This window comes from Microbacterium sp. NPDC087591 (assembly GCF_044743625.1).
Classification (GTDB): domain Bacteria; phylum Actinomycetota; class Actinomycetes; order Actinomycetales; family Microbacteriaceae; genus Microbacterium.
Window position 1 is genome coordinate 1 of sequence record NZ_JBIUWU010000004.1, and the last position, 114541, is coordinate 114541.

Here is a 114541-nt window from a genome sequence, read left to right on the forward strand (position 1 = left end):
AGCGCCGATGGTACTGCAGGGGGGACCCTGTGGGAGAGTAGGACACCGCCGGACTTCTTTTAAGCAAATGGCCACCCATCGATGGGTGGCCATTTCGCGTTAACGCAGAAGTGCAACGAAGCAGATGAAGAGCCATCCCTCGCGGGGTGGCTCTTCGTCGTTAAGGGCGATGCGTCGTTAAGGGCGATGCGTCGTTAAGGGCGATGCGTCGTTGAGATGATCCGTCGTCGAGGCGGTTCGTCGCCACGGCCGCTGCGTCAGTGACGGATCGGCAGCCGCAGCGTGAGCACGGTGCCGGCGCCCTCGGCCGAGCGGACCGACACATCGCCGCCATGATGCCGCATCACGGTGGCGACCAGGGTCAGCCCGATGCCGGAACCGCTCACATCACGAGCGTTCTGCGCACGCGCGAGCTCGTCGAAGACGGTCGGCAGATCCCCGGCGGGGATCCCGCGTCCGGCATCCGCCACATCGATGACCGCCCAGCCGTCCTGCTCGCGCAGTCGTACCTCGATGGGCCCCTGCGTCGAGTACTTCGCGGCATTCGCCAGCACGTTGTCGACCGCGAGAGACAGCAGATCCAGGTCCGCGGTCAGCGGTGGTACCGGCCACGGCACCCGGGTGACGGTGAGTGAGATCCGTGCGCCCGCCGCCGGGTTCTGGATCGACAGAGCGGTGATGGCCTCGGCGAGCATCTGCTCGAGGTCGACCACTTCGCGTTCCAGGGGGCGGGTCTCCAGCTCCGCCAGCTTGCGGAGGTCTCGGACCAGAGCGCTCAACTTGGTCGCCTGAGCGTCGATGACGTGCCACTCGGCGACAGCGGAGTCTCCCTGCGCTGCGGCTGCGGCTGCGGCTGCGGTCGCGCGGATCGCGGTGAGCGGGTTCTTCAGTTCGTGGTCCAGACGTGCAAGGAACCGCTGATGATGGGCGCGCTCCTGCAGCGACGCCTGGGTCACGGCCTCGGTCACGGCGGTCTGCACTCGGGTCCGCGCCCGTCGTCGCGCGCGGTGGACGATCAGCATGACCGCCGGGATGGCCGAGACGAGGGCGCCAGCGATGAGCACGGCGCCGGGTAGCGCGAGGTCGATCGCCAGAAGGCGCGGATCACCCGCCGCGGCCATGGCGCCGGCGGTGATCGCGCACACGCCCACCGGCACGGCCGTCACCACTCCGAGTGCGAGACTGCGGCGGTCGGTCATGCGGACACCACCCGCGGCACGAAGAGGTAGCCCATGCTCTGCGCGGTCTCGATGAATCGTGCCTCCCCGGCAGAGTCGCCCAGCGCGCGCCGCAACTCCGCGATCCGGTGATCGACCGCACGGCTCGATGAGGCGAAGTCGAAGCCCCACAACGCGGACAGGAGCCGCTCGCGGGAGTGCACCTCCTGCGGATGCAGCATCAGGTACTCGAGCAGGGTCAGCGCCTTCGGGGTCAGTGTGAGTTCGATGTCGCCGCGCCAGACGCGGCGGGCCGTGCGGTCCAGGGTGACGTCCAGTGCACGAAGGCGCTGGGACGCACGGAGAGATCCGGCACCCTGTGAGCTGCGACGCAGCACGGCGCGGATGCGCGAGATCAGCTCGTGCGGATCGAAGGGCTTGTTCAGATAGTCGTCGGCGCCCTCGTCGAGCGCGGCACTGCGTTCCCACGACTCGCCGACCTGCGTCAGCAGGATGATGGGGAGCCACAGCTGACGCCCGCGGATCCGTCGGACGAACTCCCGCCCGTCCACATGGGGCATGATCACGTCGCACACGACCAGGTCGGGAACGTCCCGTTCCACTTCGGCCAGGCCTGCGCGCCCGTCTTCGGCGACGCGTACGTCGAAGCCGCTCCGCCCGAGGAACGCGGCCAGGGCACCGGTGATGGCCTCATCGTCGTCGACGAGCAGGATCCGCGGGCGCTCGGTCGCTTCGGCGATCATCAGCCGCGCCCGAGGGAGTTCGCGCTCCCACTGTCTTCCAGCACCGGCGTCGGCCCTGACCAGATGACCTGATTGGCGCTCCCGGAGACCGTCGCCGTGCCGATGGTTCCGGCGAAGACCACGGTGCCGGAGCCACGCAGCTGCAACCGGTCGACGTCGTCGGCGATCACGGCGCCGGCATCGATATCGATCACGAGGTCCGCGCACGCGCCCTCGACACGGATGATGGAACCATCCTGATCGAGCGGTCCGCGGGGGCAGGTCATGGTGATCGTGGCGGCCGCGGTGAGCCGCTCGCGTTCGGCCGCATTCGGCGCAGAGAGTTCCGACGCCTCAGCCGCGTCATCCGTCTGGTCCTCGCGCGGAGTCGTGCGTGGTGTGCTCTCGGTCTGCGGAGTCGAACCGGACTCCTGTGGTGCGGTCGCACGGTCACCCTCCGCGGCCGGATCGACGATGCTCACCGTGCATCCGGTGAGCAGCATCACCGCGACCACGAGGGGAGTCGTCGCGGCGATGTGCCGGGCTGCAGCGCGCATGTCATCCATCCTCTCGTGTCAGAAGGTCGCCGGGATGAAGATCTCGACGCGACGGTTGAGCTGGCGCCCTGCGGGGTTGTCGACGCCGTCGATCTCGTTGGCGGCCACAGGGCGGGTCTCGCCGAATCCCTCGGCGGTCAGCGCGGTGTGCACTCCGCGGTCCGTGAGGCCGTCGACCACGGCATCCGCACGGCGCTCCGACAGCGTCTGGTTCTCGGCGTCCGATCCGATGGCGTCCGTGTGGCCGGAGACCGATGCCTGGGCGACATCGAGCTCGGTGAGCACGTCGGCGACGGCATCCAGGGTCGCGGCGGCGTCGTCGCGGATGTCGCTCCTGTCGAAGTCGAACAGCACTCCGTCCTCGAACGTGAGCGTGGTTCCGCAGGACTCCAGCGGGGCGAGCGTGCCGAGCGGAGGGAACACGCCGAGCGTCGGCACGACCGGCAGCGGCTCCGCCTTCACCTGCTCGCCGTTCACCTGTGCGGTGCCGTCGCCGAAGTTCTGGATCGTGATGTCGCGGCTGGTGTAGGTGCCGGACCCGTCTCCGAAGTTCTGGATGGTCACGGCTCCCGCGTCGTAGTTGCCCGACCCGTCTCCGAAGTTCTGGATCGTGACCTCGCCGTCTGTGTAGTTGCCGGACCCGTCTCCGAAGATCTGCACCGTCTTGGTGCCGTCGGTGTAGTTGCCCGACCCGTCTCCGAAGTTCTGGATCGTGACCTCGCCGTCTGTGTAGTTGCCCGACCCATCGCCGAAGTTCTGGATCGTGACGCCGTTGATCGTGGACGTGCCCGATCCGTCGCCGAAGTTCTGCACGGTCCCGTCCGGTCCGGTGAAGGCGCCGGAGCCGTCGCCGTACAGCAGCGCGGTGCCGTTGCCGGAGATCACGGTTCCGCTCGCGTCACAGTGCGCCGGTGTCGCCGTGACGCCGGGGATGTCGTCGAGTGCGTCGTTGACCTCGATCGCGAACGCGGAGGCAGAGGAGTCCAGCAGCGACAGGTCGGGCAGGACGAAGAGCGGCACCGGCGGGAACTGGCCGACGTCGTAGCCGGGGACCGTGGCGACCGCGGATGCCGGCGCAGGGGGGAGCGTCGGTGTGGTGCTCGGCTTCGGTGCGGCGGTCGGCGTCGCGGCGCAACCGGTGACGACGAGGGCGGACAGGAGCCCGAGCGCGACGCCCTGGCGGCGACGGCGAGCGGCAGGCGAGGCGGTGCGTGCGGCGGTGGTCATGGATCGAGCGTATCCAGCCGTTGTGGCGACGATGTCGCGGACATGTCGCAAGCCTGCGACATCCGCACTCATCGCTTCACCCGCGACTCCAGCACCCCTGCGGTCTCGATCACGGCATCCGCCAGGGCCCGCTCCTCGAGTCCTTCGCCGCCCCAGGTGACCGCCACGGCGGCGACCGGCCATCCGGCGTGGTCACGAACCACGGCGCCGACAGACCGGAGCCCGTCGGCGACCTCGCTGTCTTCCACCGCATAGCCGCGTGCACGCACCTCGCGCAGGAGCTCGCGCAGTTCGGTGGGGCGCCGCGGTCCGAGCCCGGTGCGGTCGGGGAACGCCGATGCACTCGGGTACAGCGCGCGCACCTGCTCGCGGGGGAGGGCAGCCAGCATCGCCCGGCCGCTCGCGGTGAGGTGGGCGGGCAGTCGCACACCGACATCCGTCACGAGGGCGGGACGCCGGGGTGCGCGCTCCTCGACGATGTAGAGCACATCGCCCCCGCTCATCACGGCGAGGTGGGCGCTCTCACCGAGGCGGTCGGACAGGGCGGCGATCAGCGGCCTCCCCAGCCGGGCCAGCGGCTGCTGGCGGGTGTAGCCGCCCGCCAGCTCGAACGCCGAGGTACCGAGTCCCCACCGCTGCTCCTCGCGGAAGTGCAGCACGAAGCCGTGCGCCGACAGCGTGGTGAGCAGGTGATAGACCGTGGAGCGCGGCAGGTCGAGCTCCCGCGCGATCGCGGATGCCGCCACCGGCGCCGGACGCCCCGCCAGGTAGCTGAGGATGCGCAGCGTGTTCTCGGCCGCCGGTACCTGAGGCTCGGCCGCGCGTGCGGCAGTGCGGATGGCCGGGGCACTGTCTGGGATCACAGACACAGGATGTCATGATCCGCTGTCGCCGTCGACACGGCGGGTGTGGAATCAGAACATGACTGATCTTGCCCCTGTTCTCGTCGGTGCGGCGCCCCTCGCGCCCGCGGATGTCGTCGCCGTCGCACGGCTGGGCGCGCCGGTCGTCATCGACCCCGCAGCCCTCGCCCGTGTCGCCGAGACCCGCAGCGTGATCGACGGTCTCGCTGCGGACCCGCATCCGCACTACGGCGTCTCGACCGGTTTCGGTGCGCTCGCGACCACCTTCATCGCTCCGGATCGCCGTCTGCAGCTGCAGGCCAGCCTGATCCGCTCGCACGCGGCCGGCACCGGTCCGGAGGTCGAGCGCGAGGTCACGCGCGGGCTGCAGCTGCTGCGTCTGCAGACCCTCACCTCCGGGCGCACGGGTGTTCGGCCCGTCGTCGTCGAGACCTACGCCGCGATGCTCAATGCCGGCATCACGCCGATCGTGCGCGAGTACGGCTCGCTGGGATGCTCCGGCGACCTCGCCCCGCTCGCCCACATCGCGCTCGCGGCGATGGGTGAAGGGGATGTCCGCAACGCAGACGGCGCACTCCGGAGTGCCGCTGACGCGCTGCGCGCCGCCGGTATCGAGCCGCTCACCCTCGTCGAGAAGGAGGGCCTCGCCCTCATCAACGGCACCGATGGGATGCTCGGCACGCTGGTGCTCGCGCTGCACGATCTGCAGGAGCTGCTCCTCACCGCCGACATCGCCGCGGCCATGTCGATCGAGTCGCAGCTCGGCACCGACGCCGTGTTCGCGGCCGATCTGATGGCGCTGCGTCCGCAGACGGGACAGACGGAGTCCGCAGCGAACCTGCGCGCCTTCCTCGGCGACTCGCCGATGGTGGCCAGCCACAAGGGCCCAGACGACGGACGCGTGCAGGACGCCTACTCGCTGCGCTGCTCGCCACAGGTGCACGGCGCCGCGCGTGACACCATGGCCCACGCCGCCATGATCGCCGGCCGTGAACTCGCCAGCGTGATCGACAACCCGGTCATCACTCTCGACGGCCGGATCGAGTCCAACGGCAACTTCCACGGAGCGCCGGTGGCGGCGGTGCTCGACTTCCTCGCGATCTCGGTCGCGGATGTCGCGTCGGTCTCGGAGCGCCGCACGGACCGCGCCCTCGACCCCGCGCGCAGTCACGGGTTGCCGCCGTTCCTCGCCGATGAGGTGGGTGTCGACTCCGGGCTCATGATCGCGCAGTATGCCTCCGCGGGCATCGTCTCCGAGCTCAAGCGCCTCGCCGTGCCGGCATCCGTCGACTCGATCCCCTCGTCGGCGATGCAGGAGGACCACGTCTCGATGGGGTGGGCGGCCGCGCGCAAGCTGCGTCGCGCGATCGACGGCCTCGGCCGGGTGCTCGCGATCGAGATCTTGACCGGTGCGCGGGCGCTCGACCTGCGCGCACCGCTGCAGGCGGGGCCGGCCACCGGTGCCGTGCGTGACCTCGTGCGCACCGTGGCTGCCGGCCCCGGCCCTGACCGCTTCCTCTCGCCCGAGATGGAAGCCGTCGCCGAACTCGTCCAGTCGGGCGCCGTCGCCCGCATCGCAAAGGAGCACACCCATGGCTGAGTCCCCCGTATCCGGTCCTCGCGTCGTCCGCGCCGCGCGCGGCAACCAGCGCACTGCCAAGAGCTGGGGTGCCGAGGCCGCCAAGCGCATGCTGATGAACAACCTCGATCCCGAGGTCGCCGAGCACCCCGAAGACCTGGTCGTCTACGGCGGCACGGGCAAGGCCGCGCGCAGCTGGGAGGCGTACGACGCGATCGTGCGCACGCTCGACGAGCTCGAGCCGGACGAGACGCTGCTGGTGCAGTCCGGCAAGCCGGTCGGCGTGTTCCGCACGCACGAGTGGGCACCGCGCGTGCTGATCGCCAACTCGAACCTGGTCGGCGACTGGGCGACGTGGCCCGAGTTCCGCAAGCTCGAAGAGCTCGGCCTCATCATGTACGGGCAGATGACCGCCGGGTCCTGGATCTACATCGGCACCCAGGGCATCCTGCAGGGCACCTACGAGACCTTCGCCGCGGTCGCCCGCTCGCTCGGTCACGACTCGCTGCGCGGCACCCTCACCCTCACCGGCGGGGCCGGCGGCATGGGCGGCGCGCAGCCTCTGGCGGTGACGCTCAACGACGGGGCGGTGCTGATCGTCGACGTCGACGAATCGCGGCTGGCGCGTCGCCTGGAGCACGGCTACCTCGACGAGTACACGACCGACCTCGACGCCGCCGTGGCCCGCGTGGTCGCAGCCAAGGAGGCCGGCGAGGCGCTCTCGGTGGGCGTGGTCGGCAACGCCGCCGAGGTCTTTCCCGAGCTGCTGCGTCGCGGCGTGCCGATCGACGTCGTGACCGATCAGACGAGCGCGCACGACCCGCTGGCGTATCTGCCGATCGGCATCACGGTCGCGGACTGGAAGGCCGAGGCGGAGCGCGACCCGGAGGAGTTCACCCGCCGGGCACGCGAGTCGATGGCCGCTCACGTCGCCGCGATGGTGGCGTTCCAGGATGCCGGTGCCGCGGTGTTCGACTACGGCAACTCGATCCGTCGCGAGGCGGAGCTGGGCGGGTTCGACCGGGCGTTCGAGTTCCCCGGCTTCGTTCCGGCCTACATCCGTCCGCAGTTCGAGGAGGGACGCGGACCGTTCCGCTGGGCCGCGCTGTCGGGCGACCCCGAGGACATCTACAAGACCGACCGTGCGATCGCCGAGCTGTTCCCCGAGGATGCGGCGCTGCACCGCTGGCTGGAGAAGGCCGGCTCGACCGTGCACTTCGAGGGGCTGCCCGCCCGCATCTGCTGGCTCGGCTACAAGGAGCGGCACCTCGCCGGGCTGAAGTTCAACGAGATGGTGGCGTCGGGTGAGCTGTCGGCGCCCATCGTGATCGGCCGGGACCACCTGGACTCCGGTTCGGTCGCCTCGCCGTACCGCGAGACCGAGGCCATGAAGGACGGCTCCGACGCGATCGCCGACTGGCCGCTGCTGAACGCCCTGCTGAACACGGCCTCCGGCGCGTCCTGGGTCTCGCTGCACCACGGCGGCGGCGTCGGGATCGGCCGCTCGATCCACGCGGGTCAGGTCGCGGTCGCCGACGGCACCGCGCTCGCGGCCGAGAAGCTCGAGCGCGTGCTCACGAACGACCCCGGCACCGGCGTCATGCGCCACGTCGACGCCGGATACGAGCACGCTCGGGAGGTCGCGCGTGACCGCGGCCTCACGATCCCGATGCTCTGACACACTCGACATGATGATGAGAGGTCGCACCCTGCCGCTTCGCTCGTTCTGAAGCGGCAGGGTGCGACCTCTCACGGGGAGGAAGCGCCATGACCACGCTCATCAGGAACATCGGCGAACTGACGACCAACGTCGCCAGCGCGGAAGATCCGTGCGGGACGCTGCGGGATGCAGCCGTGCTGATCGACGGCGGGCGCATCGCCTGGGTCGGGGCGGCAGCGGATGCTCCGGTCGCCGACGAGTCGGTGGATGCCGGCGGCGCGGCAGTGATCCCCGGCTTCGTCGACAGCCACAGCCACCTGGTGTTCGGTGGCGACCGGGCGGCGGAGTTCGAGGCGCGCATGGCCGGGCAGAAGTATGCCGCCGGCGGCATCCGTTCCACCGTGGCCGCGACGCGGGCCGCGAGCGACGATGAGCTGCGTGCACGGCTGCGCGGATTCCTCGACGAGATGCTCGCGCAGGGGACCACGACCGTCGAGATCAAGAGCGGCTATGGGCTCAGCGTGGTCGACGAGGAACGACTTGTGCGGCTGGCAGCCGAGGTCACGCCCGAGGTCACCTTCCTCGGCGCGCACGTCGTGCCGGCGGAGTACGCCGACCGCCCCGATGACTATGTCGACCTGGTGACGGGACCGATGCTCGACGCCTGCGCGCCGCACTCCCGGTGGATCGACGTGTTCTGCGAGAGCGGTGCGTTCACGGTGCCGCAGTCCCGGCGGGTGCTTGAGGCGGGGAGCGCCCGCGGTCTCGCTCCCCGCGTGCACGCCAGCCAGCTCGGCCCTGGTGAGGGCGTACAGCTCGCCGTCGAGCTGGGCGCGGCCTCGATCGATCATGGCACCTACCTGACCGACGGCGACATCGCGGCGCTCGCCGCCTCCGACACCGTGCTCACCCTGCTCCCCGGAGTCGAGTTCTCGACGCGGCAGCCGTATCCCGATGCGCGCCGGCTGATCGACGCCGGCGTCACCGTGGCACTGGCGTGCGACACGAACCCCGGGTCGAGCTTCACCTCGTCCATGCCGTTCTGCATCGCGATCGCGGTGCGCGACATGGGGATGACGCCGGCCGAGGCCGTGTGGGCGGCGACCGCGGGCGGGGCCAGGGCGCTCCGCCGCGACGACGTGGGCCTGATCGCCCCGGGATCTCGCGCCGATCTGGTGCTGCTGGGTGCGCCGACGCGGATCCACCTCGCCTACCGCCCGGGCGTGCCACTGGTGCGCACGGTGTGGAAGGACGGCGTCGCCGTCGTGTGACCGGGACTCACGCGTCCGGGGCACCCGTCATCACCGGACGGCGTCGCTCAGAGCCTGCAGACGTTGCACCGGATCGCCGGTGATCACCAGGCTCCGTCGTACCGCGCCGTCCTGCTCCAGATCATCGAGCAGCTCGAGGAGCACGTCATCCATGGCCTCGCGAAGCTCCGGGTCCTCCTCAACGGGGACTCGGATCGGACGCGCGGCATCCAGGGGGACGACCGCGACCAGATCCACCGTGGCCAGCGACCGCTCGACGATCTGCGTCGCCCGTGCCAGAAGGGAACCACCGCTGCGTCCCAGCCGGTCCAACGCGGTCAGGTAGGCGAGGAAGTCCAGCGGCCCGCGCTCCGCGATCACATCGGACGCATCGGCCGTCGCCTCCAGGCGGGCGGCGGTGAGTCGCAGCTGCGCGGCGAAGCTCGCCTCGCCGGAGGGATCGTCGAGGTCGAGGTCCTCGAAGGGATCGCCCAGCACGCGGTAGTGCGGATGCGCGGCGTGAAAGTCCGCGATGAGAGTGCTCTTGCCGCTCCCGTGCGTGCCCGAGACGACGATCCTCATGGCCGCGCGGCCTGCCCGGCCAGCAGTTCCAGCACGCAGAGAGCAGCGAGGCGGACGGTGCGGGCGTCGTCGGTGTCGGCGGTCGCGTCGACCTCGGCCAGGTCGGCGCTGACCACGCGCGGGTCGGACGCCACGGCGCGGGTGAGGGCGCGCAGCTCCCACGCCTGCAGGCCGCCGGGCACGCTGGCCGGGCAGCCGGGGGCGACGGAGCGGTCGCACACGTCGACGTCGATGTCGAGATGTACGCGCGGGCCGGCACCCGCACCGGCGATCTCGAGAGCCTCGGCCACCACATCGTCGATGCCGCGGCGCCGCAGCTCGTCGAGTGTGATCACGCGGATGCCCCAGTCCGCCGCGCGCTGGGCGTAGGCGGCGGAGTTGGCGAAGTCCGCGATGCCGATCTGCACGATGCGCGTCGGGTCGATGCGCGCCGTGTCGAGCGCCGACGTCACCGGGACGTCTTCGACCAGGCGCCGCACGGGCGTGCCGTTGGAGATGCCGTCGCGCAGATCGAAGTGCGCGTCGAACGTGATGAGTCCGGTTGCCTGCGCGCCCAGCGCGACGGGGTAGGTGAGCGAGTTGTCGCCGCCGAGCGCGATCACGAGCCCGGTCGCCGCCGTGAGCTCGCGCACCCGTTCGATCACGGAAGCCTCGCCCGCGTCGCCGTCCGGCTCGGCGATGTCGCCGGCGTCCGTGATGCGCAGCCGCTCGTTCAGATCGACGATCGGCGGGCCCATCAGCGTGCTGCCGTACCGGGGGAGCGCATCGCGGATCGCCGCGGGCGTCGCGTGTGCGCCGGTCGGCGAGAGCGAGGTGCGCCAGGTCGGCACACCGAGCAGCACGGCATCGGCCGCACCGTCGAAGGCGGGCCAGGAGCCGGCGCGCGGCCAGAGAGCGTCGTGCGAGAGGGCCATGTCAGACTCCGGGGATCAGGGCGTGGGCGATGGTGAAGATCGCGAGGCCGGCGAGGGCCCCCACGAACGTGCCGTTCAGGCGGATGTACTGCAGGTCGCGACCGACCATGAGCTCGATCTTCTCGGTCGTCTCGGCGGGATCCCAGCGCTCGACGGTGTCGGTGATGATCGAGGCGATGTCGTGGCGGTAGCGGTCGACCAGGAAGACCGCGGCATCCGAGATCCAGGTGTCGACCCTGGTCTGCAGCGCGGCATCCGTGGTGAGGCGCTCGCCCACCTCTTGCAGCGCCTGCACGGCCCGGCGGCGCAGGCCGCTCTCGGGGTCGGTGAGAGCGGTGAGCAGACCGTTCTTCGCCGTGTTCCACGCCTCCGCGGCGAGGGCTCCGACGCGGGGGCTGTCGAACAGCGACGCCTTCGCGTTCTCGAGCTTGGCGCGGGTGGCGGGGTCGTTCTGCAGACTGTCGGCCAGTCGTGCCAGGTACCCGTCGACCGCGAGTCGCGCGGGGTGGTGCGGGTCGGCCTGCACGGCGTGCACGAACTTCACGGCCTCGTTGTAGACCGTGTCGTCGACGAAGCGGTGGGCGAGGCGCGGCACCCAGGAGGGCAGGCGGCGCGACACCAGGCCGCTGAACGACTCGGCGTTGACCTCCAGCCAGCGCGCGATGCTGTCGGCGGCGAGGTCGACGGCGCCGTGATGGGCGTCGGCCTCGACGATCTTCTCCAGCCACGCACCGGCGGGCGGGCCCCACTCCGGGGTGACGAGGTGCTCGCGGGCGAGGTCGGAGATCAGGTCGCGCACGTCATCGTCGCTCAGCGCATTCAGGATGGCCGTGGCGATGGTCGCCCCCTCGGCTCCGACGCGTTCGGCATGCGGGGCTTCGCGCAGCCACTCACCCGCGCGCTGGGCGATCGCCGTGCTCGACAGCTTGGTGCGCACCACGTCGGCGGCCAGGAAGTTCGTCTCGACGAACTCGCCGAGCGTGCGGCCGATCTCGTCCTTGCGGTTCGGGATGATCGCGGTGTGCGGGATGGGGAGCCCGAGCGGTCGGCGGAACAGCGCGGTCACGGCGAACCAGTCGGCCAGCGCGCCGACCATGCCGCCCTCGGCCGCGGCGCGCACGTACGCCAGCCACGGCTGGCGCTCCTGGAACATGAACGCGATCACGAACGCGACAGCCATGAAGAGCAGGGCGCCCAGCGCCACCGCCTTCATGCGGCGCAGCGCGCGCAGTCGGACCTGGTCGGAGGGGGACAGCATCGCCATCGGTGTTCGCGGCATGCCGCCATCCTCGCACGCGGGTGCGACGGTTGCGGCCGGCATCCGCGAGGCGGAGTCTCGTCGGCGAGACGTCTATAAAACTCAGGACGGAAGAGAGTGGAGGGGCCCATCGGCCGTGGTGTGCGGGATCCGCGGGCGGGATGTCCTGAGTGGGGGACGACGGAGGTGCCGATCCAGGTCGTGCGTCGCGGAGTACCCTCGGAGGGTGATCGAAGACATCAAGAAGCGCGCCCTGCACCGCACCAGCATCCTCGAGGGTCAGATGCGCGGCGTCGCGCGGATGATCGAGAACGAGGAGTACTGCATGGACATCATCACGCAGTCGCGTGCCATCCAGCGCTCTCTGGAGTCCCTCAACCGCCTGCTGCTCGAGAACCATCTGCGCACCCATGTCACGCACATGTTCGAAGAGGGTGGCGAAGAGCGGGACAAGGCGGTCCTCGAACTGCTCAAGGCCTTCGACTTCGACCGCAAGTAGGGCATTCGGAACCGGGCACGACACAGCGCCCCGACTGGATCGTCGAGGCGCTGCGCGGTGATTCACTTGCCGCTGTCGAAGACCTCGCCCTCCATGGCGTCGTAGCCCTCGGCCTGCGGGTCCCCGTGCGAACCGCCCGAGAGCGCGTACTCCTCCTCGGGAGAGAGCACGAGGCGGTGGCGGAAGAACAGCGCGAACCCGAGCAGGATGACGACGTAGACGATCGCGATCGCGATGATCGCCGGTCCGAAGGTCGGGTTGAGCAGGAAGCCCACGAAGATCAGCGCGGCGATCACCAGCGCGACGGCCGCACCGGGGATGCCCCACGGGCTGCGGTACGGGCGGTCGACGTCCGGGTACTTCTTGCGCAGGATCATGAACGAGATCAGCTGGAGACCGTAGGCGAGCACGGCGCCCCAGACGGCGATGTTCAGCACGATCGCTCCGGCGACGGTGCCCGCCCCCTCCGCGTCGACCGCGGCGAGGACGTCGAGCACGATGAGGGCGACGAAGCCGATCGCGGCACCCACGACGAGGGCGACCCACGGGGTCTGGCGCTTGCCGGTCAGCGACAGGAAACGCGGGTAATAGCCGGCGCGGGACAGCGAGTACATGTTGCGGCCGTAGGCGAACATGATCCCCTGCAGCGACGCGAGCAGACCGATCAGCGCGAACAGGGCGAGCACGGCGGCGAGCTGGTCTCCGACGATGGCGCGGAAGCCGTCGAGCAGCGGCTCCCCGGCCGTCCCGGTCGCCTCGGCGCCGATGACACCCGTGTTGAGGAACAGCACCAGGAGTCCGGTGACGATGAGCGTGCCGCGTGCCCAGAATCCGGCCTTCGGGATGTCGCGCGTCGGGTTGTGCGACTCCTCGGCCGCGAGCGGCAGCTCCTCGATGCCGAGGAAGAACCACATCGCGAAGGGCAGCGCGAACAGGATCGGCAGCACACCGTGCGGCAGGAACTCGGTCTGTCCCTCATCGGGGACGATGTCCCACAGGGCATCCCAGCTGAACGCGCCGGAGAAGATGGCCATCAGCGAGAACACCAGGATGATGCCGATCGAGATGATCGAGACCACGATCGCGAAGCGGAACGAGATCGCCGCTCCCGCCGAGTTCAGGGCGATGAAGACGATGTAGAGGATGAGGTACCAGGCCCATCCCGGCAGTTCGAGACCCAGCAGCTCGCTCGTGATGCCGTTGGCATACGACGCCGAGAAGTAGACGATCACCGCCGTGGTCGCCACGTACTCGATGGTCTCCGCGGCTCCCGTCACCAGGCCGCCCCACGGGCCCATCGCAGAGCGCGCGAACGAATAGGCGCCGCCGGTGTGCGGCATTGCGGCCGCCATCTCCCCGATCGCGAAGATCATGCCGTAGTACATGACCACCAGGATCACGAAGGCGATCAGCATGCCGCCGAAGCCGGCGAAGTCGATGCCGAAGTTCCAGCCGGAGAAGTCGCCGGAGATCACGGCGGCGACGGCGAGGCCCCACAGGCCCCAGACCCCGGCCGACCGCTTGAGGGTCCGTTTCTCGAAATACTCGCTGCCGGCGCGTGTATAGGTCGCTCCGGCGACCTTGCGGGCACCGCTGTTCTGTCCAGACATCCGTTCTCCGCTCGCTGAAGTACAGGCGCCGGGTGCACCTTGGGCATGATTGTGGCAGTCAATGGTGGTTTCGTCTACCTTTAAACGCGACAGTGATCTACTCTGATGGCGAAGCCGGTCGGTCGATCGCTTCACCACGACGACGGGAGCGAGAAGATGTCGGGAAACCTCAGCATCGAGCAGCTGGATGCCGGCATCGCCGCCGGCGAGATCGACACGGTGATCGTGGCCTTCGCCGATGCGCAGGGACGACTGGTGGGAAAGAGGGTGTCCGCTCGCCTGTTCCAGGAGGACATCCTGCATCACGGCGCCGAGGCATGCGACTACCTGCTCTCGGTCGATGTCGACATGAACACGGTCGACGGCTACGCGATGTCGGGGTGGAACCGCGGCTATGGCGACATGGTGCTGCGTCCCGATGTCGCGACCCTGCGGCGGATGCCGTGGCTCGAGGGCAGCGTGCTGATCATGGCCGACCTGGTCTGGCAGAACGGCGACCCCGTCGGGCCCTCGCCGCGCGCGATCCTCGACCGGCAGCGCGACCGACTCGCCGAGCGCGGATGGACGGCATTCTCGGGCACAGAGCTCGAGTTCATCGTGTTCGAGAACACCTACCGCGACGCCTGGGCGCGCAAGTACGAGGGACTGACGCCGGCCACCGACTACAACGTCGACTACAACCTGCAGGCCTCGACCCGCATGGAGCCCTTGCTGCGCGACATCCGCCTCGGGATGGACGGCGCGGGTCTCTACTGCGAGGGCGTGAAGGGGGAGTGCAACCTCGGCCAGCAGGAGATCGCGTTCCGCTACGCCGAGGTGCGCGAGACGGCCGATCAGCACGTGATCTACAAGAATGGGGCCAAGGAGATCGCCGCCCAGCACGGGCAGTCGCTCACCTTCATGGCGAAGTTCAACGAGCGCGAGGGCAACAGCTGCCACATCCACCTGTCGCTGCGTGCCGAAGACGGGACCCCGGTCATGGCCGGCGACGGCGAGCATGGCTTCAGTCCCGTCATGGAGCACTGGATCGCCGGGATCCTCGCCACTCTGCGCGAGTTCACGCTGCTCTATGCGCCCAACATCAACTCCTACAAGCGCTTCGCCAAGGGCAGCTTCGCCCCGACCGGCGTGGCCTGGGGCATCGACAACCGCACCTGCGCGCTGCGCGTGATCGGCAGCGGATCGGGGCTCCGGGTCGAGAACCGCGTGCCCGGCGGAGACGTGAACCCGTACATGGGCATCTCGGCGATCATCGCCGGTGGCCTGTACGGCATCGAGAACGAGCTGGCCCTGCCCGAGCGCTTCGAGGGCAACGCCTACGAGGCCGGCGTCGACCACCTGCCGACGACCTTGCGCGAGGCGGCGCAGCTGTTCAGCGAGTCGACCATCGCCAGGGCGGCGTTCGGCGACGACGTCGTGGACCACTATCTGAACCAGGCGCGCATCGAGCTGGAAGCCTACGATGCCGCCGTGACCGACTGGGAGCGCGTCCGTGGCTTCGAGAGGCTCTGAGAGCGCGCCGCTGGTCGGCATCACCACCTACCTCGAGCGGGCGCAGCAGGGCGTCTGGGATGTGCGGGCCGCATTCCTGCCCGAGCAGTACCTGACCGGCGTGACATCGGCCGGCGGCATCGCGCTGCTGCTGCCGCCACAGGACCCCGATACGGCGGATGCCGCGATCGCCGGGCTCGACGGCCTGATCCTGTCGGGCGGCGCGGACGTGGCGCCCGAGCTGTACGGCGCGGAGCGGCATCCGACGACCGATCCCGCCCGCGTCGACCGGGATGCCTGGGAGCTCGCGCTGTTCCGTGCGGCGGAGCGCCGGCGCATCCCGGTGCTCGCGATCTGCCGCGGGCTGCAACTGGTCAACGTCGCCCGTGGCGGGACCCTGCAGCAGCACCTGCCGGAGTCGCTGGGCACCGAGCGCTACCGGATCGGCGGAGGGGTCTTCGCCGAGAACCAGGTCGCGGTCGCCCGAGGCACCGCGCTCGCCGAGGTGCTCGGAGAGGACTCCGTCTCGGTGCGCAGCTACCACCACCAGGGCATCGACCGGCTGGGCGAGGGGCTCATCGCCGCGGCGCACTCCGACGACGGACTGGTGCAGGCCTTCGTCGACACCCAGGGCGGCGGCCACGTGGTCGGCATCCAATGGCACCCCGAGGAGGATGCCGAGGACCGGCGCCTCTTCCAGGATCTCGTCACACAGGCCCGCGCGTTCGCGCGGCAGAAGGAAGGCACGTCATGACCGCGTTCACGGTGATCAACCCGTCGACGGGAGCATCCATCCGCGAGGTGGCCCGCGCGGGAGTGGCCGAGACGGATGCCGCGATCGCCCGCGCCGTCGCGGCGCAGCGGCGTTGGGCGGCGCTCGCCCCGGTGGCGCGCGCCGATGCGCTGCGCGCGTTCGCCCGCGCGGTCGAAGGCGCCACCGAGGAACTGGCGCAGCTCGAGGTGCTCAACTCCGGGCATCCGATCGGGTCCGCCCGCTGGGAGGCCGGACACGTCGCCCAGGTGCTCAACTACTACTCCGCCGACCCCGAGCGGCTGTCCGGCCGCCAGATCCCGGTGTCCGGCGGGCTCGACGTGACCTTCCACGACCCGTACGGCGTGGTGGGGGTGATCGTGCCGTGGAACTTCCCGATGACGATCGCCGCGTGGGCGTTCGCGCCGGCGCTCGCCGCGGGCAACGCCGTGGTGCTCAAGCCCGCAGAGCTGACGCCGCTGACCGCCATCCGTCTCGGCGAGCTCGCGCACGAGGCCGGGCTGCCGGAGGGCTTGTTCGAGGTCGTCACCGGCTCGGGTTCCGTCGTCGGACAGCGTCTGGTCGACCACCCCGATGTGCGCAAGGTCGTGTTCACCGGCTCCACCGAGGTGGGCATCGAGGTCGCCGCCGGATGCGCGCGGGCGCTGAAGCCGGTGACCCTGGAGCTCGGCGGCAAGAGCGCCAACATCGTGTTCGAGGACGCGGATCTCGAGCGCGCTGCCGCGGCGGTGCCGGGGTCGGTGTTCGACAACGCCGGTCAGGACTGCTGCGCCCGCAGCCGCCTGCTGGTGCAGCGCTCGGTCTACGACCGGTTCCTCGAGCTGCTCGAGCCCGCGGTCGCCGCCTGGCGCGTGGGGGACCCGGCCGCTGATGACACCGATATGGGACCGCTCATCTCCGCAGGCCACCGTGACACCGTCGCCGGCTTCCTCGACGGGGCGGACATCGCGTTCCGCGGGACGGCACCCCAGGGCGACGGCTTCTGGTTCGCGCCGGCCGTCGTGCTCGCGCAGCCGGGAGACCGCATCGCGCAGCAGGAGATCTTCGGTCCCGTCGTGGCCGTGATGCCGTTCGAGGACGAGGCGGATGCGATCCGTCTCGCCAACGACACCATCTACGGTCTCGCGGGTTCGCTGTGGACCGAGAACCTCGGGCGCGCCGTGCGCGTGGCGCGCGGTGTGCGCAGTGGCGTGCTGTCGGTGAACTCGCACTCCTCGGTCCGCTACGCGACCCCGTTCGGCGGGATGAAGGCCTCCGGCCTCGGGCGCGAACTCGGGCCGGATGCGGCCGAGCATTTCACCGAGACCAAGAACGTCTTCTTCGCCACCGACCCCCACTGATCCCCGACCCCACTGATCCCCTCTCGGAGGAACCATGAGCATCGATCTGACCCAGCGACTCCGCGACAAGGTCGCCATCATCACCGGCGGGGCGAGCGGCATCGGCTTCGCGACCGCGCAGCGCTTCGCCGCCGAAGGCGCGTTCGTCGTGATCGCCGATGTCGATCCCACGTCCGGCGAGGCGGCGGCGGCGCAGGTCGGCGGGGTGTTCCGTCCCGTGGACGTGGCGGATGAGGCGAAGGTGAACGCGCTGTTCGACGGCGTCGCCGCGGAGTTCGGCCACATCGACATCGCCTTCAACAACGCCGGCATCTCGCCCGCCGACGACGACTCGATCGAGACGACCGAGCTGCCGGCCTGGGACCGCGTGCAGGACGTGAATCTGAAGAGCGTGTACCTGTGCAGCAGGGCGGCGCTGCGCCACATGGTGCCCGCCGGTCGCGGCTCGATCATCAACACCGCCTCGTTCGTGGCGCTGCTCGGCTCGGCCACTTCGCAGATCAGCTACACCGCTTCGAAGGGCGGAGTGCTGGCCATGTCGCGCGAGCTCGGGGTGCAGTTCGCCCGACAGGGAGTGCGCGTGAACGCGCTGTGCCCCGGGCCGGTGAACACCCCGCTGCTGCAGGAGCTCTTCGCGAAGGATCCTGAGCGTGCACAGCGGCGCCTGGTGCATGTGCCGATGGGGCGGTTCGCGGAGCCGGAAGAACTCGCCGCGGCGGTCGCCTTCCTCGCCTCGGACGACTCGTCGTTCATCACCGCGAGCGCCTTCGTCGTCGACGGCGGCATCACCAACGCCTACGTCACCCCGCTGTGAGATCCGCCCACCTCGCTGTGACAAGGTGAGAGCATGAGCGAGCACCCCGTGGACGGCGACCTGGTCGAGGTCCGTCGCGCGGTCTACCGGCCGCTTCGCCGGGGCAACGCCCTGGAGGACACGGTGGCGCGACTCGTGCAGACGATCCGTCTCGGCGTGGTCGCTCCGGGGGAGTCGCTGCCCCCGGAGCGCGAGCTCGCCGCCTCGTTCGAGGTGAGCCGCGACACCGTGCGCGAGGCGATCAAGGAGCTGGCCGATGCGGGCTACCTGATCGCGCGGCGCGGCCGCTACGGCGGCACGTTCGTGGCGGATCCGCTGCCGCAGCCCGCGGAGTCCACCGGGGTGACGGCCGCGGAGCTGGATGACGTGCTCGGGCTCCGTCGTGTGCTCGAGACCGGTGCCGCACGGGCTGCCGCAAGCCGCTCGCTGGACGCGGCGACCAGGGCGGATCTGTGGGCGCGCCACGAGGCCGCACTCCCGGCCGGGCCCGAGGAGTACCGCCGCCTGGACACCCTGTTCCATCTCGCGATCGCCGAAGCCGCCGGCATCCCCTCGCTGGTCGCGCTCGCCGCCGAGAACCGCGCCGATGTGAACGCCTGGCTCGACACCTTCCCCCTCATGCCGCGCAACATCCAGCACTCCGGCGAACAGCACGAGCGCATCGTCACGGCGATCCTGGCCGGGCGGCCCGAAGCGGCCGAAGACGCCATGCGCGACCACCTCGCCGGGTCCGAGGCACTGCTGCGCGGCTTCCTGGTCTGAGCCGACCCGGTCGGGTGAGGTCGGTCGGTGTTGGTCGGGTGGGTCCGGGCGCTGTCGGCGACGAATCGCTGAGGGGATGACGATACGCGGATGTCTGCATGCGGATCTCTCGGCGTATCGTCACAAGCTCCGCGGATCGTCGGGTCGAAAGACGGGAGGCAGCGCTGCGCGACCTCCTGGTCTGAACCGACCAATCGGTAGTCGGTTCAGTGATCCGCAACGGATATCGTTGCGATTCGATGAAGCGACTTCTGATTTCGCTATACCTCGGGCCGTTCCTATGACAGACTCGCCGCAAGTGATTCTCAATGGGGAGGTTTCATGCCCGGCACTCTGCCCGCATCGACGGCGACGCCCGAGGCGCCCGCCGCCACCGGCGCCGTTCACATCGACGGCGTCACCAAGCGCTACGGACCGGCCGTCGCGGTCGACGATCTGACCCTCGACGTGCAACCGGGGGAGTTCCTCTCCCTGCTCGGCCCCTCCGGCTGCGGCAAGACCACCACGTTGCGCATGATCGCCGGCTTCGAGTACCCGGATGCCGGCGACATCCGCATCTCCGGACGCAGCGTGCTGAACCTGCCGCCGTATCGGCGCGAGGTCAACACGGTCTTCCAGGCATACGCGCTGTTCCCGCACCTCACGGTCGCCGAGAACGTCGCGTACGGCCTGCAGCAGCGCCGTGTTCCCAAGGCCGAACAGCGCGAGCGGGTGAGCGAAGCGCTCGACATGGTGCAGCTGCGCAGCTTCGCCGACCGCAAGCCGACGCAGCTCTCGGGCGGTCAGCAGCAGCGCATCGCGCTCTCTCGCGCCCTGATCAACCGGCCGAGCGTGCTGCTGCTCGACGAGCCGCTCGCCGCCCTCGATCGCCAGCTGCGCGAGGAGATGCAGCTCGAGCTCAAGCTGCTGCAGGCGCGGCTGGGCACCACGTTCGTGTTCGTCACGCACGACCAGGCCGAGGCCCTGTCGATGAGCGATCGGATCGCGGTGATGCGCGCTGGCCGGATCGAGCAGCTCGACGCCCCGGCCGCGATCTACGCCGAACCGGCATCCGCGTACGTCGCCTCGTTCATCGGGCAGCAGAACTTCGTGCACGGCACGGTGCGTGCAGACGGCGATGCGGTCGACACCACGATCGGTGCGATCGCCGGCCGCTGGGGCGGGGAGCGGGTCGCCGCCGGACAGCCGGCCGTCGCCGCCATCCGTCCGGAGTACGTGCGCCTGGAGCACGGCGGGGGTGCGGGAGTGCCCGGGCGCGTGCTCGGCGTCTCGCACCTCGGCGAGACGCTGCAGGTCGCGGTACGCGTCGCGGGAGACGCGACGTTCCTGTCGCGGATGCCGGCGCCCACCGCCCCGAGCGTCGAGGTCGACGACGAGGTGCGCTGCCTGTGGGATCCGGCCGACGCGCGGCTCTTCGCCGCCGACGGCATTCCCACCACCGCCACGCACGTGATCGCGCTGCCGAAGGAGGGCGGCCGGTGACCGGCGCGCCTCCGGTCCGCGTCCTCGCGCACCGGAGTGCCGCGCGGGTGATCCGCACCGAGCTCACCCGCCGCGGATTCCTGGCGACCGCGCTCGCCGCCGGCGGGGCGGTGCTGCTCTCCGCCTGCACGCCCGGCCAGAACGCCGCCGCGGTGCACGCCAAGGGCGGACCGCTCGAGGACCGGCTCTCGATCTACAGCTGGGGCGACTACGACGCCCCCGAGGTGCTCGAGCAGTTCACCGCCGAGAGCGGACCGCGCATCGTGCTCGACGCGTTCAACTCGAACGAGGAGCTGATCGCCAAGCTGGTCGCCGCGCGCGGCACGTCCGGTTACGACATCGTGGTGCCCACCGGCGTCTTCGTCGGGCCCATGGCCGAGAACGGGCTGCTGCAGAAGTTCAACCTCGATCTGATCCCGAACATGTCGCACGTGGCGCCGGAGTTCCGCGGACGCTCCTGGGACCCGGGCAACGAGTACTCGGTGTGCAAGGCGTGGGGCACGACGGGCTTCGTCTATGACCGCTCGGTCATCTCGCGCGAGCTCACCACCTGGAGCGACTTCATCGATGCCGCGCAGAACGAGGCCTCCGGGTCGACGTCGGTGCTCGACGATCCGGCCCCGCTGCTGGGCATCTACTTCTGGGCCAACGGCATCGACTGGACGACCACGGACCCCGACGACCTCGATGCGGTCGAGAAGTTCCTGGTGAAGGATCTGGCTCCGCACGTCTCGGCCTTCGACTCGTACCCGGGTGGCTCGTCGATCCCGCAGGGCTCGCACGCGCTGCTGCAGTCGTACAACGGCGACGCGCGCCTGGGCATCTTCGAGTCGGGCGACCCGGACCGCTGGCAGTGGGTGCTCGGCAGCCCGGCGACGGAGCTGTGGATGGACAACTGGGCCATCGCCGCCGGGGCTCCGCACCCCGAGGCCGCGCACGCGTTCATCAACTTCGTGCTGCAACCCGACGTGCAGCTCGCCCAGGTCGACTACATCGGCTACGACACCGGGATCAGCGGCATCCGCGACGAGGCGGAGGCCGCGGGGCTGGAAAGGCTCGACATGGTGTTCTTCGACGAGGAGCAGGTGGCGACCATGCACGAGGGCAAGCTCACGGAGGCGCAGGACCGCGTCGTCTCGATCTGGAACTCGATGAAGGCGGCCGCCGGTGCCTAAGCTCAAGTTCGGTCTCGCCATCCCCGCCTGGGCATGGCTGCTCGTCTTCTTCGTCGCCCCGATCCTCATGGTCGTGGTGTTCAGCTTCGGCTACAAGCCGAGCATCTTCGCCACGCACGCGCTCGACCATCTGTCGTTCGACCGGTACCTGGAGGCGCTGTCGCCGACGTTCTTCAGCACGTTCCTGAACACGCTGTGGATCGGCATCCTCGGCACGGTGCTGTGCCTGGTGATCGGTGCCCCGGTGGCGTACTGGATCGCCGTGAAGGCGCCGCCGTCGAAGCGCGGACTGCTGCTCGCGCTGGTGATGGTGCCGTTCTGGACGAACTTCCTGGTGCGCACGATCGGATGGCAGGTGATCCTGGCGCCGGAGGGGTGGCTGTCACAGCTGCTGCAGGGCATCGGGGTGATCCCCGGTCCACTCGATCTGCTCTACTCGCGCGGTGCCGTGCTGCTGGGGGTGGTCTACAACTATCTGCCGCTCATGATCCTGCCGCTGTTCGTCGCATTCGATCGGGTGTCCGGTCCACTGCGCGAGGCCAGCAAGGACCTCGGCGCCGGGAGCGTGTCGACGTTCCTGCGCGTGACGGTGCCGCTGGCCCGCCCTGGCATCATCGCCGGCGTGCTGCTGGTGTACATCCCGCTCATGGGCGACTACATCACCGCCACGGTGCTCGGCGGCGCGAAGGGCAACATGATCGGGCAGGTCGTGGCGAGCCAGTTCCAGACCGCGCAGAACTGGGCACTGGGCTCGGCGATGGCCGTGCTGCTGATCATCGTCATCATGCTCTCGATCGCCGTGGCCGCCGGACTGCTCTGGCTCGTGACGCTGCCGCTGCGACGACGGAACCGACTCGTCCTGGGGGAGGGATCATGACCGCCATCAAGACCACCGCGGTGCCGGCGCGCGCTCGCCGGGGTGCCGGACGGTTCCTGCTGCCGATCTGGGCCGCGCTCGTGTTCGTGTTCCTGTTCCTGCCGATCCTGGTGATCATCGCGTACTCGTTCAACGTCGGGCGTCTGCTGGTGTCGTGGGATCACTTCGGCTTCGAGTCGTTCCTCGCGATCGTCGAGAAGCCGGCGATCCGCGACGCCGTGCTGGTCTCGGTGCGCACCGGGCTGCTCGCAGCCCTCCTCGCCACGGCGCTGGGCACACTGGCCGGCATCGCGATGGCCCGCAACCCCGGCAAGTGGGTGTGGTGGTTCCTCGGCCTGCTCCTGCTTGTCTCGGTCACCCCCGAGATCGTGGATGCCGTCGCACTGCTGCCCTGGCTCGTGTTCCTCGGACAGGACGTCGGGATCGGACTCTTCAACGACGGCACGATGCGGCTGGTGGTCGGACAGTCTCTGTTCTCGATCGCGATCGTGTCGTACATCGTGCGGGCGCGCCTGGTCGGACTCGACGCACGGCTGGAGGAAGCGTCCGCCGACCTCTACGCCCCGCCGGTACGGACCTTCCTCAAGGTCACGCTGCCGCTCGCGATGCCGGCCGTGCTCGCCGGGTTCCTGCTGTCGTTCACTCTCAGCCTCGACAACACGGTCGTCTCGGCGTTCGTGCAGGTCTCGGGCACCACACCCTGGCCGGTGTACGTGCTCAGCGCGCTGCGCAGCGGACTGCGCCCGGAGATCGCGGCGGTCTCGACGATCATGCTGGTGCTTACGCTGCTGGCGCTCGCGCTGGTCGCGGTGGTTCTGAAGAGAGCGGGAGACTCGGCCACCGAGATCGCCCGCACGATGGCAGGAGGATGACGATGGTCTTCGCTGATCTGGTGTTCGCGGGTGGCGCGCGGGGTGGTCGGGTGTTCCTGTCGGACGGAGCGCGCACGACCGCGCGGGCCGTCGCCGTGACGGACGGGCTCATCACGGCGGTCGGTCATGACGTCTCGGCGCTGATCGGCCCCGACACCGAGGTCGTGGACCTGGCCGGCGGGCTGCTGGTGCCGGGGTTCCAGGACGCGCACGTGCATCCGGTCTGGGGTGGACTCGACATGCTGCGCTGCGACCTGTCGGCGCTGGCGACGCGCGAGGAGTACCTGGCGCGGATCGCGGAGTACGCGGCGGAGCACCCGGATGACGAGTGGATCCTCGGCGGCGGCTGGCAGATGTCGGCGTTCCCCGGCGGCACACCGACCGTGGCGGACCTGGACTCCGTGCTGCCCGATCGCCCGGCGTTCCTGCCCAACCGCGACGGGCACGGCGCCTGGGTCAACTCGCGGGCGCTGGCGCTCGCCGGCATCACCCGCGACACCGCCGACCCCGCGGACGGCCGGATCGAACGCGACGCCGACGGCGCTCCGAGCGGCACGCTGCACGAGGGCGCGATGGGGCTGGTCAACCGGCTCCTCCCGGTCGAGGCGCCCGAGCGGCTGGTCGAGGCGCTGCTGCAGGGGCAACGGCACCTGCACTCCTACGGCGTGACCGCGTGGCAGGACGCGATCGTCGGCACCGAGTACGGCGATGCGGGAGATCCGCTGCCCGCCTACCTCAGCGCCGCCGCATCCGGTGCACTGACCGGCAGGGTCGTCGGCTCGCTGTGGTGGGACCGTTCGCGCGGGCTGGAGCAGATCGACGACATCGTGGCCCGCCGTGACGCCGGCACGGTCGGGCGGTTCCGCGCGCGCAGCGTGAAGATCATGCAGGACGGCGTCGCCGAGAACTTCACCGCTGCGATGCTGGAGCCGTACTGCGACGGCCACGGGCATCCGCGCGAGGACTCCGGCATCTCGTTCGTCGAGCCCGAGCTGCTCAAGGAGGCGGCGACCCGGCTCGACGCCCTCGGCTTCACGCTGCACTTCCACGCGATCGGCGACCGAGCAGTGCGCGAGTGCCTGGATGCGGTCGAGGCGGCGCTCGTCGCCAACGGCCCGCGGGGGAACCGGCACCACATCTCGCACATCCAGGTCGTGCACCCCGACGACATCCCCCGCTTCCGCGCGCTCGACGTCACCGCGAACATGCAGATGCTGTGGGCGACGCTGGAGCCGCAGATGGTCGACCTCACCCTCCCGTTCCTGGGGGAGCAGCGCAGCGGGTGGCAGTACCCGTTCGGCGACCTGCTGCGCTCCGGCGCCGCACTCGCCGCCGGCAGCGACTGGTCGGTGAGCACACCGAACCCGATGGCCGCGATCCACGTCGCCGTGAACCGACGCTCCGCGCCCACCGAGTGGGAGGGCGACTACGAGCCGTTCCTGCCCGAGCAGTCGATCGATCTCGCGACCGCGCTCGCCGCGTACACCGCAGGTTCGGCGCGCGTGAACCACCTCGACGACACCGGCACGATCGCGGTGGGGATGCGCGCCGACCTCGCCCTGCTCGACCGGGATCCGTTCGAGCATCCGGCCGAGGAGATCGGCCTCACCGAGGTACGCGGCACCTGGGTCGACGGGGTGCGGGTGTACGACTCGGGGGAGTGAGGTGGGCGGCCGGGCCGGTGACGAATTTCGGAGGATGTGACGAATCACGGAGACTTCGGTCGAATCGGTCCGCGAATCGTCACCGGCTCCGCGTTTTGTCGGGTCGACACGGCGGATGCAGGAAGGGCCCGCCCTCGTGAGGACGAGGACGGGCCCTTCTGCGCGGATGCTCAGCCGGCGGCGGCCTCGTCGGCCACGGCCAGTGCGCCGTCGATCGCGGCCAGGCCGCGCACCAGGTCGTCCTCGCTGATCACGAGCGGGGGAGCGACATGCACGCGGTTGAAGTGCGTGAACGGCCAGACGCCGGCCTTCTTCGCCGCCGCCGCGAACGCACCCATGGGGGCGGCATCCGCTCCGGCGGCGTTGAACGGCACCAGCGGCTCGCGGGTCTCGCGGTCGCGGACGAGCTCGATCGCCCAGAACAGACCACGCCCGCGGACCTCGCCCACGCTCGGGTGCGACTCGGCCCACGCGCGCAGGGTCGGCTCGACGATGCGCTCGCCGAGGTCGCGCACGCGCTCCAGGATGCCGTCGCGGCGGAACACTTCGAACGTGGCCACGCCCGCGGCGCACGCGAGCGGGTGGCCCGAGTAGGTCAGCCCGCCGGCGAACGGCATGGTGTCGAACGCCGCGGCGATCCGCTCCGAGATCACGACGCCGCCGAGCGGCACGTATCCGGAGTTGACGCCCTTCGCGAAGGTGATCAGGTCGGGCCGTCCGTCGAACGCGTCGACGCCGAACCACTCGCCCAGTCGGCCGAAGCCGACCATGACTTCGTCCGCGATGTACACGATGCCGTAGCGGTCGCACAGCTCGCGCACGCCCTGCAGGTAGCCGGGCGGCGGCACGAGCACACCGTTGGTGCCGACGACCGTCTCGATGATGATCGCCGCGATGGTCTGCGGCCCCTCGAGCTGGATGGTCTGCTCGAGGTGCGCGAGCGCGCGCTCGGACTCCTGCTCCGGGGTCTCGGCGTGGAACGGCGAGCGGTACAGGTAGGGACCGAAGAAGCGCACGGTGCCGTTGTCGACACCGTCGTTCGCCCAGCGGCGCGGATCGCCGGTGAGCGAGATCGCGGTCGAGGTGGAGCCGTGGTAGCTGCGGTACATCGACAGCACCTTGCGTCGGCCCGTGGACTGGCGGGCCATGCGCACCGCGTACTCGTTGGCCTCGGCACCGCCGTTCGTGAAGAAGACCTTCTCGAGTCCGTCCGGTGCGACCTCGGCGATCAGGCGGGCGAGCTCGCCGCGCACGTCGTTCGCGATCGACGGCTGGATGGTGGCGAGGCGCCCTGCCTGCTGCTGGATCGCCGCGACCAGGTCGGGATGCTGGTGCCCCAGGTTCAGGTTCACCAGCTGGCTCGAGAAGTCGAGGTAGGCGTTGCCCTGGTAGTCCCAGAACGTCGACCCCTCTCCCGCCGCGACGGGCAGCGGATCGATCAGGGCCTGCGCGCTCCAGGAGTGGAAGACGTGGCCGCGGTCGTCGGCGCGCACCTGCGCCTCCGCCTCGGGGGCCGGCAGCGGGTGCGAGATGCCGTGGCGGTCGGTGAAGTTCGTCATCGTGGTCGCTCCTGTCTCCGTGGTGGACATCAATGGTTGCTCGGGAAGCCGAGGTCGATCTGCGACGGCGTGTGGTCGGGCCAGCGGGTGGTGACGACCTTGGACCGCGTGTAGAAGTGCACGGACTCGGGGCCGTAGATGTGCGAGTCGCCGAACAGCGAGTCCTTCCATCCGCCGAACGAGTAGGCGCCGATCGGCACCGGGATCGGCACGTTCACCCCGACCATGCCGACCTCGATGTCGAACTCGTACTGCCGGGCGGTGCCGCCGTCGCGCGTGAAGATCGCGGTGCCGTTGCCGTACGCGTTCGCGTTCACGAGGGCCACCGCCTCGGCGTAGGTCTCGACGCGCACGACCGTGAGCACCGGCCCGAAGATCTCGTCGTCGTAGACCTTCATGCCGGGGGCGACCTGGTCGATCAGGCTGACACCGAGGAAGAAGCCCTCGGACTCGAACTGCTTCTGCGTGCCGTCGACCACGACCTTCGCGCCTTCGGCCTCCGCACCGGTGACGTAGGAGGCGACGCGGTCGCGGTGCTCGCGCGTGATGAGCGGACCCATCTCGCTGGCGGCATCCGTGCCGGGGCCGATCTTCAGTCCGTCGATGCGGGAGGCGATCGCCGAGACCAGGTCGTCGGCGATATCGCCCACGGCCACCAGCACCGAGACCGCCATGCAGCGCTCGCCGGCGGAGCCGTAGGCGGCGGAGACCGCGGCGTCGGCGGCGCCGTCGATGTCGGCATCCGGCATCACGACCATGTGGTTCTTGGCGCCGCCGAGGGCCTGCACGCGCTTGCCGGCGGCCGAGGCGCGCTGGTAGATCGAGCGGGCGATCGGGGTCGAGCCGACGAAGCTCACGGCCGAGACCTGCGGCGACTCGAGGAGTGCGTCGACGGCCTCCTTGTCGCCGTGCACGACGTTCAGCACGCCGTCGGGGAGACCCGCTTCGGCGAAGAGCTTGGCGATCCACACCGCGGCGGACGGGTCCTTCTCGCTGGGCTTGAGCACGACCGTGTTGCCGCAGGCGATCGCGGAGGCCACCATCCACAGCGGCACCATCACGGGGAAGTTGAACGGGGTGATCGCGGCGACCACGCCGACCGGCTGCTTGACCGAGTGCACGTCGACGCCGCGTGAGACCTGCTCGCTGCGCTCGCCCTTGAGCAGGTGCACGAGCCCGGCGGCGAACTCGACGTTCTCGATGCCACGCGACACCTCGCCAGCGGCATCCGAGAGCACCTTGCCGTGCTCGGAGGTGACGATCGCGGCGAGCTCGGGGGTGCGGTCCTTGAGCAGCTGGCGCAGGCGGAAGAAGACGTCGGCGCGCTTGATCAGGCTGGTCTCGCGCCACGCGGGTGCCGCGGCTGCGGCGGCGGCGATCGCGGAGTCGACCTCGGTGGTCGAGGCGAACGCGACCTGCTTCGACACCTGACCGGTGGCGGGATCGAAGACCTGGCCGGTGCGAGCCGCCTCGGCGGTCTCCACTCCGTTGATGACGTGACGGACGATGTCCACGATGTTCCTCCGACTGCTGAAGAATGCGGGCTCGAACACTCTGACCGGTGTTCGATAGGCTTGTGCTCCTCAATGATCACAGAGCGAAGGAGCCGGACGTGATACCAGAACGTCAGGACTTCCGCTCCAGCCGGACAGATCGTCCGACGCGGGACGATGCGCTGCTCACGGTGGCGGATGTGCTCGCAGAGCCCGTGCTGCAGGCCGGTGATCCCGAGGTGATCGTCGGCGGCCGCACGCTCGATGCCGCCGTGCGCTGGGTGCACGTGTCCGACAGTGCCGGCGTCGCCCGACTGCTCGATGGCGGGGAGCTGCTTCTCAGCACCGGAGCCGGCTGGCCGACCGCTCCCGAGGAGCTGCGGGACTTCGCCGTCGGGCTGCATCGGGCCGGGATCGCGGGCGTCGTGGTCGAGCTCGGTGCCGGACAGGGTCGCATCCCGGATGCTGTCGTCGAGGTGTGCGCCGAGCGCGAGCTCGCCCTGATCGCGCTGACCAGCGAGGTCAAGTTCGTCGCCGTCACCGAGGCCGTGCACCGGGCGCTGATCGCCGCGCAGACCATGGCGCTGCGTGAGCGTCAGTACCTGCACGAGCTGTTCACCGCGCTGAGCCTGCGGGGAGCCCCGGCCGACGTCGTCGTCGCCGAGACGGCTCGCGCGCTCGGCGCTCCGGTCGTGCTCGAGAACCTGGCACGCGAGGTGATCGCCCACGAGACCCTGCGGATGCCGGTGGCCGAGGCGCTCGGAAAGCTGCGTTCCGCTGACCGTGTGCCCGTACAGGCGCGCGGCGTGCGGTGGGGAACGCTGCTCGCGCTGCCCGGTCCGGTGCACCCGGCCGGTCGTGTCACCGTGCTCGAGCAGGGAGCGACGGCCCTCGCGTTCGGATGCCTGGCGGACGGCGGCGATTCCGAGTGGTCGCTGCTCGCGCAGCGCGGCCTCATCGACGACCTGCTCGGCGCGCGCTTCGCGAGTCCGGATGACATCGCGGCCCGCCTCGCGACCAGCGGCTTCGTGCTCGCCGGGCGGCACTGCCACGGCATCGTCGCCCGGGGTGCCGAGTCCGCCGCGCAGCTCGCCTACCGTGCGCGGCAGGCCGGGGCGGCCGTGGTCGCCGCACGGGTGGGGGACGACGACGTCGCGTTGCTGTCGCTACCGGCATCCGTCCCGCTCTCGGACACGATCGCCGCGCGCATCGCCGGCCCCGATCGCACGGTCTTCGTCGGGCCTCCTGCGGATGACGTGCTCGGCCTGCTCGCCTCGCTGCGTGCTGCGCGCGACCTGGCCGCGAGTGATCGTTCGGATACCGGCCCGCGCGTGCGGCGCGTGGATGATCGCCCGCTGGAGCGCTTCGTCGCCTCGCTGCGCGACGATCACCGGTTGCTCGCGCACAGCGAGCGGATGCTGGCGCCCGTCATCGCCTATGACCGCGAACGCCGCGGCGACCTGCTCGACGTGCTCACCGCGCTCGTCATGCATCCGGGCAATCGCTCGGCCGCTGCCGCCGCGAGCCATCTCTCCCGGTCGGTCTTCTACCAGCGCCTCACCCTGATCAGCGACCTGCTCGACGTCGATCTCGACGACGGTGAAACGCTCGCCGCGCTCCACCTCGCGCTGCTCGCCCGCCGGGGAGGGATGCCGTCCTGAACGGGGCGACGGCTCGATTCGCGCACTCGCCCCGTCTCGCGTAAGCTGTTCCGCGGTGACGTGTCCGAGCGGCCGAAGGTGCAACTCTCGAAAAGTTGTGTAGGGTAACCCCCTACCGTGGGTTCAAATCCCACCGTCACCGCCATGGAAACCCCCTCCTCGTGAGGGGGTTTTCCGCTTCCCGGGGTTACGACTACGTCGTCTCTCCACGGACGAGCTCTGTGCTTCACGTCGGATGCCCTCGAGACGCGGAGGCACGAACGGGTCGAGGCGCTTGTCGTCGAGCGCCGTACGGGCTCCGGACCGGTGACTGTCATGGCCTCCACTCCGGGAACTGTTCCCACCGGGGTTCCGGGGGATCAGCCGTTCTCGCCGGGGTCGATCCCAGGCGATCGAGCAAGCACGGCGCTCTGCGCCGGCCGTAGGTTGGTGAGAAGCTCCTCGACCAAACCGCTCCATTCGGCCCGCCCTCTCTCATCGAGATTCCCGCCTGTGCGCCGGTACCAGTGTCGGCCGATGACGACCAGTCCTGCGGTCAAGAACTGGACGAGCAGTTCGGAGTCGAGGGGATTCGTGTCGGGGTGCTGGCGACGGATCTCGTCGGTGAGGCCTGTCGTGGCGCGTTCGAGCGCGGCCTGGGAGAGCATGCCTCGGCGTGCCCCTTTGCTGCCGGGCGCGCCGAGGGTGCGGACGACTTGGACGATGACCGGCGGTATGTCTATCGAGCGCATGGCCCTGGCGATGTCGTCGTACATCGAACGTGGTGATGCTTCCCCTGCGGGCGGAGAATCGACCGCGGCACGGAACTGATCCACGACGACCAGGATGTCCGATTCGCACACGGAGATGAGCACGTCATCGAGCGAGGCGAAGTGGTTGAACACGGTGCGCCGTGCGACGTCTGCCCGGGCGGACAACTCGTCCACTCCGAAAGAGGGCCCTCCACGGTTCTGGATCAATTCCCGGGCTGCGGAGAGGATGGCGTCTCTGTGGCGCGCTTTCAGCGCGGCACGACGATCCACTCCGGTGCTCATCGGATCAGGGTATCTGCTTCGGGAGCCGTGCCGCTGGCGAGCCCGGGCTCGTTGCTTCACAGCTCGAGAGTGTCGACGAGAAAGCGGTGGATGCGCGCCAGGGACTTTCGCCCTTCGGGAGCAGGCAACTGGATGAAGCCGTGTGCGCCTCCCGCGACTTCGATGAGTTCCGCTGCCACACCGTCTTCGAGGAGCTGCTGATGCACCGCGCGCGCATCCTCCAGCAGGGAGTCGTGGGTGCCGACGAGGACGAGGGTCGGAGGGAATCGGGCAAACGAGCCGAACAGGGGCGACAGGAGCGGGCTGTCGAGCGCGATCCCTCCCGCGTAGAAGCGGGCGCTGCGGGTCAGACCTTCGCGGGTCAGGATGTCGCGTCCATGGTTGAGGTCGTAGCTGGCGCTGGTCTGGGTGAGATCAGCCCACGGCATGATCGCGGCGACTCCGACCGGCATCGGCAATCCTTCATCGCGGATGCGCTGGGTGAGCGCGAGCACAAGACCGCCCCCGGCAGATTCGCCGATGATCGAAACGGGCCCCTTCGCGGCCAGTGACCGGTACACCGCGAGGGCGTCATCGACGGCGGCGGGGTACGGATGCTCCGGTGCGAGCCGATAGTCGACGCTGACGACGTCGATCGGATACCGGCGCGCGAGGCCCGAATGCGCACGTCCGAAGGTCGCGCTACCGCCGACGTAGGCACCGCCGTGAACGTGAAGCACCACCCCGGAAGCCTGACCTCGTGAGTAGCGGTGGACGGGAACGCCGTCGATGGTCTCGCGGAGTTCCTGCACGCCCGAGGCGACCCTGAGCCGGTTCTCCATGCGGTGGGTGATCGCCCGCGACTTCTCGAGCGTCGGAGACGACTTCGCCATCCTCCTGCCCATCGCGAGCATGAGCCCCTGGCTCGCACGAAGGCGCAGACTCGGGGGCACCTGGCCGATCGCCCCGCTCGCATCCGTAGATCGCAGCCGAACGAAGAGGCCGAGAATCGCGAATGCGATGCAGATTCCACCGCAGATGGCCCATACGGCGGTGAACTGAACGACGGTGGGTCCGCCCTCCACCAGCGATGCCATCACGAAGGCGAAGAACGCGCCGGCGATCGCGCCGGCTGCGGCGCGTGCGGTGTTGTAGAGCCCGGAGGCGATACCCACCGCATCTGCAGGAGCGACGCGAACGATCGCCGCCGGCACCACGCTCAGCAGCAGCCCGTTGCCGAGACCGGTCACCACGGCAGCAGCCAGGAACACCGCGGTCGAGCTCGACCACAGGAGCAGCAGCAGATATGCGCCCGCAACGAGCATGCCGGAGACGAAGATCGTCGCGCGCACTCCGATCGCGCGGGCGACGCGGTCCCCGGTGAATGCGGTCGCGATGGTTCCTGCTGTCGTCAGGATCACGATCAGCCCGGCGGTGGTCGGCGTGAACCCGAGCCCGAAGCCCTGAACGGCGGGATCGGACAGTGCGAAGAGAGTCGTTGCGGTCGTGCTCCCGAAGAACTGCGCGCCACCGAGGAAAGCGATCAGCAGAGGCACGCCGACCCCGCCTCTCGTCAACACCGCGAGATCGACGAGGGGGCTGCTCACCCGGTTCTCGACGAAGCCCCATGCGACGAGGATGACGAGTCCGATCCCGATCCCGCTGAACGTCCGCACGTCAGTCCACCCCCACGAGGGTGCATTGGCGAAAGCTCCCAACGTCAGGAGCAAGCCGATGCCGAGCAGGCTCGCACCTGCCCAGTCGACTCCGCCTGTCGACCGTACAGCCGTCTCCCTGACGAAGAAGATCAGTCCAGGGATACATGCCGCGATCACTGCGACGGGTATCCAGAGCGTCGGGCGTAGATCTCCGAACATCTGCAGAACGAGACCGGCACCGATTCCCCCGAGCGCTCCGCCGATCGTGGCGGAACCGACGAGGCTGCCCACTGCCTTCCCGGAAGACTCGCCCGCCCGCTCTCGGACGATCGCGAACGCAAGCGGAAGGAACGCGGCGAGAGGCGCCTGCAGGGCGCGGCCCGCGAGCACGACGCTGAACGATGGGGCGAGAGCGATGAGGGCGGTGCCGGCCGTGACCGCGACTGCGGAGTAGATCGACAGCCGACGATGGCCGAACACATCGCCGAGCTTGGCGAGAATCGGCACCACGACGACCGTGGCGAGCATGTAGCTCGCGTTGACCCAGTTCAGCTCGGCGTCGCTCACATCGAACTCGCGCCCAATCTCGCTGAGCAGCACGATGTACCACGCGCTCAGCAGTCCCGTCGCGAACTGCAGGAAAGGAAGAAAGCCCAGAGCTGCCCGCGAGGAGGGGGAGGGCACGCGAGGCTCGGCCTGGTGATCTGACATTAGCGTCTCCGATCGGTTGTCGGTTCACGGGAGTGCGCACATCGACTCCGCGACTGTGATTACACTAAATGCAACGTTGCGCTGAGTGCAATTACTCTTTTCCCGAGTCGTGCAGAGTTTCGCGACGCGAAGAGTTCCTGTCGTCTCCCTTCGATGCGATCGCGGACCACGACTTCACCCGCGGCGGAGCGGAGTTGCTGGCCGAGTGCGACGTCGTGCTCACCGGCGGCCATCCCGCGTTTCCGATCCCGATACGATCAGTGCGGTGCTCCTGCACCGCGCCACGCAGTCCCCGGAAGCAGTGAATGAAATTCGTCGAAGTCCCCATGCTCCCGATCGTGATCCCCTTCGGAGTCGTGATCTTCCTCGTGCTCCTCTGGGTCCTCCGCTCCCGCGGGCGTGTCACGCTCGCCCGGGCGAGCGTCGCCGCCGTCCTCGCCGTCTACGCGGGCGGAGTGATCGCCAACACGGTCTTCCCGATCTTCCTCCGCTACGGGACGGGGTTCTATGACGGGCCGCGCCCGTTGCCGCTCTACCTCGTGCCGTTCGTCGACTACGGGCTCGAGGACGCTCTCATCAACATCGCGGTGTTCATCCCGCTCGGCATCCTGTTCCCCCTGCTCATCACGCGTCCGCGCTGGTGGAAGGTGCTGGTGATCGTCGCCGCCGCGAGCCTCGCCATCGAGCTGCTGCAGATGGCCGCCGCACGGTTCGCGTTCAGCGGACACCTCGCGGACATCAACGACTGGCTGACGAACATCCTGGGCGGGATGATCGGCTACGGCCTGTTCCTGCTCTTGACGCGCTCGACGTGGATCGCCGGATTCGTCCAGCAGTTCCGGTGGCCGGCGCGTGAGCGCGCGGGCGTGGACGGGTAGAACGCGGTCGCTGTTCGAAGCGCTCGACCCCCTGAATACAGATCTCGGCCGCGCCCGGGCGAGACTCTTCTCGCCGGTGCGAGTACCCAGGGCGATGAGAGCGACGGCCTGGAGCGGCTTGCACGCGCGTATCGTCTGAGTGCCTCCGCCGCCCGCGAGGAACGAGGGCGAGGTATCGCGGCACAGCGGGGCTGAGATCGCTTCCACAGTCATTTCGGCATTCGTCCCACGCTGACGAGCGCACGCTACCTATGTGGGGAGGGGGACTGAAGTGATCTCGACGTCACTACTGAAGCCATAGATGACGAGGGTCGTTGCGAGAATCCAAGCGAGAGAAATCGCGATGACTCCGCAATCCAGGCCGCTTGAGGCCTCTCGTTCGTCCGAGGCATCTCCTGATGTCACACGTTGTCTTGTCCCACCTGCTCCGTGGCGTTGGCCGCCGCCGGTGACAGCGAACCGAGCAGGAAGAGGACGGATGCCGAAGCCACCGCAGCGGCGGCCTTTGCGTTTCGATTCAGAGTCATCATGATCCACCGTTCCACACGCGCGCTCGCGTCTGTCCCCAGTACTGATGGCTTGACGAGCCACCGGTTCTTGTTTCCCGGGAGACGGGTCACACGGAGGCTGATGGCTCCGGGGGTCGATCCTGCGCATACATTCACGCCACCGGGACCGGCCAGCGCACGCCTTCGGTCGTGTAGATGCCCTCGCCGCCCCACTGCACGCTGACGGCGTCCAGACCCTCGGGGATGAGGAAGGTCTTGCACCCCTGGTAGACGTCTCCGACCTCCTGCGGGAACTCGGATGCTGCCGGCTCCCGTGGGCACAAGGTGTCGGTGGTCGACGAGCCCATGCCTCCGACGATGATCGGGATGTCGGCGATGGATCCGTCGGACAGCAGAAGCTGGATGCCCGTCGTCGCCGGATACATGCGCTCGCCTTCGAGGAGAGCGAACTGGTAGTCGACGTAGAGCGGGGTGACGGCGCCCAGCTTGGCTCGCTCATCGTCAGGCAGATAGGCGAAGTCCCTCTCGAGGTCGCCAGCGGTGGCGGAGACGGGCACGACGCCGACGGTCATGGTCGTCTGATCCGAGGCCCACTCGCGACCGACGACCGCCCACTCGCCCGCGGCGAGTTCTGTGCCGGCGGGCGTGGTCGGCGTTGCGTTGGGAAGTGGGGTGATCGGGTCGACGAGGGCTTCGAGGCGCTCCTCGGCCAGCTGCGCCTGATACCGCTCCTCGTCGCTCGCGGTCGGACTGGCATCCGGCGCCGGTGCCGACGGCGAGCAGCCGGCCAGGAGCACCGCGACCGTGATCAGCGCGGCTCCCCTCATCGCTCGTCCTGCGAAGTCACCGGTCGTCTTCTTCGAATCGCTCATGACTCCACGCTATCCACCCCGGTTTTCGTGGCCGTCTTCCGGCTCTGTCGTGGCCGTCGGCTAGCGTGGGGGCCATGTCCTCCTCGTCACATGTCTCCCACCGCCATACTGCGGGCGGTAGGTCATGAGCGCCGACGTGTGGTTCCTCGCGGCCAACGCCTCGTTCGACGAGTTCGTCGCCGCGTTCCAACCCGGCGACGCCGTCCGTGATTTCGGCGAAGGTCAGACCCTTCTGCACCGTTCCCTGACGAACGGCGACCTGTCAGCACGCGTGGCGATCAGCTCGTTCCTGCTCGATGAAGGGGCCGACCCCGCCGCTCTCTCCGGGGTGGGTGGCGAGCGGGACACCGTGCTGCACGCTCTGCTCGGCCGTGGCACGCATGACGTCCCCGCAGAGGCTCCGTTGCTGCGCCGGCTCATCGAGGCGGGTGCCGACATTAACCACTTCTCCGGTCGTTTCCGCACCCCGTTGCTCACGATCGCCCGTCAGGCGAAGTTCTCGGATGCCACGCTGGCACCGTTCTACGACGTGTTCTTCGCACAGCCGCACCTCGATCTGCGGGCCACCGCGAAGGACGGACGCTCGGTGTACGAGAGCATCCAGCTCATGGGCGAACCGCGTCGTTCCGATCTGAAGGCCCGCGCGGCCGACTACCTGGCGACGCGCGGCCACTGACCGTTCGAGAATTCCACCCCTGATCTGTCGGGTCGCGTACACGATCACAGATCCAGTACGTAAGCGGAGCCACCGGTTCGCCATCTGGCGCGTGCGCTACGGCATCGGAGCCGATCACTACCGCAACGGCGCAGACCGTTCGTGAGTCGCCCCCACTCTGGTTCAGTACCGCGCTGGGGGCGCCCCGGGGCGGAGCCATGTGCGCGGGCCGCGGTGAGAACGTTCCTGCCGGCCTTTCGCAAGGGCATCGAAGAAGCGCAACGCGAGACACGATCCAGCCAGGCGGGTAGTCGCTGTCCTCGTTGCCGAAGTTAGGGGGGTCTGACTTGGTGGTCAACGCGGGTTCGAAGGCGCTGGTCTCGACGGAGAGACGGGCGACGCGCAGAGTGAGCAGGGTCGTCGGCATCCTGATCGCTGCTGTGCTCTGCGCAGGCACGGCCGTCGTGGCGCAGACCTCTGAGGCGGCTCAGGCTGCCGAGCCGTCGATGATCACGAACACGTGCTCGACCGGTGGAACGACGAACGCGGACTCGTACGGGTACTGCTGGTTCGATTTCACGGGCCTCAACACGGCAGGCAGCACGGGGACGATCACACAGCCGTTCACGCAGCTGATCGGCAACTCCGGCTTCAAGATGTCCTTCACCGTCACGATCTCGCAGCACTCGTCGAGCGGCCCGCTGCCGATCTGGAGCGCGCGTTCGACTCCCACCTGGGGGTCGGCCATGTTCGGCAACCCGAGCAAGAACACGGTGCCGGTCCCGGGCAGCCCGACGATCAGCAATCAGTCGACGTCGGATCCCGAGAAGGGCTTCCCCGGAGGGTCGGGCGACGCGGCGATCGGTATCAGCGGTATCAAGCTGCTCGACCCGGCCGGTCAGGAGATCACGTCGTACTCGCTCGCGCTCGCCGACGCCGAGACGTCGAACGCCGGTGAGACCTGGCAGTGGACGACCGACGGTGAGCCATGGAAGGTCCAGAGCCTCGTCGACCCCGACTCCGGTGCCGGCGCGTGTCGCGGACCGGCCGACACCACGAATCTCGCCGCACTCACCGGCGTGGGCACTCAGACTCTGACCTGCGTCGGTTCCAGCAACAGCTGGGGGGCACTGGTGGCGACCACGGGGTGGAGCCCGAAGCAGATCACCGCCGTCAACACGGAGACCAACACCGGTCGCCAGGCGCTTGCGATCGGAATCAGCACGGCATCCCTGACCTTCAAGAAGACGATCGCGAGCCGCGCGTCCGCCGGTGACCAGTTCGGGCTGAGGATCACCGACGGGTGGGGAACCCAGATCGGTCCTTCGCCGGTCACCTCGGGCACGGCGAAGAACGCATCGACCGGAACGCTCACGGTCCCGGTCAGTTCTGCCTGGTACGACCTGCGCGAGACCGCCGCAGGTTCGGCGTCGCTGTCCAACTACGCGCAGAGCTGGACGTGCACGAGCGCGACCGGAAAGGCGGTCGGACTGCGACCGGACGGGAGCGGCGGAATCAACCAGCCGGTGCAGCTGCCCGGTGTCGATCAGGTCGCGTGCACGCTCGTCAACACCGCCCTCTCGAGCAAGGTCACCTTGACGAAGCAGTGGAAGGACGCGCTGGTGGGATCGACCGCCACGCTGGGCATCGACGCCGCGGGGATCAAGAACCGAGTCGGCGCGACGTCGAGTGCAGGCACCGGACCGAATCCGGACACCGGCAATGTCGCGAGCGCAACCGTGGCGGCGGGGACCGTCGTGACCCTGTCCGAGACGACGGGCGGCACGCCGGCCGACTACGCGCAGAGTTTCTCCTGCGTGCAGGTCGGGACGTCCTGGACCTCCACGGGGCCGACGTTCACCATGCCCAGCACCGCGGGGCAGATCGACTGCACCGTGACGAACTCGACCAGCGCTCAGCAGGTCGTGGTGATCAAGAAGTGGGTCATCAAGAATGCCGCAGGCACGGTGCTCGGCACCCACAGCATCCCTGCGCAGAGCGGTGACAGCGGTGCGCTGCCCGACGGGTTCTCGACGGCGCTGACGCTGCCGGGTCAGACCGACCCGCACTTCGGACAGACCTACGGCGGCTACGTCAACGGGCAGAGCGTCTCCATCGGAGAGAAATCGGTCACCGTGCCGGAGGGCTGCGAGATCAGCTCGCAGTCGGTCACGGAGGTCAACGGCACCGCCGTGACCACAGCCAACACGGTGCCGTACACGGCAACGTTGTCTGCCTCCCCGACCACGAACACCTTCACGATCACCAACACCGTCACGTGCGAGGTCTCGACGTTGACGCTGGCCAAGCAGGTCGCGTTCGGCAGCCTGCCCGCGACGAGCTGGACGCTCAGCGGTGCGGGACCGGCTGACGCGCTTCCCGGCCCGACCGGTCCGACCGCGTCGACCGGTGCCACCGCGGTCACGGTGACGCCCGGCGTGCCGTATGCGCTGGCGGAGACCTCGACCACGGCGGGCTCCGAGAACTACGTGCCGACCTCCGACGGCTGGGTGTGTGCGACGGATACGGAATCCGTGCCCGTCTCAGACTCGTCCGTCGTCGTCGGCTACGGGCAGAACGTGACCTGCACGATCACGAACACGACGGCGAAGATCACCGTCCTCAAGCACATCGAGGGCGCGGGCGGTCTCACCGCGGGGCAATTCGCGCTGACACTCACCCCCGCAGCCGGACTCGGATCGGCTGTCACGTTCGACGGGGACGAGGTGGCGACCACCGCGAACAGCTTCGAGGTGAAGCCGGGCTCTCCGTACTCGCTCGTCGAGCAGTCCCTGTCGTCGAAGACGGCGTACCTCCCGCTCGGTCTGCAGCGATCCACCGACGGTGGCAGCACGTGGACCGCGGTGTCCGGCAGCCAGTTCACACCAACCGCCGGGGCGACAGTCCAGTACCGGTTCGTGAACCAGGCGGTCCCCGCTCTCATGCTGCCGTTGACCGGCGGGGTGGGTGTGGACGTGATCGCGTACTGGTCCATCGCCCTTCTGGTGGCGGGAGCCGCCGCACTGATCTGGCTGCTTCGGCGCCGAGCCCGCCGGGCATGAACTCCACAAGACCCCTCCGAACCCTTCCCAACCGCACCATAGAAAGAGATCCGATGAAGAAGATACGCAACATCCGGCTGATGGCCGGTCTCGGCGCCGCCGCTCTGGCGCTCCTGACGAGCGCCGTCGCCGCGGCACCCGCCAACGCGGACACGGCTGGTGGGAACGTCCCGTCCGGCCCGTACACGCTGACGATCACGAAGCTGGAGAACCCCGCTGCGGGCGGAACGCCGACCGACGGCACCCCGCAGTCCCTCACGGGCGCGACGCCGATCGACGGCGTCACCTTCAGCATCGCGCCCGTCGAGGATGTCGACCTGTCGACGTCGGCCGGCTGGCTGACGGCCGGCGAGCTGAAGGTCGACAACGCAGGCGTGGTCGTCGACAAGGCCGGCACGGTGTACACGACCGGGCCGGCAGAGGCGCTCGATCCCACCGACGGCGCCGGAGTGACGAGCTACTCGACCACGACTGCGAGCGTGTACCTGGTCACCGAGACCAGCGCGCCCGACGGCGTGCAGATCGGCGCGCCGTTCCTGGTGGAGCTGCCGATGGCGCAGTCCAGCACCAACGGCTGGCTGACCGACGTGTTCGTCTACCCGAAGAACACGAAGCTCGGCGCCCCGGTGAAGACCGCGGATGACTCGAAGGCCCACGCCGTCGGCGACACGATCGACTGGACCGTCACCGCCACGGTGCCGAACCAGGCCGCAGGCAACCCGCTGGTCGCGTACGCTCTCTCGGACGAGCTCGACTCGCGCCTGACCGCACCGGCCGCGTCTGCCGTGACGGTGTCGCTCGCCGACGCGGGCGGCAGCGCGATCGCACTGGATGCCGGCGACTACACGGTCGACGTGACCGGCCAGCGGATCGTGATCGACTTCACGGCGCCGGGTCTCGCGAAGCTGACGGCGAACCCGTCTTCGGTGGTCACCGTGGCGTTCTCGGCCGTCGTCAACGCGATGGGCGATGGCACGATCACGAACGTTGCGATGCTGACCAGCCAGTCCAAGAGCCAGGCCGACAGCAACACCCCGCCGACCGTGACCCCGTCGAACGAGACGAAGAACACGTTCGGTGACGTGACGCTGCACAAGCAGGACACCAACGGCGTCGCGCTGAAGGATGCCGAGTTCCAGGTCTTCACCTCGCAGGACGACGCGAAGAACCTCAGCAACCCGGTCTCGATCGCCGGTGCCACGACGTTCACATCGGTCGCCGACGGCACCGTGAAGATCAGCGGCCTCAAGGCCCAGAACGACGGCCAGGGTGCGAGCCTGACGTACTACGTCGTGGAGACCAAGGCTCCCGCAGGGTTCGGCATCGCCACGGCCTGGTCGCAGGCTCAGGGCGGAACCGCCGTGACCGTGAACCCCGGTGGCGTCGACGAGAACGGCGTCATCACCGTGACCGACCCGCAGGCGCCGGCGATCTCGCTGCCGCTGACCGGATCGACCGGCACCGCGATCTTCCTCGGCGGCGGACTCGCCGTCGCGGCGCTCGCTGTCGTCGTCGGCACGCTGATCGTCCGTCGCCGTCGCGACGCGGCGGTCCAGGCCGAGACGGTCTGATCCCGCAGTACGACAGGGTCGGCCACGGGCGAGGACGCTCCTCGTCCGTGGCCGACCCCTTCTCGTCGAATGGAGGCTCCCCGATGATCAGCACCCCGCTCCCCGCTCCCACCACGGGGACGCGCCGGGAGACCCGCCGCGCCGCGGGCCGCCGGCACCCGCGCAGATGGCGACTGTCCGCCCTGTCCGTGGTCGTGGCCGCCCTCTGCCTGAGCGGTGTCAGCGTCGCGCTCTACCCCGCGACGGCACAGTGGTTCAGCGCCTCGGAGCAGGCGGAGCAGATTCGCGACGGCGTCAACGATGTGCACGTGATCGGTCCGGCGAGTCGGGTCACGGCGCTCGAACAGGCCGAGGCCTACAACGCGCTCCTCGATGCCGGAGCCGCGGTGCAGGCGAACGAGCGTCTCCCCGTCGACGCCGGTGCGACGCTGCCCGGTGGCTTCGACTACGCCGACCTCCTCGCCGCGAACAAAGACGGTCTCATGGGGCGCATCGTCATTCCCGCCATCGGCGCAGACCTCCCCATCTACCACGGCACCAGCGACGCGACGCTCGCCGAAGGCGTCGGCCATCTCGAGGGCAGCTCGCTCCCGGTCGGTGGCACGGGCACCCACGCGGTGCTCGCCGGACACCGGGGCCTCGCCACCTCCGCGCTGTTCACCGACCTGGATCGGGTCCGCAACGGCGACACATTCAGTCTCTACGTGTTCGGCGAGACGCTCACCTACAAGATCAACAGCATCAGGGTCGTCGACCCCGATGACTCGAAGTCCCTGAATCCCGTCGCCGGCAAGGACCTCGTCACTCTGGTCACCTGCACCCCCATCGGGATCAACAGCCAGCGCATCCTCGTCACGGGGGAACGGGTGACGCCGACTCCACCGAGTGCGATCGCCGCCGGGATGGAAGGCGCCGCAGGACCGGGGTTCCCGTGGTGGGTCGTCGGCTTCGTCGCGACGCTCTCGGTGGCCGGCTGGTTCGTCTGGTGGTGCGGGCTGCCCCCCACGTCCGCCGGCGCCACGCGGGCCGCCGGCGCCACGCGGGCCGCCGACACCGGACGACGTCGACGTCGGCGAGCCCCTGAACCGAACACGGGGAGCGCGTGATGGGCAGGGCGGCGCGCGCCGCGGTGCGCTCGAAGCGGCAGCTCGGGCCGGTACGGCTCATCATCGTGACGGTGTTCTCGCTCGTCGCGGTGATCGCGGCCGGCTGGACGGTCCATGCCTCCCTCGCACAGCAGGATCAGCCCACGGACATGCGCGGCAACCCCGTCGTCTTCCCCGCGCCTTCGCCCGAGATGCTCGCGAGGATCGATGCCGTCCCGTCGGAAGGCGGGATGAGGCTGAACGTGCCTGCCGCAGCGCTGGACGTTCCCGTGGGAGCGATCAATCAGGTCGACGGCGTCATGGATCCGCCCGGCTTCGCCTCGGCGTACCTCGTGCGCAACTACGGTGCGAACCTCGCACACGCCACCGTGGGCACCGTGTTCGTCGTCATGCACTCCTGCCGGGGCGGCGCCGTCTGCCCCGGCAACTACCTCATCGACATCGCGGCCGGCACCGCGGCCGTCCCCCAGGGCGCGGACGTCTACCTCGGCGACCTTCACTACCGGGTGACCGGGTGGCAGAAGGTCGACAAGCCACAGGTCGGTGCTACGGCCGAGATCTGGGAGAACGTCCCCGGACGTCTCGTGCTGCTCACCTGCCTGCAGAACAGGACGCAGACGGCATCCACGCAGAACATGATCATCACTGCACAGCTCGTCGGAGGCGACGAGCCCGGGTCCGCGTAGACGGACACCTCGTCTTCCGTCCGTCGGCGCAGCGGATACGCGCGCGGAGACCGGGTCTACTGCATTCCGCGCGATCCGCTACGGCGGAAGTCGCGGGGGCTACTGCGCGGACGAATTCCGGACCGAACCGGCGCCTATCTTCGACTCAGGCCGCTCGTCGAGCTGGATCTCGTCCAGCTCGCGAGGCCCGAGCGCATGCTCTCCCCAGTGTGCGTCTGGCCGATCGATTTCCCAACGGTCGGCTCGTGGCTCCGCAGGTGCACCTGCGGAGCCACGCCTCCCTCACCGCGGACGTGCCCGCTCTTCGAGCGTCGAGGCGGATCCGGATGTTCGTGCTCGGACGGTGAGCGGGAACCGGGCCGTGCGCCGAGTCCGCAGGCGTTCGCGGGAGCGGCGGATCGGCGTGCAGGGGAACGTCGAGCAGGCTTTCACGGCTATTGCGACAGTCAGAGGGCGGGGCTACTTTGGAGGCACCTGTGGGACAGAGGACACTGACGGTGATAGGTCGAGAGAACCATCTGGCGCTCTGCATCGCCTTGCTCGAATCCGGTTCGAGCGTGGACATCGTCGGGAGCCGCGGGAGCGGACGATCCGCGATGCTCGACGAACTCCGTCAGCGGTTGGAACGGCGGGGCTGGACCATCGTGACCGTTCAGGGCGTCGCATCGTTGCGCACCCACCCGGTCCTTCCGCTGCGGCTCGCCGGAGCGACAGCTGGTACGGAGTCCGCGGTCCCGCTCATCGAGCGCACCGCCCGTGCTCTGCACGACATGCTGCCCGGGGCGAAGTCGGCGATACTCATCGACGACTGGGATGACCTGGATGAGACGACCTGGGGACTCATCGAGTCGACTCGACGCTCCGCCGGCGTTCCGATCGTTCTCTCACGTCTTGCGGGCCTGCAGGCGCGACACACGCCGACCGGCCTCAATGCGACGGCCGCCGAGCCGTCCTTCGTGGTCGACACCGGGCCGCTGACGTACTTCGAGCTCGAGGCGATCCTTCAGCAGCGCCTGGAGGCTCCGGTCAGCGCCGCGGCGGCGAGTCGCATCTACGAACGATCCGGTGGCATCATCGGACTCGCGCTCAGCATGGTCGAAGCCGCGGTGCACGAGCATCGCATCCATCGGGAGAACGGTGTCTGGGTCACGAACCGCGAGATGTGGAGCCCGACCCTGCGGGGAGTGATCGAGACTCATCTCGAGCCGCTGTCGGTGCAGGAGCGGGAAGCGCTCGAAGTGCTCGCGCTCGTCGGAGTCGTGGAGCTGCGCACAGCGAAGGACCTCATCGACACGGCTGTGATCGAGCAGCTCGAGGCGTTCGGAATGATCCAGCTGCAGACGGTGAACTCCCGGCAGCTGGTGACGGTCATGCCCCCGCTCATCGTCGACATGTTCCATCACTCGCCGCTGGCTGCGCGTCGGGAGCGCCTGACCGAGCGCATCGCCCAACGGCTGGGGATGAGCGAGCTCCTGCATCCGCTGGTTCCGGCCGCCACCTCGGCAGCGTCCACCTTCTCTGCATCGGAGGCGGTCGCGGTGCGGATGCTGAAGGAGCACAACCGCTCCAGACGATTCGTGGCCGAAGCCGAATGGCAGCGGGAGAAGAGCGCGTCCACCGCGCTGCCGCTGTTGGGCGCGATGCTCGCCGACCTCGCCTCGCGACGGGAGTTCGAGAAGGTCCTCGCGGAGACACCCACCGAACGCGATGACGAGTTCACCAAGGTCGAGTACGCCGTCGCGCTCGCCGCATGGCGGATCTACATGGACGACGACGTGGCGGGAGCGCTGGAAGACCTCCGTCAGGCGGAGGCCGACAATCCCCGATACGGACGCGGCGCCGCTGGCTGGGCCGCGATCATCTCGACCTACTTCTACGCCACTCCGCCGGAGTTCGCCGATCGGCTCGAAGTGCACGACGATCTTCCGGTGTCGGTGAAGACCCAGCTCTGGGGATCGCAGATGATCGTGCTCCTCGCGCTCGGGCGCTTCAGCGATGCGCGTCGTGCCTACGATTCGATCCGGAGGAGCGACAAGACCGCGATCGGCTCGCTGCCGAACATCCTGCACACGCTTCTCCTGCTCGGGGAGGGGGACCATGCGGCCGCCCTCGCCTGGGCTCGCAGCAGCTTCGACGAGGCTCAGGGGTCGTTCGACGCCGAAGCCGCGCGCGGATACGCGTACGGCGCAGCGCTGTGCCTGACGCTGCAGGGCGACTACGGGGCTGCGGAGCAGATCCTCACCACGGTGCTCAGCGTCGGCGAGCTGCCCCGGTTTCCGCTCGGGAGTCAGCTCGGCATCCTCACGCTGCGGACCATCGGGGCCCTCCGATCCGGAAGGCTGCAGACCGCGGAACGTTATGCACGCGCCGCTGACGAGCTCCCCGTGCCGGACGGCCCGTTCCCCGGACAGTCCCGAGCCTGGTCGGCCGCGCTGAACGAGCTCGCGGGCGGTAAGAGCCTGCAGGACTGCTCGGACGAGCTGTGGAGGGACTCCCTCACGCTCTGGGAGAGAGGCGCTCGGTTCGGCGGAGCCTTGGGCATGCTGTTCGCGCTCGAGATGCACATGACCTCGGAGAGACTGGCGACCGCGAACGCGTATGTGGGTGAGATCGACGGGAAGTTCTTCCCCGCGTTCCTGCAGTATCTGAACGCCCGACACCTCGACGACGCCGACGCTCTCGTCGCGATCGCTCCGGACCTGCGGACGACCGGTCAACCCGGTCTCGCCGTGCGGGCGCTCACGGAGGCGACGGACCTCTATCGCGCCCGCGGCGATGAAAGTGCGGCCGAACGCGCGCAACGGTCGCTCCAGCGTCTTCGCGACGCCTTGTCGGAGGTCGAGTACGACACCAACCGGTTCGCCATCAACCCGCAGCTGACGGCGCGCGAGCTCGAGATCGCGCAGTTCGTGTCTGCGGGGATGACGAACCAGCAGATCGCCACGCGACTGGTGCTCAGCGTGAGGACGGTCGAGAGCCACCTGCTCCGGATGTCACGCAAGCTCGGGGTCCGCACCCGGCACGACATCGCAGCACAGGTCGAGCAGCTCTCCGCCGAGTGACGAGGTGTGCCGGAGTTCCTCAGCTCCGCGACTCCGCGTGCCCCAGGGCGTCGACGCTCGTCGCGATGATCTCGTTCCGCCAGGGCGAGGCGTTGTCGCACCGACGTGCTTCGAGGGCGAGGATGCCGAGGGCGACGAGCGCTCCGGTGACGCGGATGCGGCGGGCCTCCGAAGGGGGAGCGTCGTCGAAGGCCTCGAAGAGCAGGTCTCCGAGGTCCTCGAGCGGGGCGGTGTCGTCGTCGCCCATCGGCACGATCGTGCTGAGGAGGAGGCTGACGAGTCCGGGGCGGGCCAGCGAGAGGTCGACGAGCAGCTCGATCGCCCGTCTGTCCCGTTCCGCGCCGATCGGGAGTTCGGCGACGCGGTCGCGGACGCGGGCGGTCTCCGTTCTGCAGGCGTCGACGACGGCCGCGTGGAGGGCGAGCTTGGTGGGGAAGTGGTGGAGCAATCCCGCCTTGGAGTACCCGGCGGCGTCGGCCACGGCCTGCACGCTGGTGCGCGCGAAGCCGTGTCGCGCGAACAGGGAAGCTGCGGCGTCGATGGGTCCTGACAGATCCGCGGTCATCGTCGTCATCCGTTCTTCCTAGTGTGCGATCGGTTCGGCGGCGGGGTCGATCTCGACGACACCGCGGCGGAACAGGAGCACCGAGACGGTCGCTGCGACCACGTAGAGCGCGAACGCGGCCCACAGCGCGGCCTGGTAGCTCTCCACCGTAGCCGAGGCGCTGAGTGTGGCGGATTGCGGCGCCGCTGCGACGAAGGCCGCAGCGGCTGCAGCGGCGAGCGAACTGACGAGCGCCGTTCCGGCCGCGCCGCCCACCTCCTGGCTGGCGTTGATCATCGCGGATGCCACGCCGACATCGCGGCGCTCGGCGCGGGCGGTCGCGGCCTCCTGAAGTCGACCGAACACGAGGCCGAGCCCGAGTCCGTACAGCGTCAGCCCCGGAAGCAGGTCGGGCACGAAGGCGCTGTCCAGCCCCGCGGTCGTCTGCCAGACGAGGCCGAGCGCCGCGATGACGCTGCCGGTCGTGATGACGGATCGGGGTCCGAACCGGGCCGCGACAGGCGACCCGGCAAGCGTCGAGGTCGCGATGATCCCGGCCACGACCGGGATGAAGCTCAACCCCGTCTGCAGTGGGGAGTATCCGAGACCTTCGGTCAGGTAGTACGTGCTGAACAGGAAGACGGCGAAGAGCCCGCCGTTGACGAGGAGGCCCACGAGGTTCGCTGCACCCCGATCGCGGTCGAGGATGACGCGGAGGGGGAGGAGCGGATGCGCGGCCCTCCGCTCGATGAGCACGAACACGGAGATCAGGATCACTCCGGCGAGCAGCGGGCCGAGCGTCGCGATGCTGCCCCATCCGTTGTGCTCGGCCATCGCCAGGCCGAAGACGAGCGCGACCATGCCGAGCACGGAGGTGGCGGCCCCCGGCAGGTCGAGCGGGGTGCGACCGATCACGGGCTGCGTGCGGATCAGCCACATCCCGGCGAGGGCCACCACCGCGATCGGCAGGTTCACCCACATGCACCAGCGCCACGAGAGGTACTCGGTCAGCAGTCCGCCGAGCAGGAGGCCGACGGCGCCACCGGCCGAAGACACGGCGCCGAAGACGGCGAAGGCACGAAGGCGGCTCTGGCGGTCTTCGAAGGTCGTGGAGACCAAGGACAGTGCGGCCGGCGCGAGCAGCGCACCGAACGCGCCTTGCAGCACGCGCGCCGAGAGCAGGGCGGGGAGTCCGTCGGCGAAGCCGCCGAGAGCGGATGCGAGGGCGAAGCCGACGAGTCCGATCACCAGCATCCGCCGGCGCCCGAAGTAGTCGCTCAGGCGGCCGCCGATCAGGAGCAGGCTGCCGAACGCCAGCGCGTAGCCGGTGACCAGCCAGTGGCGGCCCTCGTCGGCGAATCCGAGCTCGGTCTGTGCGGAGGGCAGTGCGATGTTCACGATGGTCACGTCGAGCACGACCATCAGCTGACTCAGGGTGAGGATGCCGAGCGCCCACCAGCGGCCTCGGGGGGACGGGGTGTCGGACGTCATCTCGGTCTCCTCACTCGTGCCGCGACGTGGGGCGGCCATGAGGGAGCCTATATCGAGGCCCGACCGATTTGGCTGTGAAACCGACCAGAATGGTCGGGAGCGTCGCTGCGCTCAGGCGGCGACGAGGCGGGAGGACAAGGCGCGGATGCGCAGGCAGAGGGCGTCGAAGGCGGCGTCGAAGGCGGCGGCGGTGCCGACGCGGGCGGGGTCGCGGATCGACCAGTGCAGGTCGTCTCCGTCGCGCAGCCGTTCGTGGGCGTCGTCGCAGACCGTGATCACCAGGTCGCCATCCGCGCGGACGTCGTCGATGTGCTGCGGCGGGTGGGCGGGGCGCATGGCGAGTCCGTGCCGGGCTGCCGCGGCGATGGCCTCGGGGTTCACCTCCTCGGCGGGACGGGTGCCGGCGGAGGCGACATCGACCGCGCTCGCATCGCGCCAGATCGTCTCGGCGAGCTGGGATCGCGCGGAGTTGGCCGTGCAGACGAAGAGGACGCGCCGCGGGGGGATCACGCTCGGAGGAGCGAGAGTATCGAAGACCTCGGGGCGCAGTCCGATATACGTGCGTCGCCGGTCGAACTCCGACCGGGTGCGGGCGACGATCTGGGCGGATTCCAGGACGCCGAGGTGATGCGCGATCAGATTCGAGCGCAGATCGAGGGTCGCGCCGATCTCGGAGGACGACAGATCGCCGAGCGTGAGCAGGTCGACGATGCGCAGGCGCGTCTGATCGGCGAGTGCGGCGAAGATCCCCGCGCGGCGTTCCAGATCGGTCATCGACTCCATCCCTACCACCTCGCAGCAACTATGTCCATGAGGATTGACTCAACGCCGATTGACCTTAAGGTGTCCCGTGCGGGCCGCAGACGCGGCCCCGGAGAGGAAGCAGCATCATGGGTATCGGAACCGGCATCGCGCTCATCGTCATCGGAGCGATCCTCGTCTTCGCGCTCAACATCGACACCGGAGGGTTCGTCGACCTCGATCTGATCGGCTACATCCTCATGGGCGCCGGCGTCCTGGTCTTCCTGATCAGTCTCGTCCTGGTGATGCGCAGCCGTCGCACCGAGTCTGTCGCGCGCACCGCGGTCGACCCCGCCACGGGTGAGCGCGTGACGCGCCGGAGCATCCGCAACAGCGATCCTCTCGCCTGAGCCCCGCGTGTCCGACGTCGCCCGTCGCCACGCGGCGCTCCTCGTGGGCATCGCCGCCACCGTCGCGTTCGTCGCGCTGCGCGGCATCGTCGCGGTCGGCGGGCACGAGCCGCTCGGGATCGACGTGTGGTGGAACGACCTCATGCGGGCGACGACCGGCGACGTCGGGATCATCGTCGCCTGGGTGCCCGCCGTCGTCGGCGGCACGATCGGCATGATCGTCGTGGGGGTCCTGTTGATCGCGTGCCTGCTGTGGCGTGGCCGGAGAGCGGATGCCGCGACGCTGGCGATCGCGATGGTGGTCGTCGTCGCCGTCGGCGCGACCATGGCCGCCGTCATCGGTCGTACGCGCCCTGCGGATTCACTCGCCGAGAGCGTGGCGACCTCCTTCCCCTCCGGTCATACGGCTGTCGCCACGACGGTGGCCATCGTCCTCGGCATCGTGCTCCGCCGCTGGTATATCTGGGCGGCGGGTGCGGTGTGGGTCGTCACGATGATGTGGAGCCGCACCTCCCTCCACGCGCACTGGCTGAGCGACGTCGTCGCCGGTCTGCTGGAGGGGATCGCCGTCGCGACTGTGGTCTGGGTCTGCGTCGAGGCCGTCCGCGACCGCCGTGCGATCCGCGCGGTCGGCACCCCGTCCCCCGCACACTCGAACGAAAGCGTGAGCTCCTCATGAACATCTCCTCGTCCGCTTCCTCCACCGCCGCGGCGGCCCAGGATTCCCGGGCCTTCCGCACCCTCGCGCGGATCGGCTACGTCGTCCTCGGCATCCTGCACATCCTGATCGGCGTCATCGCCATCTCGATCGCGATCGGCGGGGGCGGCGGCGACGCCGACCAGGGCGGGGCGCTGGCGCAGATCCAGCAGGCGCCCGCGGGAGTCCTCCTGCTGTGGGTCATCGTGCTCGGACTGTTCGCGCTCGCGATCTGGCAGATCGCCGAAGCCGTGGTCGAGCGCGACCCGGACTCCACGAAGAAATGGGGTCACCGGGCGAAGTTCCTCGGCACGGCCGCCGCCTACCTCGCGATCGGCGCGACCGCTCTCGTCTACGCCCTCGGCGGTCAGTCGCAGTCGTCCGAGTCGTCGCAGTCGTTCAGTGCGCGTCTGCTGGCGGTGCCTGCCGGCGTCGTGCTGCTGGTGGTCGTCGGCCTCGGCGTGGTCGCCGTCGGCGTCGCGTTCATCGTGCGGGGGATCACCCGCGCCTTCGCGAAGAGTCTCGCGCTGCCGGCCGGGGCCGCGCGTTCCGGGATCGTCGCCTTCGGCATCGCCGGCTACATCGCGAAGGGGATCGCGGTCGCGGTGGCCGGCGTGCTCTTCGTCATCGCCGCCGTCACGCACGACCCGGAGAAGGCCGGCGGACTGGATGCGGCGCTGCGCAGTCTGGCCGGGCTGCCCTTCGGCGTCATCATCCTGTGGGCGGTCGGAGCCGGCCTCGCCCTCTATGGGGTGTTCTGCTTCGCGCGTGCGCGCTACGCACGGATGTGAGCGTCGGGGTTCTCGGCGCGCCGGCGTACGCCGCATGACGAAGGCCCCGGCTCCCCGGAGGACGGGGGAGTCGGGGCCTTCGTCATGCGGTTACTGCTGACGCATACGTCGTCGGGTGAGCAGCAGCCCGCCGAGCGCCAGGGCTGACAGCGCGATCCAGACGGCCGGCACGAGGAGCTCGCCACCCGTCTGCGCCAGATCGTCGGCGTTCGCGCCCTGCGTGGCGGTCACGGTGAGCGCGACGCGCAGCGGCGTGCCGTCCGGGGTGACCACGACGAGCGTGTGCGCGCCGGCCGAGACGGATGCCGGGATCCGGACGGTGGTGGAGAACTCGCCCGCCGCCGAGGCCGTCGCGGTGCCGAGGACCACGGGGGTGGAGTGCAGCTCCAGTCGTAGCTCGGCGCCTGCGGCGAAACCGGTGCCGCTGACGTCCAGAGTTCCGCCCGCGACGACCGTGGTCGCTCCGAGCGTCACGGTCGGCTCCGGCACCACGGGCTCTTCGCCGGCGACGGTCACGGCGGCACTGGTCGCCGACGCCGGCGCGTAGCCGTCGAGGGCGCCGTCGACCCGCACGGAGAGCGCGTGGCCGGCGAGTGTCGACGGGATCGACAGTGTGGCGGACGTCGCGCCGTCGATGGGCTGCCCGTCGGAGAGCCACTGGAAGGTGAACGCGGTTCCGGTCGTCCACTCGCCGGGTGCGGCGACGACCGTCTCCCCGACCTTCGCCGTGCCGGTGATCGACGGGCTACCGACCACGAGCTCACCCGGTTCCTGGGCGGCCTGGCAGGCCTCGCCGCAGACGACGAAATCGGCCTGCAGACCCTTGTGGTCGCTGGTCCACAGCGTCAGCGGGGTGAAGATCTCCTCGTCGGAGACCGGAGGAGCCTTGGTGCCGCGCACGACGTCGCCCACCGGTCCGACGATCCGCGTGCCGGTCAGGCTCAGCCGGTCGTCCGGGGCGAAGAAGACGTAGTCGATCCGGTCCCGCTCGTCCGCCTCCGGCGCCCAGGCAAGCTGCGAGACGTCGACGTTCGGCGTGGCCGCCGGCCAGGTGAAGCCGGGGTGGGTCACGGGATCGGGGTACATCGCCCGGTACGCGTCGACGAGTCCGCCGTCGCGCAGGATGCTCGTCGTCTGCCAGGGGGCGACGACGCCGTTGTGGTCGTAGAGGTGCGCGGTGCTCTCGGTCCAGTCCAGCACGGACGGCTCGTTCATGTCGGCGCCCATCATCGTGAGTCGTCCCGCCGCGCGCTCCTCGGCCATGTCGGCGATCAGCGCCGCCGCTGCCGCCGGTCGGCTGGAGGCTTCATTCGCCGCGAGGATCTGCGGCACATCGGCCACCGGGGCGTTCAGCTTGTCCCATCCGCGCCACTCGGCCGGGAAGCCCGGGGCGAGCACGTCACCCGCGTAGCCGCGCGGGAGGTAGGTGGCGTAGTAGCGGTACTCCAGGTGGCCGCCGTACGCGGCGATCTGCGTGTCGCCCACCTGCACGATGGCCTTCATCCAGCCGCCCTGCGTGCCGGGCACCGTGACGACTCCCGCATCCACGATCGGATACCGCGAGATGACGCCCGCACTGCCACCGGTGGAGTGGTGGTCGAAGCCGAGATCCTTCGCCACGGCGGACGCCGCACGCTGCGCCTCCTCGACGAAGATCAGGTCGGCGCCGATCTCCTCGAGCATCGCCGCGTCGGTCGTCTTGCCCCAGACGTTCAGCTGCACGACCGAGAGGTCGATCGGCTTCGTCGGGTCGACATCCGGTCCCTCGTAGGGGTCCTCGCCCGCCGGCTCGCCGTCGATGGTGAACGCGGCCGGCGCGCTGACACGCGTGTAGCCGTCGTTGTAGAGGTACTCGACCCGGTAGCTCCCCGCGGGAAGCGGGTTGCCCGCCCGGTCGTTCGTGGGGAGCTGCACCGACCCGCTCGCGCCGGGGGCGTAGGCCCAGGCCATGCCGCAGGCGTCGCAGGGTTCGGGCTTGGACTCCGGGTAGATCGCGACCCAGTTCTTGGCGCTGGGGCGATCCGTGGCGAAGTCGACGGCGATCGTGTCACCGACGGAGACCTCAGTGTCGGCGAGGGTGATCTCGGATGCCGCGGCGGCCGCGGGGGAGGCGAGTATCAGGGGTGCGGCGATGAGCGCTCCCGTGGCGATGAGCGCCGTGAGCAGGGGGATGCGCCGGCGCCGGTGCATCCCGAGAGCGGGGGACGAAGACATGTCTGCGGTGTTCCTTCCAGAGACGAGGTCGGCGCCCCGTCCGGGGGCCGGCGGAAGGCGCGAATGTCCTTCCTCGACGCGACAGAACAGCCGGAAGGTGACCGCAGGGTGAACGTGGTCGGTCCGAACGGCGGCGTCGAGCCGAACCGGGCAGAATACCGGGGCCCACGACGCACACCTGTCCAGGATGCGTGTTTTCGCGCAGCTCAGCCGGCCTGGCGCGTGAGCGACATCCCCTGCAGCGAGGCCTGCACCTGGAACGACATGACGTCGGGCAGGTAGCGGTCGTCGCCCGTCTCGATCGCGCGGCCGTCCGAGGCGTAGCTGACGCGCTTCACGCGCAGCAGCGGACTCGACCGCCGCACGTCGAGCAGGCGGGCGTCGTCGCTGGGCGCGGCGATGGCATCGATCGAGTGCTCGCCGTGCACCATCCGCACGCCGCGGGCCTCCAGAGCGCCGACGACCGACGGCTCCTCGGGGGACAGGTCTTCGACTAGGGGTGCGATCCACGAGGGATAGGCGGTGCGTTCCAGCATCATCACGCGCCCGTTGAGCAGACGCAGGCGGACGACCTCGAGCACCTCGCCGATGCCTCGACCGCCACGCAACAGCCGCACCTCGGCCGCAGTCGCCGCCCGGCGCTGCTGCGCGACGACGCGCCCGCCCGGCTCCAGGCCGCGGCTCCACGCCCACTGCGCGAACGAGCGCATCTCCGAGAAGCGCTGACTCTGCACGGCCGTCCGCACCAGCCAGCCCGAACCGCGTCGGGGTGCGATCGCGCCCTGCCGCGCCATGAGGACCAGGGCATTGCGGACCGTGCCGCGCGACACCTCGAAGGCGATCGCGAGCTGCGCCTCCGGCGGCAGCATCCCGGTGGCGTCGAACGCGCCATCGGCGATCTGGATCGTGAGGTCGCGGGCGATCTCCCGGTAGCGGTGCACGGCGGCGGTTCCCTTCTGCGGCGGCTCCTCAGGGTGGAGGTGCGGTCGGTCCGCCGCCAGCGTATCCGCGGCTCGGTGCCGGGAATCGTCCGCTGCCCGGCATCCTGCACATCTGCGCACACCTGTCCGCGGGGTTTCCCCGACCGGCCCTCCGGCGTTCACCCGCCGTTCGCTCGCGGGCCGGGTGCCGTCCGTCTCGCCCCGGCGTGATGGAGGCGGCGGTCCGTTCGAGATCGACGTGACCGGAGGACACCATGACGCATGCCCGCTCGCTCCCCTGGGGAGTTCTCAGCGACATGGACGGCACCCTGCTCGACACCGAGAGCACCTGGTTGCGGGTGGTGGAACGGTTCGTCTTCGATCATGACGGAACGGATGCCGCAGGCGTCGCCGCGGCTTCCGAGGGGCTCGACCTCGACCGGGCGGCGGTGCTGCTTCGCGAGCGGCTCGACCTCGTCGCCGCCCCGGCAGACATCGCCGCCGACCTCGACCGTCGGGCGCTCGCCGCCTACGCCGATGCGGTCACCTGGCGACCGGGTGCACCGGAACTGCTGCGTGCTCTCGTCGACGCCGATGTGCCGCTCGCCCTCGTCACGTCATCGCCGCGGCACTGGGTCGACGGATTCGCTCAGCGCGTCGACTTCTCGGCCTTCCGCGCCGTGGTCACCGCCGACGACACAGCCCGCACGAAACCTGCGCCCGATCCGTACCTCGACGGAGCGGCGGCGCTCGGGCTCCCCGCTGCACGCTGCGTCGCCATCGAGGATTCCCTCGTCGGGGCCTGGGCGGCCGTCTCGGCCGGGTGCGTGACCGTGGTCGTGGGCGACCCCGCACGGAGTCTGCCGCCCGGCGTCCATCGGGTCGCGTCGCTCACCCAGGTCGACGTGCCGATGCTGCGCCGGATGACATCCTGGTAGACCAGAGCCGTCGCCTCGCCTCATCGGGGAGGTCGGCAGTTCGCGTATCCGGAGGATTCACATGCACAGCAGGACGAAGGCGCCCGTCCCGACCCCGGTCGTCACCGCGCTCGTGGAGCAGCATCTCGGCGCCTCGGTCGCCGGTGTCGACGAGCTGGCGGACGGCATGTACAACGCGGCGTATCGCGTCGCGCTCACGGATGGCGCGCAGGTCGTGGTGAAGGTGGCGCCCCCGGACGATCTCCCGCGCCTCGGCTACGAAGACGGCCTGATGCGTTCCGAAGTGTCGTACTACGCCCACGCGGCAGGGCGAGCACCCGTTCCGGAAGTGCTCGCCGAAGACTTCACCCGCCGTCTGATCGATCGCGATGTGATCCTGCTGTCGTTCCTCGACGGTGCACCGCTCCAGCGCATCGGGCGCGACCTGACGGCCCTGGGGCGCGCGACGGTACGAGCCGAACTGGGTACCGCCGTCGCGCGGTTGCACGAGGTGCGGGGCGAGTCCTTCGGCTACGACCGCCCGGACGGCGACTCCCTGCAGGGCGACACCTGGAGTGAAGCCTTCGGCCGCATCTGGGACGCGGCCGTGGCGGACCTCATGCGGTACCGGGTGCGCATCGGCCCGTCCGAGGAGCTGCTCCGCTCGACCGTTCGGCGCCACCGCGCCCTGCTCGACGAGATCTCCGAGCCGGCGCTGGTGCACTTCGATCTCTGGGACGGCAACGTGTTCGCGGATCACGACGGCGACTCCGCCCGCCTGACGGGGCTGATCGACGGCGAGCGGATGTTCTGGGGGGATCCCCTGGCCGAGCTGGTATCGACGTCGCTGTTCCGCGAACCGGCAGAGGACGTCGCGTTCAACGTCGCCTACGCGCGCGCCGGAGGAGGGGAATGGACCTTCGACGAAGACCAGCGCACCCGCTTGGCGCTGTACGACGCCTACCTGTGCATGCTCATGCTCGCGGAAGCCGTTCCGCGCGGCTATCGGGGCATGAACGCGGTGATGTCTCAGCGGTTCAGCCGCCGCCGTCTCCGCACCACGCTGCGGCGGTTGCACAGCTAGCGGGGCGCGGAGTCGCGCTGGTCGTCGCGCGGAGGCGTCGAGCCGGCGCGGGCCCCCTGGGGCGGGGGTCGGTCTCTGGGGTACGTTCGGATTCAGGCTGTCCTGAGGGCGATCCGCTGACGTATCCGCCCCGACGATCCGGAGGAGCGACACGTGACCGCGAACACCAGCAAGGCCCGCCAGTCGACCAACCTCGACCCCACTCTGAGCATCAACCCGGTCTTCGTCCGTCCGGGAGAGGCCACCGAGTTCGACAGGTTCACGCTGCCGGCGGGGCCGAGTCTGCCGGAGACGGCGTATCAGATCGTGCACGACGAGTCGATCCTCGACGGCAACTCGCGGCTCAACCTCGCGACGTTCGTCGGCACCTGGATGGATGACGAGGCGAAGAGGCTGTATCTCGAAGCCGCCGACAAGAACATGATCGACAAGGACGAGTACCCCGCCACGGCGGCGATCGAGGACCGGTGCTGGCGCATCCTCGCCGATCTGTGGAACGTGCCGGACAAGGACGACACGATCGGCACCTCGACGATCGGGTCGTCGGAGGCATGCATGCTCGGCGGCCTCGCGCTCAAGCGGCTGTGGCAGGAGCGGCGCAGGGCGGAGGGCAAGTCGACCGAGAAGCCGAACCTGATCATGTCGGCGGCCGTGCAGGTGGTGTGGGAGAAGTTCTGCAATTACTGGGATGTGGAGCCGCGCTACGTTCCGGTCACGCGTGAGCACATCACCCTCGACGGCTACCACCTGGAGGACTACGTCGACGAGAACACGATCGGTGTGGTCTCCATCCTCGGGCAGACCTTCACCGGTCTCTATGACGACACCATCGCGATCGCGAAGAAGCTCGACGAGATCCAGGCGAAGACCGGACTCGACGTGAAGATCCACATCGACGGCGCATCCGGTGCCATGGTGGCGCCGTTCTGCCAGCCCGATCTGGTGTGGGACTTCCAGCTCGACCGGGTCAACTCGATCTCGACATCCGGCCACAAGTACGGTCTGGTCTACCCGGGGGTGGGCTGGGTGGTGTGGCGCAACACCGCGGTGCTGCCCGAGAGCATGATCTTCCACGTCAGCTACCTCGGGGGCGACATGCCGACCCTCGCGTTGAACTTCTCGCGCCCTGGCGCCCAGGTGCTGCTGCAGTACTACCAGTTCCTGCGCCTCGGGTTCGAGGGCTATCGGGCGGTGCAGCAGAACTCGATCGACGTCGCCACCTACCTCTCGAGCGAGATCGCGAAGATCGGTCCGTTCGAGCTGATCAGCACGGGCGACACGATCCCGGTGTTCGCCTGGGTGCTCAAGCAGGGCCACACCGACATCTGGACCCTCTACGACCTCGCCGACCGTCTGCGCATGAAGGGGTGGCTCGTGCCCGCGTATCCCATGGCGGATGACATGGCCGATGTCGTGCTGCAGCGCATCGTGGTCAAGGTCGGGCTCAGCCGCGACCTCGCCACGGCGCTGCTGGCCGACATCCGTGGCGAGGTGGCGTTCCTCGAATCGCTGACCACGCCGTTGCCCGACAGCGCCAACGGGTCGCACTTCCACCACTGAACTTCCACCACTGATCAGCGCAGGGCAGGCCGCCGTGTGGCATCCCCCTACTCGTAGCGGAGCGATTCGACGGGATCGGCTTTGGCGGCGCGGGCTGCCGGGAGCGTGCCGGCGAGGAAGGCGATGACCATGACGAGCACGATGATCGCACCGATCGACGCGGGGTCGAACGCGATGAGGGTGAGCCCGGGAAGGTCCGCCAGGAAGCCCTCGGAGAGCGCGCTGCTGATCGCGGTGCCGGCGAGCATGGCGATGCCGGCGCCGATGGCGCTGCCGAGGAATCCGAGGAACGCCGCTTCGAGGCTGAACAGGGTGAAGACGCGCCCTGATCCCATTCCCATCGCCTTCATGAGCCCGATCTCTCGGGTGCGTTCCTGCACGGACATGTAGAGCGTGTTCACGATGCCGAAGGCGGCTGCCAGGAGCGCGATGATCGCGAAGGCGTTGAGCACGAGCACGATGCCGTCGATCACGGTGGTGACCATGCCGAGCTGATCGGCGATCGTCGTGCCGGTGTAGCCCTCGTCGGCAAGCGCATCCTTCAACGCCGTGATCTCCTCGTCGGATGCATCGGGATCGAACCAGACGGTCGCGCTCGCGTACAGGTCGGCCTGTTCTGCGGTGAGACCGGTGCTTTGAGCCGCGAACAGCGCGTCCTCGAGCGGGCCGTTCACGAGGATGCTGGAGCCTGCGGCACTGGCGAGGCCCTCTTCGGTGATGCCGACGATGGTGGCGTCCACGGTGTGCGAGGTGCGGTCCGCATCGGTGATCGCGATGGCGACGCTCTGTCCGATCGCGTCGTCCTGGTCGTCGAAGCCGAGGGGCTCGACATAGGCGACGGGAAGGGCCACCTCGAAGGAATCGGAGTCGGCGTCCGGCTCGTGCCCGACCGCGAGGACGACGCTCTGCCCCGGGATGAGGCTGCCGATCGAGGCGACGAGCCGAGTGCCGTCGCCGACCTGGATGTAGTCGGGGGTGATGGTGCGCACGGGCTCGGCGCGGAGCACGCCGTCGATGTTCTCGATCGTCGTGATGTCGTCGGGCGTCAGCGCGCTGACGGTTCCTCCGGGGACGCCGCTGGAGACGGCGTTCGGATCGTACTCGCGCGGCTCGGACGCGCTCTGTCCCGGTGAGCCGGCTGCGCTGTCGTCGGCCTTGGTGACGGTCATCGCATCCGAGGCGCCGATCCCGGAGACGGTGTCGTCGATGTAGTCGTTGATGCCGGTGCCGAGTCCGCTGGTCAGCGTCAGGGTGAAGGCGCCGACGAAGATCGCGAGCACGGTGAGGATCATGCGCGTCTTGGAGCGGAAGGTGTTGGAGACCGCCGAGGCGATCAGGTCAGAGGTTCTCATGCGGCGACCTCCGTCGAGGTGTCTTCGATGATCTGGCCGTCGCGGATCACGATGCGGCGATCGCAGCGCGATGCCAGGTCTTCGTCATGCGTGACGACGATGAGGGTGATGCCGTGTTCTCGGTTCAGGGTGAACAGGATGTCTTCGACCGTGGCGCCCGTCTGGGTGTCGAGATTCCCGGTGGGCTCGTCGGCGAAGATCAGACGCGGATCGTTCACGAGCGCGCGGGCGATCACCACACGCTGCTTCTGTCCGCCGGACAGGTTCGCGGCCTTGTTCTTCGCCTTGTCGGCGAGTCCGAGCTGTTCCAGGGCGGCCATCCCGCGACGACGGCGCTCGCCGCTGCGGACGCCGGCGATCTTGAGCGGCAGGACCACGTTGTCGAGGACGCTGGTGTTCCCGGTGAGGAAGAACTGCTGGAAGACGAATCCGAAGGTCTTGTTGCGGGTCTTGTTCAGGCGCGAACCGCGCAGACGCGCCGTGTCGGCGCCTGCCAGGGCGATGGTGCCCGAGTCGGCGACGTCGAGCAGCGCGAGCAGGTGCATCAGCGTGGACTTGCCGGAGCCGCTCTTGCCGATGATCGCGACGGATTCGCCTTCGCGGATGTCGAAGGACACGCCTTTCAGCGCGTCGAAGCGGTTCTGGCCGCGGCCGTACGACTTGCGCACGTCTCGGACCTGGAGGATGGGGGTCGGCATCGGAGGACTCCGTTCGATGAGGGTGCATCCACGATCTCGTCCACGGGGCCCGCGCACATCCCGCAGCCGCAGACACCGCGTACTGCGCCTGCGGTATCCGCCGGTACCGCGTTCAGCGGATGGCACCGGTACCCGGGGCGCGGCACACTGGGGGAGTGTCCCATCTGACCGATCTGCCGGAAGCTCCCGCAGATCCGCGCCCGAAGGTGCCCCGTTGGGTCACCGAGATCGGCATCGGCGCTGTCGTTCTGGTGCTCGCGTTCGCGCATCCGCCATTCCCGTACTTCCAGACGACGGGTCCTGTCACGACCGCGCTGATGCTCGCGCCGATCGCGATCCTGCCGTTCCGCCACCGGTGGCCTGTGCCGGTGTTGATCGTGCTGCTCGGGCTGTTCGGTGCCACGGCGGCAGCGGGGACGCTGTCGATCGGTGTGGGCATCGCCGTGGGGGTGGCGATGTTCCAGGTGTCCTTCCGAGGGCCGCGGACCAGAGCGCTCCTCATCGGCGGGGCGGCGGTCGTGGCGATCATCCTGCTCACCCTGCCCGCCGCCATCGGAAGCGTGATCGACCCGCGCGTGTTCCAGTTCGGTCTGATCGTCGCGTTCGCAGCCGCAGCGGGCGATGGCGCGCGATCGCGGATCGCCTACATCGCGGCGATCACCGACCGCGCCGAACGTGCCGTCCAGACCAGAGAGGCAGAGGCGAGGCGGCGCGTGAGCGAGGAGCGGCTGCGTATCGCCCGAGACCTGCATGACACCGTGGCCCATCAGATCGCGGTCATCAGTCTCAGTGCCGGCGTGGCATCATCGACCATCGACACTCACCCCGACAAGGCGAAGGAGTCGATGGTGACGATCCGCACCGCCGCACGGACCGTGCTCAGTGAGATCGGCGACCTCCTCGCAATGCTCCGCGCGGACGACGACTCCGAGGGGGCGGAGACGCCGCAGACGGGGCTGGATCACCTGGATGATCTCGTCGCGCAGTTCGCGGATGCCGGGCTCGAGGTCACGACCCGTATCGAGGGCGACCTGAACCGGGCATCCGGCGTGGTCGGCCTCGTCGCGTACCGGGTCATCCAGGAGGCGCTCACCAACGCGCACAAGCACGGATTCGAAGGTCGGGCGCATGTGCTGGTCGCGGTGGGGGAGACGGATGTCGTGATCAGCGTGACCAACCCTCTGCGCGACGAGCCTGCCGACGCGCACGGGGAGACCAGTTCCGGGTTGGGCCTGATCGGGGTGCGCGAGCGTGTGGCATCCGTGCGCGGAACAGTCGAGGCGGGACGCGCGCCCGGCGGGTGGAAAGTCGTGGCGAGCGTGCCGCTGGCGAAGGAGACCTCATGACCACCGTCCTCGTCGTCGACGATCAACCCCTGGTCCGTCATGCCGTGGCCGACATCCTGTCGGCGCACGACGACATGGAGGTCGTGGGTCTGGCAGAGAACGGACAGGAAGCGGTTGACGCGGCAGAGGCGCTCCACCCCGATGTGGTCGTCATGGACATCCGGATGCCGGTCCTCGGCGGAATCGGCGCGACCGAGAGGATCTGTGCCGCGCCGGAGCTCCGCGACACGAGGGTGCTGATCCTGACCACTTTCGAAGAGGACGAGAACCTCGTCGCCGCGTTGCGTGCGGGAGCGAGCGGATTCGTCGGCAAGGGGGCTGAGCCGCAGGAGATCGTTCGCGCCGTGCGAGCGATCCATGCGGGCGACGCACTGCTCTCGCCCGTGGCCACCCGGGCGTTGATCGACCGGTTCGTGTCGGCACCCGCACCGCAGCGCCTGCCGGCGCCGGAGCTGGATCACCTCACCGAGCGCGAGCGCGAGGTGCTCCTCATGGTGGCGAAGGGGCGCTCCAACCAGGACATCGCCGACGAGCTGGTCATCTCGCCGCACACGGCGAAGACGCATGTGAACCGCATCATGGTCAAGACCCACGCGCATGATCGCGCCCAACTGGTGATCCTGGCGTACGAGTCCGGTCTCCTCGTACCCGGGGCGTGAACGGCGGGACTGCACCATCGGACGAGAGCGGATCCACGCGCGTGTGCCCCCAGGATGCCGTCGATCGGCCGGAGCCGTCCGCCCCGCACGGCAGCGATCGGCTCTGGGGAACTCCTGAGGATCGCGTCGTAGGGTGAGCGACATGATGTCTGTCGACGGATCCGCCGCGCGCCCCGATGGCGTGCGCGACGACTCCGGCGACGACGGCGGGCTGGGCCTCGTGCTCAGCGGCGGCGGTGCGTTCGGCGCCGCGCACGTCGGTGTGCTGCAGGTGCTCGCCGAGCGCGGCATCCGTCCGGGGATCGCCGTCGGGACGAGCTCGGGCGCCCTGGTCGCCGCGGCCTATGCGGCCGGGTTCTCCGTCGAGACGATCGAGCGGGCGGCTCGCGCATTCCGGTGGCGGCAGATCGCGCGGTGGTCGGGGGCGGCGCGGTGGGGCCTTCTCGACACGGTGGCGACGCGAGAGGCGGTGCACCGCATCTTCGGCGCTGATCCGCTGATCGAGGAACTCCCTCGTGCTTTCGGCGCCTATGCGACGAACCTGCGCACGCGTGAAGGCGTCATCCTCGACCACGGTCCGCTGAGCACGGCGCTGCGATCCACGATCGCCGTGCCGGGACTGCTGCCGCCGGTGCGCCACGAGGGAATGCTGCTCGCGGACGGCGGGATGATCGACAACGTCCCTGTGGCCGCGGCGCGCGCCCTCGGCGCGGAACGTGTCATCGTGGTGCGACTGCATGCCAAGTGGGAGAACGTGCGCATGATGAGGACCGTGACGCGGACGGCTGCGCTCGCCGCCGACGAGTCGGTGCTGCTGATCCAGCCCGAGATGCAGCGGCGCGCGCAGTGGACCATGCGTGACGTGCCGCTTCTCATCGCGGAAGGGCGCCGGGCGGCCGAAGAGGCAGTGCACAAGGCCGCTCTTCGCGGCGGCGCAGACCGCATCAGCCCCCTCCTCCGCTGACGCCGGATTCCTGCCGTCGCGCGCGGGGGAATCGGGTTCCTCGGCGCGGAACTCTAGACTTGATGCGTGGGTGTTCTTCTGGTGAGACGTGCGACGATCGAGGATCTGGACGCCGCCGCCGACACGCTGGCAGAGGCGTTCGAGGGCTATCCCTGGACCCGTCACGTGCTGCCGGAAGAGGGCTACGAAGAGCGACTCCGGGCGCTCCAGCTGCTCTACCTGCGGTACGCCCAGGCGCACGGCATCGTGGTCGTCACGGATGCCGCCGACGGAGTGATCGCGCTGCTCCCACCGGACGCGCCGGAGCCCGACGACGACATGGTGGAGCAGATCGTCGCGCTGTATGGCGATCGCCTCGATCGCCTCGATCAGGCTCCGTCGCCGTCGGATGCCTGGAGGCTGGAGACCCTGGGAGTGCGGCCTGCGAGCCAGGGCCACGGCGTCGCTGGGGCGCTGCTCGACTTCGCACTCGCCGCGATCGCGGAGAGCGGTGCGAGCGAGGTGCGGCTGGAGACCTCGGATCCGCGCAACGTCCGTCTCTACGAACGCCACGGCTTCCGCGTGGTGTCGCATTCCGAGCCCGCGGAGGGCCCGCAGCTCTGGCGCATGACAGCCGGTGTCGGCCTCCGCCGGGAAGACAGAGGAGAACCCGTTCCATGACCCGTCCCGCTGTCGCGCTCGAGCAGTACCTCGACGCCACGAACTCGCACGATTTCGACCAGGTCGCCCGCGTCCTGGCGCCGGAACCGGTCTACTTCTTCGGCGACGCCACCTGCATCGGACGGGCCGCCGTGCGGGACTACTTCGAGCGCACCTGGGCGCTGATCCCCGATGAGCGCTACTGGGCCGAGGACATCGAGTGGGTCGTCGACGGGAGTGATGCGGCCGTCGCGATCTACACCTATCGGTGGAGCGGCACGGTGCAGGGCGCCCCGGCCAGCGGATCCGGGCGCGCGACCAACGCCTTCGCGAAGACAGACGACGGGTGGCGTCTCGTGCATGAGCACCTCAGTGCGCTCGCGACGCGCGCCGCGGACGCCGGCGCCGAGAGCGGATCGGGCGGCGTCTGAGCGGGGCCTCCGGCAGCAGGATGTGAACCCCGGGTGCCGCCGACCGCATCCGCAGCCGGCGGCACCCGGCGGTATCAACGCGTGATGCCCTCCCGAGCGTTCATGCGTGCCAGCTCTGAGACGGTCGGGCTTCCTTCCCAATCGCCGATCGCCGTGCATGCGTAGGCGCCGGCGGCCGCGGCGCGACGAATGCGATCCGCCATCGTCGATTCTCCGTCCCAGAGGCTGAGGTAGCCGGCCACGAAGGCGTCGCCAGCCCCGACGGTGTCCACCACATCCACGGCGTAGGGCGGCTGCAGACAATGCTGGCTGCCGTCCAGGCCGATGGCCCCGAGCTCGCCCCGCTTGATCACGACTTCGCGGGGACCGAGGTCCCGCAGGCGCTGAGCGAGCTCGGCCGGTTCCCCGTCTCCGACGAGCAGGGCGGCCTCGTCTTCGCCCGCGAACACGAGGTCCGCCGATTCGACGAGTTCGGAATACGCCGGACGAGGGTCGCGTCCGTGCCACACGGATTCGCGGTGGTTGATGTCGAACGAGACCGTGACCCCCGCCGCCCGAGCCCGCTGAGCGGTGGCCAGCGCGCAGGCGCGGGCGTCGGCGGAGAGGCCGGGGAGGATTCCGGTCAGGTGCACGAGGTCGGCGCTGTGCAGCAGTTCGTCGGGCACATCCGACAAATGCAGCGTCGACGCCGCGCTCCCCGTCCGCCAGAAGCGCACGGTGGCCGTCGAGGTCGTGCGACGGTGCTTGTGCATGAGTCCGGTCGGCAGCTCGGCATGCCGGGATGCATGCACATCCACCCGTTCCGCGCGCAGCTCGCGGGAGATCAGGTCCCCCAGCGGGTCGTCGCCGAGGCGACTGACCCACGACACCCGAGCGCCCAGACGGGCGAGCGCGATCGCCACGTTGCTCTCCGCGCCGCCGAAGCTGAGCGAATGCGCGCGAGCCGTCGACAACGGTCCAGGGCGGTCGTTGGCGAACAGCCCCATCGTCTCGCCGACTGTCACGACATGCAACGGCGCCCTCGTCATGCGGCCCTGCCCGTCGCGACGCCGGCGAGTGCCCGCCGTGCGCGCTCCTTCAGCGCGTCGAGGCTTCCACCGGCGAAGGCGTCGCCGATGAGCGGCCCCCCGAGGCTCACCGCGACGCACCCGGCCCTGATCCACTCCGGTATCTCTTCGAGCGTGACCCCGCCGGAAGGCAGCGTCAGCAGGTGGGGCAGAGGCCCGGCCAGCTGGCGTACGTAGTCGGAGCCGACGGACGCCGCGGGGAAGACCTTCACCGCGGTCGCGCCGCGCTCCCACGCCGCGTGCACCTCAGTCGGAGTGAGCGCACCGGGATAGACCGCTGCGCCGAACGAGCCCGCGATGTCGATGACCTCTGGCGACACTGTCGGAGAGACGAGGAAGCGTGCCCCCGCCTCCAGTGCCGTGCGGGCGTCGTGCACCGTCAGCACGGTTCCGACGCCGATCTCCGCCTCAGGGACGGCGGCGATCAGCTGCGGAAGCATCTCGAGGGTTCCCGGTGTGGTCATCGTGAGCTCGATGCAGAGCACTCCGGACTCGGCGAGTGCGGTCACGACCGGCTCGTACAGCCGTGCGTCGGCGGCCCGAAGCACCGCGATCACCCCTGTGCGCGTGAGCGTGTCAGAAGGGGCCGAGCGCATCGGTCACGCCTCTCGGTGCGGGTCGAGTGGGAAGGGCGGCGGCTCGCTTCGTCATCATCGGGCGGTCACGGCGAAGTCCGGCCGGGTGCCGTAGCGTGCGAGCGTGTCTTCGTCGAGGGCCACGCCGAGACCCGGCTTCGACGGGATGTCGAGGAAGCCGTCCGCATCCAGCTTCCAGCCCCCGCTGATGAGGTCGTCGACATACGCGGATCCGGTCTTGTACTCGACCAGGTCGGTCGAGGCGAGAGCCGAAGCCAGCTGCAGATCCGCCGCGAGCCCGATGCCGGTGTTCCACCCGTGCGGGATGAGGCGGATGCCGCGGTCCTGAGCCGCCCATCCGATCCGGCGAGACTCGCTCAGCCCGCCGCCCTTCGTGGTGTCCGGTTGCACGATGTCGAAGGCATGTCTGTCGAGGTACGGCCGGAAGCTCTGGCGTCGCGTGAGCACTTCGCCGCCGGAGATGCGCACGGGCGACGACGCGCGGAGTTCGGCGAACCCGTCGATGTCGTCGGGGGCGAGTGCTTCCTCGAACCAGGCGACGTCGTAGTCGGCGAGCATGCGGGCGGTGCGTTTCGCCCAGGCCAGGTCGCCGGGGAAGAAGGCCTCGGAGCCGCCGGCGTCCACGGCGAGCAGGCGATCGCCCACCGCGGCCCGCGCTGCGGCGACCGTGGCCTCGTCGGTCGCCGCATCCACGCGCCCGAACTTCCACCAGCCGATCTTGAACGCGGAGAAGCCGGTCTCGACGAGCTCTTCCAGGTTCTCGGTCATGGGGCCTGCTTCGTCCATCAGCACCGACGCGTAGGGGCGCACTCGTTCTCGGTGGCGGCCGCCGAGGAGCCGGCCGACGGGCTGGGACGACGCCTGTCCGGCGAGGTCCCACAGCGCGATGTCGATCGCGCTGGTCGCGTGTGTGAGCGAGCCGCCGCGTCCCATCCAGAAGGCGGTCTGGTGCAGGGTCTCCGTGAGGCGCTCCACCTCGAGAGGGTTCTCGCCGATCAGGTGGGGGGAGAGCAGATCGATGGCGCCCCGCACCAGGTTCTCGGACGTGAACGCGCTGCCGACGCCCACCCTGCCGTCGTCGGTGTGGACCGCGACGAGGGTGTGGACGATGTCGTCGGGCTGCAGTTCGTGCGACCACCCTCCCTCGGGCGTCGCACCCCGCAGGCCGCACGTGTCGATTCGGAGGATTTGCATGAAGACCTTCTAACCGTGATGAGGACGGGAGAACCCCGCTGCCAGAATTCGAAGATAGTCGATTGTCGACAACGGGGCAATCTCCGGGTATTGTCTGTTCCTGCACCCCTCAGCGGTGCGTCCACAGACCCACAGCGTTGTGCACGATGGCAGCGCCGGAGGCCGAACCCGAAAGGCATCACAATGAAGTTGACGCGCATCCTTGTCGGCGTGGCGGTAGCCGCGACGAGCGCCCTCGCCCTCGCCGCGTGCACCTCGAGCGGGAGCCCGGGGGCGACAGCGCAGGAGAGCACCCTGACGAAGGTCCTCGAGAAGAAGACACTCGTGGTCGGCGTCTTCGCCGACGCGCCTCCCTACGGAGTCATGGCCAGTTCCGGCGAATACGAGGGCTTCGACATCGACGCCGCGCAGGCGCTCGCCGACTCCCTCGGCGCGAAGATCGAGTTCGTCTCCACCACGAACGCCAACCGCATCCCCCTGCTGGAGACGGGCAAGGTCGACATCATCGTCGCGGCCCTCACCAACCTGAACGAACGCGCACAGAAGGTGGCCATGTCGCGGCCGTACGCCGCCGAAGGCCAGGTCGTGCTCGTCCCCGCCGGCAGTGACATCACGTCCTATGACGCGCTGTCCGGACGAACCGTCGCGGCGACGCGCGGCAGCGTGCCGGCCACGATCCTCGAGACCCGATTCCCCGAGGCGAACGCGAGCCTGTTCGAGGCCGTCGCCGACTCGATCCAGGCGCTGCGCAGCGGCAAGGTCGACGCGCTCATGGAGAGCAACTCCGTGGCACAGGGGATCCTCGACGACTCCGGCAGCGAGTTCACCGTCGTCGACGCGCCGCAGCTGAGCCCGTCCGTCGTCTCCATGGGGCTGAAACAGGGCGATCAGCTCTGGCTCAACTATGTCGACAACTTCATCCTCAACTACAACATCAGCGACGCCGCGAACGACTCGTACAACGAGTGGCTCGGCACCGACGTCCCCGAACTGATCAAGTAGCGACGATTTCTTCGGCTGCCCCGCCTCCATGGCGGGGCAGCCCGAACGGACCTCTCATGCAACTCTTCTTCGGGGACCTGATCCCCTACGCTCCCGAGCTGCTCGCCGGTCTCGGCGTGAGCGTGCTCATCACCGTCGCCGCCGTGCTCATCGGTTCACCGCTCGGCGTCGGCGTCTACCTGTTGCGTGCGGCGAGCAATCCCGTCGCGCGAGCCGTCGGCAGCACCTATGTCGAGGTCATCCGCAACACCCCGCTGCTGCTCCAGCTCTACCTCATCTACTTCGCGCTGCCCTCCGTCGGGGTCAACTTCGATCCCATCACGGCGGGGATCATCGCGTTGAGCGTGAACAACTCCGCCTATCTCGCGGAGATCTACCGGGCCGGGTTCGAGGCGATCCCGAAGGGGCAGATCGAGGCCGCGGATGCACTCGGGCTGTCACGGCGGACCACGTTCTTCCACGTGCGGCTGGTGCCGGCGCTGCGCAACGTCCTGCCGTCGCTCACGAACCAGGTGATCCTGCTCTTCCTCGCCTCCTCGATCGCCTCCATCGTCGCCGTGCCGGAGTTGATGCACGTGATGATGGGCATCACGACGAGCACCTTCCGCACCATCGAGACGTTCGTCGTCGGCGGACTCCTGTACTTCATCGTCGCGTTCCTCATCGCGGGAGCATCCCGTCTCGTCGAGACGCGCGGCATCCGCTGGAAGGTGGCCTGATGTTCACATCCTTCGATCTCCCCGACCTGCTGCTCATCCTGCAGGGAGCGTTCGTGACGCTGCAGATCTGCTTGCTGTCCGTGATCCTCGGCGGCGTGGTGGGCATCGTCTCCGGCATCCTCGCCGCGAGCCCGTCCGCTCCGCTGCGCTGGATCAGCGCGATCTGGGTGGGCGCGATCCGGGGCGTCCCGGTGCTGCTCATCATCTTCTTCGTCTACTTCGCGCTGCCGCTGATGTCGCCGGGAAGCAACGTCCCGGATTACTGGGCCGCAGTGCTCGCCCTCACGATCTTCGCCTCGGCCTACATCAGTGAGATCGTCCGAGGGAGCATCCAGGCGATTCCCCGTGGCCAGTTCGAAGCGGCACAGGCCCTGGGGCTGTCGTGGCCGAAGCAGCTGCGCCACGTGGTCATGCCGCAGGCCGCGCGCATCATGGTGCCGCCCGGTATCGGGTTCCTCGTGGTGCTGATCAAGGACAGTTCGCTCGTCGCGGTGATCGGACTCATCGAGCTCACCCGAGCGGGCAACATCGTCGCTTCGCAGACCGGACAGCCGATCCTCGCCTACCTGGTGGTCGGTGCGGTCTACTTCGTCATCTGCTTCGCCCTCTCCGCCGCCGGCCGGCGGTACGAGAGGCGACTGACCATTCACGCGCGGGCGCCCCGAGTGGAAGACGCGCTCACCCCCTCACGAGGAGACTCGAAATGATCACTGTCAACGACCTGCGACTCAGCTTCGGTTCCACCGAAGTCCTGCATGGGATCACCTGCGATGTCGCGGAAGGCGAGGTGGTCTGCATCATCGGGGCATCCGGCTCGGGCAAGAGCACGCTCCTGCGCTGCATGAACGGCCTCGAAACCCCCAGCCACGGCAGCGTCGAGGTGAACGGGCACCTGCTCACCTCGAAGGAGCGCCGAGCAGATCTCGCCGCTGTTCGCCGCGATGTCGGCATGGTGTTCCAGCAGTTCAACCTGTTCCCTCACCTCACGGCGCGGGAGAACGTCACGCTGGCTCCGCGGAAGGTGCTCGGGTTGAGCGCCCAGGAGGCCGACGAACGTGCGGGCAGGCTCCTGGCCAAGGTCGGGCTCGCCGCGAAGGCCGACGCGTTCCCCGGCAACCTGTCCGGGGGCCAGGCGCAGCGCGTCGCGATCGCGAGGGCGCTCGCGATGCAGCCGAGCGTGATGCTCTTCGATGAGCCGACCTCGGCACTGGATCCCGAGATCGTCGGCGAGGTTCTCGCGGTGATGAAGGAACTCGCGGCCGAGGGGATGACGATGGTGGTCGTCACACACGAGATCGGGTTCGCGCGCGAGGTCGCCGACCGGGTGATCTACATGGACGACGGGCGCATCGTCGAGAGCGGTGCACCGCAGGAGCTGCTCTCGCACGCGAAGACGGAGCGTGCGCGCGCGTTCCTCGGCAAGGTTCTCTGATCTCGTGATCGACGTGCTCATCCGCGGCGCGAGCGTGATCGACGGTTCCGGCGCCCCTCCCTTCCTGGCGGACATCGGGATCACCCGTGAGCGCATCACGTTCGTCGGTCGTGACCAGGGCGCACGAGCCGCCCAGGAGATCGATGCCGCGGGACTCCTGCTCACCCCTGGCCTCATCGATCCCCACAGCCACAGCGACTGGTCGATCCTCGGGAACCGCGACGCGCTCAGCACGGTGCATCAAGGAGTCACCACCGAGATCGTCGGCAACTGCGGCGTCACGTATGCGCCGATCGCGGAGGGCGACGAGGAGACCGCCCGTCGTGCGCTGGCCGCGTTCGGGTACGAGGGCGAGGTGCGGTGGCATTCCTTCGCCGAGTTGCTGAGCGTCGTGCACGGCGGAGGCACCGCGCAGAACCTGGCGTGGTTCGTCGGCCACACCGGTCTGCGCCGGGCTGCCGAGCGAGAAGGTGGCGACCTGGTCGTCACCATGGAGCGGCATCTGCAGGAGGCGTTGGAGGCGGGAGCGCTCGGCTTCAGCTCCGGACTCGAGTACGGTGCCGGTCGGAACGCGGAGACCGCAGAGCTGGAGGCCCTCGCGCGTGTGGCGGGCCGACACGGTGCGATGTACGCCAGCCACATCCGCAACCGCGACGCGGCACTCTCCGAAGCCGTCGAGGAGTTCTTCCGGGTCGTGCACGCCGGAGGGCTGCGTGCACAGCTGTCGCATCTGAACGTTCGGCACCGGACGGGGGCGTCGGACGGAGCCTGGGCGGAGGCGGTGTCGCGGCTGGAGCGCGAGCGACGTTCCGGCGTCGACGTGCTGGCGGACATGACCCCCTATCCGGACGGCATCGGGCTCGCCGCCGGGCTGTTGCCCGAGTGGCTGCTCTCCGACGGGGAGCAGTCGGCTGCCGACGCACTCCGGGATCCGGAAGTGCGCGAGCGCGTCCGCGCGGACTCCGATCGCTACTGGCGATTCGTGCACAGCGGCCAGTGGGATCGGGTCCGTCTGGCGGTGAGCCCCGCCACGCCCGAATGGGAGGGCCTGACGTTCCCGGAGATCGCCGCCGCCAATGGGACGGACGAGTGGGACGCCTACTTCGACGTCATCGCGGCGTCCGGCGCCGATCTGGGAGCGGTGCAGTTCATGGGGGCGCTGTTCGCACCCGATCATGTCGCCGAGGCGGTAGGCCATGACCTGTTCCTGCTCGGTGTCGACGGCTTCACCTCCCGCCGCGACGGCACTCTCGGCGCGCGGACGCCGCATCCGCTGTTCTTCCACGGATACCAGCACTTCCTGAGCCATCATGCGCTGCGGGCGGGGACGCTGACGCTCGAGAGCGCCGTGCACAAGATGACGGGGGCGGTCGCGGCGCACTTCGGCCTCCGCGACCGGGGGCGCGTCGTGGAAGGGGCGTTCGCCGACCTGGTGCTCTGGGATCAGCGACTCCTGCGCGACACGGACACCTTCGTCATGCCGGAGCGCTACGCCACGGCGGCCCGCCATGTCTGGGTGAACGGCACGCCGGTGGTCACGAACGGAGCCCGCACCATGCACCGACCTGGAAACCGATTGGAACGAGCAGATGTCACCTGAAACCTCACCCCCTGCCCTCGGCCCCGCGCCGACCCGCCGGAGCGGCCGCAGGCCCGGAGCCACTCCGGACAGCCTGGGGGAGAGTGGACGCCTCACCCCGGCCGTCACCGGCTTCGCGGTCGCCGCGGCGGTCGGCGGCTTCCTCTTCGGTTTCGACACCGCCGTGATCAACGGCGCGGTCACGGCGATCGAGGGCAATCTCGGCCTGGACGCCGTCGGCCTCGGCGTCGTGGTCGCGGTGACGCTCCTCGGCGCAGCGCTGGGCGCGCTCGGCGCGGGGTGGATCGCGGACCGCATCGGGCGCCCTCGCACGATGCTCGCCGCCGGCATCGTCTTCTTCATCGCGGCGATCGGATGCGGCATGGCCCACGGCGTGTTCGATCTCGCCGCGTGGCGACTCGTGACCGGTGTCGCGGTCGGGTTCGCCACAGTGCTCGGTCCCCTCTACATCTCGGAGATCGCCCCCGCACATGCCCGTGGGCGACTGGCCTCGATGCAGCAGATGGCGATCGTGCTGGGGATCTTCGTGGCGCTCCTCTCCGACAGCGGCATCGCGTTGGCGCTGGGCGGTGCGGATGCCGAGCTGTTCCTCGGGCTCCCGGCGTGGCGCTGGATGTTCATCGCGGGTGTGATCCCCGCACTGATCTACCTGGTGCTCGCGCTCGTCGTCCCGGAGTCCCCGAGGTACCTGGTCGCGCGTGGGCGGGTGGAGGCGGCCCGTCGGGTGCTCATCCGACTGCAGCGCGTCGATCCGGCCGAGGCACGCATCCTTACCGACCGGATCGAGGACACCCTGCAGCACAAGGAGTCCGGTCGGTTCCGCGATCTGCTGGACAGACGTCGTGGCCTCCTCCCCGTGGTCTGGGTGGGCATCGGGGTGGCTGCGTTGCAGGCGCTCGTCGGCATCGACGTGATCTTCTACTACTCCACCTCGCTCTGGGAATCGGTCGGGTTCGAGGAGTCCGCCGCGTTCGGCTTGTCGGTGCTCAGCTCCTTCATCAACGTGGCCGCCACCGTGGTCGCCATCGTGCTCATCGATCGCGTCGGGCGCCGCGCTCTGCTTCTCACGGGGTCGGTGGGTATGTTCTTCAGCCTCGTCGTCGTGAGCATCGGTTTCTCGACGGCGCGCATGGTCGACGGGTCGCCTCAGTTGGATGGTGCGTGGGGACCGATCACCCTGGTCGGCGCGAACCTCTTCGTCGTCGCGTTCGCCGTCTCCTGGGGGCCGGTGGTGTGGGTGCTGCTGGGTGAGATGTTCCCGAACCGCATCCGCGGAGTCGCGCTGTCGGTATGCGCCTCGGCGAACTGGTTCGCGGGAGTGGCTCTGAACTTCTCCTTCCCGAGCCTGCGGGACATCTCCCTTCCCGGCAGCTACGCCCTGTATGCCGTGATGGCGGCATTGTCGTTCCTGCTCGTGTTCTTCTGCGTCCGGGAGACCAACGGCCGCTCCCTCGAGGAGATGCACGCGGGCGGGGGAGGCCGTGAGGGGGAGGAGGCGGGGCGATGACGCCGTCATCGTCCCGAACGGCCCGCGTAGACATCCCGACGCCGGCGGCGGAGGTCCTCGTGCTGCGCGCCGGCGGCGCTCGGGTGTCGATCGCGCCGGCTCACGGTTGCGTGATCCAGGCGATCGACCTCGGTGAGGGCAACATCCTCTGGACCGACGGGCGTCGGCCGCGTGCACTCGAGCAGTCGGACGCGGTCGGTGAGGAGTCGGCCCGCGAGTTCGACGAGGAGGTCCTCATCGGCGGCTGGTTCCCTATGTTCCCCAGCGCGGGCGTTCCCACCGCGACGACGCAACAGCATGGCTGGGCGCCCCGCGTGGCGTGGGCGGTGGTCGAGCGCAGCGCGACGAGAGCGGTCTGCACGGCGACGGGGCCATTCCTCGACGGAGGCATCGCGGAGGTGACTCGGACCGTCGAGCTCGAACCCGATGCCCTCACGGTGTCGAGCACCGTGCGGAACGCGGGCTCGGGGGTGCGATCGTTCACCTGGGGAGAGCATCCGTGCTTCTCGCGCGACCTCTTCGCCGGGGGTCATGCCTGCTTCGCCGGGGAGCAGGTGGCGGCGGTGCCCGCATACGCGAACCGCGCCGCAGGGCATGACGCCCGCAGTGTCGCGGGCGCAGCGGCCGGCGTCGTCGGCCGGAGCCTCACGATCGCTCTGAGCGACGAGGCCGGCACGCTTCCGCACTGGCTGTACTGGTACAACTACGCGGCCGCCGAGCTCCCGCGCGCAGACACGCTCGCATGGGAGCCCTCGACAGCGGCGGGCCTGAGCGTGGGTGACGCGATCGCTGCAGACGCGGTGGAACGACTGGGCGCCGGCCAGAGTTTCCGTGCCTCCCTGAGATGCGAATGGACTTTGTCGACAATCGCCGATTCGCGGGTACGATGACATGATGAGCGCTCTCTCCTCCCTCCCCTCCGTCCCTGCCGCGTCGCGTCGTGAGCGCGTCGCGGAGATCCTCCGCGAGGCCATCACGACCGGGGAACTGGAAGTGGGGCAGAAGCTGACCGAGCTGGAGCTGGCGGCACAGCTGGGCACGAGTCGCGCGCCGGTCCGCGAGGCTCTTCGTCAGCTCGAGCAGGAAGGGCTCGTCGTGTCGTACCCGTATCGCGGGACCGAGGTCCTCGGCGTCTCGCAGGAGGAGATCGAGAACGTGCTCGTGCCGATCCGCGTCGCGCTCGAGCGCTTCGCGTTCGACAAGGCGATGTCGGTGGTGACGGACGACGATATCGCCGGCCTGGAGAGCATCATCGACAGCATGGACGCGGCTGCGTCCGCGGGTGATCTGGCTCGTCTCGCCGACGACGACATCCGGTTCCATGAGGCCATCGTGATCCTGTCCGGCCAGCAGCACTGCCTGCAGATCTGGCGCACGATTCAGCCCCGCGTCCGTGCGTACTTCCGCCGTGACGCGAATTACTACGGCGACTCGCACGCTGTGGCGGAGCAGCATCGGGACCTCATCCGTGCGCTGCGCAGTGGTGACAGCGACCACGGCCTGCAGGCGATCACGGAGCATATCCGCACGCACTTCTCCTCTGCCGCGGTGCCGGAGAGCGACCGGTGAGCGCGGTCGTCGTCACGGGAGCCGCATCTGGGATCGGGCGAGGCATCGCCATCGGAGCGGCGAAGCGAGGAAGACACGTCGCCCTGCTCGACATCGACGAGCAGGCGCTGGCCGACGCGGCATCCGCGGTCCTCGCTGCGGGCGCGGCATCGGCCCTTCCGCTCGTCTGCGATGTGAGCGATGAGCGTGAGGTGGACGCCGCATTCGAGGCGGTCGCCGATCGGCTGCCCGCCATCTCGGGCGTCGTGGCCAATGCGGGCATCGAGGTGAGCGAGTCCCTCGCCTCCGCGACCGTGGAGTCCTGGGATCGTGTGATGGCGGTGAACCTCCGCGGAACATTCCTCACGTCTCGGGCGGCCGTGAACCACTGGCGCGCGCAGGGATCGGGCGGATCGCTGGTGTGCGTCTCGTCGCCGTCGGCGTTCGTGGGCTTCGCCGGAGGCGCGAACACCGCATACGGTGCATCGAAAGGCGGCATCTCGGCATTCGTGCGCGCAGCCGCCCTGGACGGCGCCCCCGACGGAGTGCGCGTGAACGCGGTCGTGCCCGGGGCCACCGACACGGACATCCTCTACTTCGGGTTGGAGGGGGAGGCGCTGCTGGCCCGTCGTGCCGAGCTCGCGCAGGCGGCGCAGCGTCAGATCCCCCTCGGGCGGATGGCGCGGCCGGAAGAGATCGCGGATGCAGTCCTCTGGCTCCTGAGCGACGAGAGCGCCTATGTCACCGGCAGCCATCTCGTGTGCGACGGAGGCCTGCTGGCCAAGAGCGCGAACACGTTCTGAGCTCGCGTTCGAGGGCGCCGCTCGGTGCCCGCGAACGGTCGGAGTGACGCCCTTCGATAACAGAGGGATCACGGTCTGAAGATCATTGTCGACAATCGACTAGAGTCGATTCGTCGGCAGGGTTGCCGGCATTCAGCTACCGAATGGGCGGAAGGCGCGAACACTATGGAACGACGACTCTGGGGTCGGCGCGGAACAAGCATCACCGTCGCGGCACTCGCCGCGCTGGCTGTCACCGGGTGTGCGGCAGAGGGGTCGCCGTCCGCGGACGGCTCGACGACGATCACCTACTGGACTCATGTCAACGCTCCCGCGCAGGCGGTCGAGCGCGAGCTGATCGCTCAGTACGAGAAAGACCATCCGGGCGTGCGCATCGACTACCTGCCCATCGAGTTCGGGACCATGGCCGCCAAGCTCAACGCCGCGATCGCGGCAGGCGGCGGGCCCGACCTCGTCAACTACTTCCAGTCGTATGCCGCCGGCCTGATCGGCAAGGGCTACCTCGCCCCCGTCGACCACGAGGCCTACGGAATGACCGCCGACGAGCTCGCGGCCCAGTACACCGAGGCGATCGGGGCCGGATTCTCCGCCGACGGAGAGTTCATCGGTATCCCGCACGAGATCTCCACCTATCAGTTCTGGGTCAACGATCAGCACTTCGCCAACGCCGGCCTCGATCCGGCGAAGGACTTCCCGAAGACGTGGGCCGACGTCGCGACCGTGGGGGCGCTGGTCCAGGATGCGCCGGGTGGTCCGGCCGAAGGGGTTGCGCTGTCGCTGAACAACCAGGTGCGTGATGTGCTCGTGCTCGACGCCATGACCAGGCAGGCGGGCGGAATGCTGTTCGGTCCCGACGGCTCGGAATCGTTCGTCAACTCGCCGGAGGCCGTCAGGGCGCTGCAGACCTGGGGAGATCTGGCGAACGATCACGGCATCAACGACCCCGCGCTCGGGCCGACCGCATCCACCAATGCGGAGGACCTCTTCGGCGACGGGACCGCGGCGATGGTCAACACCGGCGGCTCCTGGTTCATCCCCACGCTGGAGGGAACCTATCCGGACATCGCGTGGACTGTCGGCCAGTACCCCACGTTCGGTGGGGAGCCGGTGGGCGCGGATCTGTACGGCTATGGACTCTACGTGCCGGCGACCAGCGCGCACCAGAAGGAGGCGTGGGAGTTCGCGCGTTACCTGGCCGATGCTTCTCCCACCTACTTCGCGGAGGCCGGGATCTGGCTCGGAGACAACGACGTGCTGACCGATGAGGCCACCGCCGAGGTTCCGAGCTGGGACGTGTTCGTCGAAGGGTTCGCTCGCGGCAACTTCCTCCCGCCGCTGAGTCAGTACAACGAGATCAGCCAGATCCTCGAGAGCGCCATTCAGCGAGTGGTCGTCAACGGCGACGACGCGCAGAGCGCGCTCGATGCAGCGCACGCCGCGATCGAGCCTCTGCTCGACAACTGAGGCCTCGGGGTGCGGTCGATGCGTCGACCGCACCCCGAGGGAACGGAGAACCATGGATGACTCAACCTCCGCGATCGTGACACCGCATCGACGCGAACGCCCCGCCTCTCTCCCTCGCCGCGAAGCGCGTGTCGGAATCGCGTTCGTGGCGCCGACCTTCATCTGGCTCACGGTGTTCGTGCTGGGTCCGTCGGTCGCCGCGATCGTGCTCAGCTTCACCGAGTGGTTCCTCGTGGGGACCCCGAAGTTCGTCGGCGCGGCCAACTACCTGGCTCTGTTCGAGGATTCGGCCTTCGGGCAGGCGCTGATCGTGACATTCCAGGTCGCGGCCGGCGTCGCACTCCCCGGTTCCGTGCTGGCACTGGTCCTCGCTCTGCTGATGAGCAACGTCGCTCGCGGGCGGGCCGCCTATCAGGCGGTCTTCTACCTGCCTCTGGTGATCCCGAGCGTGGTGTCGTCCATCATCTGGGGTGCCATGTACCTGGGGCAGGGGGTGATCAACACGCTGCTCGGGACGCAGATCAAATGGCTCGCCGATCCGGTGTGGGCACTCGTCTCGATCCTCATGCTCATGGTGTGGACGAACGTCGGTTACTACACCATCCTCGTGTTCGCCGGTCTTCAGGACATCCCCGCCGAGATCCTGGAAGCGGCCAGCATGGATGGTGCGGGGCCCCTGCAGCGATTGGTGCACATCATCGTGCCGTTGCTGCGCCCCGTCCTCCTCTTCGTGCTGGTGATCGCGACGACGGAGGCCCTGACCTTGTTCGTCCAGCCGTACCTGCTGACTCAGGGAGGGCCCGGCGGTGCGACGCAGACGCTGTCGCTGTACATCTACCAGGTCGGATTCTCGTTCGGAAACGTCGGCAAGGCCTCGGCGATGGCCGTCGTACTGCTGGTCATCGCCATCCTCTTCGCCATCGTCCAGTTCCGCGCACTGAGGAGTTCGCATGACGACTGACACCCGTTCGATCCGGATCCTGCGCCGATCCGGCCCGCATGTGCTGCTCGTCGGGGCGGCCCTGCTCGTCGCGACGCCGCTGATCTGGGCGGTGAAGTCGTCCTTCACTCCCACCGGGGAGGTGATGAGCACGGGGCTGTTCCAGCTGCCCACTCGATTCACCGTCGACAACTACGTGCAGGGATGGCAGTCGTCCCCATTCGTGACCTACTTCGCGAACAGCTTCCTCGTGGCGATCGCTGTCACGGCTCTCACGCTGGTGGGCAGCGTGACGGCGGGCTACGGGTTCGCGCGCTTCTCGTTCCCGGGGAGACGAGTGCTGTTCGTTCTGACGCTCGCGGCGATGATGATGCCGTTCCAGGCCATCATGATCCCGCTCTTCATCCAGGTGCGCACGCTGGGGTGGCTCGACAGCTTCGCGGGGCTGATCATCCCCGGCGCGGTCAGTGCGTTCGGGGTCTTCCTGATGCGGCAATTCCTCTCGGGGCTGCCGCAGGCGCTGTTCGAAGCCGCACGCATCGACGGCGCGGGTGAACTGCGGATCTTCCTGGGGATCGTCCTGCCCCTGGCGCGGGGACCGCTGGCGGCTCTGGGGGCGCTCACCTTCCTCGCGAGCTGGAACAACTTCCTCTGGCCGCTCATCGTGGTGGGAAGCACAGGGATGACGACGGTGCCCCTCGGGCTCTCCCAGTTCCGCGGCTCCAACGCCACCGACTACGGCCAGGTGCTCGCCGTCTCGATGCTCGCGGCGATCCCGGTGATCCTGGTCTTCCTCGCACTGCGTCGTCACATCGTCGCGAGCTTCGCCTCCAGTGGCCTCAAGTGATGCTCGACGTGCCTGCATCCACCTCCCGAGAGAAGGAATCCTCATGACGAAGCGAACCCCTGATTTGTCCGCACTCTCCGTCCTCGCCATCGGGGCCCATCCGGATGACATCGAGATCCTCTGCGGCGGGACGATGGCGCTGTATGCCGAAGCGGGAGCGAAGGTGACCTTCGCGATCGCCACCAACGGCGAAGTCGGGGGAGGGGGCGCCGACCCCGCGAAGATCGCCGCGCAACGTTTCGACGAGGCCGAGGCTTCCACCTCACGTCTGGGGGCCGACTTGATCTGGATGGGCTTCCCGGACGAGATGCTCTTCAACGACCGCACGAGCCGAGTGGCGTTCATCGACGCGTATCGCCAGGCGCGAGCCGACGTGGTCTTCGTGCACTCCACCGACGACTACCACCCCGATCACCGCATCGCGGGCCAGATCGCGATCGACAGCCGCATCCCTGCCGCTGTGCCCCACGTGCGCACACGGTACCCGGCACTGGACAGGATCCCGCATCTGTTCGTGATGGACACGCTCGGCGGGATCTCGTTCGAGCCCGAGTTCCTCGTCGACATCTCGCGACACCAGGCGCTCAAGGAAGAGCTCTTGAGGTTGCACGCGAGCCAGGTGGAATGGATGCAGCGCGCGTACGGTGATGACTACATCGCGGAAGCCAGGAAGCAGGCGGAAGTACGAGCTGGGCGAACTCGATGGGACTTCGTCGAAGGCTTCCGGAGCGTGCCCACCTATCCGGTCACGGGCGGAGCAGAATTGCTTCCCGGCGACTGGCGTGCGGCGGCGGAGTGAATCGACCCCGGCCCGGGGTCAGCGCACGAGCGTCGCCGTCATGCCGGCCGCGCGGGCGGCATCCGCGCCGATCGTGCTGTCTTCCACGGCAAGGCATCGCGACGGCTCCACCTCGAGCAGATCCGCCGCGAGGAGATACAGATCGGGCGCGGGTTTGGGGCGACGACCCTGCCTCCACCCCACCAGCGGTTCGGCGGACAGCAGCGGCGCCGCGCACAGGATGGTGAACTCGAGCCGGAGCTGTTCGCTGTTGCTCACGACCGCCACCGGGACACCGCATCGTCGGAGTTGCACCGCAGCCTCGTACACCGGCGTGATCGGCTGGAGCTCTGCGCGATAGAGGCGGCTCAGCCGGGACCAGTAGGTGCGGTAGAGCTCCGCTGACGGGGGCAGCCCGGGATGCTGTGGGCGGAGCGCGTCGACCCTCTGCTCGAAGCTGGAGCCCACCGCCGAGACGTCGGGAGTGCGAGGGAGGCCCAGGTCGTCGGCGACGGATCTCCAGGCCCGGTCGCACAACGGTTCCGAGTCCACCAGGGTGCCGTCGCAATCGAAGAGAACCGCGGAGAACGCGCCGCGTGCGGCCTGTTCCGCGAGGTGGTGCCAGTGGTGAGGGGAGGTGTGCATGCATGCGTCCGATCCTGGAGTGGCGGATGCGCCGCGTCTCCGGCCCGGGTGGCGGCCATGGTCGGGGCGCTTCTCCGGCATCTTATCGTCGATTGTCGACAATTTGCGGTATGTCTCGTAGGCTCTCCCCACGCACACCGAGGGGTCGGCGGGTGATGTGCCGTTCGGACAGCGCGAACCCGAGTGGCCGGCACCGGAGCTGGGTGCTTGCCTGTCGGTACTTCGCTGCGGGACGACGTCTCCCGTGAGTTCCGCGGACCATTACAGAAGAGAGGCTCAGTGATGAGTAGATCCGTCAGATCCGTCGCCGCGGTCGTCGCTGCGCTGCTCGCAGTGGTGCTGCTGCCCGCGCCCGCGGCTGTCGCCGCAAGCCAGGTCGACCTGCCGATACAGCCGGATGTCGAGATCGTGTCGCCGGAGAACTCCGACTGTCTTCCCTGGGACATGACGAAGAGCCGAGAGGACAACGAAGTCGTGGACTGCGGATGGTTCCCCTCTGTCGCGCGGCTGGCCGACGGACGGCTCTTGATCGCATACTCCGACTCCCCGAGCCATTCGAACTACAGTCGCATCGCGATGCGGACATCCGATGACGAAGGTCGCACCTGGTCGTCGGCGACGACGATCGTCGACACTCCGGGCGTGCCCGACGAGAAGGAGCCGAACGTCACGGTGCTTCGAAACGGCGACGTCCTGCTCTGGTACTACGACTTCAACAATCCGCACCGCCCGAACAACCGCACGATCAACCTCATCCGCAGCACGGATGACGGCGCGACCTGGTCCTCCCCACTCGTCCCCGCCACCGTGGCTTACACCAGTCCTTACGGATACGCGGCAGGGAACGGCGAACTCATCGAACTGGACAACGGAGACCTGCTGCTGCCCTTCACGGCGATGCGTGATCGCCGTGGCCGCGAGGGCGCCCCCGCGGCGCACGTGCTCCGCAGCTTCGACGGCGGCGCGTCCTGGGATATCGCCGACGAGCGGACTGTGATGTGGTCAGGTCCCGACTACTACGTGCCGGGCACCACCACCCCGGCGACGTGGTACGTCGAACCTGCGCTGGTAGATCTCGGCGCCGGGGAGATCATGATGGTGGCCCGTACGTCCTACAACCCTCAGGACGCCGTCATGAGGGTGAGCTATTCGTCGGACTACGGCGACACCTGGACGTCACCGGTGGACATCCCCGGGCTGAAGGGCGACGCTCCGCACCTGCTCCGTCTGCGCGACGGCAATGTGCTCCTCACCTGGGGCGACCGATCACGAGCCTGGGGGCAGGGGCGTCCCACGGCGGGATTGATCTACGACCCCGCGCACGGGTGGGCTGGTGCCGAGCAGACGCTCATCTACCGCGGTCCTCGCGATTTCGGCGATCAGGCGTACTCGGGATCCGTGCAGTTGGCCGATGGTGGCGTGCTGACTGTCTACTACGACCGGATGGCCGGCACGATCGGGGGGACCTTCCTCGATCTGGACGCCGAGGGCATTCCGTTGGGCGCGCTCGTCGCGGACGGTGACGCCACGATCACCACGACGATGAATCACACCGCCGCAGGGTTCTCGCCGTCCGGGCCGGTGGACGGCGTCGTGGACTACGGCACGATGGCCGTCGCGAACACCAGCGTGAACACGCACGGCACCCCGCACGTATGGCAGGCCGATTTCTCGGAGCCGCTGAGGGTCGGTGAGATCGGAGTCGCGTTGAAACCCGGATATCGCGAGTCCGCGGTGGTCGAGGTGGCGACGGGGGCCGGCAGTGCGCAGGTGTGGACGCAGGTGCGCGACTACCAGGAGGCCAGGGTGGACGCGCTGGACTGGTTCGGCGTCGGACACGACCTGAACGCGACAGGGATCCGCGTGACCATCACCGCGAGCGAGGGATGGGCAGGGCTGGCTGGCGTCGCGTTGCGCGCTCCTGCGACGGGTTTCGATCGCAGAGCACCGGGACAGGACACCGTCGCGCCGTACGTCCAACTCAGCCCGGTGGAGCCCGCATCCGGCTGGTTCTCCTCCGTTCCCGCGCAGATCGTCCTGACGGCGCACGATCGTCACGATTCCGCGCCGACTGTCGAAGTGGATACGGGGAGCGGCTGGCAGCCCGGCACGACCTCTGTCGCCGTCGACACGTCGGGGTATGCCGAAGGGCTCAACTCCTTCGTCTACCGGACGAGGGACGATGCGCTCAACACCTCCACTGTCCGGATGGTCAGCGTCAACGTCGACCGCACTGCGCCCACGGCGAGCGCCGCCCTGGCAGCGACCGGCGATCCTGCGACTCGACGCCTCACGATCACGGGTTCCGATGCGCTCTCGGGGGTCAAGACGATCGGCTATCTGCTCTCCGGCGCGTCGAGCTGGGTCACGACGACGTTGCCGACGCCGCTGGGCGTGAGCAGCGTCTCCGTCGACGTTCCGGTCGGAACGACTGTGCAGTATCGCGTGTACGACACCGCGAGGAACACGACGGGGATCGTGTCGGTCGCGATCACGCCCTGACCGGTCGATGTCCCCGGGCGGAGAGGCGCGGATTCGGCGGGTGCGAACAGCATTCGGCCCCTTCGCTCCCTCCGCACAGGATCGGTGACGTACATATTCGTCGACGCACTCGATCAGAGCGTATGTGAAGCCTGATGGTGCCCCTGAGGAAAGGAAGAAGATGAGGATCGCTCGAATCGGCGTCCCGGGCGCGGAGCGCCCTGCTGTGCTCGTGGGGGAGAAGGAGTACGTCGACGTGTCCGACCTCGTCGACGACATCGACGCGACGTTCTTCGAGTCGGGCGGAAGCGAGGCTCTCGCGCAGATAGTCCAGCAGCGCGTGTCGGAGAGGCGCACGTCGCCGCTGGGTGAGCAGCGGATCGGTGCGCCGATCGCCCGGCCGCACCAGATCGTCTGCGTCGGCTTGAACTACGCCGACCACGCAGCGGAGAGCGGGATGGCGATACCGGAGGAACCGATCCTCTTCACCAAATCGCCGAACACCCTCATCGGGCCGTACGACGACGTCCGAATACCTCGAGGAGGCACCAAGACCGACTGGGAGGTCGAACTCGGCATCGTGATAGGACGACGTGCCAGCTACATCGAGTCGTCGGAGCAGGCAAGGGAGCATATCGCCGGATATGTGCTCGTCAACGACGTGAGCGAGCGTGCGTTCCAGCTCGAGCGATCGGGACAATGGCTCAAGGGCAAGTCTGCCGAGACCTTCAATCCGGCGGGGCCCTGGTTGGCCACGCCGGATGAGCTCAGCGATGTGCGAGCCCTGCGCATGTGGCTCGACGTCAACGGTGTGCGCCGGCAGACCGGCATGACGTCCACGATGATCTTCCCGCCGGACGAGCTGGTGCGATACATCAGCCAGTTCATGGTGCTGGAACCCGGCGACCTCATCAACACCGGAACACCGCCTGGAGTGGGCATGGGGCATGTGCCCGCGGTGTGGCTCCGGCCCGGCGACGTGATCGAACTCGGTATCGACGGCCTGGGCGCACAGCGCCAGAACGTCGTGGGACCCCGATGAACGCCGAGGGAAGCGTGCGGGGCGGGGCGACCAGACGACATGCGATCGTGACCGGAGGCGCGAGCGGGCTGGGCGCCGCATCCGCGGCACGCCTCCGCGCAGCCGGGATGCGGGTGACGACGGTAGATGTGATCGGACCCTGCGACGTCCACCTCGACATCACCGATGGCCAGGCTGTGGCGGCCGCCTTGGAGCACCTGCCCCCGGTCGATGTGCTCGTCAACTCGGCCGGTGTCGTCGGTCCCAACCTCCCGCTCGTGCAGACCACGCCCGATCAGTGGCGGGCTGTGCTCGACGTGAACGTCATCGGCACGGTCCTGATGATGCGGGCGTGCATCCCCGGCATGGTGGAACGCGCCTGGGGACGGGTGATCAACCTCGCGAGCATGGCGGGCAAGGACGGCAACCCTCAGTTGTCGGTCTACTCGGCATCCAAGGCCGCGGTCATCGCTCTCACCAAGGCAGCGGGGAAAGAACTGGCGACGACCGGTGTGCTCGTGAACGCGATCGCCCCCGCGGTGATCGCGACGCCGATGAACGCGACCACGGAACCGGATGTGCTCGCGCACATCACCAGTCTCATCCCGATGCGACGCGTCGGCCGGCCCGAGGAGGTCGCGGAGCTGGTGTCCTGGCTGGCCTCCGACGCGGTGAGCTTCTCGACCGGTGCGGTCTACGACATCAGCGGGGGACGGGCCACCTATTGAGCGGGTTCGGCACTGCCGAACCTGAGTTGTCCGCGCCGAATGCCGATGGTCGAATCGCACCACTCGAGATTCCAGGGAGTACATGTGAGCAGTGAAGCCGAACTCCTCCTGCAGGGAGGGACGCTCGTCGACGTCGTCGACGGCGGTCTGCGCGCCGCCGACATCGCGCTCGTCGGGGGACGGATCGGCGCGATCCTCCCGCCGGGATCGCCGCTGCAGGCACGGAGGACGCTCGACTGCACCGGCCTGCTGGTGTCCCCGGGATTCGTCGACATCCACACGCACTCCGACCTGAGCCGACTCGTCTACGAGGGGCAGGAGAGCCGGATCACGCAGGGGATCACGACAGAGATCGTCGGGAACTGCGGCATGACTCCGGCGCCGTTGGTCGGCACGGCCGAGCGCACGCGCGAGGTCATCGGCCCCGTCGACGTCGTCGATGCGGGCCGGTGGGAGTGGACGGACGCGCGCTCGTGGCTCGACACCCTCGAGCGGAGTCCGGGAGCCACGCACGTCGGGGCTCTGATCGGGCACGGGACGCTTCGTGCCGCGGTCGCGCACGATGCCTCAGCGACGAGCGTGGATCGTCGCGATCTGATCGGAGCGGTCCGTCGTGCACTCGACGCGGGATGCCTGGGCGTCAGCCTCGGCCTCATGTACGCACCCGGCCAGGCAGCCGATCCCGAGGAGCTCCGCGCGGTCGCGGAGGCTGTGCGGACAGCGGACGCCCTCCTCGCGGTGCATTTGCGGTCCTACTCCGAGGGTGGGGTCTTCGACGCGGTCGATGAGGCGCTCGGTCTCGCCGAATCCACCGGGGTACGTCTGCAGCTGTCGCATCTGCGCATGATCGGCGATGATGTCGGACGCTACGACGACGTTCTCGCGCGCATCGAGACGGCGCGGCGCAGTCTCGATGTGGCGGCCGATGCATACCCGTACCTCTCCGGCCACACCACCCTCGTGCAGCTGCTCCCTTCCGCGATGCGCGCAGCGGGGGAACGTGCATGCGCAGTTCTGCCGGTGGCGAAGATCGCCGAAGGGCTGGAGCGCTCCGGGTTCGCTCCGGACGCCATCACGGTGATGAAGGCGCGGGCGACGCCGGAAGCGGTCGGGCGTCGGCCCGATCCCGGCGATCCGTGGAGCTGGCTGGCCGGACTCCTCAAGGAGAACGACGGCGCGGTCGACGTCGCCGTCGTGGGCTCGACCGAAGCGAACCTCGAGACGGCGATGCGCACCCCGTGGATCTCGATCGCATCCGATGGAGCGGCGCTCGCCTCCACGCACACCGAGAGCGCGGCGCACCCGCGTTCATGGGGCACGTTCCCGCGCGCATATCGCCTGATGCGCACGGTCGGTCTGACTCCGGCACAGGCGCTGCGTCGATGCACACACGACCCCGCGATGCGGGTGGGTTCGCGGGCTGTGATCGAGGAGGGCGCTCGGGCAGACCTCGTCGTCTTCGACGAGGCCGCGCTGCGTGACCATGCGACGGATGCCGCTCCAGCGGCGCCGGCGACGGGGATCGCTCATGTCGTCGTGGGCGGTCAGCCGGTAATCGAGCACGCGGTGCAGACCGCGGCCCGGCCGGGCCGCATGATCAGGAGGAGGTCGGCCGGTGGGCGGTGAACAGCAGCAGACGGGATTCGCGATCGTCGGAGCGGGAGGCATCGCGCTTTCGCATGCCGATGCGCTCGCCCGCTCGACGCGGGGGCGCCTGGTGAGCGTATGCGACACGAACGCACGGGCAGCCGCGCAACTGGCGGCCGCGCACGGCGCTCGCCCGGAGACGGAGTTCTCGGCGGTGCTGACCGATGGGGATATCGATGCGGTCATCCTGTGCACGCCCAATCGCACGCACGTCCCGCTGGGCCGGGCGATCATCGAGGCGGGCAAGCACCTGCTCCTCGAGAAGCCGCTCGCCCTGACGTCGGCGGATGCCGAGATGCTCGTGCGTCGGGCCGAGGATCTCGGCCATGTGCTCGTGGTCGGACACACCCATCGACACAGCGATCAGGCGCGCGCGATCGCTGAGCTGGTGCACGGGGAGGAGATAGGCGACGTCCGCTACATCCACATCGTGATGAACGGGGGCTGGCTCTGGGGCGGGTGGTCTTCCTGGGTGCTCGACAGGGCGCAGTCCGGTGGCCACGCGCTCCACAACGGCGTGCATCTGATGGATCTCGCGGCGTGGTGGATGAACGACCGCCCCATCGCAGTCCGTGCTGTCGGCCAGAAGGTCACGAGCGCCGCGCTGGCCATCCACGACTACCTCGTCATCGACCTCCGCTTCGCGAACGGTGCCGTCGCGCGGTGCGAGATCAGTCGCGCGGAGATCCCCCGCGACTCCTCGTTCACCGAGATGCGCGTGGTCGGATCTGCAGGAACGGTCGAACGCCGCTGGGATGCGGAGGGCCTTCTTGCATGGACCGATCGGGCACAGGGCGCGTGGTCGCCGGGTGGCGCAGTCGCACGTTCCTTCTCCGGGCAGATCGAGAGGTTCATCGACACGATCGCGGACGCGAGCCGGGCCTTTCCGCCGGCGCGTGACAGCCTCGAGGTGATCCGTTGGGCAGAGGCCGCAGAGGAGTCTCTCGCCACAGGTTGCTCCATCACGATCGGAGCTCTGCGATGACTCGTCTCCTGTTGGCCGGCAGCGACGGGCTGCCCAGCCAGGACCACCAGCGCGACATGTGGCTTCCCGCTGTACGGCGCACCGGGGCAGATGTCGTCTCGATCTGGGCCCATCCTGCCGCCGAGCCGGCGGAGGTCGACCGTGTCGAGCGGCTCTCTGCGGCTGAGGGGATCGCGCTCGTCCGGGATCCTCTCCCGGACCTGCGGGGCGTGGACGGCATCATCTGCTGTCAGCGCGGCGCGCGGCGCGAGATCGTGCTGCGGGCGGCGCGGGACGCGGGCGTACCGGTGCTGCTGGACAAACCGACGCTCGACGCCACCGACGCGCTCGATGCGCTCGCGCTCTCTCTGCCCGGCATGACTCTGCTGGCGGGGCATCACTTCGCCGCTCACCCCTCGTTCCTTCGCGCGCTGCGCGCGGTGCGCGCAGGAGAGATCGGTCTGCTGCGCGCCGTACACGCGGAGCTCGTCGTCGCGCGTGGGGATGGCCCCGCCGCCGGCGGCGAACTGCGCAACCTGGTCGTGTATCCGACCGATCTCGTGCGGCGCCTGGTGGGGGCCGCCGAACTGCGGGTGAGCGCGGACGCGTCCCACAACACGCAGGGCGACGAGCAGAGCTGGACGCTGCTGGCGCAGAGCGAGCGTGATGTCGTCGTGGGAATCCATGTGACGCGAACGGCTGATGGTGCCCCCGAGGTGCTGTCCAGCCGCGTGCGCATCCTCGGCTCACACGGCTCCCTGCTGGTCGACCTCACCGCACCTCATGTGCGGGTGCGCAGCGGACGGGGCACCACGGACCGACCGTACGGTCCCGGCTCGGTCGACATGCTCGTCGCGGGTCTCACAGACACGGACGCCCGTGCAGAGCTCGAGGTGAGTCTTCAGGACCTCGCGGGGCTCTCTCGCTTCCTCGACGTCGCGTCGGAGTGCGCGGTGAGCGGCGAAGTGGTCGGAGCGCAGTGGTGACGGAGACCGAGAGAATGCGAGGAACAGAACTGTGAAGTACGTCAGCTTCGATCACGACGGGGAACAGCACCACGGACACCTGGACGGCACGGAGATCGTCGTCCTCGGTCGCGGGTACCTCGATCTCGCCGCGGGCGCCCCCGGAGACCGACCCCTCGGTCGCGTCCCGGTCGCGGACGTGCGGCTGCGGGCTCCCCTGACCAGGCCGGGGAAGATCATCGGCGTCGCCGCGAACTACCAGGAGCACGTCAGAGAAGGAGGGGCCGAGGACCGGGTCAAGGCCTTCAGCACCCCGCGCCTGTTCCTCAAGCCGGACACGACTCTGGCGGGCCCCGGCGACCCGGTGCCGCTGCCCGGTATCACCGCATCCCTCGATTGGGAGGCCGAACTCGGAGTCGTGATCGGAACCGAGGCCAGGGATGTGTCGGAGAGCGAAGCCCTGGCGCATGTCTTCGGGTACGTCACCTCCAACGACATCTCAGCGCGTTCCTTCGATTTCGGGGTCGAGCGGGACGGTCAGCAATGGACGGTCTTCTTCGACTGGCTCGCGGGTAAGTGGCTGGACGCATCAGCTCCGATCGGACCCTGGCTCGTCTCGTCGGACGAGGTACCGGATCCGCAGGATCTCGACCTCACGCTCGAGGTCAACGGAGTGATCCGACAGCACTCATCGACCGCCGCGATGATCTTCTCGGTTGCAGAGCTCGTGTCATTTGCGTCGCGACTGATGACGTTGCGACCCGGCGACCTGCTGCTGACGGGCACGCCGGCCGGCGTCGGTGCCGCGACGGGCGAGTTCCTCGCGGCAGGCGACGTGATGGTCGCAGAGGTAGCCGGTCTGGGCCCGTTGCGCACACCCGTCATCGCAGGCTGACCGCCCGGTCGCCGCCCCATACCCCGCACGACCCGACACCTGAGAGAAGAGGTACCTATGCGAAATCAATCCATCATGCTGCTGGCAGCTGCGACTGCCGTCCTGCTGGCCGGCTGCTCGGCCGGGAGTCCACCCGATTCCGATTCGAACGCCCCGACCTCCGCGAGCGTCTATCTCTACCAGGAACCGACCTCTTTCAACCCCCTGAAGCCGTTCGCCGGCGGCGAGCAGCTCGCGATGTCGCTCCTGTACGACAACCTCGTCACCACCGATCCCGATTCGGAGTACATCCCGCGTCTGGCCGAGTCCTGGGAGGTCGACGACGACGCGACGACCTACACGTTCCATCTCCGCGAGGGGTTGAAGTGGAGCGACGGTGAGCCGTTCGACGCCGAGGACGTCGTCTTCACCTACAACCTCTATGCCGATCCGACGGTGGCGAGCGCGCAGTCCTCCCGGTTGTCGCAGGTCGTCGGATACTCCGAGTATCAGGACGGCACGGCTGATGAGCTGGCGGGGATCACTGCTGTCGACGACACCACGGTGCAGATCGAGCTCGAGGCCTCGAACGCCGGGTTCCTCTCTCTCATCGGCTATGGACCGGTCTTCTTCATCCTCCCCGAGCACATCCTCGGCGACGTGCCCGCAGACCGGATCATGGAGGACGATTTCTTCTCGGCTCCCACAGCAGGCATGGGTCCGTACACCCTCGAGGAGTACAGGACAGACCAGGAGCTCGTGCTGGCAGCGAACGAGAACTACCGCTCCGGGGTCGGTATCGACCGGCTGTACCTCAAGCTCGTCACGAGCGACGTCGCCACGTCGCAGCTGTCGACGGGGGAGATCGACATCGTGCAGGTCTCGCCGAGCGACCGCGCCGCTGTCGAGGGCATCGCAGACGTGAGCGTCGCGTCCGCGCCTTCCCCTGGCTTCACCCGGATGGCTGTAAATACACAGAAGGGGCTTCTCGGCGATGCGCGCGTGCGCCAGGCGATCGTCACGGCGATCGACCGTGAGGGCATCATCGACGGCATCCTGGGCGGAGCGGGGACGGCGTTGAACAGCACGTTCCTCTCGGAGTGGGCTCTCCCTGATGGGCTCGACGACTACGCGTACGATCCCGATCGTGCGATGGCGCTGCTGGCGGATGCCGGGTGGGACAGCACGACTCCCGTCAAGATCACGTGGATCAACGGTCAGCGTGATCGCGACCTCGCCGTCGATGTCATCGTCGAGAATCTGAAGGCCGTCGGCATCGCCGCGAGTGCGAATCCCGTTGATGCCGCGGGCCAGTCCGCGCTGCTCGACTCGCAGTCGTTCGATCTGCTGCTCTTCGGCGGCGGCGTCTACTCGATGGATCCCGCCAGCTCCGCCCCTGTGCTCTCGTGCGACGCCCGCTTCCCGGCCGGATCCAACCTCTCGTTCTTCTGCGACGAGCAGCTCGACGCGCATGCGGCAGCTGGCGCGGCGACCAGCGATCGGAACGCCAGGGCCCTCGCCTACCAGGACGCAGCGCGCATCGACAACGCCGAGGTGCCTTACATCTGGTTGAACCGTCCCGACACGATCTGGGCCGTCAGCGATCGGGTGTCCGGCTTCGTGCCCAACGGCGACGCGACGAACGGTTTCTGGAACGCCGCCGACTGGACGATCTCAGGCGAATAGGAGAGCACACGTTGATCAGGTCACTGAGCGTTCGTCTCCTCTCGAGCATCGCGATCTTCCTCGCGATCGCCATCGGATTGTTCGCACTCGTCCACGCTGCTCCCGGTGACCCCGTCGAGATGACGGTGCCGCCGGAGCTGGTGGGCGCTGACAGGGAGGCGTACATCGCGGCGCGGCGGAGGGAACTGGGCCTGGATCAACCGGTCGTGGTGCAGTTCGTCCGGTGGATGACCGGCGTGCTCTCCGGAGACCTGGGCTATTCATACTCTTCCGGACAGCCGGTCGGTCAGGTTCTGACCGACCGGCTGGGTCCCACACTCCTGCTGATGGGCAGCGCACTCGTCATCGGTGCGCTCATCGCGGTCCCGGCGGGCATCCTCGCGGCGACGAGGCGCAACACCCCGATCGACTATGCGATCAGCACGGGAAGCGTGCTGGCGATCTGCTTCCCCGGTTTCTTCCTCGCGATGCTCGGCATCTACGTGTTCGCGGTGCAGCTCCGTGCGCTCCCGAGCGCCGGAATGGTGTCGTCAGGCGGCGGCGACGTCGTCGATGTGCTCCGCCATCTCATCCTGCCGGTGTCTCTGCTGTCGTTGACCGTCGCGGCGCCGTTCACGAGATTCGTGCGCGGAGGGATGCTCGAGGAACTCGGCAAGGACTACGTGCGGACCGTCATCGCGAAGGGCGGCGGGCAGATCCGCGCTATCGGACATGCCCTGCGCAATACGTTGCTCTCGCTCATCACGGTCCTCATGCTCTACATCCCCGTGTTCTTGGCGGGCGCAGTGGCCGTCGAGCAGGTCTTCGCATGGCCGGGCATGGGGCAGCTCTCGATTCAGGCGGTGCAGGCGCGCGACTACCCCGTCGTCATCGGCTTCGGCCTGTATGTCGCGGTGCTCGTGCTGGTCTGCAATCTCCTCGCGGACCTCGCCTATGTGATCCTCGACCCCCGCGTTCGGAGGCAGAGATGACCATCGCAGACACGCCACGCCGAGTACAGCGGATTGCTCGCCGACGGCCACTGGACACCTCGCCGGGCGCGCTCGCGAGACGTCGGTTCCGCAAGAACGTCCTGGCCGTCGCAGGTCTCCTGACGCTCGTGCTGATCGCGATCGCGGTCATCGCCGCCCCGCTTCTGACGCCCTACGCGCCGGAGGAGATCGATTTGACAGCCGTACGCCAGGCGCCGGGTCCGCAGCACCTCCTGGGCACAGACTCGGTCGGTCGCGACGTGCTCACCCGGCTGCTCCACGGTGGAAGGGTCTCCCTCGTCGTCGGCCTCTCCGCCGCCGTCATCGCGGTGACGGCGGGCACGATCATCGGCGTCATCGCCGGCTGGTTCGGCGGCTGGGTGGACAACCTCATCACACGCGTGATCGACGGGTTCCTCGTCATGCCGGCCGTTCTCGTCGCGATCGTGCTCGCCGGAGTGCTCGGGCCGAACATCACGATGCTGATCGGTGTCATCGCCGGGCTGTCCTGGCCGTCTTCTGCGCGCATCGCCCGCAGCATCGTGATCGGGCTGCGACGGGAGGAGTTCATGCAGGCCGCCGAAGTCATGGGATCGCGGAATCTCTTCATTCTCCGCCGGCACCTCGTGCCCTTCGTGCTGCCGCACGTGACGGTCGCCGCCACGCTCCTGGTGTCGGAAGCGATCCTGCTGGAGGCCGCGCTCTCCTTCCTGGGCGTCGGCGTTCAGCCTCCTACCCCCAGCTGGGGGAACATGCTCACAGAAGCCCAATCGATCACGGTGCTGTCATCGATGCCCTGGCTCTGGATCCCCACCGGGCTCGCCATCGCCCTCACCGTTCTGGCCGCGATGGTCATCGGTGATGGCATTCGTGACGCTCTCGACCCGAGGAAGGCACGATGACGATGACCGATGAACTGCTGAGGGTCGACGACCTGGTCGTCACATTGCCCACCGCCGATGGCCCCCGCGCGCTGCTCGGTGGTGTCGATCTCCACGTGGGTCGTGGCGAGATCGTGGGCGTTGCCGGCGAGAGCGGATCGGGGAAGAGTCTCACCGCGCTTGCGATCATGGGCCTGCTGCCCGGAAATGCGACGCGCGGGGGGTCCATCCGTTTCGATGGTGCGGAGCTGCTGGACCTGCCGGAGCGTCGGATGCGGTCGTTGCGCGGTAGCCGCATGGGCATGGTCTTCCAGGACCCGATGACGACTCTCAACCCGCTCTTCCGCGTGGGAGACCAGATCGCCGAGGCCTATCTGATCCATCACCCGCGTAAGGGGCGGGCGGTGGCACGTGCCCGTGCGCTGGAGGTGCTCCGGCTCGTGGGGGTCCCCGAGCCGGAGCGGCGCGCGCAGCAATACCCGCACCAGTGGTCCGGCGGCATGCGACAACGCGCGGTGATCGCGATCGCGCTGGCGAACGACCCCGAGCTGGTGATCGCGGATGAGGCGACGACCGCGCTCGACGCGACGATCCAAGCCCAGGTCGTCGACGTGCTCGTGCGCGCGAGGGATGAGCTCGGTGTGTCGGTGCTGTTCATCAGCCACGATCTCGGCCTCATCGCTCAGATCGCGGATCGCGCCGTCGTGATGTACGCCGGGCGCGTCGTGGAGGGCGCTGCGGCGGACGAGATCTTCGAAGACAGCAGGCACCCGTACGCGAGGGCGCTCTTGGCGAGTCGTCCGGGGTCGTCAGCACCGGGTACGGTCCTGCCCACGATCCCTGGACAACCCGCGAGGCCCGGACTCCTCCTTCACGGCTGCCCCTTCGAACCCCGGTGCCGCTACGTCCACCGATCCGAGAGGTGTCGCGACGAGACCCCGCACCTCCTCGCCTCGCAGGACGGGAGAGTCAGCGCGTGTCATTTCCGCGACGATCCCCGGATGGAGGTGGGGTCATGAGCGATCCGCTGCTCGTCGTCGATCAGCTTCAGGTGCATTTCCGAGCAGGGGGACGCGGAAGGGGCGTCGTCCATGCGGTCGACGGACTGGACCTCGTCGTAGGGGTCTCGGAGTTCGTGGGGATCATCGGCGAATCCGGATGCGGGAAATCGACGCTCGGCAAGACGCTCGTGCACGTGAACCAGCCGACATCCGGACGCATCCTTCTGCGCGGCGACGACGTCACCTCCCCCGATCGCGAGCGACTGCGCCGTCTCCGCCGGGAGATCCAGTTCATGTTCCAGGACCCGCATTCGTCCCTGAATCCGCGCTTCACGACACGGGAGATCCTGAAGGAGCCGCTCATCGCGAACCGGATCTCCGCGACGGACAAGGACCTGGCGCGAATGCTCGACCGCGTCGCCCTTCCCGAGAGTGCGCTCGATCGCTACCCTCACGAATTCTCCGGTGGCCAGCGCCAGCGCATCGGTCTGGCGCGCGCGATGGCGCTCGACCCCGACCTGCTGATCCTCGACGAGCCCGTCTCGGGCCTCGATGTGTCGGTCCAGGCCCAGGTGCTCAATCTGCTGAGTGAGATCCGGCGCGAGGGGAATGCGGCGTTCCTGATGATCACGCATGATCTCGAGGTCGTGAAGCACTCCGCCGACCGCGTGGCCGTGATGTACCTGGGCGTCATCGTGGAGGAGGGGCCGGTGGCCGAAGTCCTTGACGATCCCGCGCATCCGTATACCCGGGCGTTGGTGTCGGCCACGCCCTCCGCGCCGGGCGCTCGAGAGCGAATCGTCCTGGCCGGGGAGCTTCCGTCGCCGTTGAGTCCCCCGAGCGGGTGCCGGTTCCGCACGCGTTGTTGGAAAGCCCGGAGTATCTGCGCCGAACGGACTCCTGCGCTCGAGGCCGCCGGTGCGTTGCGGCGCGTGGCCTGTCACTTCCCGGAGACACGACCTGACAGCGCGAGTGATGAAGGAGTATCAGCATGAATGCAGAGGAGTTCCCGGCGGGGATCACGATGGCGGATCTCCCGACGCCTGCGCTCGTCATCGACCTCGGTCGTCTGCACCACAACATCCACCGCATGGCGGAGTTCGCGAGTGGGGCGGGCGTCGCCTTGCGGCCTCATTGGAAGACGAGCAAGAGCCTGCACATCGCGAGCCTCCAGGCTGCGGCGGGCGCCGTCGGGTTCACCTGTGCAACCGGGCGAGAGGCACGCGTGCTCGTGAGTGCGGGGTACGACGTCTTCTGGGCGTACCCGCCTGTCGGTGACGCCCGCGTGGAGGCCGTGATCGACCTGACCAGGCGCGGACGTCTCATGGTCGGCCTCGACTCGGTCGAATCCGCACGCACGCTCAGCCGTGCCGCGGTCGACGCGGGCGTGCAGGTCACGGTGCGGCTCGACATCGACACCGGTCTGGGGCGGACGGGGGCAGCGCCTGCAGAAGCCCCCGCCGTTCTCGAGCAGATCGCCGAGCTCGATGGACTCCACGTCGACGGTATCTTCACGCACGAGGGACAGCTTGCCGCGCATGGGGTCGACCGCGTGGCGCGTCGCGCCGCGGGACGGGCTGTGGGGGAGCTCATGGCTGCTGTGGCGGAGAGCGCCCGCACGCGTGGCGTGGTCCTCGCGACCGTGTCCGTCGGATCGACACCGGGTGCAGACAGCGCACCGACGATCGACGGCATCACCGAGATGCGACCGGGCACCTACGTCTTCGGAGACGACAACCAGCGGTTCACGGGTGCGGTCGACGACGACGAATGCGCGCTCACGGTCCACTCGACCGTCGTGAGCGTGCAGCGCGGCGAGACCGTCATCGTCGATGCCGGGATCAAGGCGATGAGCAGCGACGGCAGTGCGCGCAAGGACGGACGCATCGGCACGCGGCTCGACGGCCCCGGCATTCTGGTCACCGGACATGAGGAGCACGGCTTCCTGTGCGGTGCTGAGGACGTGCGCCTCGGAGACCGCATCGTGGTGCTCCCCAACCATGCGTGCGGCACAGTCAACATGTTCTCCTCGGCCTGGGTCGTGCGGGACGGTCGCGTGGTCGACCAGTGGCCCATCGAGGCGCGTCGATGACCGGCGGTGATGTCGTCGTCGGCGCCTATGCGGCGCTCAGTGCCGCGGACGGCCCCGATGTGGCCGCTGCCTTCGTGCGCGCCGTGCTCGCGGTGGACGGCGTCGACGGGCTGGAGATCCCGCTCGGACTCGCCTCGGACCCGTCGTGGTTCGAGTGGGCGGTCGAAGGACGCGGGCACGTGGTGACGGCGGTTCCTGTGCTCGCCGTCCGTACGCGCGCCGAGTCGGAGTTCGGTCTCGCGTCGAAGGACCGGCGTGGAAGGCGGGACGCGGTCCGGGTGGTATCTCGGCTCCGTGACGCGATCGCGCACTGGCGTGGTGAGGGACGGGACATCACGACCCTCGCATTGTCCAGCGGCGTGCCCGGCGGGGATGGCGCCGATGCGCGTCTCGGCGAGAGCCTGAGCGAGATCCGCTCCTGGGAGTGGGGCGGGGTGCGGATCGCTGTCGAGCATTGCGACGCCCATATCGGCGCCGGGACACCGGACAAGGGGTACTTGCGCCTCGAAGACGAGCTCGCGGCGATCTCCCGCAGTGACGGGGCGGGCGATGCCGTGTGCGGGATCACGATCAACTGGGGCCGATCCGCCATCGAGTCGCGTGATCCCTCCGGAGCGGCAGCACACGTGGACATGGCCGGCGATCGCCTCATCGGCTACATGCTCTCGGGAGTCGCATCGGAGGCGGGACCATACGGCCCGGCCTGGACGGATTCCCACACTCCGGTGGTCGATGCGGCTGATCCGGCTGTCTCGATCCTGACGCGCGAGCGGGCAGCGCAGGCGATCACGCCGGCGGTCCTGCGCGCTGCCTACCGGGGAGTCAAGACATCCTGGCGTCCCGCAGGAGAGGACATCTCCACGCGGGTCGCTGCGCTGCAGACCGCCGTCGACCTGCTGACACCAGCATCCACGAAAGGAAACACATGACCATGCAGACCTTCCTCACATCGCAGGCACCTGCGCCCGTCGGACCCTACTCGCAGGGCGTCGCCGCGGGCGGACTGCTCTTCCTGGCCGGGCAGGGGCCGTTCGACGAGAGCGGGGCGCTCGTCGGTGAGACGTTCGCCGAGCAGGTCCACCGCACGTTCCAGAACCTGGCGGCGGTCGCGGCGGAGGCGGGGACGGACCTCGGTGCCGTCGTGCGGCTCGGTGCCTACCTGAACTCGCTCGACGACTTCGCGGAGTTCAACGCCATCGCGGCGGAGTACCTGCCGCAGCCGTATCCGGCGCGAACCACCATCCAGTCGGACCTTCTGGGCTTCCTGATCGAGCTCGACGCGGTCCTCGTGCTCGACGATGACTGATCATCGCGCAGATGCGGGGGCTCTCCTCGAAGGAGGAGACCCCCGCCGTCCGCGAGGCTCAGCCGACCGCGCGTCGCAGCAGCGCAAGCTGCGCGTCGAGGAAGGACTCCGTCTGAGGGTCGATCGCGTAGGTGACCGGTCCCCGCATCCGCGCACTGGTGAACACGCCCTGCGCGACGAGCATGCGCTTCTCGAACGCGACGTATCCGTCCAAGCCGGGCACCATCGAGATCAGGGCGGTCAGCGGGTTGCTGATGGCGAGAGCCCGTGCTTCGTCGCCGTTCTCCAGCGCCGTCCACAGCGCTCGTACCGCCCAGACGAGATCGGGGCCCGGCATCGTGCCGACGATGCCGCGGGCGAACGTGTCCATGAGCGCCACGCCCCCCGAGCCGTCGAAGATGCGCGCCTGGTCGCGGGTCGCGGTGCGCAGTTCGGACGCGCGCTGCCCCAACGGCTCCGCCTCGGGCTTGAGGAGCAGCCGCTCCGCGCCGTGACGGCGCAGCAGCGATGCCTGCAGGTCGACATCGATGGAGGCTCCCACGTAGCCGCTCGCGTCTTGCAACACCACAGGCAGGTCGCACGAGTCGATCACCGCACCGAGATACTCTTCGAGCTGTCCGGCACTGACGACGGCGAGCAGCGGCGGCGTCACCATGACGGCTGTCGCTCCGACATCCCGGGCGTGGGCGGAGATCTCGCACGCGGTCTTGGTGCTCTCGGCACCCACACTGGCGATGACCGGTCCGCGTCCTGCCGCGAAGTCCACCGCGAGAGCGTTCAGCGTCATCCGCTCCTGGGTGTTCAGGCGCAGGATCTCCGAGACCATGGCCACCACGATGCCGTCCGCGCCGTTCGCGAACAGCCAGTCGATCTCTTGTTCGAGCTGAGCCGCGTCGATCTCCCACTCCTCGTCGAAGGGGGTGGCGATGACGGGCAGGACGCCGCTGAGCTGGTCGGACACGTGTTGCTCCTGTTCGTTGGGACAGTCGTCTCTTCGGTGCTCGCCACGCTAGGGAGTCGGGGAAGGCAGAGCCAAAAACCGTGCGGTCAGACCGAATGGTGCTTCTGCGCACAAGGTCAGAGGGGGAGAAGATGACCGGACAAGGTCCGAAGAAGGCGTCGCGGGTCCAGAGCGTCGAGCGAGCCATCGATATCCTCGACGCCCTGATCGTCTGTGCCAGCGGCGCGACGGTGACGGAGGTCGCTGCCCGTGTCGGAGGCTCGAAGAGCGCGGTGTTCGCGACGTTGCAGACTCTGTGTGCACGGGGACTCGTGCGTTCAGCGGGTACCGGAATGGATCGTCGCTACTGGCTCGGGCTGCGCCTGACGTATCTCGGCGAGATCGCGCTGTCGCGGGTCACGCTGAGGGATCTCGCCATGCCGCATCTGCGAGCGCTCACCGACGAGGTCGACCTCACCTCGCGTGTCGCGACGCGCGTCGACAACTACGTCGTCGTCGTCGGTCGTGTGGAAGGTGCCAGCGGCATCCGGTTCGAGCTGCACATGGGGCAGAAGGAGTATCTGCATTCCTCCGCCGTCGGGAAGGCGATCCTGGCGACGCTCTCGGATCAGGAGGTCGCCCGGACGGTGGCACTGACGCCGATGGTGCGCCGCACGGCGAAGACGATCCCCTCCGTGCCCGCGCTGCTCGTGGATCTCTCGAAGATCCGCGAACGCGGATTCTCGATCGACGACGAGGAAGACGCGGACGGTGTCGTCTGCATCGGGGCTCCGATCCTGGACCGGTCAGGGCGCGCTGCCGGTGCGATCAGCGTCACCCGGTTGAAGGCCGGTCTCCGCAGGGAGGAGATCGTCCGCGTGGGGAGAGCGGTGGCGGACCACGCGAAGCGCATCTCCTTCGCGCTGGGCAACGTGAACCCGGCGTTCGGAGTGGACGAACGGGGCTTTGACTGAGCGGATGCCTGTGGTGGCATCATCCTGATGAAGAGGAGACTCACGTGATCGTCGACGTGCACGCCCATCTGTTCGATCAGCACCGCCATCTCGGGGAGACATTCGTCGCCCAGGCGGGCAAAGCCGCCGGCCACGAGGTGGACTTGTCGACGCACTGGTCGGGATACTGGGAATCGGCACCGGATGACACGGTGGCCCTCGTCATCGGAGGCAAGGCGAGGCTTTCGGGAATCTGGGTCGAGGATCGCGATGTCGCAGAGTTCGTCTCCTCCACGAACGGGCGCGCGGTCGGCTTCCTCTCGCTCGATCCGACGCAGCGCGGCTGGCGAGAGGAACTCGAGTTCGCGCATCAGGAACTCGGGCTGCGTGGGATCAAGCTCATGCCGATGTATGCGGGATTCGATCCGGCGGCGGAAGAGTTCGATCCGCTCTGGGACTATGCAGAACGCAACGCGCTCCCCGTGCTCATGCACACAGGCACGACGTTCATGAGCCAGGCCGTCCTCGCCTATGCGCGTCCCGCCATCGCCGATGACATCGCCCGGCGGCACCCGGAGCTCCGGCTCATCCTCGCCCACATGGGTCACCCGTACGAGGGGGAGTGCATCGCCGTCATCCGCAAGCATCCGCACGTCTACGCCGACATCAGCGCCTTGCACTATCGGCCGTTCCAGCTGTGGAACACGCTCATGCTGGCGCAGGAGTACGGCGTGTGGCACAAGCTGCTGTTCGGCAGTGATTTTCCCTTCACGACCGTCGACGACACGATCGCAGGCCTGCACAGGATCGCTCGTGTCGATGCGCGCGGATTCGATCCGCTGTCGATGGATGAGATCGACGCGCTCATCCATCGCGATGCGCTCGGACTGCTCGGCCTGGCCCTTAGATGATCGAGGACAGCCGCTTCTTGCGCAGGTTCTCCTTCACGATCCATGCGACATCGGGGTCTTCCGACGGGAGTTCTCGGAAAGCGGCGAGGCCGGGGTCGGGGTCGGCGGCGATGGCGATGCTCCAGCAGTAGCCCAGCGCCTGTCGGAGGTTCCTCGCGGCCGGTTCGGACCGGCGCTCGCGGGGAAGGGCGGTCAGGTGCCGAGTGGTTCGGCGGCAGATGTCGAGGGCAGCGGCTGCGGCTGCGCCGGAGAGCAACAGCCGCGGTTCGCAGATCGCCGCGGTCGCCGCGCGCTGGACGTACAGGTCGGGATCGTCCGCCCAGGCGCGCACGGTCGCGATCAGCGCGTCGGGCGACTCGTCGCCGAGGAGCTGCAGGCCGATGACGACGCCCTCGCGCACACGCCACCGCTCATCTGTCGCCAGGGTGCGCGCCTGCGCCGCGGATGCGGGTTCGGCCGCGCGTCGAGCGATCGCCGCCGCCGCGCACATCATCGGGTACTCCCCGCCGTCCGCGAGCAGGGCGTCGATGGCGGGGGGATCGGCGATGCGAGCGGCCGCGTCCACGAGCGTGAGGTTCGCGCGCGGGCCGGGGAGTCCCGAGCGGGCGGTGAGGAAGTCCGGCCATCGCTGCGGATCCAACTCGCGCAACTCGCCCTGCAGCACCTGTGACGTCGACATGCCCCGAATGTACTCCGCTGTCGCCCGCTCGGCGGGGATGCCGGCGCTCAGCGCACCGAGGCCGTCGCCGGCGCGTCCACGATCCGTCCGTCGACGAGGTGGCAACGGGTGCGGGCGCGCCGCGCCACGCTGGGATCGTGTGTGACGACGACGAGCGTCGTCCCCTCGGCGTTCAGCTCGTCGAACACGGCCAGCACCTCCTCGACGGACTCGCTGTGCAGCGCGCCCGTCGGCTCATCGGCGAACAGGATGCGGGGCCGGTTCACGAGGGCGCGGCAGATGCCGACGCGCTGACGCTGGCCGCCGGACAGCTCGTGCGTGCGGCGGTCGCCGAGGTGTCCGATCCCGAGGCGCTCCATGAGCCGCGCGGTGTGCGCCCGTGTCTCGGTGGGAATCCGTCCTCGCCGCCGGTGCGCGGGGAGCAGGATGTTGTCGAGCACGAGCAGCTCGTCGAGCAGATCCGTGCGCTGGAAGACGAACCCGAGGGTCGTGCGTCGGGTGCGCGCGAGACGACGGTCGTCGAGGGTCGCGAGGTCGGTGCCGGCCAGTCGCACCGAGCCCGATGTCGGATGGTCGAGGCCGCTGAGGCAGGACAGCAGAGTGGTCTTGCCGGATCCGCTCGGACCGGTGAGCGCGACATAGTCTCCTTCCTCGATCGCGAGATCGACACCGTCCAGCACCGTCGTGCCGTCGTCGCCGGCTGCGGGGAACCACCGGGTGAGGCCACGGGCGTCGATGAGAGGGGAGCGTGTCATGATGCTCAGCTTTCGTTGCGAAGGGTCGGGAGAGCGAGGGAGGCGATCGAGGTGCCGACCAGCACCGCCGCCGCCACGCTCGCCGCGGCCGCGACGGGCAGGATGTTCGGCGGGGTGAGCGCGGTCGTCCCGCCGCCGAACGAGGAGAGCATGGCGCCGAGCACCGAGGGGCCGAGCGTCTCCGCCACGACCCCGCCGAGGAGGAGCCCGAGCGCGGCGACGATCGCGGCACGGATCAGCGGGACGGTGCGCACCGCGCCCCCGGGCCATCCGAGCAGCCGCAGCAGCCGCAGGTCCGCCTCGTCACGCGCGCACTCCAGTCGCCCCCGGAGTGCGAACACCAGGAGCATCACCACGATCGCTGAGCCTCCGGCGACCATCGACGCCGCCTGCATCCGCTCGACCGTGTCGCCGAGGGTGTACTTCACGAAGCGATCCAGTTCGGTGAAGGACGCCGCGGGATGGTCTCCCGACAGCGCCGTGGCCTTCGCGTGCTGATCCACTCCGTCGCGCACGTCGATCAGCACCGTCCGCCACAGCGGCGCTCCCGCGCCCTCGTCGAACGACGCGGCCTTTCCGGAGCGTCCGCCGTTGGTGATGTCGTGATAGATCGCCGTGACCCGGAAGCTGCGGCTGGCGTCGCCGGAGGTCACCTCGACGGACTGCCCCACCCCGACTCCCGCCTTCTCGGCGGCGAGCGTCGACAGTGCGATCTCGCCGGGGAGGCTCGGACCCGTGCCCTGCACGTAGGCGACGGGGAAGAGAGAGGTATCGCCCACCTCCAGCGCGATGGTCTCACGGTCGTTCCCCGCGACCACGTCGACCCGGTAGCTGGTCGCGCTCACGAACCGTTCGATGTCGGGGTCCTGGTCCAGCGACCGCTCGAGTCGCTCCGGTGCCTCCGCGTCGCCACCTGCGCGGAGGAAGGCTCGGATGTCGCTCTGTCCGACCCCCATGACCGTGACGAAGTCCGGTGCCGCGATCGTCTGGGTCACCCGCAGCGGCAGGGCGGACAGCGTGACCGCGCACGCGACCATCGCGATCAGCAGCACGGCGGCACCGGGTCGCGACGTCAGGCCGCGCAGGGCGAGGCGCAGGGGGACGGGCGTCGGGAGATCCCACCGGAGTCGTCGCGGGCGGCGCCCGGTCTGCGGCGACACCTGCGGTCGGGTCAGCGCAGCCAGCGGGCTGATGCGGCGGATGCCCCGCAGCAACTGCGCGGCGACCAGGACCGGCAGGATGGACGTGACCACCACGGTGATGATCGTCGCGGCCGACACGACTCCGCCCTGCGGGCCCGTCAGCGTGGCGCTCGCCTGGCTCGTCAGAAGCGACGACACCGGCCAGACGAGGAGCAGCGCCACGATCGATCCCGCGGCGGCATGCACGGCGTAGCCGATGAGCAGGGTGCCTCTCACGTCGCGGTGGGAGAAGCCGATCGCGCGGAGCACGCCGATCCCCCGTGCATCCTCCTCGAGCGCGGTGAGCACCATGATCCGGAGGCAGAGCAGCGTGATCGACAACAGGATCAGGCTCAGCAGGATGGTGACGATCGCGACCATCCCGTCGGACAGCGCGGTGATCAGGCGCAGGAGAGCGCCGTCGACGGCGGCGCCGTTCGCGGGCAGCTGCGCGAGGCGATAGGCCTCGGCGAACCGGTCGCCCGCACCTTCGACGAGGCGGAAGGTGAGGATGTGCTCTTCGGGAAGGCTGCCGGAGAGTCGCTGCCAGTCGCCAGGGGAGATGACGAAGCGTTTGGAGTTGACCAGGCTAGGGCCCATCTGGGCGTCCTGGACGACATCCGACACCGCGTACGGCCGTGCCACCCCGTCGATGACGAGCTCGACCGTGTCGCCGGGGGCGAGTGCATAGGCGCTGGCGTAGTAGCTCGGCACTGCGATCTCGCCGTCGCGCACGGTCGCGGGATGCCCGTCCGAGTCCAGCATGAGATCGAACCGCGGGCTCTGCGTGACCAGCAGCAGATCCATGACGCCCGCTCTGGCAACGTCGGATTCCCCGTCCACGCGCAGCGCCAGGTTGTCGAGCTGGAGCGCGATCTGGGCCTGATGGTCGCGCACGATGTCGGTGTTCGCCGCGGCGAAGGAGTCCAGTGCATCGGTGTCGATCGTGCCGACGTGCATCTGCACGGCATCCGGCGCCTGGGCGAGGCGGAAGAGCCGGTCGGTCGCGCCGATCGACGAGGTCAGGGCGAAGACGCCCGCGCCTGCGGTCGCCGCACTGATCGCGATCAGCAGCATCAGCGCGATGCTGCTCAGAGGGTTCCGTCGGATGCGGGCGGCGGTCAGGCGCCTCGTGCTCGTGAGGTCCATCAGGGTGCGGACGGCGGCGAGAAGCTCCACCCGTGCAGGATCGCCGTGACGCCCGCCTCGAACTGCCGCTCGGCGGAGGGAGCCCATCCGGCGGCGATCACGCGTCCGAGATGGGGCAGCGCCGCGAGGAGCTCCGCCTCGTCGTCGTGCTCAGCAGGGTTCCCCTCCGCGTGCGCGGCATCCGCTTCTGTCGACTCGGTTCCGGCCGGCGCCGCGAACTCTCCCATCGCCGAGGCGACCGTCACCATGACGAGCACGTTGACGAGGTCGCCGAGCGACGGATCGACCGGAGCGCCTCGATCCAGCAGTGCGCCGACGGCCTCGTCGGCGACCGTCAGGGCCGCCGGTGACGTGATCGGATGCGTTGAGACGATCGGGATGAGGCCCGGGTGCGCCGCGAGCTCGGTGCGGATCGTGCGCATGAGCGCCAGCGCGTAGGAGCGCCAGTCCGCGGACTCCGCGGGGGAGGGGAGAGAGAGCCCCACCCAGAACTCGTCGGCGAGGGCCGCGGCGATCTCGGCCTTGCCCGCGAAGTGCCGGTAGGCGGTCATCGGGTCCGCGCCGATGGCCGTGCCCAGACGCCGCATCGTCAGCTGCTCCAGGCCCTGCGCATCGACGATCTCGCGGGCGGCGGAGAGCACGTCGTGGCGGGACACCCGCTCGGGTCGGGGAGTCATCATGAGGTTCCTTTCCGTGCACGCAGCGCGAGAGCGAGCGCGGCGAGCACTGCGAAGCTGGTGGTGAAGGCCAGGAGCGTCAGCACGGGCCCGGCGACATCGTGCAGGTCCGCCCGATCGAGGGTGATCGCACTCATCGCCTGCAGGGCCCAATAGGCCGGCGATGCCGGCGCGATCGTCTGCATCCACGTCGGAAGGGCGTCGACCGGTCCGAACGCTCCACCGACACCGGCCATGAGCATGGCGATGACATTGCCGATGACCAGCGCGAACTCGAGCGAACGCGATACCGAGACCAGCAGCAGCCCGAATCCGATCATGGCGGCGGAGAAGGCGACGAGCACGAGGGCGAGGGCGGGAAGGGAGCCGGTCGGGCGGAACCCGAAGAGCAGCGCGCCTCCGACGAGCACCGTGACCAGCTGCAGCAGCTGTGCGCCGAATGCGGTCAGGGACTTCCCGATGAGCAGGTCGGTGCCACGCGCCGGAGACGTCCGCAGCCGATCCCACGTGTTCCACTGGCGTTCGCGGAAGAACGCCGTGATGACCTGCTGCACGCACAGCAGAGCGAACAGGACCGCCAGGCCGGGCACGGCGTACTCGACCCCCGAGGCGGAGGGATAGCCGGCGGCGACGAGCTGGGCGCGCGCTCCCGGAGTGAAGAACGGCACGAAGACGAGGGGGATCACAGTCATGACCACGACCGGTGACGGGTCGCGGAGGAGGATGCGGGCGTCGATCGCGGCGACCGCCAGGCTATGCCGCAGCATCGTGCACCTCCGTGGTCGAGATCGATCGGGGCTCGTGCTCCCGGAGGATCCGCAGATAGGCGCTCTCGAGCGTCGGACGGGAGAGCTGCACATCGGTGATGCCCCCGGCGCGCTCGCCGAGCCCGGTGACGAGGTCGGCGAGGAGTTCTCCCGTGGTGCTCGGCGCCGGCGCACCGACCAGCCACTCGCCCTCGCGCACCCACCCGGCCGGTGCCGGCGCATCGCCCGGCACCCGCACGCGCAGTGCGCCGCCGCCCTGGGCGTGCACCACGTCGTCGACCGTGCCTCGCTCTTCGAGGATGCCGTTGTGCAGGATCGCGATGCGGGCGGGGAGCTGCTCGAGTTCGTTGAGGTAGTGCGTCGTGTACACGACGGCGGCGCCCTCGGCGGCGATCCGGCGGACGAGGTCGAGGATCTGCCGACGCGATTCGACATCGGCGCCGACCGTCGGCTCGTCGAGGAACAGCAGGCGCGGCTCGTGCGTGAGCGCCATCGCGAGATGCAGACGCCGCTTCTGGCCTCCGCTCAGGTGCTCGGCAGCGAGGCGGGCGCTCGGTGCGAGTCCGAGGCTCTCGATGACCTCGGTGCATCGCGCGCGCAGCGCGCGGCCTCGCAGGCCGTGGAGCCGGGCGAACGCCCGCACGTTCTCCTGCAGGCTCAGCGTCGGATAGATCCCGAGGCTCTGCGGTGCGCTGCCGATCACGGAGGCGGCGGCTTCCCGATGGGTCAGCAGGTCGATGCCGTCGACCGTCACCGAACCGGCGTCGGGGGTCGACGTGCCGTCGGCGATGGCGATCAGTGTCGACTTGCCCGCGCCGTTGGGGCCGAGCAGTCCCAGGATCTGTCCGGGTTCCACTCGCAGGTCCACGCCGCGCAGCACCGCGCGCTCGCCGAACGATCTGCGGATGCCGCGCATCTCCAGTCGTGCCGGTCTCCTCGCCCTGTTCATATTTCTACACTGTAGAGTATGAATCCCGACTTCGGGAAACCGACGTGGCGAGAGAAGGCGTGTGCTTACCTGCTCGTCCGGCGCTTCACGCGCTGCATGGATGTCACGACGATCGCGACGAGCGCCGTCGGAAGAGCGAGGCCGAACACCGCTCCGAGTGCGACATCGTGCAGATAGTGCACGCCCTGGGCGACCCGGCCGGCGGCCACGAGTGTGGCGAGCGCGGCACCCGTCCACACGATCCATGCTCGGCCGGCGGCGAAGGCGATGACGACCAGCGCGCCGAAGGCGAGGGTCGCATGATTCGACGGCAGTGACCAATCGCCCGCCGGAGGGCAGTCGCCGGCGATGGCCCACCGCGAGCACGGACGGGCCTGGGCGAAGAGCAGCTTGGCGGCCTCGCTCGCGGCATAGGCGACGACGACGCCGAGCGCCGCGACGCTGGTCGTCAGCCGGCGTTCGGGATGCCGCAGCCACGAGAGGACGATGGCGCCGGCGGTGGCAAGCGCGAGCGTCGCCAGTCCGACCTCCGAGACGAGGTCGATGTGCGCGAAGTCGGCACCCAGGCCGGCGAGCGATCGTGTGGCCACGACGCTCAGGCTGCCGGGCACGGGAACGACGAGCACCACAAGCGCGGTCGCGCCGACGGCGACGAGGGGCAGGAGCAGGCGACGAGGAAGCGCACGGGGAGTCATGATCTCGACGGTAGGGCGGCGAGGAGGCGGTGCGCATCGGCCTCCGGGGGTATCAGGCGTTCATCCCGGAGAGGGATGCGCGTCTGCTCGAGCCATGATTGCATCGATGTACAGCGACCTCCGCTGAGCGCTGCGCGACTCGCGCTTCGTCCCGACGATCGAGAGGGTTCTTCTTCCCATGACCTCGCCGCACGACACGACCACAGCACTGCACGACGCCGCCCTGGATGCGGGCTTCAGCGGAGTCATCCGCGTCGACGCACCCGATGCGGAGCCCTTCGCCCGCGCCTACGGTTCCGCCGATCGCGCTCGTGGCATCCCCATGACGGTGGACAGCCGCTGCCTCGTCGCCAGCATCGGAAAGGGGTTCACCGCGCTGGCGGTGGGGGCGCTCATCGATGACGGCGTCCTCGCGCTCGACACTCCGGTGCGCCCTCTTCTGGGCGATGATCTTCCGCTCGTCGACGACGCCGTCACGGTCGACCACCTGCTGTCCCATACCTCGGGCATCGGGGACTACATCGATGAGACGACCGGATCGATCACGGACTACGTGATCGATCGCCCGCTGCACGAGCTCGATAACACCGAGGCGTTCATCCCGGTGCTCGACGGGCATCCGCAGGTCAGTACGCCGGGGGAGCGGTTCGCATACTGCAACAGCGGTTTCGTGCTGCTGGCGCTGATCGCGGAGCGGGCGTCGTCCGTGCCGTTCCACGAGCTGGTGCAGCAGAAGGTGTTCTCTCCCGCGGGGATGACATCGAGCGGCTACCCGCGGACGGATGACATGCCCGGCGATCTGGCTCTCGGCTACCTCGGCGACACCGACGACAGGACGAATGTGCTGCACCTGCCGGTGCGGGGCAACGGAGACGGCGGCGCTGCCACAACGGCGCGCGATCTGCATTCCTTCTGGGCGGCGCTCTTCGCCCACCGCATCGTCTCCGAGCGCACGCTGCGCACGCTCACGGAACCTCTGCACTCCGTCGACGACGAGGAGATGCGCTACGGTCGCGGCTTCTGGCGCGGCTGGGAATCCGAGACCGTTCTGCTCGAGGGGTACGACGCCGGCGTCTCGGGCCGCACCTGGCACGACCCCGTCTCGGGTGTGACCGGAACCGTCATCGCGAACTCCTCGGAGGGGGCGTGGTCGGTGCTGGGAGCGATCGAATGGTCGTGACCGCCGCATGCCGGCGGTGACTTGACGGTGCAGCAGGAGGCCCCGCCTCCCCGGAGACGGGGAGGCGGGGCCTTCACCGCTGCGAGACGAGGATTCGGGTCACATCTCGCAGCCGCTGATACGGAGGGGGATGCCGTATCAGCCGACTCCGTCCATCGCCGACGTCTCGGTGTTGCCGATGCGGGCGATCACCTCGGGCTGGCGGGCCTTGAGGTACCAGTACCGGGTGAGCGCGGCGAGCACGCAGACGATGAACACGTAGGGGATCACGTTGAACGGGAACGCCGGAACCGGGAACACGTTCGCGAAGAAGACGTAGGCCATGGTGGCGACCGCGATGGTCGCGCAGACCCAGACGAGTCCGTTGCGCATGCCGGCGCGCTGTGTGTAGACCACGCACGCGATCGCGACCAGCGCGTACGCGACCATGTAGCCGTAGGTGCCCCAGGTGTTGACCCAGACCAGGATCTCCATGGGGTCTGCACCCGCGATCAGGAACACGATGTCGACGACGACGGCCAGGGCGCCGGCGGCCAGCAGCACGCGGTGCGGGGTGAGGTGGCGCTCGTGCGTGCGGCCGAACCGCTCGTGCACGACGCCCTCCTTGCCCATCACGTAGACGATGCGGCCGATGACGTTGAGTGGCGCGACGACCACGGCGAAGAACGACGCCGCGACACCGAACGTCAGCACCGGGGCGAACCAGGCCGGCATTCCGATGAGCTCGGACATGCTCTCCAGCGGGCTCGCCGCGGTGGCGAGGTCATCGCCGAGGACGGCGATCTGGGTGTACGCCGCGAAGACGTAGAGGATGCCGACGGTGAGGGCGCTCCACATGATGGCGCGGGGGATGGCCTTGTACGGGTTCTTCGCCTCGCGACCGAGAGCATCCGCCGAGGAGAAGCCGACGAAGCCGAGGATTCCGAGCACCATGCCGGCGGCGATGCCCTGGAAGGAGGACCCCTCGGCCAGCAGCTGTGCCGGGTCCCAGGCTCCGGGGCCCGCCCACACGAGCGCGGAGATCAGCAGCACCAGGATGATCGCGACCGACAGGAGCTCGAGCACGAGCGACACCCGCGCCGAGAGCCGGATGCCGCGGATGGTGAACAGCGTCGCGAGACCGCCGAGCACGATCGCCAGCCCGATGCTCCAGCCGAGGCCGGATGCGGGAACGCCGAGCAGTGTCAGGAACTGGCTCATGTACGAGACCGACCCCATGAGCGATGCCGCCGCGATGCCGAAGCATCCGATCAGCAGCGTCGCACCGGCGAGGTACGCGCCTGCGGGGCCGAGGCCCTTCGACACGTAGGTGTAGAGCGAGCCGGCGGAGGCGTGCTTGCGAGCGAACACCACGACGCAGTAGCCGACGCAGAGGATCACGATCGTCGCGAGGCCGAACGCGTAGATGGTGCCGTTGCCGGCGCCGAGGAAGATCGCGGCGGCGGTGAACGCGATCACCGCACTCGGGGCGATGTTGGCGATCGCCTGGGCGGCCAGCTCGGGGCCGCTCATGACGCCGCGGCGCAGGCCCGCGTCGGTCGGCGCGCCGGGCGGTTGCTGGTGGGCTGTCGTGGTCAAGGGGTGCTCCTTCGTATCGGGTCTTGTCGGAGTACGGATGGGGGAGGGAGTGCGGGTCAGGGGATGAGGAGGGTGCGCAGCGCCTGGCCGGATTCGAGCTCGGCGAACGCCTCGGCGGCCTCGGCGAGGGGGCGGCGCGAGGAGATCAGCGGATCGAGGATCAGCTGCCCGTCCATGTACCGGTCGACGAGAGCCGGGATGTCGATGGCCGGACGCACCGACCCGTAGTTCGAGCCGAGGATGCGCTGGTCGGCTTCAGCCAGCACGAGCGGTTCGAACGAGGCGCGGGCCCCGGTCGGGGGCAGCCCCACGATCACGGCGGCGCCGCCGAGACCGAGCATCTCGATGGACTGCTCGGTCGTGACGGTGCGGCCGATCGCGTCGAAGGCGTAGTCGACGCCGTCGGGCAGGAGGGCACGCAGCTGTGCGACCGCGTCGCCGTCGGGGGCGACGATCTGGTCGGTGGCGCCGAACTGCGCGGCCAGGCGGGTCTTGTCCTCGCGGACGTCGATCGCGACGATCCGCTCGGCGCCGGCCAGGCGCGCACCCTGGATGACGTTCAGGCCGACGCCACCGCATCCGATCACGGCGACGAGCGCACCGGGTTCGACGCCGGCTGTGTTCATGACCGCGCCGACGCCGGTCGCGACCGCGCACCCCACGACGGCGATGACATCGAGCGGAGCGTCGTCACGCACCTTGATGGCACCGGAGGCGGGGACCACGACCTCCTCGGCGAACGAGGAGACGCCGAGGTAGTGGTGGATCGTCTCGCCGTCCTTGCTCAGGCGCGAGGTGCCGTCGAACAGCACGCCGTGCGGGGCGACGACCGTCGCCACCTTCTGGCAGCGTGCTTCGTGGCCGGAGCGGCAGTAGCGGCACTCGCCGCACGGCGGCACCCAGCTGAGCACGACATGATCGCCGACCGCGAGCGAGGTGACTCCCTCGCCCAGTTCCACGACCACGCCCGAGCCCTCATGGCCCATGACCATCGGTGCCGCTGCTGTCCACTCTCCGCGCTTGACGTGCAGGTCGGAGTGGCAGACGCCCGCGGCGGCGATCTTCACGCGCACCTCGCCGGCAGCCGGTGGGGCGAGCTGCACCTCGGTGTGCTCGATCGGGCTGTCGGTGTCGCGGAATACGATGGCCTGCATGTGGCCCCCTTCGTTCGTGTAGGTCGGGCCCCATCGTAGGAACGCGCGCGCCTCCGTGTCATTCATCAAAATGATGAGTGCGAGTGGATGAGATCGACATTCCTTATACTTCGGGTATGGCCCGAGACCTGGCGTCGATCGCCCGCCTCCTGGGCGGGACCCTCGTCGATGGTGGTGCGCTGGGTGCCCGCGCAGCCGTGTCGAGCGTCGTTCCGCTCGCGGACTTCGCGGTCGTGCCGCATCCGCAGTTCGCGACCCTCGTCGTCGGCGACCCTGCGGACGTCGTCGCCGCTCTCGACAGCGACGACCGTGGCGCCCCGCTCCGGCTCGCGGTCGTCGTCGTGACGGGGAGCCTCGATCCGGTGCCCGATGGCGTCACCGCGATCATGGACCCCGCCATGGAGCCCGCGGTCGTGCTCCCCACCCTGCAGGCGCTGCTCGCGACGGATGCGGCGGCCGAGGACCGCGCTGTGCTCGCCGCGACGAAGGTGCTGGCGCTTGCGGCGCGCCGCAGTGGAGTGGCCGGCGTCGTCGCAGAACTCGCCAGACGTCTCGACGGATGGGCGGTGCTGCTCGACCGCGACGCGCAGCCGATCGCCTCGGCCGGTGCGGGGGCGCTGCATGTGGGGGATGCCGTCGCCGTCGCGTTCAACCGTCCGGTGCGGGTGCGCAGCCGGGCGCTGCAGGTGCACCCGGTCGGCACGGACGAGGACATGTCGGCGTTCCTGGTCGTGACCGCTCGGAGCGGATCGACGAGCCGGGCGCGCGACCTGAGCTCACAGGCCGCGGCTCTGCTCGACCTGCTGCTGCGCACCCATGACGGCAGTCGCACGGAACGGCTCGGCCGGGCCACGATGATGCGTGTCCTCGAAGAAGGCGGACCCGCCGCCCTCACGCTGGCGAAGGACTGGGGCGTGCGCGATCGCACCCTGGCGGCGTTCGCGCTCTCGGCACGCTCATCCGACGTGGATGCGGAGCGGGTCGTCATCCACTGGCTGGAGGATCTCGGTGCCCCGCACCTGCTCTCGCCCTCGCAGGGGGTGGTGGCCGGTTTCGCGCGCGAGGAGCATGTCGAGGAGATCGCGCGGCGGGCTGCGGCGTTCTCGGTGCCGCTGCACCTCGGCCTCGGATCTCCCGCCCCCATCGACGCGCTCGCCGGCTCGGCGGAGGAGTCGCGACGCGCACACGAGGTCGCCGTCGCCGAGGGGCGAGGGGTGGTGCGCTATCGCGGCATGCCGACCATCGACCTGGTGCTCGACCGGCTGTCCCCGCCCGATGCGCGTCGCCTGGCATCGGTGCTGGAACCTCTCCGCGACGATGACCTCATCGACACGCTGCGGGGTTTCCTGGCCGAGAACGGCGCGTGGGGCGCGGCGGCCGCGCGACTCGGGGTCCATCGCCAGACGCTGGCCGCTCGGGTGCGCCGGATCGAGCAGCTCACGGGGCTGTCGATGTCGAGCCCCGACGACCGGGCCGCCGCCTGGATCGCGCTGCGCGCTCAGGCGTAGGCGGCGCGTGGCAGTGGCGGCGGACGCACCATGACCTGACCCCTTGCGGGCCTCGTCCAGGGTGACGAGGCCCGCAACGGGGTGTTCCGCGATGGGAGATCGGTGTCGCTCGGGTGCGCACCGACCGTCGCGGGGAACAGGCGCCCCTCTCGAGTTCTCCGGCTCCCCAGCCGGATTCTCGAGGGGTGCTGCCACCAAGGGGTGGCGCCTCTGTTCCTTGCTTGTGGGTTCTGCGCCCCAGACGCTTCACCCGTGTAGCCCCAGCTACGTTGATCGAGAATAGCGCGAAAACTCGTGTCCCCCAAATGGGGGACACGAGTTTTTGCTGAGAGTTTCCTGAGGGTCGAATTTCCCCCGCTCGGGCGCGGTGCTTCCGAGTGGATAGCGCCTTGGCTAGCGGCATCCGTCGCCCCTGGCGTGTCCCCGCGGTAGGCGAATCCGCCAGCGTAGGCCGCGTTGCGGCGAAATCTCCTCCTCGACGCATTCGCCTTCCTGTGGTCAGATCGTTGCTCGGGGTCCATAGTTGCCTTTCTGCAACTAATAGGCGTATAGTTGATTCTTATCAACTTTCTATGCAGGAGCTCTTCCCCGTGACAACACCTTCTTCCTCTCCGGTCTCCGAGGCGACGCGTTCGCCTCGCGAGGTCTTCACCGCGATCTCCGGCCTCGTCGTCGGCATGTTCGTCGCGGTGCTCTCGGGCACCGTCGTCTCGACCTCGATGCCGGTGATCATCGCCGACCTCGGCGGTACCCAGTCCCAGTACACCTGGGTCATCACGGCGAGCCTGCTGGCCACCGCCGTGTCCACCCCGATCTGGGGCAAGCTCGCCGACCTGGTCGACCGCAAGATCCTCGTGCAGCTCTCGCTCATCATCTTCACGGTCGGCACCGTGGTCGCCGGCTTCTCGACCGACACCAACATGCTGATCGCCGTGCGCGTCGTGCAGGGCATCGGCGTCGGTGGCCTGATGTCGCTCGTGATGATCGCCGTCGCCCTCATCATCTCTCCGCGCGAGCGCGGCAAGTACATGGGCGTCGTCGGCGGCATCATGGCCCTCGGCACCATCGGCGGCCCGCTGCTCGGCGGACTCCTCACCGACGTGTGGGGCTGGCGCTCCAACTTCTTCGTCGGCGTCCCGTTCGCGATCCTCGCCCTCGTGCTGCTGCAGTTCACGCTGCATCTGCCGAAGCCCCAGCGTGACACCAAGGTGTCGATCGACTACTTCGGCATCGTGCTGCTCGCGGTCGGCGTCTCGACGCTCCTCATCTGGGTCTCGATGGGTGGCAGCCAGTTCGACTGGGACTCCTCGACGAGCATCATGCTCGCGGTGACCGCCGGTGTCGCGATCGCCGGTTTCATCGCGGTCGAGTTCTTCGTCACGGAGCCGATCGTCCCGATGTCGCTCTTCAAGGGCCGCACCTTCACGCTGTCGGTCATCGCCTCGATCGCCATCGGCGTCTCGATGTTCGCCACCTCGGTGTTCCTCGCGCAGTACTTCCAGCTGGCCCGTGGTGCCACGCCCACGGAGTCGGGCCTCATGACGATCCCGATGATCATCGGTCAGATGGGCGCGTCGATCATCATCGGTCAGCTCGTCAGCCGCTTCGGCAAGTGGAAGGGCTGGATGCTCACGGGCGCCACTCTCACCACGATCGGCGTCAGCCTGATGTCGACGCTGCGCTATGACACCCCGTTCCCGCTAGTCGCCGTCTACATGTTCGTCCTCGGCGCCGGTCTCGGCATGGTCATGCAGAACCTCACGCTCATCGTGCAGAACGACACGCCTCCGCAGCAGCTCGGCGCGGCGTCGTCGAACGTCAACTTCTTCCGCACGATCGCCGGCACCATCGGTGTCACGGTCATGGGCGCCATGCTCTCGACGAGCGTCGCCAGCTACATGACCGATGCTCTGAAGGGGTTCACCCCCACGACGCAGGACGAGGTCGACGCGCTGCAGCACCTCGCCTCGGGTGATGTGCCGAAGGTGACGCAGCTTCCCGACACGATCCGCGCGATCGTCGAGGGGGCATACGGTCACGGCATCGCCGACGCCTTCATCATCGCCATCCCGCTCGCCGTGATCTCGATCATCGCCATCGCGTTCATCAAGAACAAGCCGCTGTCGACCAAGAACGCCGCCGAGCAGCTGCGCGAGCAGGCAGAGGAGTCGGTGATCGAGGTCGCCGAGGCCGAGGTCGGCGCCTCGATGGCCACCGGCTCCATCCGGATCGCCGGTGCCGAGTCGACGTCGACGCCCACCGCATCGGTGACCGTGCTCGAACGCGAGGACCGGGAGCCGGGGCGCTGACATGGTCACCTCGGAAGCGGCGATGTCGTCGGACGTCGACTCGGCCCTCAGCGACCTGCAGACCCATCTGAACCTGATCTTCGCGCGGACGCGGACGCTGTGGAAAGAGTCGGCGGCCCGCATCGATCCGGAGCTGCAGGTCGGCGGCTACAAGCTGCTGACGTTCATCGAACGTGCGGAGCAGGCGAACGCCCACGAGCTCGCGGACAAGTTCGAGATGGACAAGTCCGTCATCAGCCGCCAGGTGCGGATGCTGGAGGAGCTGGGGCTGCTCGAGTCCCGACCGGATGAGCGCGACGGCCGCCAGCGCGTGCTGACGGCGACGCCCGCGGCGTGTGCCGCACTCGCCGAGCTGCGCCGCGACCACGCCACCCGCCTGCGCACGGTCGTGGCCGGGCTCACGCAGGACGAGATCGCAGCCGCGTCGAAGGTCTTCCGGCTGCTGTCCGAGGTGTGATCGAAGCCCCTGCCGTCTCTCCGACGGCGGGGGCTTCGCCGTATGCTGGCGAGCATGAGTGCCGCGTCCGACGACCCCGCCCGCACCGACGCGCCGGACTCCGCCGAAGGCTCCGATCTCGACCAGGCGGTCTCGCGCGTCGAGCACGAGCTGGGGCGCCTCTTCGCCCGGATCCGCGTGAGCTGGCGCGAAGCCGCGGCCACCGTGCATCCCGATCTGCAGCCCCTGGGATACCAGGTGCTGACCTCGATCGCGACGGGCAAGGCCACCTCTGCCGGAGCCATCATCGAGCGGTTGCAGACCGACAAGTCTGCGGTCAGCCGCCACGTGCGTCAGCTGGAGCAGCTGGGACTGGTGGAGAGCGTCCGTGACCCGGAGGACCGCCGGGCGCGCGTGCTGGTCGCGACCGAGCTGGCGCAGGAGCGGGTGGCGCTCGCGCGGTCGCGGTACGAGGCACGCCTCGGGGAGCGGTTGCGGAGATGGTCGGCCGCTGACCTCGATCACTTCGCCGAGCTGCTCGCCGCGTTCGGTGACTGAGGAGATGCTGCGCAGGGCGTGGGGTGCCCCGCGCCCTGGTCGCCCCTCCGTGATCCTGGAGTGGTCGCGAATGGTCGCGTCCCCGGCCGGGAGGCGACGATCTGCGACGCCTCCCGGTGCGCGGGCGTCGTGAGTGGTCGCATCCGCGTCCGCGAAGCGACCATGTGCGACGCCTCCGAAGCCGGCGCGCTGCGCGCCGGTGCCGGGAAACTGAACGTCGGCAGTACGAAGGGACGGAACCATGGACGACCGCATCGGATTCATCGGGCTCGGAGTCATGGGGCAGCCCATGGCCCTCAAC

At 69.0% G+C, this 114541-nt stretch carries 105 protein-coding genes and 1 tRNA gene (1 of these 106 cut by a window edge); 70 read left to right on the forward strand and 36 right to left on the reverse strand.

Annotation, left to right across the window (positions count from 1 at the left end):
• Nucleotides 1-257: 257 nt before the first annotated feature.
• The 5 genes from ACIOVG_RS17745 to ACIOVG_RS17765 all read right to left on the reverse strand — a co-directional run bounded on the left by ACIOVG_RS17745 (nt 258) and on the right by ACIOVG_RS17765 (nt 4547).
• Nucleotides 258-1199, reverse strand: a complete 942-nt coding sequence (locus ACIOVG_RS17745; RefSeq protein ID WP_400876452.1) for a sensor histidine kinase — start codon at nt 1197-1199, stop codon at nt 258-260.
• Entirely contained in the window at nt 1196-1921 is a 726-nt protein-coding gene (locus ACIOVG_RS17750) for a response regulator transcription factor (protein ID WP_400876455.1), read from the reverse strand. Before ACIOVG_RS17750 ends, ACIOVG_RS17745 begins: the two co-directional genes overlap by 4 nt.
• On the reverse strand, nt 1921-2457 hold the full coding sequence (locus ACIOVG_RS17755) for a hypothetical protein (protein WP_400876458.1): 537 nt from the start codon (nt 2455-2457) through the stop codon (nt 1921-1923). Before ACIOVG_RS17755 ends, ACIOVG_RS17750 begins: the two co-directional genes overlap by 1 nt.
• A gap of 18 nt (nt 2458-2475) precedes the next feature.
• The gene (locus tag ACIOVG_RS17760) at nt 2476-3684 is read right to left on the reverse strand and encodes an OmpA family protein (protein ID WP_400876461.1); all 1209 of its coding nucleotides are present in this window, start codon (nt 3682-3684) and stop codon (nt 2476-2478) included.
• A 68-nt stretch (nt 3685-3752) separates the two neighbouring features.
• The gene (locus tag ACIOVG_RS17765) at nt 3753-4547 is read right to left on the reverse strand and encodes an IclR family transcriptional regulator (protein ID WP_400876464.1); all 795 of its coding nucleotides are present in this window, start codon (nt 4545-4547) and stop codon (nt 3753-3755) included.
• 58 nt (nt 4548-4605) lie between these two features.
• Here ACIOVG_RS17765 and hutH point away from each other — a divergent pair, with 58 nt between their 5' ends.
• The 3 genes from hutH to hutI all read left to right on the forward strand — a co-directional run bounded on the left by hutH (nt 4606) and on the right by hutI (nt 9057).
• The gene (gene hutH / locus ACIOVG_RS17770; RefSeq protein ID WP_400876467.1) at nt 4606-6147 is read left to right on the forward strand and encodes a histidine ammonia-lyase; all 1542 of its coding nucleotides are present in this window, start codon (nt 4606-4608) and stop codon (nt 6145-6147) included.
• Nucleotides 6140-7804, forward strand: a complete 1665-nt coding sequence (gene hutU / locus ACIOVG_RS17775; protein ID WP_400876470.1) for a urocanate hydratase — start codon at nt 6140-6142, stop codon at nt 7802-7804. The genes hutH and hutU overlap by 8 nt, the downstream gene beginning before the upstream one ends.
• Before the next feature lie 89 nt (nt 7805-7893).
• Nucleotides 7894-9057, forward strand: a complete 1164-nt coding sequence (gene hutI / locus ACIOVG_RS17780; RefSeq protein WP_400876473.1) for an imidazolonepropionase — start codon at nt 7894-7896, stop codon at nt 9055-9057.
• Between the two features lie 30 nt (nt 9058-9087).
• On the opposite strand, the gene ACIOVG_RS17785 is transcribed toward hutI, so the two are convergent.
• The 3 genes from ACIOVG_RS17785 to ACIOVG_RS17795 are packed head-to-tail and all read right to left on the reverse strand — an operon-like array spanning nt 9088 to nt 11811.
• Nucleotides 9088-9618, reverse strand: a complete 531-nt coding sequence (locus ACIOVG_RS17785; protein WP_400876476.1) for an AAA family ATPase — start codon at nt 9616-9618, stop codon at nt 9088-9090.
• Entirely contained in the window at nt 9615-10532 is a 918-nt protein-coding gene (locus ACIOVG_RS17790) for an agmatinase family protein (protein WP_400876479.1), read from the reverse strand. Before ACIOVG_RS17790 ends, ACIOVG_RS17785 begins: the two co-directional genes overlap by 4 nt.
• A gap of 1 nt (nt 10533) precedes the next feature.
• Entirely contained in the window at nt 10534-11811 is a 1278-nt protein-coding gene (locus ACIOVG_RS17795; RefSeq protein WP_400876482.1) for a DUF445 domain-containing protein, read from the reverse strand.
• Between the two features lie 205 nt (nt 11812-12016).
• Here ACIOVG_RS17795 and ACIOVG_RS17800 point away from each other — a divergent pair, with 205 nt between their 5' ends.
• Nucleotides 12017-12289 (forward strand): metal-sensitive transcriptional regulator, encoded by a 273-nt coding sequence (locus tag ACIOVG_RS17800; RefSeq protein WP_247631279.1) that lies wholly within the window; start codon nt 12017-12019, stop codon nt 12287-12289.
• A 62-nt stretch (nt 12290-12351) separates the two neighbouring features.
• Here the strand turns inward: ACIOVG_RS17800 and ACIOVG_RS17805 are convergent, their stop codons facing one another.
• On the reverse strand, nt 12352-13899 hold the full coding sequence (locus ACIOVG_RS17805) for an amino acid permease (RefSeq protein WP_400876485.1): 1548 nt from the start codon (nt 13897-13899) through the stop codon (nt 12352-12354).
• A gap of 105 nt (nt 13900-14004) precedes the next feature.
• On the opposite strand from ACIOVG_RS17805, the gene ACIOVG_RS17810 reads away from it, so the two are divergent.
• The 10 genes from ACIOVG_RS17810 (at nt 14005) to ACIOVG_RS17855 (ending at nt 25148) form a co-directional block, all read left to right on the forward strand.
• Nucleotides 14005-15411 carry a glutamine synthetase family protein gene (locus tag ACIOVG_RS17810; RefSeq protein ID WP_400876487.1) on the forward strand — a complete coding sequence of 469 codons (1407 nt, stop codon included), beginning with the start codon at nt 14005-14007 and terminating at the stop codon, nt 15409-15411.
• Nucleotides 15392-16144 carry a gamma-glutamyl-gamma-aminobutyrate hydrolase family protein gene (locus tag ACIOVG_RS17815; RefSeq protein ID WP_400876490.1) on the forward strand — a complete coding sequence of 251 codons (753 nt, stop codon included), beginning with the start codon at nt 15392-15394 and terminating at the stop codon, nt 16142-16144. The genes ACIOVG_RS17810 and ACIOVG_RS17815 overlap by 20 nt, the downstream gene beginning before the upstream one ends.
• Nucleotides 16141-17502, forward strand: a complete 1362-nt coding sequence (locus tag ACIOVG_RS17820) for an aldehyde dehydrogenase family protein (protein ID WP_400876493.1) — start codon at nt 16141-16143, stop codon at nt 17500-17502. Before ACIOVG_RS17815 ends, ACIOVG_RS17820 begins: the two co-directional genes overlap by 4 nt.
• A 34-nt stretch (nt 17503-17536) precedes the next feature.
• Nucleotides 17537-18316 (forward strand): 3-oxoacyl-ACP reductase, encoded by a 780-nt coding sequence (locus tag ACIOVG_RS17825; RefSeq protein WP_400876496.1) that lies wholly within the window; start codon nt 17537-17539, stop codon nt 18314-18316.
• 33 nt (nt 18317-18349) lie between these two features.
• On the forward strand, nt 18350-19078 hold the full coding sequence (locus ACIOVG_RS17830) for a FadR/GntR family transcriptional regulator (protein ID WP_400876498.1): 729 nt from the start codon (nt 18350-18352) through the stop codon (nt 19076-19078).
• 321 nt (nt 19079-19399) lie between these two features.
• On the forward strand, nt 19400-20560 hold the full coding sequence (locus tag ACIOVG_RS17835) for an ABC transporter ATP-binding protein (protein WP_400876501.1): 1161 nt from the start codon (nt 19400-19402) through the stop codon (nt 20558-20560).
• Entirely contained in the window at nt 20557-21735 is a 1179-nt protein-coding gene (locus tag ACIOVG_RS17840) for a spermidine/putrescine ABC transporter substrate-binding protein (RefSeq protein ID WP_247631272.1), read from the forward strand. The genes ACIOVG_RS17835 and ACIOVG_RS17840 overlap by 4 nt, the downstream gene beginning before the upstream one ends.
• The gene (locus tag ACIOVG_RS17845; protein WP_400876506.1) at nt 21728-22612 is read left to right on the forward strand and encodes an ABC transporter permease; all 885 of its coding nucleotides are present in this window, start codon (nt 21728-21730) and stop codon (nt 22610-22612) included. Before ACIOVG_RS17840 ends, ACIOVG_RS17845 begins: the two co-directional genes overlap by 8 nt.
• Nucleotides 22609-23484 (forward strand): ABC transporter permease, encoded by an 876-nt coding sequence (locus ACIOVG_RS17850; protein ID WP_400876509.1) that lies wholly within the window; start codon nt 22609-22611, stop codon nt 23482-23484. Before ACIOVG_RS17845 ends, ACIOVG_RS17850 begins: the two co-directional genes overlap by 4 nt.
• 2 nt (nt 23485-23486) lie before the next feature.
• Nucleotides 23487-25148 carry an amidohydrolase gene (locus ACIOVG_RS17855; RefSeq protein ID WP_400876512.1) on the forward strand — a complete coding sequence of 554 codons (1662 nt, stop codon included), beginning with the start codon at nt 23487-23489 and terminating at the stop codon, nt 25146-25148.
• 170 nt (nt 25149-25318) lie between these two features.
• Here ACIOVG_RS17855 and ACIOVG_RS17860 read toward each other — a convergent pair whose 3' ends face one another.
• Together ACIOVG_RS17860 and ACIOVG_RS17865 are read right to left on the reverse strand one after the other, a co-directional pair.
• Nucleotides 25319-26707 carry an aspartate aminotransferase family protein gene (locus ACIOVG_RS17860; RefSeq protein WP_400876515.1) on the reverse strand — a complete coding sequence of 463 codons (1389 nt, stop codon included), beginning with the start codon at nt 26705-26707 and terminating at the stop codon, nt 25319-25321.
• 29 nt (nt 26708-26736) lie between these two features.
• Nucleotides 26737-28221: a CoA-acylating methylmalonate-semialdehyde dehydrogenase gene (locus ACIOVG_RS17865; RefSeq protein ID WP_400876517.1), complete on the reverse strand. Its 1485-nt coding sequence runs from the start codon at nt 28219-28221 to the stop codon at nt 26737-26739.
• Nucleotides 28222-28319: 98 nt separating this feature from the next.
• On the opposite strand from ACIOVG_RS17865, the gene ACIOVG_RS17870 reads away from it, so the two are divergent.
• Complete coding sequence (locus ACIOVG_RS17870; protein WP_400876520.1) at nt 28320-29861, forward strand: PucR family transcriptional regulator ligand-binding domain-containing protein; 1542 nt, start codon at nt 28320-28322, stop codon at nt 29859-29861.
• A gap of 54 nt (nt 29862-29915) precedes the next feature.
• A tRNA-Ser gene (locus ACIOVG_RS17875) sits at nt 29916-30006 on the forward strand.
• Nucleotides 30007-30220: 214 nt separating this feature from the next.
• On the opposite strand, the gene ACIOVG_RS17880 is transcribed toward ACIOVG_RS17875, so the two are convergent.
• Together ACIOVG_RS17880 and ACIOVG_RS17885 are read right to left on the reverse strand one after the other, a co-directional pair.
• A complete protein-coding gene (locus tag ACIOVG_RS17880; protein WP_400876523.1) occupies nt 30221-30895 on the reverse strand; it encodes a TetR/AcrR family transcriptional regulator in 675 nt (224 codons plus the stop codon).
• A 56-nt stretch (nt 30896-30951) separates the two neighbouring features.
• A complete protein-coding gene (locus ACIOVG_RS17885; RefSeq protein ID WP_400876526.1) occupies nt 30952-33243 on the reverse strand; it encodes an MFS transporter in 2292 nt (763 codons plus the stop codon).
• A gap of 305 nt (nt 33244-33548) precedes the next feature.
• On the opposite strand from ACIOVG_RS17885, the gene ACIOVG_RS17890 reads away from it, so the two are divergent.
• Nucleotides 33549-34121, forward strand: a complete 573-nt coding sequence (locus ACIOVG_RS17890; RefSeq protein WP_400876529.1) for a VanZ family protein — start codon at nt 33549-33551, stop codon at nt 34119-34121.
• A gap of 401 nt (nt 34122-34522) precedes the next feature.
• On the opposite strand, the gene ACIOVG_RS17895 is transcribed toward ACIOVG_RS17890, so the two are convergent.
• Complete coding sequence (locus ACIOVG_RS17895; protein WP_400876532.1) at nt 34523-34648, reverse strand: hypothetical protein; 126 nt, start codon at nt 34646-34648, stop codon at nt 34523-34525.
• Between the two features lie 134 nt (nt 34649-34782).
• Nucleotides 34783-35502, reverse strand: coding sequence for a hypothetical protein (locus tag ACIOVG_RS17900; RefSeq protein WP_400876535.1), 720 nt, complete (start codon nt 35500-35502; stop codon nt 34783-34785).
• Between the two features lie 124 nt (nt 35503-35626).
• Between ACIOVG_RS17900 and ACIOVG_RS17905 the strand changes: the two genes are divergently transcribed.
• The 6 genes from ACIOVG_RS17905 (at nt 35627) to ACIOVG_RS17930 (ending at nt 45644) form a co-directional block, all read left to right on the forward strand.
• The gene (locus ACIOVG_RS17905; RefSeq protein WP_400876537.1) at nt 35627-36178 is read left to right on the forward strand and encodes a hypothetical protein; all 552 of its coding nucleotides are present in this window, start codon (nt 35627-35629) and stop codon (nt 36176-36178) included.
• 386 nt (nt 36179-36564) lie between these two features.
• Entirely contained in the window at nt 36565-39219 is a 2655-nt protein-coding gene (locus ACIOVG_RS17910; protein ID WP_400876540.1) for a hypothetical protein, read from the forward strand.
• 53 nt (nt 39220-39272) lie between these two features.
• Nucleotides 39273-40790 (forward strand): SpaH/EbpB family LPXTG-anchored major pilin, encoded by a 1518-nt coding sequence (locus tag ACIOVG_RS17915; RefSeq protein WP_400876543.1) that lies wholly within the window; start codon nt 39273-39275, stop codon nt 40788-40790.
• Nucleotides 40791-40873: 83 nt separating this feature from the next.
• Nucleotides 40874-41896 carry a class C sortase gene (locus tag ACIOVG_RS17920; RefSeq protein WP_400876545.1) on the forward strand — a complete coding sequence of 341 codons (1023 nt, stop codon included), beginning with the start codon at nt 40874-40876 and terminating at the stop codon, nt 41894-41896.
• Nucleotides 41896-42582 carry a class F sortase gene (locus ACIOVG_RS17925; RefSeq protein ID WP_400876547.1) on the forward strand — a complete coding sequence of 229 codons (687 nt, stop codon included), beginning with the start codon at nt 41896-41898 and terminating at the stop codon, nt 42580-42582. The genes ACIOVG_RS17920 and ACIOVG_RS17925 overlap by 1 nt, the downstream gene beginning before the upstream one ends.
• A 596-nt stretch (nt 42583-43178) precedes the next feature.
• The gene (locus ACIOVG_RS17930) at nt 43179-45644 is read left to right on the forward strand and encodes a LuxR C-terminal-related transcriptional regulator (protein ID WP_400876550.1); all 2466 of its coding nucleotides are present in this window, start codon (nt 43179-43181) and stop codon (nt 45642-45644) included.
• A gap of 19 nt (nt 45645-45663) precedes the next feature.
• On the opposite strand, the gene ACIOVG_RS17935 is transcribed toward ACIOVG_RS17930, so the two are convergent.
• The 3 genes from ACIOVG_RS17935 to ACIOVG_RS17945 form a co-directional block, all read right to left on the reverse strand.
• A complete protein-coding gene (locus tag ACIOVG_RS17935) occupies nt 45664-46218 on the reverse strand; it encodes a TetR/AcrR family transcriptional regulator (RefSeq protein ID WP_400876552.1) in 555 nt (184 codons plus the stop codon).
• A 9-nt stretch (nt 46219-46227) separates the two neighbouring features.
• Entirely contained in the window at nt 46228-47679 is a 1452-nt protein-coding gene (locus ACIOVG_RS17940) for an MFS transporter (RefSeq protein ID WP_400876555.1), read from the reverse strand.
• 111 nt (nt 47680-47790) lie between these two features.
• A complete protein-coding gene (locus ACIOVG_RS17945) occupies nt 47791-48453 on the reverse strand; it encodes an ArsR family transcriptional regulator (RefSeq protein ID WP_400876558.1) in 663 nt (220 codons plus the stop codon).
• A 116-nt stretch (nt 48454-48569) separates the two neighbouring features.
• On the opposite strand from ACIOVG_RS17945, the gene ACIOVG_RS17950 reads away from it, so the two are divergent.
• The 3 genes from ACIOVG_RS17950 to ACIOVG_RS17960 are packed head-to-tail and all read left to right on the forward strand — an operon-like array spanning nt 48570 to nt 50318.
• Entirely contained in the window at nt 48570-48830 is a 261-nt protein-coding gene (locus ACIOVG_RS17950; RefSeq protein WP_247631252.1) for a DUF6458 family protein, read from the forward strand.
• Nucleotides 48831-48837: 7 nt separating this feature from the next.
• The gene (locus ACIOVG_RS17955; RefSeq protein WP_400876562.1) at nt 48838-49509 is read left to right on the forward strand and encodes a phosphatase PAP2 family protein; all 672 of its coding nucleotides are present in this window, start codon (nt 48838-48840) and stop codon (nt 49507-49509) included.
• Nucleotides 49506-50318: a DUF1206 domain-containing protein gene (locus ACIOVG_RS17960; protein WP_400876563.1), complete on the forward strand. Its 813-nt coding sequence runs from the start codon at nt 49506-49508 to the stop codon at nt 50316-50318. The genes ACIOVG_RS17955 and ACIOVG_RS17960 overlap by 4 nt, the downstream gene beginning before the upstream one ends.
• Before the next feature lie 90 nt (nt 50319-50408).
• Here ACIOVG_RS17960 and ACIOVG_RS17965 read toward each other — a convergent pair whose 3' ends face one another.
• The gene (locus tag ACIOVG_RS17965) at nt 50409-52532 is read right to left on the reverse strand and encodes an endonuclease/exonuclease/phosphatase family protein (protein ID WP_400876565.1); all 2124 of its coding nucleotides are present in this window, start codon (nt 52530-52532) and stop codon (nt 50409-50411) included.
• Between the two features lie 206 nt (nt 52533-52738).
• Complete coding sequence (locus ACIOVG_RS17970; protein ID WP_400876568.1) at nt 52739-53473, reverse strand: GntR family transcriptional regulator; 735 nt, start codon at nt 53471-53473, stop codon at nt 52739-52741.
• Between the two features lie 254 nt (nt 53474-53727).
• Here ACIOVG_RS17970 and ACIOVG_RS17975 point away from each other — a divergent pair, with 254 nt between their 5' ends.
• The 3 genes from ACIOVG_RS17975 to ACIOVG_RS17985 all read left to right on the forward strand — a co-directional run bounded on the left by ACIOVG_RS17975 (nt 53728) and on the right by ACIOVG_RS17985 (nt 57013).
• On the forward strand, nt 53728-54390 hold the full coding sequence (locus tag ACIOVG_RS17975; RefSeq protein WP_400876571.1) for an HAD family hydrolase: 663 nt from the start codon (nt 53728-53730) through the stop codon (nt 54388-54390).
• A 61-nt stretch (nt 54391-54451) separates the two neighbouring features.
• A complete protein-coding gene (locus ACIOVG_RS17980; RefSeq protein WP_400876574.1) occupies nt 54452-55453 on the forward strand; it encodes a phosphotransferase family protein in 1002 nt (333 codons plus the stop codon).
• A 153-nt stretch (nt 55454-55606) separates the two neighbouring features.
• Complete coding sequence (locus tag ACIOVG_RS17985; protein WP_400876576.1) at nt 55607-57013, forward strand: glutamate decarboxylase; 1407 nt, start codon at nt 55607-55609, stop codon at nt 57011-57013.
• 47 nt (nt 57014-57060) lie between these two features.
• Here the strand turns inward: ACIOVG_RS17985 and ACIOVG_RS17990 are convergent, their stop codons facing one another.
• The gene (locus ACIOVG_RS17990; RefSeq protein ID WP_400876579.1) at nt 57061-58365 is read right to left on the reverse strand and encodes an ABC transporter permease; all 1305 of its coding nucleotides are present in this window, start codon (nt 58363-58365) and stop codon (nt 57061-57063) included.
• Nucleotides 58362-59063, reverse strand: coding sequence for an ABC transporter ATP-binding protein (locus ACIOVG_RS17995; protein ID WP_400876581.1), 702 nt, complete (start codon nt 59061-59063; stop codon nt 58362-58364). The genes ACIOVG_RS17990 and ACIOVG_RS17995 overlap by 4 nt, the downstream gene beginning before the upstream one ends.
• A gap of 155 nt (nt 59064-59218) precedes the next feature.
• Between ACIOVG_RS17995 and ACIOVG_RS18000 the strand changes: the two genes are divergently transcribed.
• The 5 genes from ACIOVG_RS18000 (at nt 59219) to ACIOVG_RS18020 (ending at nt 63102) form a co-directional block, all read left to right on the forward strand.
• Entirely contained in the window at nt 59219-60409 is a 1191-nt protein-coding gene (locus ACIOVG_RS18000; RefSeq protein WP_400876584.1) for a sensor histidine kinase, read from the forward strand.
• Nucleotides 60406-61068, forward strand: coding sequence for a response regulator (locus ACIOVG_RS18005; protein WP_400876587.1), 663 nt, complete (start codon nt 60406-60408; stop codon nt 61066-61068). The genes ACIOVG_RS18000 and ACIOVG_RS18005 overlap by 4 nt, the downstream gene beginning before the upstream one ends.
• A gap of 142 nt (nt 61069-61210) precedes the next feature.
• Entirely contained in the window at nt 61211-62032 is an 822-nt protein-coding gene (locus ACIOVG_RS18010) for a patatin-like phospholipase family protein (RefSeq protein WP_400876590.1), read from the forward strand.
• Between the two features lie 66 nt (nt 62033-62098).
• Complete coding sequence (locus tag ACIOVG_RS18015) at nt 62099-62692, forward strand: GNAT family N-acetyltransferase (protein ID WP_400876593.1); 594 nt, start codon at nt 62099-62101, stop codon at nt 62690-62692.
• On the forward strand, nt 62689-63102 hold the full coding sequence (locus ACIOVG_RS18020; protein ID WP_400876596.1) for a YybH family protein: 414 nt from the start codon (nt 62689-62691) through the stop codon (nt 63100-63102). Before ACIOVG_RS18015 ends, ACIOVG_RS18020 begins: the two co-directional genes overlap by 4 nt.
• Nucleotides 63103-63176: 74 nt before the next feature.
• Here the strand turns inward: ACIOVG_RS18020 and ACIOVG_RS18025 are convergent, their stop codons facing one another.
• The 3 genes from ACIOVG_RS18025 to ACIOVG_RS18035 are packed head-to-tail and all read right to left on the reverse strand — an operon-like array spanning nt 63177 to nt 65959.
• On the reverse strand, nt 63177-64106 hold the full coding sequence (locus tag ACIOVG_RS18025; RefSeq protein ID WP_400876889.1) for a sugar kinase: 930 nt from the start codon (nt 64104-64106) through the stop codon (nt 63177-63179).
• Between the two features lie 20 nt (nt 64107-64126).
• Nucleotides 64127-64765, reverse strand: coding sequence for a bifunctional 4-hydroxy-2-oxoglutarate aldolase/2-dehydro-3-deoxy-phosphogluconate aldolase (locus tag ACIOVG_RS18030; RefSeq protein WP_400876599.1), 639 nt, complete (start codon nt 64763-64765; stop codon nt 64127-64129).
• Nucleotides 64766-64819: 54 nt separating this feature from the next.
• Complete coding sequence (locus ACIOVG_RS18035) at nt 64820-65959, reverse strand: mandelate racemase/muconate lactonizing enzyme family protein (RefSeq protein ID WP_400876602.1); 1140 nt, start codon at nt 65957-65959, stop codon at nt 64820-64822.
• 183 nt (nt 65960-66142) lie between these two features.
• On the opposite strand from ACIOVG_RS18035, the gene ACIOVG_RS18040 reads away from it, so the two are divergent.
• The 13 genes from ACIOVG_RS18040 to ACIOVG_RS18100 all read left to right on the forward strand — a co-directional run bounded on the left by ACIOVG_RS18040 (nt 66143) and on the right by ACIOVG_RS18100 (nt 78620).
• A complete protein-coding gene (locus tag ACIOVG_RS18040) occupies nt 66143-66961 on the forward strand; it encodes a transporter substrate-binding domain-containing protein (protein WP_400876604.1) in 819 nt (272 codons plus the stop codon).
• Nucleotides 66962-67017: 56 nt separating this feature from the next.
• A complete protein-coding gene (locus tag ACIOVG_RS18045; protein ID WP_400876607.1) occupies nt 67018-67680 on the forward strand; it encodes an amino acid ABC transporter permease in 663 nt (220 codons plus the stop codon).
• Entirely contained in the window at nt 67680-68387 is a 708-nt protein-coding gene (locus ACIOVG_RS18050) for an amino acid ABC transporter permease (protein WP_400876610.1), read from the forward strand. Before ACIOVG_RS18045 ends, ACIOVG_RS18050 begins: the two co-directional genes overlap by 1 nt.
• Nucleotides 68384-69112, forward strand: coding sequence for an amino acid ABC transporter ATP-binding protein (locus tag ACIOVG_RS18055; RefSeq protein ID WP_400876613.1), 729 nt, complete (start codon nt 68384-68386; stop codon nt 69110-69112). The genes ACIOVG_RS18050 and ACIOVG_RS18055 overlap by 4 nt, the downstream gene beginning before the upstream one ends.
• 4 nt (nt 69113-69116) lie before the next feature.
• Nucleotides 69117-70712: an amidohydrolase family protein gene (locus ACIOVG_RS18060; RefSeq protein WP_400876616.1), complete on the forward strand. Its 1596-nt coding sequence runs from the start codon at nt 69117-69119 to the stop codon at nt 70710-70712.
• A complete protein-coding gene (locus ACIOVG_RS18065) occupies nt 70702-72219 on the forward strand; it encodes a sugar porter family MFS transporter (RefSeq protein ID WP_400876619.1) in 1518 nt (505 codons plus the stop codon). Before ACIOVG_RS18060 ends, ACIOVG_RS18065 begins: the two co-directional genes overlap by 11 nt.
• The gene (locus tag ACIOVG_RS18070; RefSeq protein ID WP_400876622.1) at nt 72216-73109 is read left to right on the forward strand and encodes a hypothetical protein; all 894 of its coding nucleotides are present in this window, start codon (nt 72216-72218) and stop codon (nt 73107-73109) included. Before ACIOVG_RS18065 ends, ACIOVG_RS18070 begins: the two co-directional genes overlap by 4 nt.
• 4 nt (nt 73110-73113) lie before the next feature.
• Nucleotides 73114-73788, forward strand: a complete 675-nt coding sequence (locus tag ACIOVG_RS18075; protein ID WP_400876625.1) for a GntR family transcriptional regulator — start codon at nt 73114-73116, stop codon at nt 73786-73788.
• Nucleotides 73785-74570, forward strand: a complete 786-nt coding sequence (locus ACIOVG_RS18080) for an SDR family NAD(P)-dependent oxidoreductase (protein ID WP_400876628.1) — start codon at nt 73785-73787, stop codon at nt 74568-74570. The genes ACIOVG_RS18075 and ACIOVG_RS18080 overlap by 4 nt, the downstream gene beginning before the upstream one ends.
• A 165-nt stretch (nt 74571-74735) precedes the next feature.
• The gene (locus ACIOVG_RS18085; protein WP_400876631.1) at nt 74736-76034 is read left to right on the forward strand and encodes an extracellular solute-binding protein; all 1299 of its coding nucleotides are present in this window, start codon (nt 74736-74738) and stop codon (nt 76032-76034) included.
• A 52-nt stretch (nt 76035-76086) separates the two neighbouring features.
• Nucleotides 76087-76995, forward strand: a complete 909-nt coding sequence (locus ACIOVG_RS18090; protein WP_400876634.1) for a carbohydrate ABC transporter permease — start codon at nt 76087-76089, stop codon at nt 76993-76995.
• Nucleotides 76985-77821 (forward strand): carbohydrate ABC transporter permease, encoded by an 837-nt coding sequence (locus tag ACIOVG_RS18095; protein WP_400876638.1) that lies wholly within the window; start codon nt 76985-76987, stop codon nt 77819-77821. Before ACIOVG_RS18090 ends, ACIOVG_RS18095 begins: the two co-directional genes overlap by 11 nt.
• Nucleotides 77822-77864: 43 nt before the next feature.
• Nucleotides 77865-78620, forward strand: coding sequence for a PIG-L deacetylase family protein (locus ACIOVG_RS18100; RefSeq protein ID WP_400876641.1), 756 nt, complete (start codon nt 77865-77867; stop codon nt 78618-78620).
• An 18-nt stretch (nt 78621-78638) separates the two neighbouring features.
• Here the strand turns inward: ACIOVG_RS18100 and ACIOVG_RS18105 are convergent, their stop codons facing one another.
• Nucleotides 78639-79244 carry an HAD family hydrolase gene (locus ACIOVG_RS18105; protein ID WP_400876644.1) on the reverse strand — a complete coding sequence of 202 codons (606 nt, stop codon included), beginning with the start codon at nt 79242-79244 and terminating at the stop codon, nt 78639-78641.
• 282 nt (nt 79245-79526) lie between these two features.
• On the opposite strand from ACIOVG_RS18105, the gene ACIOVG_RS18110 reads away from it, so the two are divergent.
• The 15 genes from ACIOVG_RS18110 to ACIOVG_RS18180 all read left to right on the forward strand — a co-directional run bounded on the left by ACIOVG_RS18110 (nt 79527) and on the right by ACIOVG_RS18180 (nt 95861).
• Nucleotides 79527-81746, forward strand: a complete 2220-nt coding sequence (locus ACIOVG_RS18110; protein WP_400876647.1) for a sialidase family protein — start codon at nt 79527-79529, stop codon at nt 81744-81746.
• 160 nt (nt 81747-81906) lie between these two features.
• Complete coding sequence (locus ACIOVG_RS18115) at nt 81907-82767, forward strand: fumarylacetoacetate hydrolase family protein (protein WP_400876650.1); 861 nt, start codon at nt 81907-81909, stop codon at nt 82765-82767.
• A complete protein-coding gene (locus ACIOVG_RS18120; RefSeq protein ID WP_400876653.1) occupies nt 82764-83474 on the forward strand; it encodes an SDR family NAD(P)-dependent oxidoreductase in 711 nt (236 codons plus the stop codon). The genes ACIOVG_RS18115 and ACIOVG_RS18120 overlap by 4 nt, the downstream gene beginning before the upstream one ends.
• An 84-nt stretch (nt 83475-83558) precedes the next feature.
• Nucleotides 83559-85100 (forward strand): amidohydrolase family protein, encoded by a 1542-nt coding sequence (locus ACIOVG_RS18125; protein ID WP_400876656.1) that lies wholly within the window; start codon nt 83559-83561, stop codon nt 85098-85100.
• Nucleotides 85090-86106, forward strand: a complete 1017-nt coding sequence (locus tag ACIOVG_RS18130; protein ID WP_400876659.1) for a Gfo/Idh/MocA family protein — start codon at nt 85090-85092, stop codon at nt 86104-86106. Before ACIOVG_RS18125 ends, ACIOVG_RS18130 begins: the two co-directional genes overlap by 11 nt.
• Entirely contained in the window at nt 86103-87071 is a 969-nt protein-coding gene (locus ACIOVG_RS18135) for a Gfo/Idh/MocA family protein (protein ID WP_400876662.1), read from the forward strand. The genes ACIOVG_RS18130 and ACIOVG_RS18135 overlap by 4 nt, the downstream gene beginning before the upstream one ends.
• A gap of 31 nt (nt 87072-87102) precedes the next feature.
• Nucleotides 87103-87945 (forward strand): fumarylacetoacetate hydrolase family protein, encoded by an 843-nt coding sequence (locus ACIOVG_RS18140; RefSeq protein WP_400876665.1) that lies wholly within the window; start codon nt 87103-87105, stop codon nt 87943-87945.
• Nucleotides 87946-88002: 57 nt separating this feature from the next.
• A complete protein-coding gene (locus ACIOVG_RS18145; protein WP_400876668.1) occupies nt 88003-89610 on the forward strand; it encodes an ABC transporter substrate-binding protein in 1608 nt (535 codons plus the stop codon).
• A gap of 11 nt (nt 89611-89621) precedes the next feature.
• The gene (locus ACIOVG_RS18150; RefSeq protein ID WP_400876671.1) at nt 89622-90581 is read left to right on the forward strand and encodes an ABC transporter permease; all 960 of its coding nucleotides are present in this window, start codon (nt 89622-89624) and stop codon (nt 90579-90581) included.
• Nucleotides 90578-91483, forward strand: a complete 906-nt coding sequence (locus ACIOVG_RS18155; RefSeq protein ID WP_400876674.1) for an ABC transporter permease — start codon at nt 90578-90580, stop codon at nt 91481-91483. Before ACIOVG_RS18150 ends, ACIOVG_RS18155 begins: the two co-directional genes overlap by 4 nt.
• Nucleotides 91480-92481: an ABC transporter ATP-binding protein gene (locus ACIOVG_RS18160; protein WP_400876677.1), complete on the forward strand. Its 1002-nt coding sequence runs from the start codon at nt 91480-91482 to the stop codon at nt 92479-92481. Before ACIOVG_RS18155 ends, ACIOVG_RS18160 begins: the two co-directional genes overlap by 4 nt.
• Complete coding sequence (locus ACIOVG_RS18165; RefSeq protein WP_400876680.1) at nt 92478-93458, forward strand: ABC transporter ATP-binding protein; 981 nt, start codon at nt 92478-92480, stop codon at nt 93456-93458. Before ACIOVG_RS18160 ends, ACIOVG_RS18165 begins: the two co-directional genes overlap by 4 nt.
• Nucleotides 93455-94555, forward strand: coding sequence for an alanine racemase (locus ACIOVG_RS18170; RefSeq protein WP_400876683.1), 1101 nt, complete (start codon nt 93455-93457; stop codon nt 94553-94555). Before ACIOVG_RS18165 ends, ACIOVG_RS18170 begins: the two co-directional genes overlap by 4 nt.
• Nucleotides 94552-95484, forward strand: a complete 933-nt coding sequence (locus ACIOVG_RS18175) for a DUF4862 family protein (protein WP_400876686.1) — start codon at nt 94552-94554, stop codon at nt 95482-95484. The genes ACIOVG_RS18170 and ACIOVG_RS18175 overlap by 4 nt, the downstream gene beginning before the upstream one ends.
• Complete coding sequence (locus ACIOVG_RS18180; RefSeq protein WP_400876689.1) at nt 95481-95861, forward strand: RidA family protein; 381 nt, start codon at nt 95481-95483, stop codon at nt 95859-95861. Before ACIOVG_RS18175 ends, ACIOVG_RS18180 begins: the two co-directional genes overlap by 4 nt.
• Nucleotides 95862-95919: 58 nt before the next feature.
• On the opposite strand, the gene ACIOVG_RS18185 is transcribed toward ACIOVG_RS18180, so the two are convergent.
• Nucleotides 95920-96822, reverse strand: coding sequence for a dihydrodipicolinate synthase family protein (locus ACIOVG_RS18185; RefSeq protein ID WP_400876692.1), 903 nt, complete (start codon nt 96820-96822; stop codon nt 95920-95922).
• A gap of 131 nt (nt 96823-96953) precedes the next feature.
• Here ACIOVG_RS18185 and ACIOVG_RS18190 point away from each other — a divergent pair, with 131 nt between their 5' ends.
• Nucleotides 96954-97775 (forward strand): IclR family transcriptional regulator, encoded by an 822-nt coding sequence (locus tag ACIOVG_RS18190; RefSeq protein ID WP_400876695.1) that lies wholly within the window; start codon nt 96954-96956, stop codon nt 97773-97775.
• 44 nt (nt 97776-97819) lie between these two features.
• On the forward strand, nt 97820-98665 hold the full coding sequence (locus ACIOVG_RS18195) for an amidohydrolase family protein (RefSeq protein WP_400876698.1): 846 nt from the start codon (nt 97820-97822) through the stop codon (nt 98663-98665).
• Here the strand turns inward: ACIOVG_RS18195 and ACIOVG_RS18200 are convergent.
• From ACIOVG_RS18200 to ACIOVG_RS18230, 7 genes are all read right to left on the reverse strand, one after another.
• Nucleotides 98658-99344, reverse strand: coding sequence for an LEPR-XLL domain-containing protein (locus tag ACIOVG_RS18200; protein ID WP_400876701.1), 687 nt, complete (start codon nt 99342-99344; stop codon nt 98658-98660). The genes ACIOVG_RS18195 and ACIOVG_RS18200 overlap by 8 nt on opposite strands.
• Nucleotides 99345-99391: 47 nt before the next feature.
• Entirely contained in the window at nt 99392-100099 is a 708-nt protein-coding gene (locus ACIOVG_RS18205; protein ID WP_400876704.1) for an ABC transporter ATP-binding protein, read from the reverse strand.
• Between the two features lie 5 nt (nt 100100-100104).
• A complete protein-coding gene (locus ACIOVG_RS18210; RefSeq protein ID WP_400876707.1) occupies nt 100105-102459 on the reverse strand; it encodes an FtsX-like permease family protein in 2355 nt (784 codons plus the stop codon).
• Complete coding sequence (locus tag ACIOVG_RS18215) at nt 102429-103109, reverse strand: TetR/AcrR family transcriptional regulator (RefSeq protein ID WP_400876710.1); 681 nt, start codon at nt 103107-103109, stop codon at nt 102429-102431. The genes ACIOVG_RS18210 and ACIOVG_RS18215 overlap by 31 nt, the downstream gene beginning before the upstream one ends.
• Entirely contained in the window at nt 103106-103873 is a 768-nt protein-coding gene (locus tag ACIOVG_RS18220) for an ABC transporter permease (RefSeq protein WP_400876713.1), read from the reverse strand. Before ACIOVG_RS18220 ends, ACIOVG_RS18215 begins: the two co-directional genes overlap by 4 nt.
• Entirely contained in the window at nt 103860-104822 is a 963-nt protein-coding gene (locus ACIOVG_RS18225; RefSeq protein ID WP_400876716.1) for an ABC transporter ATP-binding protein, read from the reverse strand. The genes ACIOVG_RS18220 and ACIOVG_RS18225 overlap by 14 nt, the downstream gene beginning before the upstream one ends.
• A gap of 65 nt (nt 104823-104887) precedes the next feature.
• The gene (locus ACIOVG_RS18230) at nt 104888-105517 is read right to left on the reverse strand and encodes a phosphatase PAP2 family protein (protein WP_400876719.1); all 630 of its coding nucleotides are present in this window, start codon (nt 105515-105517) and stop codon (nt 104888-104890) included.
• A 178-nt stretch (nt 105518-105695) separates the two neighbouring features.
• Between ACIOVG_RS18230 and ACIOVG_RS18235 the strand changes: the two genes are divergently transcribed.
• The gene (locus ACIOVG_RS18235) at nt 105696-106697 is read left to right on the forward strand and encodes a serine hydrolase domain-containing protein (protein WP_400876722.1); all 1002 of its coding nucleotides are present in this window, start codon (nt 105696-105698) and stop codon (nt 106695-106697) included.
• A gap of 138 nt (nt 106698-106835) precedes the next feature.
• Here ACIOVG_RS18235 and ACIOVG_RS18240 read toward each other — a convergent pair whose 3' ends face one another.
• Entirely contained in the window at nt 106836-108209 is a 1374-nt protein-coding gene (locus ACIOVG_RS18240) for an APC family permease (protein WP_400876892.1), read from the reverse strand.
• A gap of 122 nt (nt 108210-108331) precedes the next feature.
• Entirely contained in the window at nt 108332-109429 is a 1098-nt protein-coding gene (locus ACIOVG_RS18245; RefSeq protein ID WP_247631221.1) for an alcohol dehydrogenase catalytic domain-containing protein, read from the reverse strand.
• A 116-nt stretch (nt 109430-109545) separates the two neighbouring features.
• On the opposite strand from ACIOVG_RS18245, the gene ACIOVG_RS18250 reads away from it, so the two are divergent.
• The 5 genes from ACIOVG_RS18250 to ACIOVG_RS18270 all read left to right on the forward strand — a co-directional run.
• Nucleotides 109546-110937, forward strand: coding sequence for a PucR family transcriptional regulator (locus ACIOVG_RS18250; protein WP_400876726.1), 1392 nt, complete (start codon nt 109546-109548; stop codon nt 110935-110937).
• A gap of 572 nt (nt 110938-111509) precedes the next feature.
• Complete coding sequence (locus ACIOVG_RS18255; RefSeq protein ID WP_400876729.1) at nt 111510-113246, forward strand: DHA2 family efflux MFS transporter permease subunit; 1737 nt, start codon at nt 111510-111512, stop codon at nt 113244-113246.
• Nucleotide 113247: 1 nt separating this feature from the next.
• On the forward strand, nt 113248-113703 hold the full coding sequence (locus ACIOVG_RS18260; protein ID WP_400876732.1) for a MarR family winged helix-turn-helix transcriptional regulator: 456 nt from the start codon (nt 113248-113250) through the stop codon (nt 113701-113703).
• Between the two features lie 54 nt (nt 113704-113757).
• The gene (locus ACIOVG_RS18265) at nt 113758-114240 is read left to right on the forward strand and encodes a MarR family winged helix-turn-helix transcriptional regulator (protein WP_400876735.1); all 483 of its coding nucleotides are present in this window, start codon (nt 113758-113760) and stop codon (nt 114238-114240) included.
• 241 nt (nt 114241-114481) lie between these two features.
• Nucleotides 114482-114541 carry the 5' end (the start) of an NAD(P)-dependent oxidoreductase gene (locus ACIOVG_RS18270; protein ID WP_400876738.1) on the forward strand. It continues 834 nt past the right edge of the window, so the window shows 60 of its 894 coding nt (coding positions 1-60); its start codon is at nt 114482-114484; the stop codon falls past the right edge of the window.

Bases quoted from the DNA above. Each gene is read 5' to 3' on its own strand.
- ACIOVG_RS17980 (WP_400876574.1), top strand. From the start codon at position 54,452: ATGCACAGCAGGACGAAGGCGCCCGTCCCGACCCCGGTCGTCACCGCG.
- ACIOVG_RS18240 (WP_400876892.1), bottom strand. From the start codon at position 108,209: ATGAGCGGCCCCGAGCTGGCCGCCCAGGCGATCGCCAACATCGCCCCG.
- hutU (WP_400876470.1), top strand. From the start codon at position 6,140: ATGGCTGAGTCCCCCGTATCCGGTCCTCGCGTCGTCCGCGCCGCGCGC.
- ACIOVG_RS18055 (WP_400876613.1), top strand. From the start codon at position 68,384: ATGATCACTGTCAACGACCTGCGACTCAGCTTCGGTTCCACCGAAGTC.
- ACIOVG_RS17925 (WP_400876547.1), top strand. From the start codon at position 41,896: ATGGGCAGGGCGGCGCGCGCCGCGGTGCGCTCGAAGCGGCAGCTCGGG.
- ACIOVG_RS17790 (WP_400876479.1), bottom strand. From the start codon at position 10,532: ATGGCCCTCTCGCACGACGCTCTCTGGCCGCGCGCCGGCTCCTGGCCC.
- ACIOVG_RS17755 (WP_400876458.1), bottom strand. From the start codon at position 2,457: ATGCGCGCTGCAGCCCGGCACATCGCCGCGACGACTCCCCTCGTGGTC.
- ACIOVG_RS18110 (WP_400876647.1), top strand. From the start codon at position 79,527: ATGAGTAGATCCGTCAGATCCGTCGCCGCGGTCGTCGCTGCGCTGCTC.
- ACIOVG_RS18170 (WP_400876683.1), top strand. From the start codon at position 93,455: ATGAATGCAGAGGAGTTCCCGGCGGGGATCACGATGGCGGATCTCCCG.
- ACIOVG_RS17905 (WP_400876537.1), top strand. From the start codon at position 35,627: ATGAGCGCCGACGTGTGGTTCCTCGCGGCCAACGCCTCGTTCGACGAG.
- ACIOVG_RS18175 (WP_400876686.1), top strand. From the start codon at position 94,552: ATGACCGGCGGTGATGTCGTCGTCGGCGCCTATGCGGCGCTCAGTGCC.
- ACIOVG_RS17920 (WP_400876545.1), top strand. From the start codon at position 40,874: ATGATCAGCACCCCGCTCCCCGCTCCCACCACGGGGACGCGCCGGGAG.
- ACIOVG_RS17750 (WP_400876455.1), bottom strand. From the start codon at position 1,921: ATGATCGCCGAAGCGACCGAGCGCCCGCGGATCCTGCTCGTCGACGAC.
- ACIOVG_RS17895 (WP_400876532.1), bottom strand. From the start codon at position 34,648: ATGACTCTGAATCGAAACGCAAAGGCCGCCGCTGCGGTGGCTTCGGCA.
- ACIOVG_RS18105 (WP_400876644.1), bottom strand. From the start codon at position 79,244: ATGCACACCTCCCCTCACCACTGGCACCACCTCGCGGAACAGGCCGCA.
- ACIOVG_RS18235 (WP_400876722.1), top strand. From the start codon at position 105,696: ATGACCTCGCCGCACGACACGACCACAGCACTGCACGACGCCGCCCTG.
- ACIOVG_RS18045 (WP_400876607.1), top strand. From the start codon at position 67,018: ATGCAACTCTTCTTCGGGGACCTGATCCCCTACGCTCCCGAGCTGCTC.
- ACIOVG_RS17995 (WP_400876581.1), bottom strand. From the start codon at position 59,063: ATGCCGACCCCCATCCTCCAGGTCCGAGACGTGCGCAAGTCGTACGGC.
- ACIOVG_RS17940 (WP_400876555.1), bottom strand. From the start codon at position 47,679: ATGACGTCCGACACCCCGTCCCCCCGAGGCCGCTGGTGGGCGCTCGGC.
- ACIOVG_RS18265 (WP_400876735.1), top strand. From the start codon at position 113,758: ATGAGTGCCGCGTCCGACGACCCCGCCCGCACCGACGCGCCGGACTCC.
- ACIOVG_RS18070 (WP_400876622.1), top strand. From the start codon at position 72,216: ATGACGCCGTCATCGTCCCGAACGGCCCGCGTAGACATCCCGACGCCG.
- ACIOVG_RS18005 (WP_400876587.1), top strand. From the start codon at position 60,406: ATGACCACCGTCCTCGTCGTCGACGATCAACCCCTGGTCCGTCATGCC.
- ACIOVG_RS17785 (WP_400876476.1), bottom strand. From the start codon at position 9,618: ATGAGGATCGTCGTCTCGGGCACGCACGGGAGCGGCAAGAGCACTCTC.
- ACIOVG_RS18220 (WP_400876713.1), bottom strand. From the start codon at position 103,873: ATGCTGCGGCATAGCCTGGCGGTCGCCGCGATCGACGCCCGCATCCTC.
- ACIOVG_RS17860 (WP_400876515.1), bottom strand. From the start codon at position 26,707: ATGACGAACTTCACCGACCGCCACGGCATCTCGCACCCGCTGCCGGCC.
- ACIOVG_RS18250 (WP_400876726.1), top strand. From the start codon at position 109,546: ATGGCCCGAGACCTGGCGTCGATCGCCCGCCTCCTGGGCGGGACCCTC.
- ACIOVG_RS18085 (WP_400876631.1), top strand. From the start codon at position 74,736: ATGGAACGACGACTCTGGGGTCGGCGCGGAACAAGCATCACCGTCGCG.
- ACIOVG_RS18100 (WP_400876641.1), top strand. From the start codon at position 77,865: ATGACGAAGCGAACCCCTGATTTGTCCGCACTCTCCGTCCTCGCCATC.
- ACIOVG_RS18155 (WP_400876674.1), top strand. From the start codon at position 90,578: ATGACCATCGCAGACACGCCACGCCGAGTACAGCGGATTGCTCGCCGA.
- ACIOVG_RS17850 (WP_400876509.1), top strand. From the start codon at position 22,609: ATGACCGCCATCAAGACCACCGCGGTGCCGGCGCGCGCTCGCCGGGGT.
- ACIOVG_RS17915 (WP_400876543.1), top strand. From the start codon at position 39,273: ATGAAGAAGATACGCAACATCCGGCTGATGGCCGGTCTCGGCGCCGCC.
- ACIOVG_RS17880 (WP_400876523.1), bottom strand. From the start codon at position 30,895: ATGAGCACCGGAGTGGATCGTCGTGCCGCGCTGAAAGCGCGCCACAGA.
- ACIOVG_RS17810 (WP_400876487.1), top strand. From the start codon at position 14,005: ATGGCGAAGCCGGTCGGTCGATCGCTTCACCACGACGACGGGAGCGAG.
- ACIOVG_RS18225 (WP_400876716.1), bottom strand. From the start codon at position 104,822: ATGAACAGGGCGAGGAGACCGGCACGACTGGAGATGCGCGGCATCCGC.
- ACIOVG_RS17805 (WP_400876485.1), bottom strand. From the start codon at position 13,899: ATGTCTGGACAGAACAGCGGTGCCCGCAAGGTCGCCGGAGCGACCTAT.
- ACIOVG_RS17975 (WP_400876571.1), top strand. From the start codon at position 53,728: ATGACGCATGCCCGCTCGCTCCCCTGGGGAGTTCTCAGCGACATGGAC.
- ACIOVG_RS17825 (WP_400876496.1), top strand. From the start codon at position 17,537: ATGAGCATCGATCTGACCCAGCGACTCCGCGACAAGGTCGCCATCATC.
- ACIOVG_RS17760 (WP_400876461.1), bottom strand. From the start codon at position 3,684: ATGACCACCGCCGCACGCACCGCCTCGCCTGCCGCTCGCCGTCGCCGC.
- ACIOVG_RS18095 (WP_400876638.1), top strand. From the start codon at position 76,985: ATGACGACTGACACCCGTTCGATCCGGATCCTGCGCCGATCCGGCCCG.
- ACIOVG_RS18020 (WP_400876596.1), top strand. From the start codon at position 62,689: ATGACCCGTCCCGCTGTCGCGCTCGAGCAGTACCTCGACGCCACGAAC.
- ACIOVG_RS17830 (WP_400876498.1), top strand. From the start codon at position 18,350: ATGAGCGAGCACCCCGTGGACGGCGACCTGGTCGAGGTCCGTCGCGCG.
- ACIOVG_RS17990 (WP_400876579.1), bottom strand. From the start codon at position 58,365: ATGAGAACCTCTGACCTGATCGCCTCGGCGGTCTCCAACACCTTCCGC.
- ACIOVG_RS18030 (WP_400876599.1), bottom strand. From the start codon at position 64,765: ATGCGCTCGGCCCCTTCTGACACGCTCACGCGCACAGGGGTGATCGCG.
- ACIOVG_RS18115 (WP_400876650.1), top strand. From the start codon at position 81,907: ATGAGGATCGCTCGAATCGGCGTCCCGGGCGCGGAGCGCCCTGCTGTG.
- ACIOVG_RS18160 (WP_400876677.1), top strand. From the start codon at position 91,480: ATGACGATGACCGATGAACTGCTGAGGGTCGACGACCTGGTCGTCACA.
- ACIOVG_RS17950 (WP_247631252.1), top strand. From the start codon at position 48,570: ATGGGTATCGGAACCGGCATCGCGCTCATCGTCATCGGAGCGATCCTC.
- ACIOVG_RS17855 (WP_400876512.1), top strand. From the start codon at position 23,487: ATGGTCTTCGCTGATCTGGTGTTCGCGGGTGGCGCGCGGGGTGGTCGG.
- ACIOVG_RS18135 (WP_400876662.1), top strand. From the start codon at position 86,103: ATGACTCGTCTCCTGTTGGCCGGCAGCGACGGGCTGCCCAGCCAGGAC.
- ACIOVG_RS18205 (WP_400876704.1), bottom strand. From the start codon at position 100,099: ATGACACGCTCCCCTCTCATCGACGCCCGTGGCCTCACCCGGTGGTTC.
- ACIOVG_RS18090 (WP_400876634.1), top strand. From the start codon at position 76,087: ATGGATGACTCAACCTCCGCGATCGTGACACCGCATCGACGCGAACGC.
- ACIOVG_RS18255 (WP_400876729.1), top strand. From the start codon at position 111,510: ATGCAGGAGCTCTTCCCCGTGACAACACCTTCTTCCTCTCCGGTCTCC.
- ACIOVG_RS18230 (WP_400876719.1), bottom strand. From the start codon at position 105,517: ATGACTCCCCGTGCGCTTCCTCGTCGCCTGCTCCTGCCCCTCGTCGCC.
- ACIOVG_RS18245 (WP_247631221.1), bottom strand. From the start codon at position 109,429: ATGCAGGCCATCGTATTCCGCGACACCGACAGCCCGATCGAGCACACC.
- ACIOVG_RS17965 (WP_400876565.1), bottom strand. From the start codon at position 52,532: ATGTCTTCGTCCCCCGCTCTCGGGATGCACCGGCGCCGGCGCATCCCC.
- ACIOVG_RS18120 (WP_400876653.1), top strand. From the start codon at position 82,764: ATGAACGCCGAGGGAAGCGTGCGGGGCGGGGCGACCAGACGACATGCG.
- ACIOVG_RS18260 (WP_400876732.1), top strand. From the start codon at position 113,248: ATGGTCACCTCGGAAGCGGCGATGTCGTCGGACGTCGACTCGGCCCTC.
- ACIOVG_RS18200 (WP_400876701.1), bottom strand. From the start codon at position 99,344: ATGTCGACGTCACAGGTGCTGCAGGGCGAGTTGCGCGAGTTGGATCCG.
- ACIOVG_RS17835 (WP_400876501.1), top strand. From the start codon at position 19,400: ATGCCCGGCACTCTGCCCGCATCGACGGCGACGCCCGAGGCGCCCGCC.
- ACIOVG_RS17900 (WP_400876535.1), bottom strand. From the start codon at position 35,502: ATGAGCGATTCGAAGAAGACGACCGGTGACTTCGCAGGACGAGCGATG.
- ACIOVG_RS17885 (WP_400876526.1), bottom strand. From the start codon at position 33,243: ATGTCAGATCACCAGGCCGAGCCTCGCGTGCCCTCCCCCTCCTCGCGG.
- ACIOVG_RS17795 (WP_400876482.1), bottom strand. From the start codon at position 11,811: ATGCCGCGAACACCGATGGCGATGCTGTCCCCCTCCGACCAGGTCCGA.
- ACIOVG_RS17820 (WP_400876493.1), top strand. From the start codon at position 16,141: ATGACCGCGTTCACGGTGATCAACCCGTCGACGGGAGCATCCATCCGC.
- ACIOVG_RS18180 (WP_400876689.1), top strand. From the start codon at position 95,481: ATGACCATGCAGACCTTCCTCACATCGCAGGCACCTGCGCCCGTCGGA.
- ACIOVG_RS18075 (WP_400876625.1), top strand. From the start codon at position 73,114: ATGAGCGCTCTCTCCTCCCTCCCCTCCGTCCCTGCCGCGTCGCGTCGT.
- ACIOVG_RS18165 (WP_400876680.1), top strand. From the start codon at position 92,478: ATGAGCGATCCGCTGCTCGTCGTCGATCAGCTTCAGGTGCATTTCCGA.
- ACIOVG_RS18065 (WP_400876619.1), top strand. From the start codon at position 70,702: ATGTCACCTGAAACCTCACCCCCTGCCCTCGGCCCCGCGCCGACCCGC.
- hutI (WP_400876473.1), top strand. From the start codon at position 7,894: ATGACCACGCTCATCAGGAACATCGGCGAACTGACGACCAACGTCGCC.
- ACIOVG_RS17945 (WP_400876558.1), bottom strand. From the start codon at position 48,453: ATGACCGATCTGGAACGCCGCGCGGGGATCTTCGCCGCACTCGCCGAT.
- ACIOVG_RS17745 (WP_400876452.1), bottom strand. From the start codon at position 1,199: ATGACCGACCGCCGCAGTCTCGCACTCGGAGTGGTGACGGCCGTGCCG.
- ACIOVG_RS18035 (WP_400876602.1), bottom strand. From the start codon at position 65,959: ATGCAAATCCTCCGAATCGACACGTGCGGCCTGCGGGGTGCGACGCCC.
- ACIOVG_RS18010 (WP_400876590.1), top strand. From the start codon at position 61,211: ATGATGTCTGTCGACGGATCCGCCGCGCGCCCCGATGGCGTGCGCGAC.
- ACIOVG_RS17960 (WP_400876563.1), top strand. From the start codon at position 49,506: ATGAACATCTCCTCGTCCGCTTCCTCCACCGCCGCGGCGGCCCAGGAT.
- ACIOVG_RS18050 (WP_400876610.1), top strand. From the start codon at position 67,680: ATGTTCACATCCTTCGATCTCCCCGACCTGCTGCTCATCCTGCAGGGA.
- hutH (WP_400876467.1), top strand. From the start codon at position 4,606: ATGACTGATCTTGCCCCTGTTCTCGTCGGTGCGGCGCCCCTCGCGCCC.
- ACIOVG_RS17930 (WP_400876550.1), top strand. From the start codon at position 43,179: ATGCTCGACGAACTCCGTCAGCGGTTGGAACGGCGGGGCTGGACCATC.
- ACIOVG_RS17935 (WP_400876552.1), bottom strand. From the start codon at position 46,218: ATGACGACGATGACCGCGGATCTGTCAGGACCCATCGACGCCGCAGCT.
- ACIOVG_RS18190 (WP_400876695.1), top strand. From the start codon at position 96,954: ATGACCGGACAAGGTCCGAAGAAGGCGTCGCGGGTCCAGAGCGTCGAG.
- ACIOVG_RS18215 (WP_400876710.1), bottom strand. From the start codon at position 103,109: ATGATGACTCCCCGACCCGAGCGGGTGTCCCGCCACGACGTGCTCTCC.
- ACIOVG_RS18145 (WP_400876668.1), top strand. From the start codon at position 88,003: ATGCGAAATCAATCCATCATGCTGCTGGCAGCTGCGACTGCCGTCCTG.
- ACIOVG_RS18040 (WP_400876604.1), top strand. From the start codon at position 66,143: ATGAAGTTGACGCGCATCCTTGTCGGCGTGGCGGTAGCCGCGACGAGC.
- ACIOVG_RS17890 (WP_400876529.1), top strand. From the start codon at position 33,549: ATGAAATTCGTCGAAGTCCCCATGCTCCCGATCGTGATCCCCTTCGGA.